The sequence below is a fragment of the Pseudomonas sp. genome (assembly GCF_050739935.1).
Classification (GTDB): Bacteria; Pseudomonadota; Gammaproteobacteria; order Pseudomonadales; family Pseudomonadaceae; genus Aquipseudomonas.
Map to the genome: position 1 here is coordinate 1 of NZ_JBOICF010000115.1, position 87,109 is coordinate 87,109.

General features: G+C 56.3%; 71 protein-coding genes and 10 pseudogenes. 53 read left to right on the top strand and 28 right to left on the bottom strand.

Going from position 1 to position 87,109, the window contains the following annotated elements:
* The first annotated feature begins 268 nt into the window (after positions 1 to 268).
* The 12 genes from ACRER8_RS22945 (at position 269) to ACRER8_RS23000 (ending at position 15,774) form a co-directional block, all read left to right on the top strand.
* Positions 269 to 1,156 (top strand): ABC transporter permease, encoded by an 888-nt coding sequence (locus tag ACRER8_RS22945; protein WP_431748476.1) that lies wholly within the window; start codon positions 269 to 271, stop codon positions 1,154 to 1,156.
* Positions 1,153 to 2,811, top strand: a complete 1,659-nt coding sequence (locus tag ACRER8_RS22950; RefSeq protein ID WP_431748477.1) for a dipeptide ABC transporter ATP-binding protein — start codon at positions 1,153 to 1,155, stop codon at positions 2,809 to 2,811. Before ACRER8_RS22945 ends, ACRER8_RS22950 begins: the two co-directional genes overlap by 4 nt.
* Positions 2,812 to 2,839: 28 nt before the next feature.
* A complete protein-coding gene (locus ACRER8_RS22955; protein ID WP_431748478.1) occupies positions 2,840 to 4,240 on the top strand; it encodes an LLM class flavin-dependent oxidoreductase in 1,401 nt (466 codons plus the stop codon).
* Positions 4,241 to 4,251: 11 nt separating this feature from the next.
* On the top strand, positions 4,252 to 4,779 hold the full coding sequence (locus ACRER8_RS22960) for an N-acetyltransferase family protein (RefSeq protein ID WP_431748479.1): 528 nt from the start codon (positions 4,252 to 4,254) through the stop codon (positions 4,777 to 4,779).
* Between the two features lie 295 nt (positions 4,780 to 5,074).
* On the top strand, positions 5,075 to 6,760 hold the full coding sequence (locus ACRER8_RS22965; protein WP_431748480.1) for an ABC transporter substrate-binding protein: 1,686 nt from the start codon (positions 5,075 to 5,077) through the stop codon (positions 6,758 to 6,760).
* On the top strand, positions 6,757 to 7,746 hold the full coding sequence (locus tag ACRER8_RS22970) for an ABC transporter permease (protein ID WP_431748481.1): 990 nt from the start codon (positions 6,757 to 6,759) through the stop codon (positions 7,744 to 7,746). Before ACRER8_RS22965 ends, ACRER8_RS22970 begins: the two co-directional genes overlap by 4 nt.
* Positions 7,746 to 8,609, top strand: coding sequence for an ABC transporter permease (locus ACRER8_RS22975; protein WP_431748482.1), 864 nt, complete (start codon positions 7,746 to 7,748; stop codon positions 8,607 to 8,609). The genes ACRER8_RS22970 and ACRER8_RS22975 overlap by 1 nt, the downstream gene beginning before the upstream one ends.
* Positions 8,606 to 10,321, top strand: a complete 1,716-nt coding sequence (locus ACRER8_RS22980; protein ID WP_431748483.1) for a dipeptide ABC transporter ATP-binding protein — start codon at positions 8,606 to 8,608, stop codon at positions 10,319 to 10,321. Before ACRER8_RS22975 ends, ACRER8_RS22980 begins: the two co-directional genes overlap by 4 nt.
* A 26-nt stretch (positions 10,322 to 10,347) precedes the next feature.
* Entirely contained in the window at positions 10,348 to 11,580 is a 1,233-nt protein-coding gene (locus ACRER8_RS22985; protein ID WP_431748484.1) for an acyl-CoA dehydrogenase family protein, read from the top strand.
* Positions 11,581 to 11,802: 222 nt separating this feature from the next.
* Positions 11,803 to 13,167 carry an MFS transporter gene (locus ACRER8_RS22990; RefSeq protein ID WP_431748543.1) on the top strand — a complete coding sequence of 455 codons (1,365 nt, stop codon included), beginning with the start codon at positions 11,803 to 11,805 and terminating at the stop codon, positions 13,165 to 13,167.
* Positions 13,168 to 13,334: 167 nt separating this feature from the next.
* Entirely contained in the window at positions 13,335 to 13,847 is a 513-nt protein-coding gene (locus ACRER8_RS22995) for an N-acetyltransferase family protein (protein WP_431748485.1), read from the top strand.
* 103 nt (positions 13,848 to 13,950) lie between these two features.
* The gene (locus tag ACRER8_RS23000; RefSeq protein WP_431748486.1) at positions 13,951 to 15,774 is read left to right on the top strand and encodes an ABC transporter ATP-binding protein; all 1,824 of its coding nucleotides are present in this window, start codon (positions 13,951 to 13,953) and stop codon (positions 15,772 to 15,774) included.
* Positions 15,775 to 15,835: 61 nt separating this feature from the next.
* On the opposite strand, the gene ACRER8_RS23005 is transcribed toward ACRER8_RS23000, so the two are convergent.
* From ACRER8_RS23005 to ACRER8_RS23025, 5 genes are all read right to left on the bottom strand, one after another.
* Positions 15,836 to 16,936: a sigma-54 interaction domain-containing protein gene (locus tag ACRER8_RS23005; protein ID WP_431748487.1), complete on the bottom strand. Its 1,101-nt coding sequence runs from the start codon at positions 16,934 to 16,936 to the stop codon at positions 15,836 to 15,838.
* Between the two features lie 8 nt (positions 16,937 to 16,944).
* Entirely contained in the window at positions 16,945 to 18,123 is a 1,179-nt protein-coding gene (locus tag ACRER8_RS23010) for an acyl-CoA dehydrogenase family protein (RefSeq protein ID WP_431748544.1), read from the bottom strand.
* A 193-nt stretch (positions 18,124 to 18,316) separates the two neighbouring features.
* Positions 18,317 to 18,718, bottom strand: a complete 402-nt coding sequence (locus ACRER8_RS23015) for an ExbD/TolR family protein (RefSeq protein WP_431748488.1) — start codon at positions 18,716 to 18,718, stop codon at positions 18,317 to 18,319.
* A 1-nt stretch (position 18,719) separates the two neighbouring features.
* On the bottom strand, positions 18,720 to 19,448 hold the full coding sequence (locus tag ACRER8_RS23020; RefSeq protein ID WP_431748489.1) for a MotA/TolQ/ExbB proton channel family protein: 729 nt from the start codon (positions 19,446 to 19,448) through the stop codon (positions 18,720 to 18,722).
* A gap of 103 nt (positions 19,449 to 19,551) precedes the next feature.
* Positions 19,552 to 20,367, bottom strand: coding sequence for an energy transducer TonB (locus ACRER8_RS23025; protein ID WP_431748490.1), 816 nt, complete (start codon positions 20,365 to 20,367; stop codon positions 19,552 to 19,554).
* Positions 20,368 to 20,997: 630 nt separating this feature from the next.
* Between ACRER8_RS23025 and ACRER8_RS23030 the strand changes: the two genes are divergently transcribed.
* From ACRER8_RS23030 to ACRER8_RS23045, 4 genes are all read left to right on the top strand, one after another.
* Positions 20,998 to 23,106 carry a TonB-dependent receptor family protein gene (locus ACRER8_RS23030; protein ID WP_431748491.1) on the top strand — a complete coding sequence of 703 codons (2,109 nt, stop codon included), beginning with the start codon at positions 20,998 to 21,000 and terminating at the stop codon, positions 23,104 to 23,106.
* A gap of 66 nt (positions 23,107 to 23,172) precedes the next feature.
* Positions 23,173 to 23,772, top strand: coding sequence for a histidine phosphatase family protein (locus ACRER8_RS23035; protein WP_431748492.1), 600 nt, complete (start codon positions 23,173 to 23,175; stop codon positions 23,770 to 23,772).
* 10 nt (positions 23,773 to 23,782) lie between these two features.
* Positions 23,783 to 24,145, top strand: a complete 363-nt coding sequence (locus tag ACRER8_RS23040) for a DUF4440 domain-containing protein (RefSeq protein ID WP_431748493.1) — start codon at positions 23,783 to 23,785, stop codon at positions 24,143 to 24,145.
* 258 nt (positions 24,146 to 24,403) lie between these two features.
* Positions 24,404 to 24,976, top strand: a complete 573-nt coding sequence (locus ACRER8_RS23045) for an AAA family ATPase (protein ID WP_431748494.1) — start codon at positions 24,404 to 24,406, stop codon at positions 24,974 to 24,976.
* Positions 24,977 to 25,293: 317 nt separating this feature from the next.
* On the opposite strand, the gene ACRER8_RS23050 is transcribed toward ACRER8_RS23045, so the two are convergent.
* The gene (locus ACRER8_RS23050) at positions 25,294 to 25,944 is read right to left on the bottom strand and encodes a helix-turn-helix domain-containing protein (protein ID WP_431748495.1); all 651 of its coding nucleotides are present in this window, start codon (positions 25,942 to 25,944) and stop codon (positions 25,294 to 25,296) included.
* Positions 25,945 to 26,025: 81 nt separating this feature from the next.
* Here ACRER8_RS23050 and ACRER8_RS23055 point away from each other — a divergent pair, with 81 nt between their 5' ends.
* Positions 26,026 to 26,247 carry a PAS domain-containing protein gene (locus ACRER8_RS23055; protein ID WP_431748496.1) on the top strand — a complete coding sequence of 74 codons (222 nt, stop codon included), beginning with the start codon at positions 26,026 to 26,028 and terminating at the stop codon, positions 26,245 to 26,247.
* Between the two features lie 21 nt (positions 26,248 to 26,268).
* Here ACRER8_RS23055 and ACRER8_RS23060 read toward each other — a convergent pair whose 3' ends face one another.
* The 3 genes from ACRER8_RS23060 to ACRER8_RS23070 are packed head-to-tail and all read right to left on the bottom strand — an operon-like array spanning position 26,269 to position 28,315.
* Entirely contained in the window at positions 26,269 to 27,126 is an 858-nt protein-coding gene (locus ACRER8_RS23060; RefSeq protein WP_431748497.1) for a DUF3618 domain-containing protein, read from the bottom strand.
* A complete protein-coding gene (locus ACRER8_RS23065) occupies positions 27,123 to 27,542 on the bottom strand; it encodes a phage holin family protein (protein WP_431748498.1) in 420 nt (139 codons plus the stop codon). The genes ACRER8_RS23060 and ACRER8_RS23065 overlap by 4 nt, the downstream gene beginning before the upstream one ends.
* A complete protein-coding gene (locus tag ACRER8_RS23070) occupies positions 27,542 to 28,315 on the bottom strand; it encodes a hypothetical protein (protein ID WP_431748499.1) in 774 nt (257 codons plus the stop codon). The genes ACRER8_RS23065 and ACRER8_RS23070 overlap by 1 nt, the downstream gene beginning before the upstream one ends.
* Before the next feature lie 711 nt (positions 28,316 to 29,026).
* On the opposite strand from ACRER8_RS23070, the gene ACRER8_RS23075 reads away from it, so the two are divergent.
* Positions 29,027 to 29,494 carry a hypothetical protein gene (locus ACRER8_RS23075; protein WP_431748500.1) on the top strand — a complete coding sequence of 156 codons (468 nt, stop codon included), beginning with the start codon at positions 29,027 to 29,029 and terminating at the stop codon, positions 29,492 to 29,494.
* Between the two features lies 1 nt (position 29,495).
* On the opposite strand, the gene ACRER8_RS23080 is transcribed toward ACRER8_RS23075, so the two are convergent.
* The gene (locus ACRER8_RS23080; protein WP_431748501.1) at positions 29,496 to 30,401 is read right to left on the bottom strand and encodes a polyprenyl synthetase family protein; all 906 of its coding nucleotides are present in this window, start codon (positions 30,399 to 30,401) and stop codon (positions 29,496 to 29,498) included.
* Positions 30,402 to 30,606: 205 nt separating this feature from the next.
* Between ACRER8_RS23080 and fni the strand changes: the two genes are divergently transcribed.
* The 5 genes from fni to ACRER8_RS23105 are packed head-to-tail and all read left to right on the top strand — an operon-like array spanning position 30,607 to position 36,581.
* Entirely contained in the window at positions 30,607 to 31,662 is a 1,056-nt protein-coding gene (fni, locus tag ACRER8_RS23085) for a type 2 isopentenyl-diphosphate Delta-isomerase (protein ID WP_431748502.1), read from the top strand.
* Positions 31,659 to 32,933 carry a glycosyltransferase gene (locus ACRER8_RS23090; RefSeq protein WP_431748503.1) on the top strand — a complete coding sequence of 425 codons (1,275 nt, stop codon included), beginning with the start codon at positions 31,659 to 31,661 and terminating at the stop codon, positions 32,931 to 32,933. Before fni ends, ACRER8_RS23090 begins: the two co-directional genes overlap by 4 nt.
* Positions 32,930 to 34,096, top strand: a complete 1,167-nt coding sequence (gene crtY / locus ACRER8_RS23095; RefSeq protein WP_431748504.1) for a lycopene beta-cyclase CrtY — start codon at positions 32,930 to 32,932, stop codon at positions 34,094 to 34,096. The genes ACRER8_RS23090 and crtY overlap by 4 nt, the downstream gene beginning before the upstream one ends.
* A complete protein-coding gene (locus tag ACRER8_RS23100; protein ID WP_431748505.1) occupies positions 34,093 to 35,583 on the top strand; it encodes a phytoene desaturase in 1,491 nt (496 codons plus the stop codon). Before crtY ends, ACRER8_RS23100 begins: the two co-directional genes overlap by 4 nt.
* Positions 35,580 to 36,581, top strand: coding sequence for a phytoene/squalene synthase family protein (locus ACRER8_RS23105; protein WP_431748506.1), 1,002 nt, complete (start codon positions 35,580 to 35,582; stop codon positions 36,579 to 36,581). The genes ACRER8_RS23100 and ACRER8_RS23105 overlap by 4 nt, the downstream gene beginning before the upstream one ends.
* Here ACRER8_RS23105 and ACRER8_RS23110 read toward each other — a convergent pair.
* On the bottom strand, positions 36,463 to 36,999 hold the full coding sequence (locus ACRER8_RS23110) for a sterol desaturase family protein (protein WP_431748507.1): 537 nt from the start codon (positions 36,997 to 36,999) through the stop codon (positions 36,463 to 36,465). The two genes, ACRER8_RS23105 and ACRER8_RS23110, sit on opposite strands and share 119 nt — an antisense overlap.
* 269 nt (positions 37,000 to 37,268) lie before the next feature.
* Here ACRER8_RS23110 and ACRER8_RS23115 point away from each other — a divergent pair, with 269 nt between their 5' ends.
* From ACRER8_RS23115 to ACRER8_RS23135, 5 genes are all read left to right on the top strand, one after another.
* Complete coding sequence (locus tag ACRER8_RS23115) at positions 37,269 to 37,757, top strand: hypothetical protein (RefSeq protein ID WP_431748508.1); 489 nt, start codon at positions 37,269 to 37,271, stop codon at positions 37,755 to 37,757.
* 587 nt (positions 37,758 to 38,344) lie between these two features.
* The gene (gene dctA, locus ACRER8_RS23120; protein WP_431748509.1) at positions 38,345 to 39,670 is read left to right on the top strand and encodes a C4-dicarboxylate transporter DctA; all 1,326 of its coding nucleotides are present in this window, start codon (positions 38,345 to 38,347) and stop codon (positions 39,668 to 39,670) included.
* 30 nt (positions 39,671 to 39,700) lie between these two features.
* Positions 39,701 to 40,771 (top strand): Ldh family oxidoreductase, encoded by a 1,071-nt coding sequence (locus ACRER8_RS23125; RefSeq protein WP_431748510.1) that lies wholly within the window; start codon positions 39,701 to 39,703, stop codon positions 40,769 to 40,771.
* Positions 40,772 to 40,790: 19 nt separating this feature from the next.
* Positions 40,791 to 41,519 (top strand): FCD domain-containing protein, encoded by a 729-nt coding sequence (locus tag ACRER8_RS23130; protein ID WP_431748511.1) that lies wholly within the window; start codon positions 40,791 to 40,793, stop codon positions 41,517 to 41,519.
* 57 nt (positions 41,520 to 41,576) lie between these two features.
* Positions 41,577 to 41,870 carry a putative quinol monooxygenase gene (locus ACRER8_RS23135; RefSeq protein WP_431748512.1) on the top strand — a complete coding sequence of 98 codons (294 nt, stop codon included), beginning with the start codon at positions 41,577 to 41,579 and terminating at the stop codon, positions 41,868 to 41,870.
* Positions 41,871 to 42,384: 514 nt separating this feature from the next.
* On the opposite strand, the pseudogene ACRER8_RS23140 reads toward ACRER8_RS23135, so the two are convergent.
* The 3 genes and pseudogenes from ACRER8_RS23140 to ACRER8_RS23150 all read right to left on the bottom strand — a co-directional run.
* Positions 42,385 to 42,576 (bottom strand): annotated as a pseudogene (locus ACRER8_RS23140) (hypothetical protein); the annotation flags it as partial.
* A 202-nt stretch (positions 42,577 to 42,778) separates the two neighbouring features.
* A complete protein-coding gene (locus ACRER8_RS23145; RefSeq protein ID WP_431748545.1) occupies positions 42,779 to 43,609 on the bottom strand; it encodes an alpha/beta fold hydrolase in 831 nt (276 codons plus the stop codon).
* A gap of 203 nt (positions 43,610 to 43,812) precedes the next feature.
* Positions 43,813 to 44,501 (bottom strand): annotated as a pseudogene (locus ACRER8_RS23150) (OprD family outer membrane porin).
* Here ACRER8_RS23150 and ACRER8_RS23155 point away from each other — a divergent pair.
* Positions 44,500 to 44,865, top strand: coding sequence for a hypothetical protein (locus ACRER8_RS23155; RefSeq protein ID WP_431748513.1), 366 nt, complete (start codon positions 44,500 to 44,502; stop codon positions 44,863 to 44,865). The pseudogene ACRER8_RS23150 and the gene ACRER8_RS23155 sit on opposite strands and share 2 nt — an antisense overlap.
* Here the strand turns inward: ACRER8_RS23155 and ACRER8_RS23160 are convergent.
* The 3 genes from ACRER8_RS23160 to ACRER8_RS23170 all read right to left on the bottom strand — a co-directional run bounded on the left by ACRER8_RS23160 (position 44,828) and on the right by ACRER8_RS23170 (position 47,543).
* Positions 44,828 to 45,685, bottom strand: a complete 858-nt coding sequence (locus tag ACRER8_RS23160) for a helix-turn-helix domain-containing protein (protein WP_431748514.1) — start codon at positions 45,683 to 45,685, stop codon at positions 44,828 to 44,830. The two genes, ACRER8_RS23155 and ACRER8_RS23160, sit on opposite strands and share 38 nt — an antisense overlap.
* A gap of 360 nt (positions 45,686 to 46,045) precedes the next feature.
* On the bottom strand, positions 46,046 to 46,936 hold the full coding sequence (locus ACRER8_RS23165) for a helix-turn-helix domain-containing protein (protein WP_431748515.1): 891 nt from the start codon (positions 46,934 to 46,936) through the stop codon (positions 46,046 to 46,048).
* A gap of 25 nt (positions 46,937 to 46,961) precedes the next feature.
* A complete protein-coding gene (locus ACRER8_RS23170) occupies positions 46,962 to 47,543 on the bottom strand; it encodes a helix-turn-helix domain-containing protein (protein ID WP_431748516.1) in 582 nt (193 codons plus the stop codon).
* 305 nt (positions 47,544 to 47,848) lie between these two features.
* On the opposite strand from ACRER8_RS23170, the gene ACRER8_RS23175 reads away from it, so the two are divergent.
* The 7 genes and pseudogenes from ACRER8_RS23175 (at position 47,849) to ACRER8_RS23205 (ending at position 54,990) form a co-directional block, all read left to right on the top strand.
* Positions 47,849 to 48,502: a hydrolase gene (locus ACRER8_RS23175; protein ID WP_431748517.1), complete on the top strand. Its 654-nt coding sequence runs from the start codon at positions 47,849 to 47,851 to the stop codon at positions 48,500 to 48,502.
* Between the two features lie 126 nt (positions 48,503 to 48,628).
* Complete coding sequence (locus ACRER8_RS23180; RefSeq protein ID WP_431748518.1) at positions 48,629 to 49,222, top strand: antibiotic biosynthesis monooxygenase; 594 nt, start codon at positions 48,629 to 48,631, stop codon at positions 49,220 to 49,222.
* 136 nt (positions 49,223 to 49,358) lie between these two features.
* Positions 49,359 to 51,197 carry an amidohydrolase gene (locus ACRER8_RS23185; protein ID WP_431748519.1) on the top strand — a complete coding sequence of 613 codons (1,839 nt, stop codon included), beginning with the start codon at positions 49,359 to 49,361 and terminating at the stop codon, positions 51,195 to 51,197.
* Between the two features lie 84 nt (positions 51,198 to 51,281).
* Positions 51,282 to 51,746 carry a nuclear transport factor 2 family protein gene (locus ACRER8_RS23190; protein WP_431748520.1) on the top strand — a complete coding sequence of 155 codons (465 nt, stop codon included), beginning with the start codon at positions 51,282 to 51,284 and terminating at the stop codon, positions 51,744 to 51,746.
* Between the two features lie 205 nt (positions 51,747 to 51,951).
* A pseudogene (locus ACRER8_RS23195) lies at positions 51,952 to 52,249 on the top strand (hypothetical protein).
* A gap of 646 nt (positions 52,250 to 52,895) precedes the next feature.
* A complete protein-coding gene (locus ACRER8_RS23200; RefSeq protein WP_431748521.1) occupies positions 52,896 to 53,282 on the top strand; it encodes a hypothetical protein in 387 nt (128 codons plus the stop codon).
* A gap of 10 nt (positions 53,283 to 53,292) precedes the next feature.
* Positions 53,293 to 54,990 carry a hypothetical protein gene (locus ACRER8_RS23205; RefSeq protein WP_431748522.1) on the top strand — a complete coding sequence of 566 codons (1,698 nt, stop codon included), beginning with the start codon at positions 53,293 to 53,295 and terminating at the stop codon, positions 54,988 to 54,990.
* A 94-nt stretch (positions 54,991 to 55,084) separates the two neighbouring features.
* On the opposite strand, the pseudogene ACRER8_RS23210 reads toward ACRER8_RS23205, so the two are convergent.
* Positions 55,085 to 55,845: pseudogene (locus ACRER8_RS23210) on the bottom strand (patatin-like phospholipase family protein); the annotation flags it as partial.
* Between the two features lie 433 nt (positions 55,846 to 56,278).
* On the opposite strand from ACRER8_RS23210, the pseudogene ACRER8_RS23215 reads away from it, so the two are divergent.
* Both ACRER8_RS23215 and ACRER8_RS23220 read left to right on the top strand, forming a co-directional pair.
* Positions 56,279 to 56,487, top strand: a pseudogene (locus ACRER8_RS23215) (epoxide hydrolase N-terminal domain-containing protein); the annotation flags it as partial.
* A gap of 24 nt (positions 56,488 to 56,511) precedes the next feature.
* On the top strand, positions 56,512 to 57,357 hold the full coding sequence (locus ACRER8_RS23220; protein ID WP_431748546.1) for an alpha/beta hydrolase: 846 nt from the start codon (positions 56,512 to 56,514) through the stop codon (positions 57,355 to 57,357).
* A gap of 196 nt (positions 57,358 to 57,553) precedes the next feature.
* On the opposite strand, the pseudogene ACRER8_RS23225 reads toward ACRER8_RS23220, so the two are convergent.
* A pseudogene (locus tag ACRER8_RS23225) lies at positions 57,554 to 58,172 on the bottom strand (glutathione binding-like protein).
* Between the two features lie 309 nt (positions 58,173 to 58,481).
* On the opposite strand from ACRER8_RS23225, the gene ACRER8_RS23230 reads away from it, so the two are divergent.
* The 5 genes from ACRER8_RS23230 to ACRER8_RS23250 all read left to right on the top strand — a co-directional run bounded on the left by ACRER8_RS23230 (position 58,482) and on the right by ACRER8_RS23250 (position 66,172).
* Positions 58,482 to 58,802 (top strand): antibiotic biosynthesis monooxygenase, encoded by a 321-nt coding sequence (locus tag ACRER8_RS23230; protein ID WP_431748523.1) that lies wholly within the window; start codon positions 58,482 to 58,484, stop codon positions 58,800 to 58,802.
* A 563-nt stretch (positions 58,803 to 59,365) separates the two neighbouring features.
* Positions 59,366 to 60,046 carry a gamma-glutamylcyclotransferase gene (locus ACRER8_RS23235; protein WP_431748524.1) on the top strand — a complete coding sequence of 227 codons (681 nt, stop codon included), beginning with the start codon at positions 59,366 to 59,368 and terminating at the stop codon, positions 60,044 to 60,046.
* A gap of 137 nt (positions 60,047 to 60,183) precedes the next feature.
* The gene (locus tag ACRER8_RS23240) at positions 60,184 to 61,368 is read left to right on the top strand and encodes an efflux RND transporter periplasmic adaptor subunit (RefSeq protein WP_431748525.1); all 1,185 of its coding nucleotides are present in this window, start codon (positions 60,184 to 60,186) and stop codon (positions 61,366 to 61,368) included.
* A 15-nt stretch (positions 61,369 to 61,383) separates the two neighbouring features.
* Positions 61,384 to 64,653, top strand: coding sequence for an efflux RND transporter permease subunit (locus tag ACRER8_RS23245; protein WP_431748526.1), 3,270 nt, complete (start codon positions 61,384 to 61,386; stop codon positions 64,651 to 64,653).
* A 10-nt stretch (positions 64,654 to 64,663) separates the two neighbouring features.
* Complete coding sequence (locus ACRER8_RS23250) at positions 64,664 to 66,172, top strand: efflux transporter outer membrane subunit (protein ID WP_431748527.1); 1,509 nt, start codon at positions 64,664 to 64,666, stop codon at positions 66,170 to 66,172.
* 78 nt (positions 66,173 to 66,250) lie between these two features.
* Here ACRER8_RS23250 and ACRER8_RS23255 read toward each other — a convergent pair whose 3' ends face one another.
* Complete coding sequence (locus tag ACRER8_RS23255; RefSeq protein ID WP_431748528.1) at positions 66,251 to 67,315, bottom strand: SDR family oxidoreductase; 1,065 nt, start codon at positions 67,313 to 67,315, stop codon at positions 66,251 to 66,253.
* A gap of 800 nt (positions 67,316 to 68,115) precedes the next feature.
* On the opposite strand from ACRER8_RS23255, the gene ACRER8_RS23260 reads away from it, so the two are divergent.
* Positions 68,116 to 69,663: an MFS transporter gene (locus ACRER8_RS23260; RefSeq protein WP_431748529.1), complete on the top strand. Its 1,548-nt coding sequence runs from the start codon at positions 68,116 to 68,118 to the stop codon at positions 69,661 to 69,663.
* A gap of 167 nt (positions 69,664 to 69,830) precedes the next feature.
* On the opposite strand, the gene ACRER8_RS23265 is transcribed toward ACRER8_RS23260, so the two are convergent.
* The 5 genes and pseudogenes from ACRER8_RS23265 to glcE form a co-directional block, all read right to left on the bottom strand.
* Positions 69,831 to 70,727 carry a LysR family transcriptional regulator gene (locus tag ACRER8_RS23265; RefSeq protein WP_431748530.1) on the bottom strand — a complete coding sequence of 299 codons (897 nt, stop codon included), beginning with the start codon at positions 70,725 to 70,727 and terminating at the stop codon, positions 69,831 to 69,833.
* A 497-nt stretch (positions 70,728 to 71,224) separates the two neighbouring features.
* A pseudogene (locus ACRER8_RS23270) lies at positions 71,225 to 71,800 on the bottom strand (malate synthase G); the annotation flags it as partial.
* 11 nt (positions 71,801 to 71,811) lie between these two features.
* Positions 71,812 to 72,213 (bottom strand): heme-binding protein, encoded by a 402-nt coding sequence (locus ACRER8_RS23275; protein WP_431748531.1) that lies wholly within the window; start codon positions 72,211 to 72,213, stop codon positions 71,812 to 71,814.
* A pseudogene (gene glcF, locus ACRER8_RS23280) lies at positions 72,210 to 73,441 on the bottom strand (glycolate oxidase subunit GlcF). Before glcF ends, ACRER8_RS23275 begins: the two are co-directional and overlap by 4 nt.
* Before the next feature lie 2 nt (positions 73,442 to 73,443).
* Positions 73,444 to 73,557: pseudogene (gene glcE, locus ACRER8_RS23285) on the bottom strand (glycolate oxidase subunit GlcE); the annotation flags it as partial.
* A 4-nt stretch (positions 73,558 to 73,561) separates the two neighbouring features.
* Between glcE and ACRER8_RS23290 the strand changes: the two are divergent.
* From ACRER8_RS23290 to ACRER8_RS23310, 5 genes and pseudogenes are all read left to right on the top strand, one after another.
* A pseudogene (locus tag ACRER8_RS23290) lies at positions 73,562 to 73,957 on the top strand (FCD domain-containing protein); the annotation flags it as partial.
* Positions 73,958 to 74,202: 245 nt separating this feature from the next.
* Entirely contained in the window at positions 74,203 to 74,844 is a 642-nt protein-coding gene (locus tag ACRER8_RS23295; RefSeq protein WP_431748532.1) for a glutathione S-transferase family protein, read from the top strand.
* A gap of 123 nt (positions 74,845 to 74,967) precedes the next feature.
* On the top strand, positions 74,968 to 76,068 hold the full coding sequence (locus ACRER8_RS23300; protein WP_431748533.1) for a hypothetical protein: 1,101 nt from the start codon (positions 74,968 to 74,970) through the stop codon (positions 76,066 to 76,068).
* A gap of 162 nt (positions 76,069 to 76,230) precedes the next feature.
* Positions 76,231 to 76,416, top strand: a complete 186-nt coding sequence (locus ACRER8_RS23305; protein ID WP_431748534.1) for a hypothetical protein — start codon at positions 76,231 to 76,233, stop codon at positions 76,414 to 76,416.
* A 31-nt stretch (positions 76,417 to 76,447) separates the two neighbouring features.
* Positions 76,448 to 76,867 (top strand): hypothetical protein, encoded by a 420-nt coding sequence (locus ACRER8_RS23310; RefSeq protein WP_431748535.1) that lies wholly within the window; start codon positions 76,448 to 76,450, stop codon positions 76,865 to 76,867.
* A gap of 664 nt (positions 76,868 to 77,531) precedes the next feature.
* Here the strand turns inward: ACRER8_RS23310 and ACRER8_RS23315 are convergent.
* Positions 77,532 to 77,723, bottom strand: coding sequence for an antitoxin Xre/MbcA/ParS toxin-binding domain-containing protein (locus ACRER8_RS23315; protein WP_431748536.1), 192 nt, complete (start codon positions 77,721 to 77,723; stop codon positions 77,532 to 77,534).
* A 219-nt stretch (positions 77,724 to 77,942) separates the two neighbouring features.
* Between ACRER8_RS23315 and ACRER8_RS23320 the strand changes: the two genes are divergently transcribed.
* From ACRER8_RS23320 to ACRER8_RS23335, 4 genes are all read left to right on the top strand, one after another.
* Positions 77,943 to 81,860, top strand: a complete 3,918-nt coding sequence (locus ACRER8_RS23320) for a hypothetical protein (RefSeq protein ID WP_431748537.1) — start codon at positions 77,943 to 77,945, stop codon at positions 81,858 to 81,860.
* Positions 81,857 to 83,935 (top strand): hypothetical protein, encoded by a 2,079-nt coding sequence (locus tag ACRER8_RS23325; RefSeq protein ID WP_431748538.1) that lies wholly within the window; start codon positions 81,857 to 81,859, stop codon positions 83,933 to 83,935. The genes ACRER8_RS23320 and ACRER8_RS23325 overlap by 4 nt, the downstream gene beginning before the upstream one ends.
* Before the next feature lie 224 nt (positions 83,936 to 84,159).
* Positions 84,160 to 85,143: a 5'-nucleotidase gene (locus tag ACRER8_RS23330; RefSeq protein ID WP_431748539.1), complete on the top strand. Its 984-nt coding sequence runs from the start codon at positions 84,160 to 84,162 to the stop codon at positions 85,141 to 85,143.
* A 126-nt stretch (positions 85,144 to 85,269) separates the two neighbouring features.
* Positions 85,270 to 85,500, top strand: a complete 231-nt coding sequence (locus tag ACRER8_RS23335) for a pentapeptide repeat-containing protein (RefSeq protein ID WP_431748540.1) — start codon at positions 85,270 to 85,272, stop codon at positions 85,498 to 85,500.
* Positions 85,501 to 85,603: 103 nt separating this feature from the next.
* On the opposite strand, the gene ACRER8_RS23340 is transcribed toward ACRER8_RS23335, so the two are convergent.
* Positions 85,604 to 86,629: an integrase gene (locus tag ACRER8_RS23340; RefSeq protein ID WP_431748541.1), complete on the bottom strand. Its 1,026-nt coding sequence runs from the start codon at positions 86,627 to 86,629 to the stop codon at positions 85,604 to 85,606.
* Positions 86,630 to 86,792: 163 nt separating this feature from the next.
* On the bottom strand, positions 86,793 to 87,109 hold a 317-nt coding region (locus ACRER8_RS23345; protein WP_431748542.1), incomplete at its 5' end, for a hypothetical protein.

The following is an 87,109-nucleotide window of genomic DNA, read 5'->3' on the forward strand; positions in this document are numbered from 1 at the left end:
TGCGTGTTCACAGATCACAGAGATCTGTTGGCTGAACGGGCAAATCGCGAATGAATTCGCTCCCACAGGGGAGATGTGCTGAGAGGAACGGCTGTGCATCTTTCAGGCAATCGAAACGGTCATCGTCGTATGTGCAATTGAGCTGGGTCTGTGGGAGCGAATTCATTCGCGATGCGTGTTCACAGATCACAGAGATCTGTTGGCTGAACGGGCAAATCGCGAATGAATTCGCTCCCACAGGTGATATGTGTTGATAGAGAGGTTGTGAATGTCTCAAGCAATTGAAACGGTCATCGTCGGACCCGCAACCGGCGTCGGCGGCAGTCGGCCGCTGGGGTTTGTCGGGCTTGGCCACTTGCGTCCCGGTCTATGGGCGGCCGGACTGTTCGTGGTGTTGCTGGTGATTGCATCCACGGTGCCGCAAATGCTCGCACCCTACGATCCGCTGGATGCCACCGCGCGTCTGGCCTTTCAGCAACCCAACGCCATTCACTGGCTGGGCACCGACGAAAACGGTCGCGATGTGCTCAGCCGCTTGATCTACGGCGTGCGTTCGTCGCTATTCATGGGCCTGGCCGCCACCGCGCTGGGACTGGCCTGGGGCACGTTGCTGGGGTTGATTTCAGGCCTCGGGCCGCGCTGGCTGGACGCTGTCATCATGCGTGGTATCGATGTGCTGCTGGCCTTTCCCGACCTGTTGCTGGCGCTGGTAATTATCACTTTCTTCGGTCAGGGCACCGCCAATCTGATTCTCGCCGTCGGCATTGCCGGGGTGCCGCGTTATGCGCGGCTGGTGCGGGCGCAAACCCTGAATGTACGCAATGCCGGCTACGTGGAGGCCGCCGTGACCCTGGGTCAATCCCAGCTGGCCGTGGTGCTGCGACACGTCCTGCCCAACGCCTTCAAACCGGTGCTGATCCTGGCCACCATCGGCATTGGCGGGACCATCACCGCTGGGGCTGCCTTGAGCTTTCTCGGCTTTGGCGCACCGCCACCTGCCCCCGAGTGGGGCGCGATGATGGCCATCGGTCGCAGCTTTCTGGCCAATGCGCCGTGGCTGGTGGCCTGGCCAGCACTCAGCATCACCCTCACCGTTGTTTCCATCAGTGCCATCGGCCGCGAACTCTTGCGCCGCAGCGAAGGAAAACCCCTATGAACGCGAACATCCAGCCCCTCGGGCCGTTGGTTGATATCCGTGAACTGAACGTACGTTTCGGTCACGCCGAGCCCGTGCTGCATGGCGTGAGCCTGCAAATCCATCGCGGCGAATGCCTGGCGCTGGTGGGTGAATCCGGTTCCGGCAAGAGCGTCACGGCGCGCACACTGGCCGGGCTCACCGGCAAGGGCGCTCAAATCAATGCCGCGAAACTGGCGTTTCAGGGCGTCGATTTACGAGAACTCGACGAGCGCTCCTGGCAGCGTTTGCGCGGTGCGAGCATCGGCTTCGTCATGCAGGACGCACTGGGCGCGCTGGACCCACTGCGTCGAGTCGGCGCGGAAGTCGAAGAGCCGCTGCAACTGCACACCAGGCTTGGTTCGGAGGCGCGTCGCTTGCGCGTTTTGCAACTGCTGCGTGACGTGGGTATTCCAGAACCGGAACTGCGTGCCAGCCAGTACCCCTGGCAGCTCTCAGGCGGCCTGCGCCAGCGCGCCCTGATCGCTTCGGCCATCGCCTGCAACCCGCGTCTGATCATCGCCGATGAACCGACCACCGCACTGGATGCCACGGTTCAGGCGCAGGTAATCGCACTGCTGGAAAGCCTGCGCGGTGAGGACAACGCACTGTTGATGGTCAGCCACGATCTGTCGGTGGTGTCACGTCTGGCCGATCGGGTGGCGGTCATGCGCCATGGTGTGATTGTCGAGCAGGGCACCACGGAACAGGTGCTGCAAGACCCGCGACACCCCTATACCCAATTGTTGTTGCGCGCCGCCCGCGCCGTGCATTTCCAGCCCGAACGCAGGGTGCTCACCGCTGTGGCGCCCGACCCGCAGCCCGAGGGTGAGGTGCTGCTGGAAGCCAAGGGCTTGAGCAAGTCCTTCGTCGGCCCTGACGGCCGCAAACGCACGGTGCTCAACCAGGTGTCGTTGCAGTTGCGTCGTGGCGAAACCCTGGGTGTGGTCGGCGAGTCGGGATCGGGCAAGACCACATTGACCCGCCTGATACTCGGTCTGGAAACCGCCGACGCTGGTGATGTCTGGGTCGCCGGGCAGCAATGGTCGACCCTGGATGCCAAGGAGAAACGCCAGGCGCGCAAAGCGGTGCAAGTGGTGTTTCAGGACCCGCTGAACTCGTTCGACCCCCGTTACACCGTGCAACGGGTGCTGTTCGAAGCGCTGGCCGTGGCCGGGCTGCCGCGCCGAGACTGGCGGAGCAGGGCGTTGCAATTACTGGAACTGGTACGTCTTGATGCCAGCGTCCTGTCGCGCCGCCCGATCGAGCTGTCCGGCGGCCAGCGTCAGCGCATCGCCATCGCCCGCACCCTGGCCTGCGAGCCGCAAATCCTGATCTGCGATGAGCCGGTGTCGGCCCTGGATGTTTCGGTGCAGGCCCAGATTCTTGAGCTGCTGGATGACCTGAAACAGCGTCTGGGGCTGGCGTGCCTGTTCATTTCCCACGACCTGGGGGTGATCAATCATGTCAGTGACCGGGTATTGGTCATGAAGGATGGCGAAGTGGTGGAGTCGGGCTCCGTGCGGGCTGTATTCGATCGGCCAGTCCATGCCTACACCCGGGCGCTGATCGCAGCGATTCCGACGCTGGACGCTCGACACGAACCGACCGAGTTCTACCTGCAAGTGGCTATCTGAGGCCCCAACTGACAAAGGAGTGTTCGCAGTGCCCAAGCAGCTGCACGTCAACCTGTTCGAGATGAACTGCGTGAGCCACATCGTTCACGGTCTGTGGGTGCATCCAGAGAACAACCGGCACCGTTTCAACGATCTGGATTACTGGACCGAACTTGCGCAATTGCTGGAATACGGCACCTTCGACGGGGTATTTCTCGCCGATGTCATCGGCACCTATGACAAGTTCCGCGACGGGCCGGAAACGTCGTTGCGCGAGGGCATGCAAATCCCCAGCAATGATCCGCTGCTGGTGATTCCGGCGATGGCGGCGGTGACGAAAAACCTCGGTTTTGGCGCGACGTTTTCCACCACCTATGAGCCGCCCTTCGCGTTTGCGCGGCGCATGAGCACCCTCGATCACCTGACCAAGGGCCGCGTGGGCTGGAACATCGTCACCTCGTATCTGCCCAATGCCGCACGCAATTTCGGTCATGACACCGAGGTCGTTCACGATCATCGCTATGAGATCGCCGATGAGTACCTGGACGTGCTGTACAAGCTATGGGAAGGCTCGTGGGACGACGATGCGGTGATTCAGGACCGCGAGCGGCGGGTCTACACCGATCCGGCCAAGGTGCGTTATATCGATCACGTCGGCGAACACTTCAAGGTGGCCGGGCCGCACCTGTGCCAGCCCTCGCGGCAACGCACGCCGGTGCTGTTTCAGGCCACTGGCTCGCCCGCGGGCATCGAATTCGCCGGGCGTCACGCCGAAGTGGTCTTCACCGGCGGCATGGATACCGCAGCGGTGCGGGCCAATATCCAGGCCATGCGGCAGAAGGCGATCGCTCACGAGCGTGATCCGGCAGGCCTGAAATTCATCGTCATGGCCGGAGTGATCGTTGGGCGCACCGATGAGGAGGTCAGCAACAAGCTCGACAGCTATCGCAAGCTGACGAGCGTCGAGGCATCGCTGGCCCATGCCCAGGCGGCGGTGGATCTGACGGCCTACCCCAGGGACGTGCTGATCAGCGACTTGATCGAGCGTCAGGTCAAGGGCTGGCAGAGCCTGGCGCGTTTCAAACCGGAGGCCTCGGTCGGGTCGGTGTTGTCGCAGTTGGAAGGGTTCAATCGCGAGCGCTTCTTCGTTGCGGGGACGCCAAGTGTAGTGGCCGATGAAATCGAACGCTGGCTGGATGTGGATGGCATCGACGGGATCAACCTGCGTCAGTACCTATCGTTCGAAACCGCGCGGGATTTCATCGAACTGGTCATCCCGGAACTGCGCCGTCGTGGGCGTTTCCGCGAGTCCTACAATGACGGCGAAACGCTGCGCGAGCGTCTGTTCGGCGCAGGTCAGGCGCGATTGCCCAATGATCACTTCGGCGCGCGGTATCGAGATCCGGCCGCGCTGCGGGTGCCCGCGAAACCGTTGCGGTTTCCGGTTTGAAGCAGGCCTCCGTGGAACGCGATCAACTGACGATCAGACTCGCGCAAGTCGACGACGCGGCGCGCCTGGCGGACATCCATTTGCAGACCTGGCAAGCGGCCTACCGGGACTTGCTGTCGGCGCACTATCTGGACGGTTTGAGCGCAGGCGTCGAGCGGCGTACGGTTGCCCTCGGCGAAGCGATCGCCAGCCTCAAGTTCTCGGTGTGGGTCGCGGAGCAAAGCGGGCAGCTAGTGGCGTGGGCGTCCTTCGGCAGCAGTCGCGATGCCGACGCCGCGCCTTCGACCGGCGAGCTGCGTGCGATCAACCTGTTGCCCCAGGTCTGGTCGCAAGGTATTGGTCGCCAGTTGTGGCAAGAGGTTCGGCAACAATTGATCGCTGCAGGGTTCACCCAGGCGATAGTCTGGGTGATACAGGGTAATCAGCGGGCGCTGGGGTTTTATCAATCGGTTGGATTCGTACAAGAACCGAATACGGCCACGACCGTTGTTGAAAACGATGAGCCGTTGCCGTTGGTTCGTTATCGGGTAGAGCTCTGAAACCCGTGCTGCTACGAGTTGGCAGGGACGTCGATCCGCTTCTGCCGAAGGCGTAGGAGCAAGCTTGCTCGCGATCTGGCGCGAAGCGGCAGCAAAACCAGAGACCTCGGTTGTATCAGGTTCATCCCGTTAGACGTTCCTTCTGCTGCTCCGCCATCTGTTGCCTACCCAACAGTGGCCACACAGATTGTCGCCCTCATCATCCCGCAATACGCCGCGGCCCCGTATTCATTGGCCAAAAAAACGGCATGGCTTGTGCAACGGCCCTGTTCCCGGACTAAAGGCATCAGGACCCATGCGAGAACGCGCCCCGTACCCGCGACTTCCCGGCACACGCTGCCGGTCGTTGCTCAAACACACTCCCATCATCGGTATCGCTGTCCTGTGCGGCGTGCTGGTTGGCTGCGGCCAGGGCACGTCGACCGTTGCCCGCAGCGACAAACCAGTCAGCGGCGGTACGCTGGTGTATGCCACCGACCGCGAGCCCACTTGCCTTGATCCACACGTCGCCGGCGACATGCCACAGGTGTTCATCGGGCAACAGTATCTCGACTCGTTGGTGTCGATGGACAACGAGGGTCGTATCGGCCCCTGGCTAGCGAAAAGCTGGGAGGTATCCGATGACGGCCTGACCTACACCTTCCACCTGCGCAACGACGTGCACTTTACCGATGGCACGCCGTTCAATGCGGCCGCGGTCAAGGCCAACCTCGATCACATGGCCAACCCCAAGACCCAGTCCAGCACGGCAGGCGGTTACATTCGTCAATACCGCAGCACCGATGTGGTCGACAACGACACCGCCGTGATTCACCTGGCTACGCCCTACGCTGCCTTTCTCGAAGTGCTGGCCCAGGGTTTTCTGGGCATCGAATCGCCGACGGCGTTGCAGCGCCCACGGGATGTCAACTGCGAGAGCCCTGTGGGCAGCGGGCCTTTCAAGGTCGTGCGCTGGGATCGGCAGAGCCAGGTCGAGCTGGTGCGCAACCCCGATTACAACTCGGCGCCGCCGACCGCCAAACATCAGGGGCCAGCGTGGCTGGATCGCATCGTCTGGAAGTTCATCCAGGAGCCTTCCGTACGTTTCGCTTCGCTGCAGGCCGGTGAGGTCGATGTGATCGAGGCGTTGCCGCCCGAGTCTCATGAAGCGGCGCGGCGCAACCCTGACCTGCAACTGATCATCGCTCAGCGTCCGGGCAACCCCACCAATGGCACGATGAACATCACCCGCGAACCTTTCAATGACTTGAAAGTACGTGAAGCCTTCGTGCGCAGCGCCGACATCGATGGTGCGTTGAAAAGTGTGTACTTCAACGAATTCCCGCGCGCCGGTGGGCCGTTGAGCCCGGCCACGCGCTTCTACAGTCCGGACTTCCAGCACGCTCAGGATTACGACCCGGCCAAGGCAGCACAGCTGTTGGATCAGGCCGGCTGGACCCAACGCGACAGCGATGGCTACCGGACCAGGGGCGGCAAACGCCTGCAGGTCCACGTGGTAATGGGCAACCGCACGCCGCCCTCGGAATACACGCTCTGGGAACAGGTTCAGGCCACCACGCGCCAGGCCGGTTTCGAATTGATCATCGACCAAATGAGTGACGTGCAGGCCACCAAACGCCAGGCCGATTGGGATTACGACATCCGCCTGGGCTACTGGAATACCAACACCGCTGACGTGCTGCGGATCATCTTTGGCAGCGAGTTCATCAGCCCGGCGGGTGTGGGTGGGTATCACCAGAACACGGCCGGATTCAGCGATTCGACGTTCGACGGAGTGATGCAGCAAGCCTTGGCCACGCAGGACGCCGAGCAACGTCGTGCACTGTATTACCAGGCCCAGCAAATCGCTTCCAGCCAATACCTGCAGCTGACGACTTATCCGCAAAGCACGCGCCTGGGTATCTACAAGACAACCCAGGGTGTGCGCCTGGAGCCATCTCTGGCCGTGACTTACCTCTATGACGCCTGGGTGAACAAATGACGAGTGCATCATTGCGCAATGAACTGGCCAATCCTCGCCGTGACCGTTTACGACAGTTGGGACGTCGCGCTTTGTGGCGGCTGGCGGGCGGAGTGCTGGTTTTATGGGCGGTCGCCACGCTGACCTTCTTCGCACTACGGCTGATGCCCGGCGACCCGGTGCAGGCAATCCTCGGTGGCCCGAGCGGCAACCCGACTCCTGAAACCATCGCCGAAGCCACTCGAGAATACGGTCTGGACAAGCCACTGCCAGTGCAATACGCGCTGTATCTGGGGCGTCTGGTGCAAGGTGATCTCGGGGTGTCCTATTCCCAGCACCTGCCGGTGACCCGCGTGCTCGCCGAGCAATCATGGCCGACGCTGGAGCTGACAGTTACCTCGTTGGCGCTGGCCTGGCTGCTGGTCCTGGCACTGACCGTGCTGACGGCCGGGCGCCGGCGCTGGATCGGAAAGCTGGCGTCGCTGGCTGAAACCCTGTCCGCCGCATTGCCGCATTTCTGGCTGGGAATTGTGCTGTTGGCAGTGTTCGCCTTCGGTCTGAGGTTGTTCCCCCCTGCGGGTAGCGACGGCTGGCGAACGCTGGTACTGCCGTCGTTCGCCCTGGCAATCCCGCTCGCGGGCTTCATCGCCCAGGTCACTCGCGAATCGCTGGATCTGACCCTCGATCAACCGTTCGTACTCACCGCCAGAACCCGCGGTCTGAGTGATTTCAAAGTGCGCTTCAAACATGCGCTGCGTCACGCGGTGTTGCCCGGCATCTCGCTGTCGGGCTGGGCAATTGGCGCGCTGATCAGCGGTGCGGTGGTGATCGAAGTGATCTTTTCCCGCAAGGGCTTGGGCCGTCAGCTCTATCAGGCAGTACAGGCCCAGGATCTGCCACTGACCATCGGCATCAGCCTGGTGGTTGCCGCCAGTTATGTGCTGGCCAATATCCTCGTCGACCTGCTTTACCTGTGGATCGACCCTCGCCAACAGGGGAATGCGTGATGAGCGATTTGATTCTGGACACCCCGCTGCCCGCGCTTCGGATGCAGCGGACCTTGCGCACACTACGACCAGGACCATTTTTGGCCGTGGCCTTTCTGCTACTGGTGATCGTCGCGGCGCTGGTGCCGCAACTGTTCGCCCATAGCGATCCGCTGGCGATCATCCCGCGCGACGCCTTTCACCCGCCGAGTCTGCAGCACTGGTTCGGCACCGATCAGTCCGGCCGCGACATATTCTCCCGCGTGATCTACGGCACCCGGCAATCGCTGTTCATCGGCCTGGCGGCGACCGCCATCGCGATGAGTATCGCCATCGTTCTCGGTTTGCTCGGTGGCCTGGGCGGGGCCCGTGTCGATCGCGGCGTCGGTTGGTTGCTCGAAGTGCTGTTTGCTTTTCCCAGTCTGATTCTGGCGCTGCTGTTCGTGGCGATCTTCGGCAGCGGCATCGGCCCATTGATCGTCGCCACCGGTCTTGGCGGCGCGCCGGGTTATGCGCGGATGGTGCGCGGCCAGGTGCTGGCGGTGCGCAACGCGGGCTATATCGAGTCAGCCAGGGCGCTGGGGCATCCGCCGCTACGCATCATCACCCGCCAGCTGCTACCCAACGCCATGCGTCCGTTGATCGTGACCCTGACCATGGGCGTCGGTCAGGCCATCGTCTGGGCCTCGGCGCTGAGCTTCCTCGGTTTGGGGGCGCGCCCGCCGGCACCGGAGTGGGGAACCATGCTGTCCATGGGCCGTGACTTCATCGCCAATGCCTGGTGGCTGACGTTCTTCCCCGGCCTGTTCATTGTGCTGACGACGCTGTCGACCACCGTCGCCGGCCGCTACCTGCAACAACGTCTGGAGGGCCGCCTTTCATGAGCGAGCAGAAACGTTTGGTCGTCGAAGGGTTGTCCATCGAATTCGCCGGGCAGTCGGTGGTACGCAATCTGTCGTTCACCCTGGAGCCGGGCAAGACCCTGGCGCTGGTGGGCGAATCGGGTTCAGGCAAGAGCGTGACCGCCCGCAGCCTGATCGGTCTGGCGGGCGAGGGCGCGCGGGTCACGGCTCGTCGCTTGAGTTATGCCGGACGGGACCTACTGAGCCTGTCGGAACGTGGCTGGCGAGACCTGCGCGGCAAAGACATCGGCTTCGTGCTCCAGGACGCATTGGTGTCGCTGGACCCGCTGCGGCCGGTCGGCAAGGAAATCCTCGAAGTGCTGGAAACCCACCGCTGGGGCGACCGCAACAGCCGTGGCCAGCGGGTCATCGAGCTGCTGGAAACGGTGGGTGTCCCCGAGCCGCGATTGCGTGCACGGCAGCGTCCGGACCAACTGTCCGGCGGCTTGCGGCAACGGGCATTGATCGCCAGCGCCTTGGCCATGAATCCAGGGCTGGTGATTGCCGACGAACCGACGACTGCGCTCGATGCCACGGTTCAGGCGCAGATTCTCGACGTTTTGCAACAGATCAAGGCGCGCGGCGACTCGCTGCTGATCATCAGTCATGACCTTGCAGTGGTGGCGCAACTGGCTGATGAGGTGCTGGTGCTGCGTCACGGCGAAGTCGTCGAGCAGGGGCCGATGGAGCAGGTGCTGCGCAATCCCCGGCATGCCTACACCCGCTCGTTGCTCGATGCCGTGCCCGCCGAACATGCCCGGGGCACGCGGCTATCGCCTGAACTCAGTAACGTGCCCACAGGGCCGCGGGCAGGTGCCGAGTCGCCGGTATTGCTGACCGCCAACGATCTTGGCAAGCAGTATGTCGGGCCGGATCAGCAAGTCCGTCAGGTGGTGGACGGCGTCAGTTTCGAGCTTCGTGCCGGTCGCACGCTGGGGATCGTCGGTGAGTCAGGATCCGGCAAGACTACCGTGGCGCGGATCACTCTGGGCCTGCTGGAACCGGATGCCGGTCATGTGCAGTTTCTGCAGCTGCCGTGGACTGCAGCGGGGCGTGGACGGGTCGAGGAGAAGAGTCGCCGGTTGCATCGCCGTGACATCAGCGTGATCTACCAGGATCCACTCAGCTCGTTCGATCCGCGCTGGAGCGTCGGGCAGATTCTCGCTGATGCGCTGGACGTGGCCGGTATCCCGTTCGAGCAACAACGACCACGCATCGCCCAGTTGCTGCACCAAGTGCGCCTTCCGGTGGAGCTGTCCACCAGACGCCCCTTGCAACTGTCGGGCGGCCAGCGTCAGCGGGTAGCGATTGCCCGGGCCATCGCCAGCAACCCGAAAGTCATCATTTGCGATGAGCCGGTGTCGGCCCTCGACGTATCGGTCCAGGCCCAGGTGCTGGACCTGTTGGCGGATCTGCAGGCGTCGCTGGGTCTGGCGTATCTGTTCATTTCCCATGATCTGGGGGTGATTCGCCACGTCAGCGACGAGGTGCTGGTGATGCGCCACGGCAAGGTCGTTGAAAGCGCGAGCGTGGAAAGTCTCTTTGAAAACCCACAGCACGAGTACACCCGCAGGCTGCTGGGCGCGGTTCCGCGCCTGCCTGGCGCAGGAAGCAAGCTGGTCGTGCCTCCCGTGGAACCGGAAAGCGCCGTGCTGCTGTTTGATGAATCCCGACTGTGGAAAATCGCCATTTAAGTTCGAATGCCGAACAAGGAACTGTCATGAGTACGTTGTCCGCTGTAGCCAAATCCGCTGTACCCGATTCTGCTGTATCCGGCGCCGTCACGGTGCAAGAGCTCAATGCCCGGCTAGACCGCCTGTTGCCCGAAATTGCCGCCGGTGCCGCACAACGCGAGCGTGATCGGCAATTGCCCTACGAGGCCGTGGCGCAGATCGCCAAGGCCGGGCTGTTTACCGCGCGTATACCGACGCGATACGGCGGCGCAGGCGGCTCGGTCAAGGACGTAATCGGGCTGCTGATCCGCATTGCTTCGGCGGATTCCAACGTGGCCCAGGCGCTGCGTCCGGGTTTCGGCTTTGTCGAAGGGCTGCTCGCCTCGCGAGCCGAGGGTGCCGAAGCCGAACGCCAGCGTTGGTTCGAACGCTATCTGCAAGGCGCAGTAGTGGGCAACGCCGGTTGGGAAATCGGTGGCGCCAACGGTTCGATCAGCGCCCGTATCGTGCGTGACGGCGAGCACTATCGGGCGACCGGCAGCAAGTATTACAGCACCGGATCGCTGTATGCCGATTGGGTGAGCGCAGTGGCGCTGGATGAAAACGAGCAACCGGTTTCGTTCATTCTGCCGCGCGATCGCAAGGGCCTGGAGTTGCTGGACGACTTCGACGCCATGGGCCAGCGCCTGACCGCCAGCGGCACCACCCACCTGCATGATGTGGTGGTCTATGCCGACGAAATCCGCACCCGGACCGTGGAGGAGGGCAAGCGCACGATCGTCACGCCATTCCTGCAGGTATTCCTGGCATCGGTGAACGCCGGTGTTGCGCGCAATGCGCTGAATGACGCAGTGACCTTCGCCAATGAGTTCGCGCGGCCGATCAAGCACAGCACGGCCACGCGGTCGGTGGACGATCCATACGTGGAGCTGAGTGTCGGCGATATTTCGGCCCGCGCGTTTACCGCCGAGGCCGTGGTGTTGCATGCCGCCGAATCGATTGATCGGGCGTGGGCAGCCGATCTGGACGCAGTGGCGGTGGATCAGGCCGCGGTTGATGTAGCCCAGGCGCAATACATTGCCGCCGAGTCGGCGCTCAAGGCAGCGGAATTGGTGTTCGATGTGGGCGGGGCGTCGACCACCGGCCGCGCGCACAACCTGGATCGCCACTGGCGCAATGCGCGGACCGTGTCCAACCACAATCCCCGGCACTGGAAAGCGGCCGCGGTAGGCGCCTGGCAGCTGAAAGGCACGCCGCCGCCGAAGTCGGGGTTGTTTTAACCGCTTGCCCCATCCCTGTAGCAGGACGAGCTTGCCAGCGGTGGCGTCATGGAAATCGCCGCCGCCGGCAAGCCAAGCTGCCATTCACAATCAACCAGAGCATTGCGCCACTCCATGGGCATTAATCAAGGCATCGGCAGCCAGACCGACAACAACGCCGCAACGCTGATCGACACCCGCTCCACCGAAAAATCGGTTGCCACCCATCTACGTCGGATCCCGATGATCATCGGCTGTGCCTTGTTCATGGAGCTGATCGACGCCACCGCCGTGCTCACCGCATTGCCGCAGATGGCGCGGGATTTTGCCGAGCCCAGCGTGCGCATGAATCTGGTGGTTTCGCTGTACCTGCTGGCGGTGGCGTTGTTCGTGCCGGTCAGTGGTTGGGCTGCCGACCGTTTCGGGCCCAGGCGCGTGTTCATCAGCGCCATTGTGTTGTTCACCTTGGCGTCGGTGGCCTGTGCCTGCTCGGGTTCGCTGTTGCAGCTGTCACTGGCGCGCCTGGCCCAAGGCGCGGCGGGGGCGATGATGGTGCCGGTGGGGCAGGTCATCCTGCTGCGTTGGTCGGCCCGAGAAAACCTGCTGCGAGCCATGTCCTACCTGACCATCCCGGCATTGATCGGACCCATCCTCGGACCGCCTTTGGGTGGTTTGCTGGTAACCCTGCTGTCGTGGCAATGGATATTTTTGATCAACCTCCCCATCGGTGTACTTGGGGTGCTGCTGGTGCTGCGTTATATCCCGGACTATCCCGGCGCTCACCGCCAGCCGTTGGATGTCACCGGCTTTGCGCTCAGTGGCGGCGGCCTGGCCGGGCTGGTGTTCGGTTTCGAAGCCTTCGGCCACGGTTTGCTGCCAACACCATGGGCGCTGCTGTTGATTGCCCTGGGGATAGTGAGCGGGGTGGGATATGTGTGGCATGCCCGGCGCGCCAGCCACCCACTGATTGACCTGTCGCTGCTGCGCATCCCGACCTTTTCCGTGACGTTCTGGGGCGGCAACCTGATGCGTATCGGCAGCGCCTCACAGCCCTTTTTACTGGTGTTGCTGTTTCAGCTGTGTTTTGGCCTCAATCCACTGCAGGCCGGATTGCTCAGCTTCGTCGGCGGCGCCGGTGCGTTTCTGATGAAGCTGCTGGCTGTACGTATCGTCAGCCGTTTCGGCTTCAAGCGCACACTGATCGGTAACGCAGTGCTGACCGGCCTCACCCTGGCCGCGACCGGCATGTTCGATATCGCCACGCCGTACTGGCTGGTGGTAGTCGTGCTGTTCGCCAGCGGCATCATTCGCTCGTTGCAATTCAGCACCCTCGGCGCGCTGACCTTTGCCGATGTGCCGCCGGAGCAATCCAGCGGCGCCAGCAGCCTGTCGGCGATGAGCATTCAGCTGACCATGAGCCTGTCGGTAGGCGTAGCGGCGGCCTTGCTTAGCCTGATCATGTCCCTGCGGGAGCACTCGGCGATTGCACAAAGTGACGTGGCGCTGGTCATGAGCCTGGCCGGCGCGCTGTGCATCTTATCGGCGCTGGTCTATCGCAGACTCTCGCCGACTGCAGGCGCGGCCGTGTATGCCGCACGTGCCCGCTAAGCTGTTGGCTATGCGACAGGGATTGCACAACCAGTGTCGCGGATTGCACTTTTCATCCTTCAGATGCCGATTGCAGCGCTGTAAAACCTGACGTTCACGGCTGGCATGATTCGTGAAATGCCTCTTGAAAGCAGAAACATCACATCAACCGTCAGGGAGACCCTTTGATGATTCGTCCGGCTCAGCCACAGGATGCAGCGGCCATTGCGCAAGTGCATGTGCGCAGCTGGCAGCAGGCGTACCGCGACCTCATACCCGCCGATTACCTGGCGTCGCTGGACGCTACTGTGCAGCGTCGCGCCGAGCTTTGGCGCGATTCAATCGAGAAAGGCGAGCCGCAGGTATTGGTGGCGCTGCAGGACGAGCAGGCGGTTGGCTGGATTGCCTTCGGTCAAAGCCGCGATGAACACGCCACGCCTGGTATCAGCGCGCAGGTGCAAGCGCTTTACGTACTGGCTGAGCATTGGGGAAGCGGAGTTGGTCGATTGCTTTGGCTCAAGGCCCGTCAGCATCTGATCGACCAGGGTTTCCGGTCCGTGACGCTATGGGTACTGGCGCAAAACGATCGGGCGATACGCTTCTACCGCAACGCCGGGTTTTCGCCGCAAGACGCATCGGTCCGCGCCATCAGCCGCGGCGGTCGGACGCTAGAGGAGATCCGCTACCACTCGAACCTTTGAAAACAGCGGCATCGAAACACGGTCTAGACCGGGCACCCGCTTTGCCCATCCTTTGCCTGAAAGCTGCGCGGCCACAGGCGTCATTCAGGAACGTTATCTACTCATGAGCTCGTCTTTTTCATCCTTTGCGCCACGTGACCGCCGGTTACGCAGCTGGAACGTCCAGCAGCTGCCGTCGACGCCCGCCGCCTTCGTGCGTTTTTTTATCGGCAACTTCAAGGGTTGGTATCTGGCCATCCTGCTGCTGCAAATCGCAGCCGTGGTCTGCACGATTCTCATTCCCTGGGGATTGGGGCAGATCACGCGTACCGTCAGCAATGGTCTGGATGCGCAAAAAGCGTTTGCAGTACTGCAATGGCCGCTGACGTTGTTTGCGGTCTTGCTGGTCTGTGAGGTGCTGTTCACGCGGGCGGCAGCGGGTTGTCATATCCATGTCCTGCCGCTGCAACGGCGCACCGTGACCCATGTGGTGTATGCCTACCTGCAACAGCATTCCCACCGTTTCATCAGCAACGAATTCGCCGGGGCGCTGGCCCACCGGGTGTCCGAAGTGGCGCTGGGCGTCAACCAGACGCTGAGCATTCTGTTGTTCGATCTCATTCCACTGCTGGTCACCCTGAGCCTGGCCACGGTCTTGCTGTGGACCGCGTCGCCGTTGATGGCGGTGTTCATGGCAGCCTGGTCGGCGATGTTTATCGGTGTCTGCTACCTGCTGGCGCGGCGCAGCCATCCGCTGGCGCAGCAGTATTCGGCCGCGCGCAGCACCAGTTCGGGCAAGGTGGTGGATGCGGTGTCCAATCTGGCCAACATTCGCTTGTTCGCGCGTCATGCCTTCGAGCACACCTATTTGGGCAAGTTTCTCGACAAGGAAGTCGCCGCTGCCTACCGCTCGTTGGGCTACATGGAGAAAATCCGCTGGTTCCAGACCAGCTGTGGCGTGGTACTCAAACTCGGTCTGTTGCTTCTGGCTCTACAGCTGTGGCGCACTCAACGCATCGATATCGCTGCGTTCGTCATGTCCACCAGCCTGTCGTTGTTGATCATCAGCGACGTGGGCAACCTGTCGCGGCGCTTTCTGGAATTTTTCGAAGCGACGGGCAACATATCCAATGGCGTGCGCACATTGATTCGCCCCCACGAAGTCATCGACAACCCAGGCGCCAGGACTTTGCAGGTCACACGCGGGGATATCGAGTTTCGCGATGTGGGCTTCAGCTATGGCAGCGATCAAGCGATTTTCAAACACCTGAATATCGTGATTCCGGCGGGGCAGAAGGTCGGTTTGGTGGGGGCGTCAGGATCGGGTAAGTCGACGCTGCTGAGCCTGCTGCTGCGCCTGTATGACGTACAGAAAGGTCAGGTGCTGATCGATGGCGTGGACGTGCGCGAAGTCACCCAGCACTCGCTGCATCAACAGATCGGCCTGATCCCGCAGGAGCCGGGGCTGTTTCATCGCAGCATTCGCGAAAACATTCATTACGGGCGTCTGGATGCCTCGATGGACGAAGTGGCCGAGGCGATTCACCGGGCCGGTGCCAGCGAGTTCATCGACAGCATGGAGCACGGTTACGAATCGCTGGTGGGGGAGCGTGGCGTCAAGCTTTCAGGCGGCCAGCGCCAGCGCATCGCGATTGCTCGGGTGCTGCTCAAGAACGCGCCGATTCTGGTCATGGATGAGGCCACGTCGAGTCTGGACTCGATCACCGAGCGCTTCATTCAGGACAAGCTGGACGAGATCATGGAAGACAAGACGGTATTGGTGGTCGCGCACCGGCTGTCCACGGTTGCGCACCTGGACCGGATTCTGGTGTTCGACAAGGGGCGTGTGGTCGAGGACGGCAATCACCACCAATTGCTGCGCCTGGGCGGACAGTATGCCCAGCTGTGGAATCGCCAGTTCAGTAACGAGTTGGGCGAAGCGGTCTGATCGCAAGGTTGACACGCGGTGAGCAAAACCCGCCGCGTGCCAGCACGTTGATGAAAGGGGGTCAGATCGACAGGTGCAGAACGCGTTCGTCGGGAGAGGGTTTTGCCGAGCGACGCTTGTTGACTTTCAATTCGCCCAGGTTGATCAGCAGCGTGCGGGTGACGTTACGGCTCAGGCCCAACAACTCGGCGGTATGCACCTGATTGTGATGGCAGAACTTGTATGCGGCACTTAACAGGGTGCGCTCGACGTGCTCGTGCAGGTTGTCTATTTGCTCTTCGAACAGTCGATGCAGCGCCTGATCCAGCAGCCCCAGAGCGGATTCGTCGGTTCGCGGGCTTTCGTCCTGGCGCTCAATGCGCAGATTTGACATGCGCAGGTCGTCACTCTGAATCACCCCGTCACGGCAGATCAGTAACGTGTGGTGGATGACGTTTTCCAGTTCCCGAATATTGCCTGGCCAACTGTAGGACGCCAGCTTGTGCCTGGCGTCGGCGCTCAGGGTGATCTCCCCGTAGCTCAGACGTTTGCTGTAACTGGCGATGAAGTAATGCACCAGCGGGATGATGTCTCCGGGCCGTTCCCGCAACGGGCTGAGTTCCAGATTGACCACATTGAGACGGTAGAACAGGTCTTCGCGAAAGTGCCCGGCATTGATGGCTTTTTCCAGTTGTACGTTGGTCGCGGCCAACACCCGGACGTTGATCGGGATGCTCTTGCGCGAGCCGAGCCTGACCACTTCGCGTTCTTGCAACACGCGCAGCAACTTGACCTGAATCGACATGGGCAGGTCACCGATTTCGTCGAGAAACAGCGTCCCACCGTTGGCCTCCTCGAACCAGCCAGCCTTGGCGCTGAGTGCTCCGGTGAACGCACCTTTCTCGTGGCCGAACAGTTCGGCTTCCACCAGTGATTCAGAGAATGCACCGCAATTCACCGCCACGAAGGGTTGTGTCTTGCGCGCACTGAGATTATGGATGTGGCGGGCGACCAGTTCCTTGCCGGTGCCGGTTTCACCAATGATGAGCACGCTCGCCTCGCTGGGTGCGACCTGCTTCAGATGCTTGAGCAAGGCTTGAGATTTGGGGTCTTCGAACACTTGTGCCGTGGCACGGATCGAAGTGGCGAGAGCGGGCGAGGGCGGTAATGTCAGCAGTTGCATGATGATCCCTATGAGTAAAAAGTCGGGATGGGTAGGGTGCCGTTGAGAGCCCAGTCACCCAGTTCATGAAGTTTGTAATCCAGAGGGTCGTGCAGGCTCTGAGTGCGCAGGTTGCGCCAGTGTCTGTCGAGGGCCACCGAGGCGTGAGTGGCACGCGCGCCGGTGACCTCGAAGACCTTGCTACAGAGCTCCAGGCCATGGCGGCTGGCAGCGACCTTGGCGGTGGCGATGGCAATGGCGGTCTCGCCGCGTTCCTCAATGGTCAGCGCCGAACCCTTGGCCCAGGCTTCGTCCAGCACCCGCCCCGCACGCTCGACCAACAAACGCGTGCTTTCCAGCGCGACCCAGAAGTCGCCGTAGTGGCTGAGCACGTACGGATCCTGGGCGGTGTGCGTGGCGCTGGAGCGGAACCAGGGCCGGGTTTCTTCGCGGGTGTATTTACGCGCTTCTTCGAAGGCGCCTTCGGCGATGCCGAGGAAGATATTGGCGAAATGCAGCTGTGCGATCAGCGGGCGCAGGCAAGCGAAAGGCGTGCTGAGCGGACCTGGATCGAGCAGCAAATCGGACTCTTCGACCCTTACGCGCTTGAAGGTCACGCTGCCGCTGTCGGTCTGGCGCTGGCCCATGTTGTACCAGTCGTTGTGCAGCGTGATGCCGGTACGGCCGCTGGGGATCGCGGCGATCAGCAGCTTGCCACCTGCCGCTTCGTCCACGGCCGAGGCGATGAGCATTTCCGAGTCATTGGCACCGGAGCAGAAACTCTTCTGCCCGGAAAACTCGCGCCAGCCGCCGCGCCCCTTGACCACGGTGCGGGTGTCCAGAGGGTTGAGGGTGTTACCCCAGAACCAGTTGTTGCTGGCGGTGAGCTTGAACCAGGTCTGCCATTGCGAAGGTTTGGCGAACAGGCGGATGGTCGCCAGCATCAGGTGATGAAAGCCGAAGACATGGGCGATCGAGCTGTCGACCCTGGCAAATTCTCGCACCACCTCGAAGGTCTCCGACCAATTGGCATCCAGCCCGCCGAACTGGCCAGGAATGCTCAGGGACAGCAGCCCGCTGTTACGCAGCTTGTCCCGCTCAGCCTTGGGTGTGCCGCCGCGGGCATCGCGGTCGACGGCGGTTCGGGCGAATTCGCTCGCCAGTTCACGGGCGATTTCCAATGGCGCCTTGCGGGCGTTGAATTGCATGACAGTCACAGGAGGTCACCTCTTCCTTGTGTTGGTTTGAACTCGGAGCGATGGCGCGTCTCGGCGTTTCCAACGCACACATCTTTGTGGGAGCGAATTCATTCGCGATGCGGTGTTTCAGCCAATAATATCCGTCGCATGTATTGGCGCTTCGCGAATGAATTCGCTCCCACAGTTCGGTCGCGAGACCCGACTACTTCGCTGTGATCACCGACAATTTGGTTATCCCTGCCTTCTCGATCGAGGCCATGGCCCGCGCCACTTCGCCGTAATTCACGCCGTTGTCCGCCTGCAACTGCACGCGCACATCGGCGTTTTTGTCCTTGGCCGAACGCAGGTTGGTTTCCAGCAGGTCCGGCTGGATCTCATCCTTGTTGATGAACAACTTGCCCTTGTCGTCGATGCTCACCACCAGCGGATCTTTCTGTTCCACTGGCGCGACCGATTCGGTCTTGGGCAGGTTGATCGGGATGGAGTTGGTCAACAGCGGCGCCGTTACGATGAACACCACCAGCAGCACCAGCATCACGTCCACCAGCGGCGTGACGTTGATCTCGCTGAGGACTTCATCGCTGTCTTGTGTGGAAAAGGCCATCTCAGGACGCCTCCTTCACTTTCTGGCCCGCAACAGTCGCGCCCGATTTGTTCAGCACCGGATGCAACAACACGCGGAACGAGTTCTTCTGCGCCAGGCTGTAGAAGTCATGGGCGAAGTCGTCCAGATCCGCCGCGGTCAGCTTCAGACGACGCAGGTAGTAGTTGTAAACCAGCACCGCCGGCACCGCGACGGCGATACCGACGCCGGTGGCAACCAGCGCCGCACCAATCGGCCCTGCGACCGTTTCCAGGCTCGCCGAACCCGCCGCGCTGATGCCTTTGAGCGCCGACATGATCCCCCACACGGTCCCGAAAAGGCCGATGAAGGGCGAGGTGCTGCCGATACTGGCCAGGATCGCCAAACCGGTTTCCAGCGAACGGCGCTCACGTACGATCTGCTGCCGCAGAGCGCGTTCAAGACGATCCTGATGGTTGATCGCCTGGCTCAGATCGGCAGCCTGAGTACCTTCGGGTGCCTGCTGAATCGCGGCGTAACCGGCCAGCGCCACGCGAGCCGCAGCGCCTGGTTTGGTCTGCGCCAGTTCAGCCGCCGAATCCAGGCTCGACGCAGCCCAGAATTGCTTGTGGAATTTCTTGTCCTGGCCCTTGAGGCGGGCGAACTGCACTCCCTTGAGCAGGGCCAGACCCCAGGTGGCGATGGAGAAGACGATCAGCAGCCAGATAACGGCGCCTTCAATGGATTCGAATGGGGAAGCGATAACGTTCATGTGAGGTTCTCCAACAAGGCTAGAAATCGTTGTAGCGATGCGCCTTTTGTCAGGTGGCCCGCGGTGTCACGAATAGGGATTAAAGGGTGCTCAATTTTGAGAGTTACCGGAGTTTGAAATCGATTGGCACGCTGACCCAGCCGTCGACAGGGTCGTTGCCCTGCTTGGCCGGCACGAAGCTCCAGCGTTTGACCGCCGCTTGTGCCGCGTCGTCGAGCTGTTCGTGGCCGCTGCTTTTCTGGATCTGGATCTCGCTCGGCTTACCGGTGCCCAGCACATGCACCCGCAGCAACACGGTGCCTTCCCAGTTACGCCGCATCGCCAGCGCCGGATATTCCGGGGCGGGGTTATGCAGGTAGCCGGCGCTGGCCGAGGCCGGGGTGATCGGCGCCGGAGCCGGCGGCGCAGGCGGTGCCGGAGCTGCCACCGGTTGTGGTGGCGCGGGTGGCGCTGGGGGCTGCTCCACCGGTTTGGCGACCGGTTTGGGCACGGGTTTGACCACCGGCTTGGGCTTGGGAACCGGCTTGGGTGGCGGTGGTTTCACGGCCAACTCGTCTTCGACTGGCGGCGGTGGCTCGACCACGGGTTGTGGAATCGGCTCGGGCGGTGGCGGTGGTGTTTCGACCACAGGTGGCGCGGGCTGGGAAAACTCGATGGTCATCGGCGGAATTTCCGGCGGCACCACGGGCAGGACTGGAGTTGGCGAGCTGTTGACCCAGTAGATCACCGCGCCGTGCAGCACCAGAGCGAAGGCGCCGAGCAGCACGGCTTCGCGACGACTGAGGATGCGCCGAGGCGTAGTGTGCAAGCGGGACAGCGCCAATGGGCCGCGATAGACCCGGCCCAAGTCGAGCAACTCGCCGCCCGGCGCCTGACGCCAGAGCACGTCCAGTGCATTGGCGGTTTGGGCATTGGCCATTGATTTACTCCTGGCTATTGAACAAAACGGACATCAAGACAAAACGCGAATTGAAATTCCGAGGTCACGGCTCATGGGCTCACTTCACAGGAAGCGCATACACGAGACATATATCGTTTGAGCAAGAGCCATACCAAGTACCGATCGCCCGCAAAATAGGTCGTTTCAGCCCGCAGTAAGTGTAATGAGTTGTGGTGTGTGCATTTTTTTGTCAATCCGCTGTTGGAATAGGAACAGTCATCGTTATGAACAGTTGTGATTTGGCTATATGGGATCGCTTGGCTGTCCGTTGTACGGGCCTGTTCTCGTTTGAGCCAAGAAGACGCTTGTTAGAGAGGTTTTGCCAGCGATTCCTACAACTTGTTTTGCAGCATACGGAGTGGTTTAAACGTTGGATGGACGATAGCCTCCATCCAGCCAAGTTGCTCAACACTCAACTGTCGGTAAATCGACAGAGTGGCAACAAAGTGTCTGCGAGCGACGTCTTAAGTTCGCATATACACCCCTCGAAACAGGAAAAAGCACATGGCACGAACCCTGCTAAGTTGCTCTGGAGCGCGACTATACGAATAGATGCTCCAACTAACCTTTAACTTCAGGAGCGGTGATTTGATACGGCAAAAGTTTGATATGCGCGCTCGGCGCTTCGATTCACTGGCTCCGGCTTCCAGTCTGGGCGTGTTGTTGATGCTGGTCCACGGTGCTTGCTTCGCCGCTCAAGATCCCGCCGAACCGGCCCCGCAAGACCAGCGGCTTGCCACGGTGACAGTCACTGGCGCTTCCGCCAGCGAAGCGCAAAAAGCCGAAAGGGAACTGGCCAAAGTGCCCGGCAAGACCGCGGTCATTGATAACCACGAAATTGAAAAGGGCCGTGCCTCCAATGCCGAGGACGTGCTGGCATTACAGCCGGGCGTGTTCGCTCAGGCTACCAGCGGCTCAGCGGCCAACAAGATTTCGATTCGCGGCTCCGGCCTCAACACGTTTTATCAAGGTTACGTTCTGGGCATCAAATTCCTGTTCGACGGTCTACCGCTGACGGGCCCTGGCGGCACTCAGGAAGACATGCTCGACATGGCAGGTGTCGACCACACTGAAGTGCTGTATGGCGCCAATGCGTTTAATTATTCGGCGTTATCTCTGGGGGGCGCTATCAACTTCGTCAGCAAAACCGGGCGCACCGATCCGGGCAATTATGCGCGGTTCGAAGCTGGAAGTTACGGCTATCGCAAGCAAGTGTTGAGTACGGGCGGGGTGGAGGGTAACGCTGATTACTACGTCAGCCTGCAGCACAATGAACGCGATGGTTATCAGGACAACACGCCGAACAAAGGGCAGGGCATCGTCGCCAACTTCGGCTACGTTTTCAACCCGAAACTGGAAACCCGTTTCTTCTTGCGCTACCGGGAGGAAACCCTCAGCCAAGGCAATACGCTGACCAAATATCAGATCAAGCATGACCCCACCAGCAACCTTGTACCGTCTGGTCGCAAGAAGGATGGCACCACACTGCTGGGCAGCAAAACCACCTATACCTTCGATGACAACGCCAAACTGGAAGTGGGCCTGGGCTACAACGACTATCCCCTGTACAACGGCTGGCGTTACTCGGCCACGCCTCAGGACTGGCGCTCAAAGGACATCAACCTGACCTTGCGTTATTTGCGTACCGGCGACACTTTCCTCGGTTTCAACAGCGACAGCACCGCGACCTTCAGCACCACCCGCGCCTACCTCGCCGACGTGAAGTCGCACAGCAAGGCGACCAAGATCAAGCAGCAGGAAGCCAACTTCACTGGCTCGCGAGATACGGTGTTCTCGCTCGGCAACGAACTGCAACTGACAGACAACCTCTGGCTGTCCACCGGCCTGTCGTTCATCGACATCAAGCGCAAGGCCGAAATCGAATACACCACTGGCGTCAACACCACTGCTTTCCCCAATGGAGTGGAATATGAGGAACATGACACCGCACCGCGTATCGGTCTGCGCTATGAACTCACGCCAGAGTTCGAGTTGTTCGGCAACGTCAGCCGCTCCATCGACCCACCCGTCACCTGGCAACTGGGCAGTACCGGCACGCCCTATATTCGCGACGTACGCCCGCAGAAAGCCAATACGGTAGAGTTCGGCATTCGCGGCGGCCACGGCATTTTCGATGGCAGCCTGACGCTGTATCGCTCTTGGGTTCAGAAGGAGCTGCTCTCGGTCGTGGTGAGTCAGGCGACGGCAACTCAGGATCAACTGGTGGCGACCTCCAACGGCAGCCCGACCATTCACCAGGGTATCGAGGCCGGTCTGAACGCTCAGCTCTGGCAAGGGCAGAGCGGCGACACCGTCACCTTGCGTCAGGCCTACACCTACAACGACTTTCACTACCGCCATGACGCCACGTTCGGCGACAACGAACTGCCAGGGCTGCCACGCCAGGTCTATCAGGCGGAACTGGAGTACCGTCAGCCAAGTGGCTTCTACGCGCAGTTGAATGCGCGTGCCGCGTCGAGCTATTACGTGGACTTCGCCAACTCACTGGGCGCGCCGTCCTACACGCTCTGGGGGGCAAAGGTGGGTTATGAGGCGCCGAGCAAGAAGTGGGAAGTGTTCGTCGATGCGCGCAACCTGACCAACGAGCGCTACGCTACGGCGTCCAACACTGCGTACGATGCCAAAGGGCAGGATTCCGCGAACTTCTATCCAGGTGATCCGGTTAACGTGACCACCGGTGTTTCGTACCGTTTCTGACCTGATTGGGCAGGCTGCTCTGACGGCAGACTCGCCAGGACAGGCTTCATTGTCAGGAGACACTTCATGCGCTTGTACGTCGTACGTCACGGCCAGACTCAGGCCAATGCCGAGCACCGTTACCTGGGATCGCTTGACCCCGAACTGACCGACACCGGCCGCGAACAGGCCGTCGGCTTGCGCCTGGAGCTGCCCGATTCGATCGGTGGCATCGTCGTTTCGCCGCTATTGCGCGCCAGGCAGACGGCTGAAATTCTGAACTATCGATCGAACTTGCCGTTGCAGGTGCTCGACGCCTTTCGGGAAAGAAATGTCGGTGTCTTCGAGGGGCTGACTCAGACAGAGGCGCAGCAGCGTTACCCCCTCCTGTGGCGGCAGAACATCACCCGCCAGTGGGATATTGGCCCGCCGCAAGGTGAGTCGATTGCGGAGGTGGTGAAGCGTGTGCATCAGGGGCTGACGGCCCTGGTCGAGGCCTCGACAGCGCAGGAAGTGCTGTTGGTCGGTCACGGTTTCGTCGCCAAGACCGTCCGCGCCTTGATCGGGCAGGATTTCTCGGACTTCTTTGACTGGCAATTGGGCAATGGGCACTGGCTGGTGCTGGACGATGTCGAACGGATTCTGCAGCACGATGCACCGGCGCAGAATCCGCTGGCACAGCTATGAGCGAGCCGTCATGACACTGCATATGCATATCCTGCGACTCGAGGAACGGCTACTGGAACCCGCCGTGCGCCTCGACGAATCGATACTCGACGATCTAATTGCCGACGACTTCGTCGAGTTTGGCGCCAGTGGCGGCGTCTGGAACAAGATAGAGGTCATCGCCGGACTCAGACACGAACTGCACCTGGCCCGCCACATCACTGATTTCGCGTTGAAGGTGTTGGCCGACGATGTAGCGCTGGCGACATATCGCTGCCATGCCACCTCCGCCGAGCATAAGGTGGCGTCGGTCACGCTGCGCAGTTCGATCTGGCACAAGCGGCTGGAACGCTGGCAATTGGTGTTTCATCAGGGGACGCGGGCGGCGGGGTGAGCGGTCATGTGGCGGCAGCGTCCAGCTCAGTCCCAAGGGCGTTTCTGATGACGCCGCTGGCAGAGTGTGTCGATTGATGCGCTGTCATGCAGCATCCCACTATTCCAGGCCATGGGATTTTCCGTTGTGTTGAACGGCAATCGACAGGTCTGGTATGCGGCGCACGTCGGTCTGAAGGGTGATTCGTTGTTCGAGATTATTGGGGGGGTGCCGGGGCTCACCGGCGCTTTGTGCTTTGCGTAATTCAATGAGGTTTCCATGAAGCGCGTCATGATTATTGGCCAGCCTGGGTCAGGAAAAAGCACGCTGGCTCGAGAGATGGGCAAGCGTACGGGGCTGCCGGTCGTGCATATCGATACGATTCACTGGCAACCTGGATGGATAGAGCGAAGCATCGACGAGAAAACGCGTCTTTGTCGCGAGGTCGAGGCTGGCGATCGGTGGATCTTCGAAGGCGGGCATTCCGCCACGTGGGACAACCGTATTGCCCGGGCCGATCTTCTGGTATGGATCGATCGCTCGTCGGCGCTGCGGTTCTGGCGTGTGCTTCTCCGAACGTTGATGCTGCGCGGTCGCCCTCGACCCGATCTGCCAGAAGATTGCCCGGAGCAGTTGGCGAACCTGCCGGAGTTTTTCCGCTTCATGTGGTCAACTCGTAAATCAGCCCGCGCCAGGATGCGGCAGCTTGTGGCAACGGCGCCATCGGCATGCCGGGTCGTCTGCCTGCGATCAAATCGGCAGACTCGGCTGTTTTTGTCGGATATTGGGCGAGCGGCGGGCGCGGAGTTGGCGGAAGAAGAACGGGATCGACACGCCCGGCGTTTAGGGTAGGTCAGGATTCGTTGGATCAGGTTTGTTGGGGCGACTGACGCGGCAGTCTGCTGGGTGAAGCGGATTGGAGAAGGTCTTCGTATTGTTGGTGCCGAACGCAGTTCTTCGCTACGCCCCTGATCCACTGTAGGAGCCGGCTTGCTGGCGAACGCAGTGTGTCAGGCGACCCATCGGCAACTGACCCACCACGTTCGCCAGCAAGCCGGCTCCTACAAATGACCAGGTGTCGGAAGGCAGGCGAGGTGTGCACGTTTATCTGGTGATAGGGGTGCAGGGCGCGGGCAAATCGCGTTCGGGGTAGGAGAACCTTGGCAGGCTCAGCCATCGTACGGTTGTGATCGGCCCATGCCTTTGCGGTAAGCGCCCGGCGTGGTGCCGAATACTCGGAGGAAGTGCCGTGCGAGATGGGTCTGATCGAAGAAGCCGCAGGCGGCTGCGACGTCGGCCAGTGACATTCCTGAACGCAGCAATCGGCGTGCATCGTTCAAGCGCGCTACAACGCTGTGCGCGTGGGGCGGAATACCCACTTGGCGGGTAAATTTTCGGGTGAAGGCTTCGCGACTCAATCCGGCTTCGGCGGCAAGTTGGGCGATGTTTTTTTCATCTTCCACGAGCGCATGACGGTTGGCCCGAAATGGAAAATCAATCACGGTGGCAGGAGTGGCGGCAGTGCTTTCAAAACTCAGAACCTTTGGCTGAACACCAAACGTCGGGTCGTTGACATAGAGGTTCAGACAGCGCGTGCGCGCTTGCACCTCGGGCAGGCTGGCGTGGGGGCAGCCAGCGGGGATGTAAAGACAGCAACCAGCCGGGACGCGGACCCGTGCAGCGCCGATACGAAAAAGTCGGCAACCGCTTATGACGAAGGTCAGCTGTTGTTCATCGTGAAAATGCATACCCGATACCGGTGTGTCATCGCTCGTCCAGCTACCGTATTCGGCAAAGTCATCGCGCCAATAGGTCCACATCACGCCTCTCCGGTTTTTACCTGTGGATCGTTTTTATCACCTGCCCCTCGACGATCGGACCCGACATGAGCTCACCGCACGATGCCTTCGCCGGCCGTCAACTACAAGACCATAGCTGACAGCGTGGCCACGCTGCTGTTTCCCCGTGCAGAGGTGGTGCTCTACGATCTGCCTAAGCAAAAGACCGTGCACATCGCGAATAGTATTTCCAAACGCAAGATCGGCGATGATTGGGCGCTGGAGAAAATCGGCGGCGACGTGGTTGATAGCAACGGGGGCCTTAACTGCTGGCCCCCGTCATGACTGCCGTTTTTGAACCCTTGCTCAGGCGTCAATGTTGCTCTGCGATTCGGCGCCGCTTGGTTTCGGGTTTTTCAGATCGTCCACGACACCTTTGCCTGCTTCGGAGACTGACTCCCAGGTTTGATCCATCGTCTTTTTGGCGTGTTTGGTCAGCTTGTCGCTGGTCTGGCCAAACATCTTGTCCTCCCGGTCAGTCGACGGCAAGGCCGCGCCGATTGCCGCGCCCAATGCGATGCCGATCGCCGCGAGCGCCAGTGGTTGCTCCTTCAGCATGTACTCGACGGTGCCTTGCAGGTTTCGCCCCTGACGCAGCAACGCATCCTGCGTCTTGTCAGATGCAGACTTCAGTTTTTCACTGGCCTGCGAACTGCCAGCGGTTGCGCCCTGTTTGATACCGTCAAGTTTATCGCTGGCGGTATCGGCCAGATGAGCTGCCTTGTCGCCCATTTCGTGGACTGACTGGCGCACATGATCTTTGGTATCGGCCAATGATTCACTCAGCGATCCCGCCGCGGTACTGATCTTCTCCCCAAGATTGCTGAACATCGACGGCCCTGTGCTGCGGGGCTTCTGGTTTTGTCCGAGCATCAGCCACGTCACTCCGACCGTGGCGAGAAGTACCGGCACCGGGTTGTTTTTTATCGAGGTGCCGAGGTTGTTGAAGAACTCGCCTCCATTTCCCTTGGTGAATGCCAGTGCCTGATCGAACAGTTGGCCTGGCGAAAACTTGTTCTCCAGGGCATCCACGATGTTCTCGATATTGGCCCGCCGGGCGTCGATATCGCGTTCCAGCATGTCCGGGCTTTTAGGCACATCAAGCTCAGGAACGGCGTCGTGTTCGAATTGCTCTTTCGTGGCGAAGCTGCTGTCGGTGCTCATGAGACTTTCCTCTGAATGGCGTCTTTGTCCTTGTTAAGGGAATGCAGCGTGCGCTCCGGCGCCAGTTGGGACGGCTTGAGCTGTTTCTTCCCGGATTGCACCATCACGAAGCCGATTATCATCGCGACTGCGCCAACGATCAGTGCTGCCAACCAAGGCGACACGACCAGCGCCAGGCCATAAACGGCAGCCATGAGCAGGATGACCAACCCGGCGAGCATGAACACTACACCGCCCGCGACAGCTGCGGTGGCGGCCTTGGCGGCTTCGACCGAGCTTCTGATCTCTGCCTTCGCCAGCGCCAGTTCCTCGCTGATCAAGGCAGGTACTTCATGGGCAAGCTGACGAACCAGGCCCAAGAGCGAGGGATCACCTTCTGGAACGTTGCGAGGGGGTACGTCTGGATTGATAGCCATCACAGTTCTCCTTTCATTGCGGGCTTGTCGGGGAATGTCGTACCAGAGGTAGCAGGGGATGAGCCGTTGTCCTGCGAGGGCGTGAAACTGCCCAGTTCCGCGCCTGACTGTTGAATCCCGGCGCTGGCGTCGGCCTCGCTCGCAGTCGTCGCAGGCGAAGGTTTTGCCGCCGAGCCATACGGCTGACCTGGATTCCCACGGATTACGTCATTCTCATGTGAAGGGCGAACGGCCAGTTCCTCGTCGGCGGCTATGCGCGGGTCATAGTCGTCACTGTCACGCTCGGCAGCGTTCGCGCCGAAGTCTGTACTCGCACCGGAATCAGTAGAGGAACTTTGCGAAATATCAGGCGTACTCGCGCGCAGAAAGCGTGAGAGTCCGAAGCCCAACGCGATGCTGCCGGTCAAAAACAACGCCGGATTGTCCCGGGCCAAACGTGTGACTTGTTGCAACAGCTCATCGGCGCTTTTGCCGCGCAAAATCCCGGCAAAGCTTCCCAGGCCGTCTGCTACATCGGTAATGTAATGCGACAGTCCCAGGGTATCTTTGTCCTGCAGCTCCTCGGCCGCTGAGGTGGCACTTCGAGCCAGACTTTCTATCTGATCTGCTGCGCTCTCTCGGTACTGTTCCAGATGTTCAGTACCTTGTTCACGCGCAGTTTCGAACAGCGCTTTGGCATCATCCTGCAAGTTGTGAAGCGCATCTTCTGGTGGCACCGAGCGCTGCTGCGCGCCTGCGCTGCCTTCATTGGGTGTGGGCATTTTCATCACCATCCTTTATGAAACGTCCTTTATGAAAGAGATGAACACCGCGTCTGTAGTGCTCGTTGCAGTACGCATCTCACGCGTGAGGAAATCTGCACGCCGTAAAGGGTGGAACCAGCAGCTGAACGAGTAGTTCTAGGGGCTAGACGGACGGCTATCCCTGGAGCAGAAAAGGAGTTGAACACGCCGCAAAGGCATTCGTTTGAAAGGGCTGATGAGGAATGTCCCCGCGCCTGACGCCGAATTAACTGAATGCGCGAGGAGACGAGCGTTGGTTGGCCAGGGGAGGTTGCCAGCCGCTGGCCAGGCGTGTGGGGAGAGATCGGATCAGATATGGAAGAGCTATCGAAACGAGAGACCGGATGAAACTTACAGTCCGCATCCGATCTCAGTGATGCGCGGATCGGTCAGAAAATAAACTTGAATAGTGCAATGACTACAATCAAGCCGATTAGGAAGATGACGCCGATGGTACCGCCGAGAAACTTGAACATAAATTTTACTCACTTTCGATGGGCTTAATTTGCTAGACCTCTCGCGTTACAGCTTGGTTCGGTTAATTTGATCCGGCAGACTCCGAGAACTGATGGTATCGATGCTGGCGGTCCTGATTCCTGCACAGAATCCAGTGACAGAAAGCACACGGACAGGGGGCCAAACAGGTCCTGCTGGATTAAGCTATATCCGTTGCAGACAACTTTCCTGACAAAGGCTTTAATCATGCGTCGAATGATTCTTCTGATAGGTGTTTTCGTTGCCCTGCATGTTGCGGCTGCCGATGCCATAAAGCCGTTGATGAAGTGGACATTACTGGATCAGAACGATAGGGCTTATACGCTGGATGACAACGCCCAGGTGCTGCTGATTGCCCGTAGCATGTCGGCGGCCAAGCTTGTCAATGCCGCAATCGAGGACGCTCCGGAGGGCTATCTGGAAAGTCGTCACGTCATCTACGTGGCGGACATCGAGAAAATGCCTTCGCTGGTCAAACTGGTAGCAGTGCCCGCAATGCGCTCGGCTAAATACAGGATTTTGCTTGATCGCGATGGCAGGGTGGCCAATCAGTACAACGGCGACAGAGAGACTGTTCAATGGTTGGCATTGAAAAACGGTGCGGCCATTCAAGAGCAACGTTTCGCGGACGGGGCGACGTTAAAACAGGCCATTGTCAATCAGGCCCACGAGTGACTCAGGCAATCACCGATGCCTTGTCGAATACCATCCGCATGTACCCGGCAATCATGTGCGATTCGCCGTAAACCTTATGTAGATTGCGTTCCGCGTTCGATAGATGCACCTGCAGTTGTTCCCTCACCTTGTCTTCGCCGTAAAGCGAGACAAAGGTGGACTTACCCGTGTCCTTGCCCTGGTCTTTGTCGCCATCGGAGCATTTGTCACGCAGGTCGTCATACATCTGGAAGGCTTGCCCCAGCTCCACGGCAAAATTCTGCAATATCGGTCTGACAAGCACATCGCTGCTGCTGATCAACCAGGCCATGTCCATGATCGCGCCGAACAGGGCGCCTGTTTTCAGGTTGTTGGTCATGGCAATTTCTTCTGCCCGGCGGGCCTGTTGCCCATCGCGCAAATCCTGAAACTGACCGCGCACCAGGCCTTGCATGCCGACCGCGTTCGCAGCGACCTCGACCAACTGCGTCCTGATCACCGGCGACAGGTCGTTGATTGAAGCTATGACGCCGAATGCACGGCTCAGCAGGGCAACGGCCGTCAGAATGGCGACGTCTTCTCCGAACTTCAAATGCACAGTAGGACGACCGCGCCGCAGGGACGCGTTGTCCATGCAGGGCATGTCGTCGAGCACCAGAGAAGCCGCGTGTATCAACTCCACCGCGCATCCGAGTTCCAGACCAGGATCGCCTTGGTGCCCCAATCCATCGGCAGCCAGCAATAGCAGAATAGGTCGCATGCGTTTGCCGGGAGCCAGCGTGGATTCGCGCATGGCGACGGCCACCAGATCGCGTTCGTTGCCGCTCTCGGGCAGCAATTCGTCCAGCCGCTTCTCGATGGATGCGCGTAACTGAGCGAGACGTTCAGTGAATCCGTGATCGACGGTGGCGCCTGAGTCCATTGTCATCGGTGCTTTTACCTTTGCTGTGGCGGGTGAACGTCTGGAGCGTTTGGGCATTCGCACCCCATGAAACGGAACGACTCCGCGTCACGAGTGCCTGAGTCTGAAGTAATCTTGTACAAAAGATGTGCTAATTGCCATTTTTGTACAAGTTTGCTCTGCTAGATGACCACGGTTGGTTTGAAATGATTCAAGGAATCTGGGGCTTGTGATGAATGAAAGCGATTTGAGTCGGCGCAAGGACGATCACCTGAACATCGTGCTGGACAGGCGCGCAGTTCGCCGTGGCCCAGGTACGGGGTTCGAGGCGCTGCAGTTCGAGCATTGCGCGCTACCGGAGCTGGATCTGGATGCCATTGACCTTCGCGGATCGCTGTTGGGCATACCGTTGAAGGCGCCACTGCTGATCAGCTCAATGACAGGCGGGGCCGATCGGTCAGCTGCAATCAACCGCCACCTGGCTGAAGCCGCCCAGGCGCTTGGCATCGCCATGGGTGTTGGCTCACAGCGCGTAGGGTTGCGCAGCGGCAATGACCAGGGGCTGACTCGCGAGCTGCGCCGGCTGGCTCCTGATGTGCCGTTGCTGGGCAATATCGGCGCCGCTCAGCTGTTGGAGCATGATGGTCTGGACCTGGCGCGCCGGTCGGTGGACACATTGCAGGCCGATGCGTTGATCATCCATCTCAATCCTCTGCAGGAGGCCGTTCAGGCAGAAGGCGACAGAAAGTGGCGCGGTGTCCTGGAAGCGATTCGTCGTACTGTCCAGACCGTCGGAGTGCCCGTCATTGTGAAAGAAGTGGGAGCCGGAATCTCTTCACAGGTCGCCGTGGCGCTGGCGGATGCCGGCGTGCAGGTCATCGATGTCGCGGGGCTTGGGGGAACGAGCTGGGCCGCTGTCGAGGCCGAACGGGCGGTGCGGCCCATGGACCGAGAAGTGGCCATGGCATTCACCCACTGGGGAATACCCACCGCCACAAGTCTGAGGATGGTTCGGCAAGCGCTGCCTGATATGCCCTTGATCGCGTCCGGCGGTATCCGTAATGGGGTGGACGCAGCGAAAGCCATCTGCTTGGGAGCGGATTTGATCGGGCAGGCGGCAAGCGTTCTTCGTGATGCCACCCTGTCAACGGCGGCGGTCGTCGAGCATTTCGAGATCGTCATCAGGCAGCTGCGTATCGCGTGCTTTTGCACGGGCTCGGCGGATCTGGCGGCGCTGCGAAATGCGCGGCTGTTGCCATCCGAAACGTTGCCCCCACCTCGCTCATGAGCCATTTCGGTGTCGTCGCGCCCGCTTTTTTCAGCCATTTCCAGGCATGCCAGGCACTGGCGTCGGAGCTGATTGACCGTGGTCACAACGTCACGTTCTTCCAGCAGGCCGATGCCGGCCGTTGGCTTACCGATCCGCGAATAGGGTTTCACGCCGTCGGCGCAGTCAGTCATCCGCCCGGCAGCCTTGACCGGGCTTTGCGCCGCGCCGCGACCTCGAACAACCCGTTGCGCCTGCGTGGCGTCATCGGTGATTTGTGCACGACAACCAGGATGCTCTGCACGGAACTGCCGTGCGCTTTGCATAAAAAAGCGGTCGACGCGTTGCTCTGCGATCAGATGGAAGCGGCTGGCGGCATCGTGGCTGAGGCCGTTGGCTTGCCGTTCATTTCCATAGCCTGCGCGTTGCCGGTCAACCGCGAACCTCAGATTCCACTGCCCGTGATGCCATTTGCCTATGGTTCGGATGAACGCAGTCGACGAATGTATGACGGCAGCCAACGGGTATATGACTGGCTGATGCGGCCCCTGCGCGATGTCGTCCGTCAAGCGTGCCGACAGTTTCGCATCGAATCGCGCGACGGCCTGCATGAGTGCCTTTCCCCCTACGCGCAGATCAGCCAGACGATTGAGGGGTTTGATCTACCCCGTACTCACTCGCCAGCGTTCTTTCATGCCGTCGGCCCGCTTCGAACCAAGAACTTCACGCAACACGGCGAGTGGCCCATCGACCCTGATCGCCCATTTGCCTTCGCCAGCCTGGGCACGCTTCAAGGCGGGCGCATGGATATGTTTCGCCAGGTGGCCAAGGCCTGCGCGCGCCTCGATGCGCAGCTATTGGTTGCGCACTGCGGTGGCCTTGACGCTGCGCAAGAAGACCGACTCAAGCGCAGCGGAGCGACGTGGGTCACTGATTTCGCGCCGCAACAGTGGGTACTTGAAAAGGCCGATGCGGCGGTGACTCATGGCGGTCTCAACACCGTGATGGATGCGATCAAGGCACGTACGCCCATGCTGGTGATGCCGATCGGTTTCGATCAACCGGGCGTTGCTGCTCGGGTCAGCTACGCAGGCGCGGGATTGCAGTTGAGCCGTCGAGCCCGCGCCGGGAAGATCCACGATGGACTGGCTCAGCTTCTCGACTTCCCCCTTGAGCCTATACAGCGGCTGGCCGCCGAGTTGGACAAGGCCGGCGGAACTGCGCGTGCGGCTGACATTGTTGAAGCGGTTATCAGTACCGGCAAGCCTGTACTGGCGGGTGCCGTCTCATGAAGCACGACCTGATTCTCGCCGGTGGCGGCCTGGCCAACGGGCTGATTGCCTGGCGCCTCAAACAGCTGCGGCCCGAATTGCGCGTTCTGTGCATCGAGGAACAGTCGAATATCGGCGGTAACCACACGTGGTCTTTTCACGATGGCGATCTGAGCGCGGCGCAGCATCGATGGATCAGCCCATTGGTGGTGCACAGATGGCCTTGCTACGACGTGCATTTTCCGGCTCGTTCGCGCCGCCTTGCCTCGGGGTATGTCAGCATCACCTCCGAGCGCTTCGTGGAAGTGATCGAGCCAGCACTGGGTGCTGACCTGCGCACAGGACAAACCATCGCGCAGGTGAATCCCCGCTCGGTATCACTCGCCAGCGCAGAACACCTGCAGGCCAAGGCCGTTATCGATGGTCGAGGCGTACGAGACAGCGAGCATTTAGTCCTGGGGCGTCAGGCCTTTCTGGGCCAACTGCTGCAATTGCAAGCGCCCCATGGGCTGAAGGCGCCAATCATCATGGATGCCCGAGTGGCGCAAGGGCAGGGCTACCGCTTCGTCTATGTCCTGCCGTTTACCCCGGACACCGTTCTGGTTGAAGACACTCATTACGTCGAAAATCACGCGCTTGCCCCTGAGCATCTGCGCGACAACATCAGCAAGTACGTAGGTGAGCGGGGGTGGGTGGTCGCTGCCTGTCTGCGCGAAGAGGCGGGGGTATTGCCGATCACACTGGCAGGGGATTTTGCCAACTTCTGGAATGACGCGCCGGGACAACCGCGTTCGGGATTGCGCGCCGGTCTGTTTCACTGCACCACCGGGTATTCGCTGCCTTATGCGGTGCGTATGGCTGACTGGGTCGCCCGGCAAAGCAATCTGGATGCGGATTCACTGGCAAAGGGCATGCGTGCTTTCGCTTATCAGGCATGGCGCGGGCAACGCTTTTATCGCTTGCTCAATCGCATGCTGTTTCTGGCTGGGCGGCCCCAGGACCGCTGGCAGGTCATGCAACGCTTCTACGGCCTTTCCGAAGGCCTGATCAGCCGGTTTTACGCGGGCGACAGCACCTTCGCAGACAAGCTGCGCGTGGTATCGGGCAAACCACCCGTACCTGTCAACGAGGCCGTGCACGCGATGCTCCGTTACCTGCCTCGACATTACGAGAACCGAGAATGACCGACGCAAAAAAAGCGATTGTGATTGGCGCAGGGTTTGGTGGTCTGGCGTTGGCGATCCGGCTTCAAGCCGCGGGTATCCAGACCACATTGCTGGAAAAACGTGACAAACCCGGCGGTCGCGCTTACGTGTACCACGATCAGGGGTTCACCTTCGACGCGGGTCCGACGGTGATCACCGATCCCACTGCGATCGAGGAACTATTCGCAGTGGCCGGCAAGTCGATGAGCGATTATGTCGAGCTGTTGCCGGTTGCACCGTTCTACCGGCTGTGCTGGGAAGACGGAACGCGGTTTGATTACGCCAACGATCAGGCATCTCTTGATCACCAGATCGCTGCGCTCAATCCAAGCGACGTCGCGGGCTACAGGCGATTCCTCGACTATTCAAAAGCGGTATTTCGCGAGGGCTACCTCAAGCTGGGCGCTGTCCCGTTTCTTTCGTTCCGCGACATGATTCAAGCCGGCCCGCAGCTCGCCCGCTTGCAGGCGTGGCGCAGCGTCTATTCGATGGTTTCGAAATTCATCGAGGACGAAAAGCTGCGGCAGGCGTTTTCCTTTCATTCTCTGCTGGTCGGCGGCAATCCCTTTTCGACTTCCTCGATCTACACGCTGATCCATGCACTCGAAAGGGAATGGGGCGTGTGGTTTCCCAAGGGTGGTACCGGTGCCTTGGTAAACGCGCTCGTCAAACTTTTCCAGGACATAGGCGGCCAGTTTGAGCTCAATGCAAACGTCGCAAGCATCGACATCGAATCCGTAAGGGCCACGGGTGTACGCCTTGAGGACGGTCGGCAATTCAAGGGCGACAGCGTCGCCTCCAATGCCGATGTGATGCATACCTACGCCAGGTTGCTGGGCGGGCACCCGAGAGGGCTTCAGGAAAGTGCCCGGCTCAAAGGCAAGCGATACAGCAATTCGCTATTTGTCATCCACTTTGGGCTCAAGCGACCGCAGCCTCAACTGCAGCATCACACGGTGTGCTTCGGCCCCCGCTATCGCGCGCTCATTCAAGAAATCTTCAAGGGCGATGCTCTGGCCGACGATTTTTCTTTGTATCTGCATGCGCCTTGCGTCACCGACCCCAGCCTCGCACCGCCTGGATGCTCCAGCCATTACGTCCTGTCACCAGTGCCGCATTTGGGCAACGCGCCCATCGATTGGAAGACGCAAGGGCCACTTTATAGGGATCGGATCTTCGCTTATCTCGAAAAACATTACATACCGGGCTTGCGGGACGATTTGGTGACCAGTCGCATGTTCACGCCTGATGATTTTCGCAGTGAGTTGAATGCACACCTCGGATCGGCGTTTTCCCTCGAACCGATCCTCAGCCAGAGCGCCTGGTTCCGCCCGCACAATCGCGATGCAAGTCTGGGCAACGTGTACCTGGTGGGCGCTGGCACTCATCCCGGTGCCGGGGTGCCCGGCGTCATCGGATCGGCGAAAGCCACTGCGGGTCTGATGCTGGAGGATTTGCACCTATGAGCGCTGTTGAAAAAGCCGATCAAAAGTTGCTCGATCACGCAACCAGAAGCATTGCCGTAGGCTCGAAGAGTTTTGCGGCCGCCTCGCGTCTGTTCGACCCTGCTACCCGCCGCAGTGCGGTCATGCTCTACGCCTGGTGTCGGCATTGTGATGACGTGATCGACGGACAGGAAGCGGGTCATTCGGCGACGGTTGTCGCGCAGGAAGAGGTCGATCAGCGCCTTGCCAGTCTGGCGGCGCAAACTCAGGCGGTGTACGCAGGGCTACCTGTTGAATCCGATGCATTTGCGGCGTTTCGTGAAGTGATGATTCGTCATGGGATTCATCAGACCTATGCGCTGGAGCATTTGTCCGGGTTTGCGATGGACGTTCAGCAACGGCGCTACCATCACATCGATGACACCCTGGAATATTGCTACCACGTTGCCGGCGTGGTCGGGCTGATGATGGCCCAGGTCATGGGTGTAAACGATGAGAGCACGCTGGATCGTGCATGTGACCTGGGCATGGGCTTTCAACTGACCAATATCGCCCGTGACATCGTGGAGGACGCCAGGGTAGGGCGCTGCTATTTGCCGCGGGCCTGGCTAAACGAATTATCAATACCTGATCAACGACTTACGGACAGCCAGTATCGGGAATCGCTGGCAGTGCTGGCACAACGACTTGTTGATATGGCTGAGCCATTCTACGAGAGCGCACAGGCGGGTTTAAGTTCGTTGCCGTGGCGCTCGGCATGGGCTGTGGCCACGGCCAGCGGCGTCTACCGAGAGATCGGCATCAACGTCAAAAAGCGTGGTGCGCATGCCTGGGACACCCGCGTTTCCACCTCGAAACTGGATAAGGCACGCCTGGTGCTAGGCGGTCTCTGGCGCGCTGTTACGTCGCGTGGTCGTCGGTGGCCGGATCGCCCGAGCGAGCTGTGGCAACGTCCCCGTCACGCTTGTTCAGCGGCCCGCCATGCAGCTGACGCAGTTGCTCCCGAAGTTTCGAAGTAGTGGGCGCGTAGAGGAATCCAAACGAGACGCACCGATGTTTTCCAGACACCGCATGGTGCATCAGGTGAGCTTGATAAAGGCGTTTGAGATAGCCGTTTCTAGGCACGTACTGCAGCGGCCAGCGCTTGTGGACAAGCCCGTCGTGGGCCAGGAAGTACAGCAAACCGTACGCCGTCATCCCGGCGCCAATCCACTCCAGCGGGTGCACCCCCTGGTTACCGAGGGCAATCAACAGGATAGCGAACAGGGCAAAAACCACGGCGAACAGGTCGTTTTTTTCAAACCAGCCTGTTCTGGGCTCATGATGGGAACGGTGCCAGCCCCAACCCCAGCCATGCATCACATACTTGTGCGCCACGAACGCGAAGCCTTCCATGCCAATGAGCGTGGCCAGAAAAACCAGTGCGTTCAATATCATGCAGATCACCCCCAGGAAGACAGTGCATGAGACCTTCAGGTGCGCGTAAACGTTCTCGCTTTATCGCGATAGCAGTATGCGGTTTTGATCGTGATCACCACTGCTGCGGGCGTTGCCTGAATGATGGATCGCTCAGCCTTTCTCGAAGCAAACGTCAGAGAAACTGCAGGATTGACGGATTACCTACTAATGTAGATTTCTGTGCGGTCGACCTGCCAAGCAGTCGCATCTTACTCCGCCGCACATAGACCAATACAAGGAGGCAATTGATGATGCTACGTGTTGCTTTGGGACTGTTTGGGGTTTGGTGTTCTTTTAACTGTTTTGCAGAATTGCGACCGCAATCGCCGGCACAACTGTGTACGGTGCTGACCGACACCCGACTGCGAGCCGGTGAATGGACCACCCACGAAGATGGCCGGGAAGGCTGTGCCAGCGGTGCAAGGCTGATACGCCCTGATGCTGCCGATGGCAACAAGATTTCCTTTGTCGCTGAAGGGGCGAAGGGAACACCTGAGCGCGTGAAGCTGATTCTCAACGTGATGCTGCCTTCAGACGAGGACGCCGCCAAACGGGAGCTGATCAGAGCGACCAAACGCTTATCTGTCCGAGCTTTGGGGCTTTCTATTCCGCACACGTTCGACGAAGCGATCATGAAAGCTGCGCCAATCGATCTGAATGTGGGCAGCGGCCGCGCGATCTTGACTCGCACCGTAGTCAACAAACAGAGCTATGTGCTTTCGGTGGTAATGGAGTGAGCCTGAATGCGTGTTGCAGGCGCAGAAGTTTCGTGGCGCCTGGGCACGAAGGTGCGTAGTCCAGGCGTGTACCTCAACTTGCCGGAACAGCTGGTAGCCAGGAAAGCTGAAAGGCGCTGTCAGGGCTATGACCCTGGATTTGGAACTCGAGCCGATCTCTTGGGCTTGAGGCAAGCGGGACAGGTCGTCTATCAGCTGTTGGGTAAGCGGATTTGAGTACCGTGGAGCACCCTTTGCACGATTAGTGAGGCAAAGCTCGACGGGCGAAGCTGTTCATTATCAGAACCATCCTTACTTGCATACGAACAGAACCCTGTCCCGCTGATGATTCTGCTACGCATTTCCTACCAATAAAAGCCCTACGATTTTGAAGCTACTTATCGTGGGACTTTTGAAATGACGCTTCGCTATTCGTTCAACATTCCCCAGCTATTGCAGAGTCGGTTCATTTTTTTGCTGACACGATTCACCCATCGCGCCAGGCAAAGATGCTGTTGATTACGCTGGTATGATAGGTCTACCATCAACCTAGCAGACCAGATCTGTGACATATAAAAATCCGCAGGCTCAGCCTAGGAGCGATAAGAATGTCTATTGTCGGGACCTCCACCCATGCCTCCCCGCAGAGTAAAACCAAGCGTTTGACTCAGATCGTTACGAAAAACCTGTACGTCCAGGTCCTGATCGCCATGGCACTGGGGATCGTATTAGGCCATTTCTATCCTGACATCGCGTCCGCCATGAAACCCTTCGGGGACGGCTTCGTGAAGCTCATCAAGATGACCATCGGGTTGATCATCTTTTTCACCGTGGTCTCAGGCATTGCCGGGATGCAGAGTTTTGGCAAGCTCGGCCGAATTGGCGGCACCGCGCTGTTGTATTTCGAAATCGTGTCAACGTTTGCCCTGCTGATCGGCATTGTCACCGCCAACATCATCCGGCCAGGATCGAGCTTTAATGTCAGTCCCGAGCAGTTGGACGCGAGCCAGATCAAGCAATACGTCACAGCAGCGCATGACGGGGGGCTGGCCGATTTTTTCATGAACATGATCCCCAAGACCCTGTTGGGCGCCTTTACCGGAGACAGCATTCTTCAAGTGGTCTTCGTCTCGATCATCATGGGGCTGACGCTGGGCAAAATGGGTGACAAGGGCAAGCCGATCCGTGACCTCGTGGACGCGTGCTCGCACTGGATATTCGGTGTGATCAACATGATCATGAAGTTCGCCCCAATTGGTGCGTTCGGCGCAATGGCCTTTACCGTCGGCAAGTTCGGCCTGGGCTCGTTGCAGTCGTTGCTCGTGCTGATTTTCACGTTCTATCTGACTTCCGCCATCTTTGTATTCGGTGTGCTGGGTGTCATCTGCTATCGGCATGGGTTCAGCATTTTCTACGTACTTAAGCATTTCAGAAGCGAACTGTTCCTCGTCCTTGCGACGTCGTCTTCGGATGCCGCTCTACCGGCCTTGATGCGCAAGTTGGAAGAGCTGGGGTGCAAGCCAGGCACCGTGGGGCTTGTGATGCCCGCGGGGTATGTCTTCAACTCCGATGGCACGAACATCTACATCACCATGGCGGTGCTGTTCATTGCCCAGGCGATGCATGTCGACATCACGATCTGGCATCAGATGGTGATTCTGGGTGTTGCAACTCTGACTACCAAAGGATCAGCCGGCGTGCCGGGCGCAGGGTTCGTATCGCTCGTCGCGACCATCGCTTTGGTTCCTGAAATCCCGCTGGTCGGAGTCACGATGCTGCTCGGCATCGATCGCATCATCAGCGAAGGACGCGCGCTGGTGAACGTCATCGGTAACGTCGTAGCGACGCTCGTGATTTCACGCCGGGAAAATGAAATGTCGACGCAGGAGCTGAAGCTCGCCCTGACTGGCCAGACGGCAGAGCGGCAGGCGTGATAACAACAATATTTAATGCATGAGGTTGTCATGGATACTGAAGAGAACGGTCATTTTATTGCCGAGTCGGTACTGGTTGATTTCTGTGTGTCGGTGCTGGAAAAAATCGGCGTACCGCGGGGGGATGCGATCATCGCTTCCAAAAATCTGGTCGAGGCCGATATGCGTGGGGTTTACTCCCACGGCGTCGTACGCTTCCCGATCTACGTCAAGCGCATCCTGGACGGCGGTACCAACCCGAAGGCCACACCATTCATCGAGAGGCAAACGCGCACGACAGCAGTGTTCAACGGGGACAACGGCTTGGGTCACCTGGTAGGCGTCAAGGCGATGCAGCTGGCGATCGACAAGGCTCAAGAGGGCGATTGTGCATTCGTCGCCGTCAACAACAGCAACCATTTCGGCACTGCCGCGTATTACGCCGAAATGGCAGCACGGCAAAACATGATTGGTTTCAGCTTCACCATCGGCGCAATCAACCACATGGCACCGTGGGGCGGCGCTGAAGCGGTGCTGGGCAATAATCCCTTCGCGATCGCTTTCCCGACACGTGAAGCGTTTCCCGTAGTTCTCGATATGGCGTGCAGTGTGGCCGCGCGCGGGAAAATCATCGTGGCGGCCAAAGAGGGTAAGCCGATCCCGGACGACTGGGCGACCGGTCCGGACGGGCTTCCAACCACTGATGCCGTCGAGGCGCTGAAGGGGTTTGTCATCCCGGTGGGCGGCCCAAAAGGTTATGCGCTGACGATGGCGGTCGGGATGTTGAGCACCATGCTTTCAGGCGCCGCTTTCGGACATGATGTCGGGGAGCTGTATGAGAAAACCACCACGGCTCAAAATGGCGGACACCTCTTCGGCGTGCTGCCGGTAGCATCTTTTGACGACCTTGATACCTACCTCGACCGTATGCAAAAAGGCATGGCCGATCTTCGCAACGCCAAGAAGGCAACGGGCGTGGACCGAATCTACATGCCGGGCGAACGTGAGTACCTGAGCTTGCTCGCGGCGCGCGAGCGCGGAATTCCGATCGGTCCGATGCTGACCAAGGACCTCCAGGCTCTGGCCGAGGAATATCAGGTAAACTTCGAGCTCATAAACTGACCCCCATTGAGGTATCGCTGTGACAAGTGCATTTCCACCGGTTGAGCCTATTCGTCGCCGTAAACTATCGGAAGATGTCTCCGAGCAGTTGCAGGCGATGATGCTCAGTGGACAGCTCAAACCGGGGGAAAATCTACCGTCAGAGCGAGTCTTGATGTCCACGTTCGGTGTCGGTCGATCGTCCGTGCGTGAAGCCTTGTTCTCGCTTCAGCGAATGGGTCTGATCGTGGTGCGCAACGGCGAACCTGCCTGCGTCACCAAGCCGTCCGCCAAGGCGCTTGTCGAGGAATTTTCGGGCGCCGTCGCGCACATCCTTTCAGATGCTGACGGCGCTAAAGAACTCCAACAGGCGCGAACCTTATACGAAACCATTCTGGTGCGATACGCCGCTCGGCATGCCTCGGAAACGGATATCTCTCGACTCAAGGAGGCGCTGGATGCGAACCGCGAGGCCATCGGTAGGCCTGAAGATTTCGCGCGAACAGATGTGGCATTCCACCAGATACTGGCGGAAATTCCGCGCAACTCAATCTTCACCAGCCTGCAGGCGGCGCTGTCCCTGTGGCTCGCGGAGCAGCGGTTCGTTTCGTTGAAAGTGCCGCAGGCGGAGCAGAGCGCATACGAGGCCCATGAGCAGATTTATCTGGCGGTCGCCGCCCATGACGCCGATTTGGCTGAGGCGGTAATGACCCGTCACCTCGAAGCGGTGGGAGAGTTTTACTGGCGCTCGCACGAGGGTCGCGAGTAGCGCGGGCTCAACGGGCCTGTCCTGACCGCATTAATCGGAATTCATTAGAGTACTTTTATGCTAATCATCGCGGTGACATTTGTGCTTCTTGAAGAACATCGTGCTTCATTCCTTGAAGCGGTGTTGGAGAATGCCAGAATTTCGCTGGAAGAAGAGCCTGGTTGTGTGCGCTTCGATGTCTGCGAAGGCGCGAACGGCCTTGAGGTGTTTCTGTATGAGCAATATGAAACGGATCGGGATTTTGACGAGGTTCATCTGAAGTCCAAGCATTTCCTGGATTTCAATGAGCAGACGGCGCCTTGGGTCGCTGAGAAGAAAGTCAGCCGGTATTTATTGGTCCCTTTTTGTTGAGTGAACGATGGTACAAATTTGAGTTGACGAGATATCGAAGGAATTGTTGTTCGCAGCATCTAGCCGCAAATTTGCAAGTATCACCCATGAGCAATCGGTCGTTACTTTCTTAAAAGACGCGCCGGGAAGTCGCCCATTGGGCTGTCAGCAGTGAAGCGGCCTACATGGAGTGTTTAACCCTCTATTTCGTTGCTGCTGAGCAGGGTGCCTGTAAACGCCTGTGGCAGGACACGGGAGATGCTCTGTAAGCGGGGCGCGGTAGGGATGGCTGTTACCTGCCCCCCGGTATGCGCGCTGGCATCCCGTCTTGTGCAACCAAACCTGTTACCACTTATGTGGCAGCAGCTGCGCAATATCCCCGCTGCGTCGGCAGGCGAGTGAGGACGCTTCAAATAAGCGCATACCGGGGGAGCGCCCATCAGGTCTTGCATGCCCTAGAGGCGGCGTCCGCCTCGGATGGCGGTTTCGGTTGCCGCGTCATAGTCGGTCACTCTCCAAACAATGTAATGTCGCGCTACTGATTGATGATTGGGTTGTTGAACTGTTCGGCATAACTGCCGCCCATGAGCAAGGATGCCGCTCGATCCGAACCTATGCCACTTCGGGAATATGCAAGGCGAGCAGCGCCAATACGATCCGAGCCGTCCGCTGCGACCGTCCCGGCACCAACATGATCAGCGCCGTCCGCCGCTGAGCGCGTGCCTCCGCAGCCCAGGCACCAGGCATGGCCACCGTTGCCGTGAGTGCCAACAAAACGCCTGAAAAAATCTTAATTCTCATGATGTCTCCATAACATATCGATCACAAAGCCATTGAGCACTGTCGGTCGTTTGATGCTGGGCGACAGGACACGTGAGCTTTGCGGTGTTTACGTTGGCGATTGGCACGGGTGCAGGTGTGCGACTCGGCTAACCGTGTATGAATGCCAAGAGGTCAGCGTTGATTTCAGCCGCGTTAGTCGTAGGCATACCGTGTGGAAAGCCTTTGTATGTCTTCAATGTTCCGTTTTTCAATAGCTTCACCGACAGAGGTGCAGAGTCATCGTATGGCACGATCTGATCATCATCACCGTGCATAAGCAGAGTTGGTACCTGGATTTTTTTTAGATCCTCGGTGAAGTCTGTTTCAGAAAACGCTTTGATGCAGTCGTACTGGGCTTTGGCGCCGCCAGTCATCCCCTGACGCCACCAGTTTTCGATAGTGCCTTGCGAAACCTTCGCACCTGGGCGGTTGAAGCCATAAAACGGGCCCGACGGAACATCCATGTAGAACTGCGCCCGGTTTTCCAACAGCGCCTTACGAAGGCCGTCAAAGACTTCGATTCCCAAGCCTCCAGGGTTTTTATCCGATTTGACCATGATCGGAGGTACGGCGCTGATAAGCACAGCCTTGGCAACACGGCCGGGTTTGGCGCGGGCTACATAACGGGCCACTTCGCCACCACCGGTAGAGTGGCCGACATGAATCGCCCCTTTAAGGTTTAGTGTATCTGTCAGTTCGATCACATCGGCGGCGTAGGTGTCCATGTCATTTCCTGTCCACGTCTGTGTCGAGCGTCCGTGCCCCCGACGGTCGTGAGCAATAACGCGAAAGCCTTTTTCCAGGAAAAACATCAGTTGGCTGTCCCAGTCATCGGCGCTTAACGGCCACCCGTGATGAAACATGATCGGCGTCGCGTCTTTTGGGCCCCAGTCTTTGTAGAAGATCTCGGTGCCATCTTTTGTTTTGATTGATGTCATGGAATCACTCCCTGCTTTTTGTGATTGAGATTTCTGTTGCGTGGCCGCCAACACACCGAAAGGAATATTCGCGAGTAGAGTTACTGCGGTAATGCCTACGAGAAAGCCCCTACGCGGCAATTCAACGCCGTCACTGTCAGTCAACGTTTTGTCATCTGAGTTTCGCTGCATTGTCTTCTCCTCGCCGGAAGTCGACGTCATGGTTATCGTGGACGCAAAGGGACGATTGATCTTGACCACATGTTGTCCCTAAGCTGTTTAAAACCGCCCAACCTGAGTGGGTATTCGATAACAATGTAGATCCTGTCGATGTCATCACCTCCTTAGGCGCTGTTTGCCCGATGTACCACGTGGGACAACTGAAGAGATAAGTCTTTGGCTCGCCCTGACTGCAGCACATACCGAAGATCGATATCGCGTTCCCAATGTCGTCCGCCATCTCCTTGTTGAGGAACGTACTCTCCGGTCGATTCGTCGAAAGGGTTGTAGCCGCCCCCTTCAGGCGCGTTCGACAGGCAGCAAACCTGTCCCGGAATGCCCCTTGCCGCTGTCCAGTTTCAAACCCAGAAACCCATGGACATCAACGCCTAAACCAATAGTGCCGGGAGTAAAGCCGGACTCGAATGACGTAATAAACCCTTGGGCCCCATTCCTGCGTGTAGGTTTTGCCTGAAGGCAAAGGTGATCGATAGTCATTGCTGAGGAAGAAGTTTCGACTGAGCACCTCAAGTGAAGAACCTTCCCCAAACCCCAGCGAGGGTTGTGCTGCATCCGATGCCAAGGCTGTTCCACCAGGGGGGCAGATGACCAGAAGAAGCCCGCAAGTGACTTGGAATTCAGTCACTTTTCTTCGCCCTTGAGCGGTAAATAGTGCTTTCGCTGCAACCAGCATGGATATAAGTCTCCGCCTGGCGCTGGCGGTACAAACAGCTCGTTTTAGCTGTGATCAACGAAAGAATATGCTCCCTAAGTGCCCGAATGAATTGTGCCGCACGCTTGCGGTGATTGACGCTTTGGCAAATTCCCTTCCAGGTTCGGTAGAAGAACGCTCCAAGGCAAAACCAAGGCGTGGTGCTTACCGTTCTATTCGTCGCTTGCATGTCCATCGCCTCACTGAAGTCGAAGAAATGGTCGCGCATCTTGTAAAGCCAGAATTGGACAGACGTGCGTTTTTTTGGATGGCTGTGCGGAATTTTTCCAATCTGGGAAGAAAAGGTGTCAGTGGATGCGCCAACAACGTGGTGTTTGACCAGTAGCGCAGCGGAAGGCCCGGTTGAAGTGGCTCTGATCTGTGAAGCCACAGATCAATGCGATCTCAGAAAGCGAGTGGCTGGAATTTCGCAGCAGATCTTTGGCTCTTTCAATACGCAGGGTTCGCAGCCAGCGATAGGGGGGAACACCAACGCTATGGCTGAATGCGCGAGAAAAGTGTGCTCGGGACAAACCACACTCGTGTGCAATGCTCGCAATGCCCATAGAGCCATCGATGTTGGCATTCAACAGCTCTTTAGCCCTTCGGAGTTGCCAGGGCGCGAGTCGACAGTCGAGTCGGTTGGTACTGAATTGCAAAGCACCGTACTTGTTCAGTACATGATACTGCAGGCCAAGAATGACATGATCAACTAAGGGTCGATTGTATTGCTCTGCGCCGCATAGCATCGTTAATAACGAGAAGCTGAGATATTGTACGATCGGATCTGGCGCGCAGAAATCGGGTGCCTCGCGCAAGGTCTCTAGCCTGCTCAAATGCTGGTCGTGAATGATGTCTTCGAAACCTGCTGCGGGCAGGTAAAAGTGCAACGCCTCAAACGGCTCGGGGGTGTTGGCGATCCAATGATGACGTAGGTCATAAATGCTGACGGTTCCGGCCCGATAGGGTGCAGTCGCTAGTGGCGAACCGTCTCTGGTGATGGTGCATAACGTGTCCTGTAATTGCAGCACCACCATAAAAGCAAACTCTTGCGAATCCGTGGCGCAGAGACCATGTCCGTAGGACTGCTGACGTACCCAAGTCGCTGCCGATGATGTGCTGGAAAGAATGTTCGACACGAGACTACTTGTCTCGACATCCCCCATGTATCCAGCCTCCTGGTTAGGTCGACTATTCATAACAACTCGCTCCTAAAAGCGTTTATGCATCTTAAAACCTACTCATTTTCGCTTGGTCATCATCCTAGGATAGTATGAAGCGCAGCAGCGGCCCATGACGTCTATCGTTTCGGGCGGTTCCGCATCTCGATGATTTGACGACCTGAAAAACTCTATTACCAGAGGCTGGGCGATGAGTGTCCCTCGTTGGTCGGAAGGATGGGGGGGAGCGTGTATTGGTATTCCCTGGCTCGTTATGCAGTGGCGAACGAGTTGCCGAACTCATGAGTTTGATCCAGTGATAGTCTCAGCTGGACGTATCTCTGAAAAGTCGTAAGCGGCATATCCTCAGTCATTTTGTAAGGATGCTCTCCCTAGTAGGAAGACGCTTGACTCGTGTTGCCGCCTCCAGGTTGCGGGAGGGATTCCGAGTAACCGGGTGAACACGCGAGTCAGATGGGACTGATCTGAAAAACCGCACTCTTGGGCTATAGATGATATCGGCTTAAATGGCTGAGACAGCATCAGCTCTTGAGCTTTTTCAAAGCGCATCTGCATTAGCCAGGCATGAGGTGCCATACCCGTGGATTGCTTAAATGCTCGGGAGAAGTGACTTCGTGATAGGGCACATTCAGTCGCAATGGCTTGTACGGGCAAATCACCAGCCAAATGCGCGGCGATTATGTCCTTTGCCAACAACACTTGCTTGGATGTCAGCTTGCATTTCTCAGCGATACTGTTCGACGCACCCCGCACATAGCGGCGATAGACATGGTCACACGTGGCCAGAAAAATGTGATCAAGAAACAGCTGATTCGATGCGCTAGACTGATTCAGAATCGGTAGAAGTGCCCGCGCGAGATGATAGAGAGTGTTGTCTTGTCCACCCTGATCGTAGACAAAGCGATCAAAACGCTTCATACCATTTTCCAGTTGAAAATCATCGAATGTTGCGCGTGGGATATTAAAACGCACATTGTCATAGGCGGCCCGATGCTGGCACCTGAGCCCATCGCCCATAAACGGTAACGAAGCACTTGCCTTCTTGTGACCACCGGAGTAAGCCAGCCTCCCACCTCGCCATAATCGATGATCAGCGAAGTCCTCCAACTGAATGATGATTGAAAAACTATCCAGACAAGGCACGTCAAAGACATGATCTTTATCTGGGTTTTGTTGGTGCGTCCTTGTCACGGTGAACTCATCCGTGGTGATTTGAGATATCCATGGTGAGGCCACAAAGGAACCCTTATTGCTATGAGACTTATAGGAGGCCGGTGTTGAGTTGGCGCCAATAGGAAGGCGAAAAGCCGGTACATCGACCGAATACTTTGGTGAAGTGCGAGCTATCGGAAAACCCGCAATCAATAGCGACCTCTGTAATTTTCAATGTGGGATTCATGAGCTGCTTTTTTGCTTTGTCTACGCGCATTTGCAGAAGGTACTGATGTGGGCTCAGTCCGAGACTGAGCTTGAACGCACGGCTGAAATGGCACCTTGAGAAAGAACACTCTCGGGCCAGCTTCTCGACCGAAACGCCATCGACAATATGGGCACTTAACAACTCCTTTGCCCGTCGCTGCTGCCAGGGCGCCAGTCCTCGATGCTTCGAGGATATCGCAACGCTTCTCCGACCATAATTGACAGAAAGGTGTGCCTGCATGGCCATTATGATTTGATCGATAAATAATCGATTGCTCTCATCAGGCTGGTTGAACATTGGCATCACCGCAGAAGCCAAGTGATACATGACGGGATCACACCCGCCGAAGCTGTGCTTCAAATGATCGAAGAGAAAGTCATCGATGGTCGATGTTCTGGTTAAGGGAGTGGATTTATCGGACATCGGACACATGCTCGAGCTTCCTCTCTGTCGGGATACAGGCCCTGATGCTTCTCGTTTTTGAAATCTAGCTTGGTACAAAATTCGAGATTCGCCACAAGGAGAGGTGACCACCCATCCTTTTTTTGGAGCGAAGCTTTTTAGGCAAAAAACCGCTCAAGATCATCCTGGGTACGTCTGCGACTCATTGCGGGCCAAGAGGTAGAAATTTTCTCAGCACAAGTTTTCTAAATTCGCACATGCTTACAATCGCTCCGCTTGAGCACACCGTGAGAATGCACGCTCCCAAACGAATCTGGAGAAGTGTCATGGCAACGGCAAAAGCAGCACCAGGTAAAGGCCTGTTAGATCCTTCCAACCACGCTCTGATCCTGATCGACTTTCAGTCGCAGATGTCCTTTGCAACCAAATCCATAGACGCTGTCACTCTGCGAAATAATGCAGCGTTGATCTCGAAAGCAGCCAAGGAATTCAAGGTTCCGGCGATTCTTACCACGGTCGCCGAAAAAAGCTTTTCAGGCCCGATGTTTGAAGAAATCACCTCGACGTTTCCGGGGCAGGAGCTCATCGATCGAACCAGTATGAACACCTGGGAAGACGAGCGGATTGCCGTGGAAGTGAACAAGATCGGCCGTAATAGAGTTGTTCTTGCCGGCCTCTGGACATCCGTCTGCATCGTAGGGCCTGCGATATCTGCACTTGAACAAGGGTTCGAGGTGTACATCATTTGTGATGCTTGCGGCGACGTTTCGGATGAGGCCCATGAGCGCGCCATCACCCGCATGGTTCAGGCGGGTGCATGTCCAATGACTTCGCTTCAATACCTGCTGGAGTTGCAGCGTGACTGGGCGCGTGGTGAAACCTATAACGAGACAGTGAAAACGTCGATCGCCCATGGTGGCGCGTATGGTCTCGGGCTGATTTACGCCAAAACCATGTTCAACGCATCGGAAGGGCATTGATCTGAATGGCGCCTCATCCCCCAGAGGATGAGGCGCACGCAGGCAAATCGCGTGGTTGGTCGGCTGGTTCAAGCGTGCCTGACGACAAACTCGTCTCGCAGGGCGACGGCAGCCCGGGAGCTCGCAATGAGCATTTACAACGCCAATGAAGTGGCCACTCTGGTCGTCCGACACCGAACCCGGCAGGGCAGTGAAAGCGCCTATGAGGCTTGGCTGCGAAGAACAGTCATCACCGCAAAGGGCTATGAGGGCCATCTGGGAGTGGATGTGTTTCGTAGCAACCATGACGGGATGCATCTCTTCACCAGCGTGTTGCGCTTCTCCGATACCGAGAAGCTTCAAGTATGGCTGGACTCGCAAGACCGTCGGTTGCTGATTGCTGAGGTACAAGAGCTGTTGGCCGATGGCGATCAGCTTGAGATCAGCCAAGGTCGTGAATTCTGGTTCACTCCTGAATCAGGCCAGGTACTACCGCCACCTCGCTGGAAGCAGGCGTGCATCACCTTTTTAGTGATCCTTCCCCTGACGTTGACTATCCCTTTGTGCTGGCGACCATTATTCGAACGCGTTCCCTGGCTTGGAGGCTATTTCCAGAGCAATGTGGTGATCACACTGACCATCGTATTGTTGGTGGTTTACCTGTTCATGCCACGTGTAACCCGCTTGTTCGAGCCTTGGTTGAACGTTCGTAAAAACGGGGGAATTCATGAAAAAAGATGATTCTACCGACAGCCGTCGCAGACGATTTCTTACCGAAAGTTCGATTCTCGGAGGCGTTGGTGCGCTGTGGTGCGCAATACCGTTTTCCGTATCCGTATACGCAGGTTCATCAGCATCGAGTATTCAAGGAGGCACAATGAACGCCGATTTGATCATGGTAAATGGCCGCTTTCACACCGTTGACCGCGAGAAACCCACGGCCAGTGCGGTGGCCATCAAGGATGGGAAATTCATCGCAGTAGGCAGTGATGAGGAAATCATGGCCACACGCGGCAGTGCCACTCAGGTTATTGACTTGAAAAAGCGCACTGTGATTCCCGGATTGAACGACTCCCATCTCCATCTGATTCGAGGTGGGTTGAACTTCAATCTGGAACTGCGTTGGGAAGGGGTTCCCTCGCTGGCAGATGCCTTGCGAATGCTCAAGTCTCAGGCTGATCGTACGCCGGCGCCTCAGTGGGTGAGGGTGGTGGGCGGCTGGACGGAATTCCAGTTTGCCGAGAAACGAATGCCCACGCTGGACGAGCTGAACAAAGCCGCCCCCGAGACACCGGTGTTCGTACTGCACTTGTACGATCGTGCACTCCTGAACCGAGCAGCACTGAAAGTAGTCGGTTACACCCGAGATACGCCCAATCCCCCTGGCGGGGAGATTCAGCGCGATGCCAATGGCGATCCAACCGGCATGCTGATTGCGCGGCCCAACGCGATGATCCTCTATTCGACGCTGGCCAAAGGCCCGACGTTGCCGTTGGAATACCAAGTCAACTCAACGCGTCAGTTTATGCGCGAGCTCAATCGCCTGGGTGTCACCAGTGCTATCGATGCAGGGGGTGGTTTTCAAAACTATCCAGATGACTACAAGGTCATCCGTGAGTTGGCTGAGAAAAATCAATTGAGCGTGCGCATCGCGTACAACCTGTTCACTCAAAAACCCAAGCAGGAACTGGCGGATTTCAAGAACTGGACAAGCATGGTCAAGCCCGGCGATGGCAACGACTTTTTTCGGCACAACGGTGCCGGGGAAATGCTGGTGTTCTCCGCCGCCGATTTCGAGGACTTCCTTGAGCCGCGTCCCGATCTTTCTCAGACCATGGAGCAAGAACTGGAGCCCGTTGTACGCCATCTGGTCGAGCACCGCTGGCCGTTCCGGCTTCATGCGACTTACAACGAATCCATCACACGAATGCTCAACGTTTTCGAGAAGGTCAACAGGGACATTCCCTTCAATAGCCTGCCGTGGTTTTTCGATCACGCCGAAACTATTACCCCAGAGAATATCGAGCGCGTTCGGGCGCTGGGTGGCGGCATCGCCATTCAGGATCGAATGGCGTTTCAGGGCGAATACTTCGTCGAGCGTTATGGCAACAAGGCTGCGCAGCAGACGCCGCCGATTCAACGAATGCTTTCTGAGGGAGTGCCCGTAGGGGCAGGTACTGATGCGACGCGAGTCTCCAGTTATAACCCCTGGACGTCGCTGTACTGGCTCGTCAGTGGTAAAACGGTGGGCGGAATGACGCTCTATCAACAAGGCCTTTCACGGGATACCGCGTTGCAACTGTATACCCACGGCAGTGCTTGGTTCTCGTCGGAGCAGGGCAAGAAGGGGCAGATCAAGGTGGGTCAACTGGCGGACGTCGTTGCCTTGAGCGCCGATTTTTTCAGTGTGGAAGAAGAGGCAATCAAATGGATCGAATCGGTTTTGACGGTGGTGGGTGGCCAGGTCGTTTATGGTGCCGGCGAATTCGATCAGTTGGCACCACCAGCCATTCCCGTCATGCCTGACTGGTCACCTGTCATTCATGTGCCAGGGCATTGGAAATCCACTGCGGTTGTCGCCGCACAGGTGCATCAATGCAGTGGCCCTTGCGCCGTCCATTCGCACCGTCACGAAAGGGCTAGATTGTCCCCGGTGCCGGTCAACGATTTCCAGGGTTTCTGGGGGGCCTTCGGGTGCTCCTGCTTTGCATTCTAGTTGCGCGTGGTGAGCCTGAAGGTGGCCACGATACGTTGCCACCTCGGGTAACGGAGTGGTCGGATATCAGTGGGGTGACTCATCATGCTGAGCAACATGACTATGACGGACGAACATCGCAAATCAGTGATCCTTGATTACTTCAGGGCCTTTGATAATGGCGGGGTTGCCCCGGATGGGCGCAATATCCTGGAACTGTTCGCCGAAGACGCACAGGTTTACTTCCCCAAGTGGGGGATCGCGACGGGGCATACGCAGATCAGTGAAATGTTTGCCGACTTGGGTGAGCGGCTGATTTCAATCACTCATGACTACGCTCATTTCAATTGGGTTTTTTCCGGAACGGATGTCGTTGTCTGTGAGGGCACCAGCCACGGCGAACATGTGGATGGCGCGTGGTGCGCGGGCAATCCGGACTGGGCCGCCGGTTATTGGTGTGATGTGTTTGAAATTCGTGACTGGAAAATCAACCGCTGTTTTATCTATCTAGATCCAGACTATGGAGGACAGGATTCCTTGCGTTATCCATGGCTGGCAAGGCCCGTTTGAGGTCTGTGCAGAATCCATCAATCTGACGTGATTGATCCGCCTGTTTATTGGGGCATTCGAACAAAGTACTAGTCGCTAAAGCGCTCCACGAAACGACGCGAAGGGTCCAGTTCCCCATACCTCCGTTCGCTCTGTATCTCCTTGAAAAATAAAGCCTGCTGAATTTTGGTGCAACAGGCAACCCAGATCGGGGATCCATCGTGAGATGATAGCCAGAGTTTTACGACTCAGCTTGATCAGCTTTGGACGGTGTATAGCAGGTGATACGAGGGTCACCAATTACAGACGCTTGCAAGAAGACGGTAAAGCGGAACTCAAAAAAGAAATCGAATTTGAGACCAAACTGCGCGCTCTCTTCGCTCAGTACGGTTTCAGCTTGAGAGAAGTGATGAACCTGCTTGATCCGCAATCTGTTCGTCGCGCTGGGCGGCAACCACAAGACGTTGAAAGAGTGGAAAGTCAAACATGGGTCTGACACGGTCGAAAGCTGGCTGACCAAGTAAGCTTGGATTGAGTACCAAATAGTCCCGGTAAGGGCCTTTTTGTTGGGCCATGATAGGCAGGAATGTCAGAAGTACCCGGAGTTTTCATCACGGTATCCTCCGATTTTTACTTCGGGCAAGTCGCATCGATCCATTTTGTAGTGAGCGCCGTTAAAACACATAGCTGTTTCGAGCGTACCACGCGAAGACTCGGATAACCCCTAGGAGTAAAGCTTGAAACAGCGGACTTTATTCCGATTGGTGATATGCTCTTTCTCATCGTTAAGTTATTATTATAACTGACTCCTAATGCAGCATGCTAAGATCTCAGGCTATGCGCTGGTGGTAATTGTTGGGAAGTGTATGCATTAATGATTTAGCAGGCTGTATCGCTTGGATTTGATAAGTCAAGTGCTTGTTGTTTTCATGATTATCTTAAGTGATTTTTAGGTTGGAGAGAGGAAATGACATATAAGTGTATCAAGGTGTTAGAGACAGGCGAGGTCTGTGATGGTCAAGTTAGTTTTGGTACTGTGAAACAAAACAGCACGCCCTATACAACTCAAAAAAAAGCCAAAATATTTCAGATGATTTTAGAAGTCAAGGACACGCTTGGTGAATGCCCAAAATGCCATACTTCATACTTTGAGTGGGAGTTGAAATCTTCATGAGACTAACTGGTGAGGATGTAGCGTCAAGCGTCCGGGATGCGTTTAAGGATGAGCTGAAAAAGGGGCTCTCAAAACGACATGAGCTGGGTAAGTACTGTATTGGGGTGTCCACGGGTACTCTGGGTTTATTTGCGACTTTATTGAAAATTGCAGTCGCAAATCCAGTTATTGACATGGTTGCAATTATTTGTTTTGGTGCTTTGCTTGTATCGGTATTTATAAGTTTGTATATGTCTATACCGAATGTTGTACATATTACGCCTGCTCTTAATATTTACGATGATTATAATAAAATAGTGCGATTTACGTCTAAATTGATGTCGTTTTGGACGTTGACTTGGCTGATTGGATTCATTTTTGGAGTGTTTAAGTTATTTAGTTGAGGCGTTCAATATGCGAGAGTTTCTACAGCAAAATAGGCTCATGCCATTTGGTGTTTTTTTTGCCCCGGAAACAGCTGGGTGGCACGACGGGGAGAAAGTTCATGTTAGTTTTGACCATCTTAATAAAGATGCAGTTTTTTATCATGAGCAAGCGCATGAAACTGTTTTCTTGAAGACAGCAGACGGCTTGTTGCTCAGTGTTTTATTTAAGGTTTTAGATTCGCGTAGCCCCGTTGATGCAAAAGTAATTCGCCGGGTCGAGGTGACGGCAGCAAAGATGGTTGAAGCCTCGCTCCGAGCTCATGAAATAACGGCAACGTACATTGGGCTGAAGATGCTCTCACCTGAGGATGCGCTCGCCACGCAAAAGCTCCTTCCTCTGGAGTACAAGAAGTACTACGAGGCGGCTTCGAAGATTATTGATAAATATTTCGGTAGTACTTTTTTTCAGGTGGTTGTTTTCTCGACGGTGGCCCATTTTGCGTTTGGATCAATGTTATTTGAAGCATTCGTTTCACAGAACTGGCCTCGTTACACAAAACTCAAACCAGAATACCAACCAAATTATCGCCTCGATAAACTGCTTCGTTATCTGGGAAATGGAAAAATCAATGAGTTGCGTGCTGTTCTCGATGCGACCGCTGATGCGTTTTTCGAAACCAATAAATTTGAGCGCTGGAATTTGGATTCTGAAAATGATTGGCCCACAGGCCAAGCGCAAGGACACATGTTGGATCGCATTCTCGCAAAGTCAGTGGAAACTTGGTTGGCGCAACAAAATCTTTTCCCATATTTGTCAGGTGAACGAAAAAAAGAGGCTTTGGTACGCCTTAACTCAAGGTGTGAAAAATTCGGTTTCCAGTATGATATTCGCGAAAAAATTTTAAGCGAGATACACGCGGAAGATCTTATTCTTCCAATGGATATCAATAGATTCTTTGATATGTTTTCCGATGGTGATGCGATTGCCGCAGCTGTAAGGCAGGCTGGCTCACTTGTTTCCAATTCTCGGGTTCTTCAATTACCTCACCTGCCGAATCACTTGCTTGAAATTATTCTGGGAGTAAAAGATGCCCAGGAACTGATTGTTGTTGGTGCTGATCCCTACAATTCCGAGGCTAATTGGACAGTTCTGGTCAGAGCCCCCTCAATACAACATACAAATTGTACAGTTGGTGAGCATGGCTATTTAGGGGTTCAAGCTTCGTTAGATGATATAGTGGGGTGGTTAAATTCTTTAGAGACAGGAGAGTGGGTCGGGTCAGAGCCAACGTTGTTTGTGTTGTCCTATGGTTCTAAAAATGAAAAGGCCAACCATGTTGAGCACATAAGTTGGCGATGGCATGATAGAACTGTTTTTTGCCCATTGAATAACTGGTCAGGACTGGTCGATATAGCATTAAGCATGGGAAGTATTGAAGTGACTCAGGTGATGCTCCATATACGTGAAAACGATGCTATGGACGACTCTACTGATGAAACGATAATGGTGCTTAATATTGCTCGTGGCGAACAGCTTCCTGGAAAGTATACTATCCGCTCATTCAGTAAAAATGCTAACCTGGGCATGTTTGTACTCCATAATAACTGGGAAAAACAGGCCGCTTTTATATCTTTAAGCACTGAAGATGCTAGGGATGTGGGGTTCGATATTACGAGTGCTGCTACTGCTTTTGGTTGTATAATGGCTTTCTGGAGTTTTTTTTAAGGTTCTAAATAGGTTGACCTATAAGTCTGATTATTGTTGATAATATGGCCGTCCAGCAATCGACTGTATTTCAGATTAAGATTTTAGAGTTTGGCAAGGACTCGGTCTGGGCAAAGTTGAACACCGATACATCGACGGGACACAAAGGCGGGACGATGTGCAGGCTGGTGAGGGTGCGGAAGTGTTCGATGTCGCTCACCAGTTGGCGCATGCTCATCAGGTTGACGGTGTGCAGGGCTAAAGCGATCAGGCCTCGCGGCGGTTGTGTCAGGGCGCAACTCACGCCCGTTGGAATTACCACAACGTTGGTGGCTCCCAAGGCTACGGCAGTCGAGATTGGTGTATTGCTTGCCACCCCTCCGTCAACCAGAAAAACCGCTCGGCGATTTGTACACACGGGAACACCAGCGGGATGGCAGCACTAGCCACTAACGCCTGCTCAAGTTCGCCACTGGACAGCACGGTCTCGGCACCGCTAAGCAGATCGGTAGTGACGATGTGCAGGGGAAGCGCCGCATCTTCAATGCGGTGAATGGGCAGCGCATGCCCCAGCAGTCGGTGCAAGGCTGCCGGCTGTAGCAGATGGCCACGGCGCTTGATCAGTCCTCTACAGGTATCGAGCCAAGACAGGGGAAAGATGTCGGCTTTACTCAGGCCGCGCCAGAAACCGGCTAGCGCCTCGACGCCCTCGGCATCTGGCCTTGCGGCAAAGTAGGCACTGTTGATGGCGCCTACCGACGCACCTACCACGAAATCGAAGCGAATATCGGCCTCGACCAAGGCCCGCAACATGCCCACCTGGACAGCAACCAAGCTGCCACTGCCAGCAAATACGATTGCAGTTTTGGTTGCCATGCTCAAAGTCTCTATGCAGCACTGCGTCGAATCAGTGTAGCTGACGGATGCGCGTTGTTTTAGGGAGGTACCCACGTGCAAGTCAGGAGTTCCGGAGGGTTCTTAAACAAATCGAAGAGTTAAGAAAGCTGAATTACGGCAAATGGGCATACCTATATCGAAGCACATGTCGGAAATTGGCAAGAACACATAAGGCCGACGTTCAAGCCGATAAGCAGAGAGTTTCGAATAGGCGTTTGTATCCTTTGCTGCGACAGAGCGTTGCTTTTCGGTGGGCTTATTCTTTCCACGGCTACGGGCATAGTGATCTCGACTAAATCGACGCCATAACGGTTGTCGATGAACCGACGACACAGAGGAAATCATGATGTCCGTTAGCACTCAATTGACACCCTTTCGCGTTGAGATCCCACAGGCCGAACTCGATGAGTTGATGCGTCGCCTGAATGGTACCCGCTGGCCGGATCGCGAAACCGTTGGCGACCAGTCCCAAGGGCGCAGCTGGCCAAGGTGCAAGATCTGGTTGCATACTGGCGCACTCAGTACGACTGGCGTCGATTCGAAGCGCGTTTGAATAGCTACCCGCAGTTCAAAACCGAAATTGATGGCTTGGGTATTCACTTCCTGCACATCAAATCCCCCCATGAAAACGCCTTGCCATTGATCATGACTCACGGTTGGCCGGGCTCGATTGTCGAGTTCCTCGATACGATCGATCCATTGGTTAATCCAACCGCCCATGGCGGCGAAGCGAAAGACGCTTTCCACGTGGTGCTGCCGTCGATCCCTGGGTACGGTTTTAGCGACAAGCCCACCACCAAAGGATGGAACCGCACCCGCATCGGCAATGCCTGGCACGAACTGATGCAACGTCTTGGCTACCCTCGCTACGTTGCCCAAGGCGGCGACTGGGGCAGTGTGGTGACTACCGAGATGGGGCGCTTGAAGTTTGATGGTCTGGCGGCGATTCATGTAAACCTGCCCTTTGTTGTCCCCGCCGATTTGCCGGCAGAGTTGAGTGCCGAAGAGCAGGCAGCGCTCGATCAGTGTGTGCTATTTGCTTCAGACGGTATCGCCTATCACGACCTGCAAACGACCCGTCCAGAAACGATTGGCTTCTCTCTGGCGGATTCTCCTGTTGGTCAAGCATCGTGGATCTACGAGAAGCTTGCATCCTGGAGCGACAGCGGCGGTAGTGCCGAGAGCGTTTTATCCTACGATCAGATTCTCGACAACATCATGTTGTACTGGGTGACAAACAGCGGTGCTTCGTCGGCGCGTATGTATGCCGAACATCCAGGCCTTAACTTCGGTGCCGTCCACCTTGATCTGCCGGTCGCTGTCTCCGTGTTCCCAGGAGAGATCTACACTCCGCCAAAAGTTTGGGCTGAGCAGGCGTACAGCAACCTGATCTACTGGAACAAGGCGGAAAAAGGCGGTCACTTCGCAGCGTTTGAACAGCCTGCGATTTTCGTCAATGAAGTGCGAGCGGCGTTCTCCAGCGTCCGTTAATAGGATGGTCGATGATTGTGCGAGGTAGTCGCGCCCCATCAACCTAAGGTTGAATTAGGGCCCGCGTGTTGAGTCTGTAAAACAGAGTCTCTGCACGTCGGGCCCTTTGTCTGCTCTCTGGTTTTGTGATACTGCCCCATCCGAAATGTGCAGGCGGTACTCTCAATCACTCGTATCGGCAGAGCGACGAACTAGCTCAATGGGTGCGCGGACTCTTTCCATTAAGCTCAGCGGCCAACGCCGCCTGGGCACTGGTCGGGCTCCGATGCGCTCCTGATAGAGCACTAGCGCTGGCCAGCGTCCCAAGTCTATTGAGAACCAAGCAAGCCATCTTAGTAACGTGTAGAGATACGCATCCGCCACGGAGAAAGTGTCTCCGAGTAAATACGGCTGCTGGCTTAGGGTTTGGTTGAGTGAGTCAACCCGTCTGAAGAGGCGAGTGAAGATCTGATCGCGCACCTGCTGTGGGATGTCCCGAAAAAGAGGACTCATTGCACAATTCAGCTCGCAAGACAAAAAGCTCAGCCATTCACGCAGACGAATTCGTTGCCAGCTGTCGACCGGAGGTGCCAAGCCTGCTTCTGGTTTGAGGTCGGCTAGAAATTCGAGAATGGTCGAACCTTCCGTCAAAACCTCCCCGTTATCGAGCATCAATGCCGCGATGTATCCGTGAGGATTGATGCTCCAGTAGTTCTCACCTGCAGAGGTGGTTTTGGTGGCGTGGTCAACTTGGATTAAATCAAACGGCAGGTTCAGCTCGCGCAAAAGATATGGGGAGCCATAGAGCAGGCTTCTGGAGTGAAATAGAGCTTCATGGTGGGGCTCTCGTAACACGTGTTTGGACATAAAAGGATAGCTTGCTCACAGAAAATAATGCGCCAGATTTGATCCGTGTTTAGCTCCGGATGTCTCTTGGGAGATCACTATCTTGCTCATGGTGGGCATGCATCGTGCGCACTTGTGGCGGCACGTGAGGGGACGCAAAGCCAGCGACGTTGGCATGCGAAACTGGGTTGCGTGTGCAGATTGTCGCTTTATTGGCAACTGTGTAACAACCACGGCGCTATTTATGCGCCTTTGCCCATGCGGCATAATTTCCCGTAGGTCATGTAGGAGGGTTGAAGATGTTAATTTCAGCAATCAATACCGTCGAAGTCGATGCCGCGCCAAGGCGAGTGGGTGAGGTCTGCACGAAACTCCCTCACATTGTTCGCGCGCTCCTTAGCGGCACAGAGTGTGTGGGCTACGCAATTACCGATAATCGTGGGGCAAAGAACTCCTGGATCGTTAGCGGTTACTGGGAATCTGAAAGTCAGGTGCGTGCACATTTTGATCATCCGGAGCTGGCAGGGTTTATGGATATGTTGAGTGCTGGCATGGCAAGTCGGATTAACTTCAATAGCTTTATTATTAATCCAGTCGAAGATCAGCGTCGCGCAAATTGACGGTACTCTATTCTGCGAGTTAGACATAGGTTCATGTTTGTATCTCTTAAGTTCTCACCGGATCACTGTCGGTAGCACGCCGATTAGCCAAGCTCCAACTTAGCCTGCCGTTAGCAACCCATTGACGCTGTTGCGGCAGAGCTTTCGTGTGCTTCTTTTTTCGCCGTGCCACTAACACGCACGCGACGACAAGGATTACGACAATGGCGTTACGTTATTCGGTCGTGACTAAATGACTCAAGTTTCACTATTTTCGCACTGTGGATCGGGAGCTAAGTGTTGCGTCATGCCTAGCTAAAAAATGGTCATACCTAGCATAGGAGGCCCCACGTACTCCAAATGCGATGTAGGTAGATTTTTACGCCATTGTCTCTTTGGTGGCGACTAACAGTAGAACCGGGCGTTATTTATCAGCTTTCACCATTGCTGCACTATTCACCCATGGGCAGTTTATTACCTGGCTGCCGATAGGTTCACATCTGGGCTGTCGCATATTCTGCGTAGCAAAAGCCGAGCTGAACCGGATCTATTTTTAGAATGGGCGCAGATCAGAGGCAGCGGCGATGTTGACGAAAAACCACATTACCTCCGGTGCTTACCTCGAAAATTTCGGTGAGATGCCAAGAGAGATTTTATGGACGCTTGAGCAAATCGAGCGATCCATGCACGAGACGTTGGCGATTCGTCCTAATGATGGCGATATTTGGGTTTTTGGTTACGGTTCGTTGCTGTGGAATCCACTGCTGAACTTCTCAGGCAAACAACGGGCAACTTTACATGGCTGGCACAGAAGTTTTTGCATGCGAATACTCGCCGGGCGCGCCACGGTGGAAACACCAGGGCGGATGTTGGCGCTAGAGCCGGGCGGCTCTACTCAGGGCGTAGCATTTCGGTTGACTGAAAAAGTCGCACGGGACGAATTAATTCTGTTGTGGGTGCGTGAAATGCCCACTGGTGCCTACCGCCCAGTATGGGCGCCGTTGTCGATGGATGACGGGACTGAAGCCATGGCACTTGTATTTGTGGCAGAGCCCGACCACCCCTTATATGAACAAGATGCGAGTGTTGAGTCAGTTTCAAGGCACATTTCAGAAGCCTCTGGCCCTATGGGTAGCAACGCTGAATATGTGCATAAACTTAACAGTGCTTTGTGTGCAAGCGGTTTTGTTGACGAATATATCGGAGCACTTTCGGCAGGAATAATGCCGTGTACTAATCCTGCCGCAACGAATGTCATGCCGTGAAGCCCCATTTCCTGGGTGAGAGTTTCCTTGCGCCTGGATTTTGTAAGCGGCAGCTCTATGAGGTTTAGCAGGAGTTCGGAGTACTAGTTCGATTACTGCCTTTTTCTAAAGTAACTTAACTTAGTAGGAGAAAAGAAATGATCGCCCATCACAAACGACTTTCCGTTGCGTTGAGTGCGCTCTTAGTGGCCGGCACAGCCGGAATCGCCGTGAAGTATGGCGATCATTTTTCACCGATCGAGGCTGCGCATGCAGCCGAAGCACCGGCAATCCCTAAAGCAGAAGTCGATGTTGCTACCGTTGTCTTCAAACAGGTCAGCGAGTGGCAGAGCTATTCGGGTCGCCTGGAGGCTGTGGGCAAGGTCGACATCCGACCTCTTGTGCCTGGCACCATCGTTGCCGTGTATTTCAAGGACGGGGCCCTGGTCAGCAAAGGTGATCGTTTGTTCACCATCGATCAACGTCCTTATCTGGCCGAAGTGGATCGTGCAGCCGGCCAATTGGCTGCCGCTGAATCCCGGGCTATTTATACCGCCACTGATGCCGCCCGCGCGGGGCGACTTATTGAGTCGAACGCCATTTCCAAGCGCGATCTGGATGAGAAGCAAAATGCTTCGCGCGAAGCGATAGCCAACGTCAAGGTCGCGAAGGCCGCGCTTGACGCTGCCAAGGTCAATCTCTCTTACACCGAAATCACGGCGCCCATCGCGGGTCGTGTCTCTCGCGCGGAGCTGACCGTAGGCAACGTTGTTTCGGCGGGCCCTGCGGCACCGGTGCTGACCAGCCTGGTATCCGTGTCCCCCATCTACGCCTCCTTCGATGTCGATGAGCAGACCTACCTGCGCTATCTGAATCAGGCCTCAACCAAGCCCGCACCGGTATCTCTCGGCCTGGCTGACGAAGCCGGCTACTCGCGCAGCGGTGTGGTCGATTCCATCGATAACCAGCTCGACACCCAGTCGGGAACGATTCGAGTTCGTGCGCGTATCGACAACGCCAATGGCGCTCTCCTGCCAGGCCTGTACGCACGTATCAAGGTAGGCGGCGGCAAACCAACTGACGCCGTGCTCGTGGATGATTCGGCCATCGGAACTGACCAAGCGAAGAAATTTGTGCTGGTGGTTCGCCAAGGTGATGTTGTCGAGTATCGCGAAGTCACGCTGGGCAATCTGCACGAGGGGCTGCGCATTATCACCTCTGGTTTGAAGGCGGGCGATCGTGTGGTCGTCAGCGGTGTGCAGCGTGTACGTCCTAACGACACCGTCCGTGCCAACTCCGTTGAAATGGCGAACATCGGCCGTGCTGCCAAGCCTTCGGCTTAACGAGAGAACATCATCATGAATATCTCTAAATTCTTTATCGACCGGCCAATCTTCGCAGGCGTGTTGTCGGTGGTGGTTGTGTTGGCGGGGCTGATTGCCCTGACCAAACTGCCTACAGCCGAGTACCCGGAAGTGGTGCCGCCGTCGGTAGTGGTTCGCGCTGAATACCCTGGCGCCAACCCGAAAGTCATTGCTGAAACTGTAGCTTCGCCGATCGAAGAGCAGATCAACGGCGTAGAAGACATGCTCTACATGCAGTCGCTGGCCAACAGCGATGGCAAGTTGACCACCACCGTAACCTTCAAGCTCGGTACCGACCCGGACAAGGCTCAGCAGTTCGTTCAGAACCGCGTGGCCCAGGCGTTGCCGCGCCTGCCGGAGGACGTGCAGCGTCTAGGCGTGACCACGATCAAGTCCTCGCCAACTCTGACCATGGGCGTGAGCATCCTCTCGCCTAATCAGCGCTACGACCTGACCTACCTGCGCAACTATGCCCTGATCAACGTCAAGGATCGCCTTGCGCGTATCCCAGGCGTCGGGGAAGTTGTGATGTGGGGCGCGGGCGACTACTCGATGCGCATCTGGCTCGATCCACAAAAAGTCGCGCGTCTGAACCTGACTGCCACTGATGTAGTCAGCGCCATTCGTGAGCAGAACGTGCAAGTTGCCGCCGGTATCGTTGGCGGTGCGCCAATGCTGACTAATGTGCCGATGCAACTGAGCGTAAACGCTCAGGGCCGTTTGAAGACCGAGCAGGAATTTCGCGACATCATTCTCAAGACCAGCGGCGGGGCGATCACTCGCCTGTCCGATGTCGCTCGTGTGGAGATGGCTGCTTCCGAGTACACGCTGCGGGCGATGCTGGACAACAAGCCCGCTATTCAGATGATCATCTTCCAGCAACCGAACGCGAACTCGTTGCAGATTTCCGACGACGTGCGCAAGGTCATGGAGGAGATCAAGCAGGACATGCCTGACGGTGTCGACTACGGCATCAAATACGACCCGACCCAATTTGTGCGGGACAGTATTCATGCGGTAATCCAGACCCTGCTCGAAGCCATCGCCCTCGTGGTGCTGGTTGTGATCGTGTTCCTGCAAACCTGGCGTGCTTCGCTGATTCCGCTGCTGGCCGTGCCGGTGTCGATCATTGGTACCTTCGCGTTGCTGCTCGGATTTGGCTACACCATTAACGCCCTGTCCCTTTTCGGCATGGTGTTGGCGATCGGTATCGTGGTGGACGACGCCATCGTGGTGGTGGAAAACGTCGAGCGTAATATTGCTGATGGGCTTTCACCTCGCGATGCGACCTACAAGGCCATGCAGGAGGTGAGCGGGCCGATTATCGCCATCGCGTTGACCCTCGTGGCGGTGTTCGTACCATTGGCCTTCATGTCCGGCCTGACCGGCCAGTTCTACCAACAGTTCGCGATGACCATTGCGATCTCGACCGTGATCTCGGCGTTCAACTCGCTGACCTTGTCGCCAGCCTTGTCCGCCATTCTGCTCAAAGGGCACGACGAGCCAAAAGACCGTCTGACCCGGATTATGGACGCGCTGTTTGGTCGCTTCTTCAACGTCTTCAACCGCGTGTTCAACCGGGGTTCGCAAAGCTACGGCAACGGTGTACGCCGTGTGGTAAACCGCAAGCTCGTGATGCTAGTGATCTACGGCATTCTGTTGGGCGGTGCGGTGTGGATGGGCAAGATTGTTCCTGGTGGTTTCGTACCGGCGCAAGACAAAGACTACGTGGTGGCTATCGCGCAACTGCCAAGTGGCGCTACGTTGGATCGTACCGAAAAAGTCGTGCGTGAAATGGGCGATATCGCCCTGGCCATTCCAGGCGTGAAGAACCTGCCGCAGTTCCCGGGGTTGTCGGTCAGCCTGGCTAACTCGCCAAGCAGTGCCTTGGTGTTCCCTGTACTTGAACCATCGAAGTATCGCTCCAAAGAAGAATCCGCCTCGGCCATCGTTGCACAGTTGAATGCCAAATATGCCGGGATCAAGGACGCTGCCATTGCGGTATTCCCACCACCGCCAGTAGCGGGTCTGGGTACGGTTGGTGGTTTTAAACTGATGATTGAAGATCGAGGTGCACTGGGTCTGGAGGCGCTGAACAAAGCAACCCAGGACTTCTTGGCCGCCGCTGCGAAAGCTCCTGAACTGGGCCCAGCGTTCTCGATGTTCCAGATCAACATGCCTCAATTGAATGTCGATTTGGATCGGGTCAAGGCCAAGCAATTGGGTGTGTCGGTGACTGATGTATTCGACACCCTGCAGATCTATCTGGGCTCGATGTACGTCAATGACTTCAACGCATTCGGTCGCGTGTATCAAGTGCGGGCTCAAGCTGATGCACCGTTCCGTGCAACTGCTGAAAGCATTGGTTTGCTCAAAACCCGTAACGACAAAGGCGAGATGGTTCCGCTGTCCTCGCTGATCAAAGTGACCACCACCTACGGCCCAGAAATGGTTACCCGCTACAACGGTTATACCGCGGCCGATATCAACGGTGGCCCTGCGCCTGGTTACTCGTCCGGGCAGGCTCAAGCGGCTGTTGATCGCATTGCCAAAGAAGTATTTCCACGTGGCATCAAGTACGAGTGGACTGACCTGACCTATCAACAGGTGCTCGCTGGCAACGCGGCAATGTGGGTGTTCCCAATCAGCGTGCTGTTGGTGTTCCTGGTGTTGGCTGCCCTGTACGAAAGCTTGACCCTGCCATTGGCAATCATCCTGATCGTGCCGATGAGCATTCTCTCTGCGTTGGCGGGTGTTTGGCTGACCAATGGCGACAACAACATCTTCACCCAGATTGGTTTGATGGTGTTGGTGGGGCTATCGGCGAAGAACGCCATTCTGATTGTCGAGTTTGCTCGTGAGCTGGAAATGCAAGGCCGTACCATTGTGCAAGCCGCGATCGAAGCCAGTCGGCTGCGTCTGCGTCCGATTCTGATGACGTCGATCGCCTTCATCATGGGTGTCGTGCCACTGGTGTTCTCCACCGGTGCAGGTTCCGAGATGCGCCAGGCCATGGGTGTCGCGGTGTTCTTCGGCATGCTGGGCGTGACCCTGTTCGGCTTGATGCTGACCCCAGTGTTCTACGTTCTGCTGCGCAAACTGTCGGGTGTCGAGCACCTGGTGGACAAGCACGGCAAACACCCGCACTTGGGCGCCGACCTTAACTCCAGTTTCGACATTAGCCCGGATCACACTTCGCACTTTGACGGTGGTCATCACACTCAGACATCAGCTCGCGTGCCTGAACCCGCGTTCCTGAAGTAAGGAGAACGACATGAAAGTGTTTGCAATGAATCGGATGCTTTTGGGTTCAATGTGGCTAGCGACGATGTTAGTGACAGCAGGCTGCTCCCTTGCGCCGACCTACGAAAAACCTGATGTTTCGGCGCCTCAGGCTTACAAGGAGGAAAAGGCCCAATCTCCACTGACGCCCGCAGAAGCGGGCAGCTGGAAAAATGCTGAGCCGTCGGAAGAATTCGCAAGGGGCGAGTGGTGGCGGGTGTTCAATGACACTACCCTGAATCACCTTGAGAGCCAGGCCCAAGATGCCAACCAGAATCTGGTCGCTGCGGCGGCCCGATTGAAGGAGGCGAGGGCGCTGAATCAGTCTGCGCGTTCGGCCTTGTTCCCGACGGTAGACGCCGGTTTTGGCCCAACCCGTCAACGCGTTTCACCCGCCTCGCAGTTCCAGTCAGACAGTGGGCAGGGTGCCAGCCAAACGATGTGGCGTGCACAGACCGGGATCTCATATGAGGTCGATATGTTCGGTCGCGTGTCCAACACGGTCGATGCGGCGGATGCGGAAACTCAACGCAGCGAAGCCTTGTTCCACTCGGTGTTGTTGGCGTTGCAGGCAGATGTTGCACAAAACTATTTCGCGTTGCGTGAATTGAATGCGGAAATTGAGGTGTACAACCATGCGATCGAGCTCCGCGAGCAAGCGCTGAAGCTGGTGCAGCAGCAATATACCCTGGGCGATATCAGTGAGTTGGATGTTGCGCGTGCCGAGTCCGAGTTGGCGACAGCCCGCTCGGACGCCATGACTGTACAGCGCCTGCGCGCAGCATCGGAGCACAGCCTCGCGGTGTTGCTGGGCAAGACGCCGGCAGAGTTTTCGATGGCGGCCAATCCATTGCAGCCAGTAAATCTGCGGATCCCGGCAGGGTTGCCATCGTCGCTGTTGGAGCGTCGCCCGGACATCGCAGCAGCTGAGCGTTCGATGGCTGCGGCCAATGCTCGAATTGGTGTTGCAAAAGCAGCGTTCTTCCCTTCGTTGACGCTGACAGGCAATGCTGGCTTTGAGTCCGGTTCGCTAAGCAACCTGTTCAGATGGAGCAGCCGCACCTTCCTGCTCGGCCCGTTAGCCGGCACGGCGCTGAGCCTTCCGATCTTCGACGGTGGTCTGCGCAAAGGCAACCTGGCAAAAGCGCGGGCTGAGTACGAGGAAGATGTAGCCAATTATCGCCAGCAGGTGTTGGTGGCGTTCCGTGAGGTAGAAGACAACCTCTCTGATCTGCGGGTGCTGGAAGAGCAAACCCGTACTCAGTCACAAGCGGTGGATGCTTCCGGCCGAGCCGCTAAAGTGGCGCGAGCACAGTACACCGAAGGGGATGTTATTTACCTGTCGGTCATCGATGCCGAACGTACGGCTTTGCAATCACGTCGCGCTGCGGTGCAATTGCAAGGTGCGCAGGCGGCGGCCACTGTGAATCTGATCCGCGCATTGGGTGGTGGCTGGGGTAATGCCTCGCCAGTGAAGTCCCAGGAGGTCACGCGGCGGTAACAGGTCGCGGTGACGAAGGCAGCGCCAATTAGAAACAAAAAAGCATGCCCATGGGCATGCTTTTTTGTTTCTGTGGGGTTAAGGAATAATGCGTTCGTTACGCAGGCGGTTGAACAGATCGAAGAACACCTTATCGCTGGTGCTATAGCCGGTAAACCCCAGCTCACGGGTGTGAGACATATCGGTCAGGCACTCAAATGTTCGACCGAGGTCAGCATCGGTGTGCCAGGGAGATGCCATGCGGTCAAAATTGCCTTCCACCAGTTCATGTTTGCGGGCAATGTCTGCCCACACTCGGTGACCGTCTGCCATCTGGGTTTCCAGCAAGACACCGTTGCCATCGAACGGCACGGGTTCGAGATCGAACCATTCTGCGATGCGCCCCCACATCCAGCTCCACCGGAAGGTATCGCCATTTACCACATGTAGTGGTTTGTTGTGCGCTTCAGGGGTGGTCGAGGCCCACTCCAAATGTTCCGCGAGCAGGCGAGCGTCGGTTACATCCGTCAATCCGTTCCATTGAGATTTGCTTCCAGGGAAAATGAAGGGTCTCCCGGTTTCCTTGCAAATTGCCCCATACGTCGCGAGCGTCATGCCCATGTTCATGACGTTGCCGAGGGCGTAACCGATAACCGTGTGTGGTCGGTGAACAGTCCACGAGAACCCCTCACGCTCGGCGGCAGCAAACAATTCATCCTCCTGCTCATAGTAGAAGTTTTCAATATCGAGGCGGGTCATGATTTCGCGGAACGGCGTGGTGATGTTCACTCCTTTGCCGTACACCTCGAATGGCCCAAGGAAGTGTTTAAGACCCGTCACAAGGGCTACATGTTCGACGGTTTCGCTGCCACGCAGGGCGTCCAGCAGGTTACGAATCATGAGTCCATTGACTTTGATATTTTGTGCTTCAGTCTCATGGCGCTTCCAGCTGGCGTAGAACACATGGGAAGGGTTGACGCCTTCCAGTGCAGCTTTCACGTCTGCAGCATCGAGCAGATCAGCTGCGATGTGCTTAACCCCATCGACAATGCCTTCAGGCTTGCGCGCAATTCCTATGACTTCCCAGCCGTTTTCCAGTAGCCGATGGGCAAGGTTGTTTCCAATGATGCCGGTTACGCCAACGATTAATGCCTTTCTATTCATATTGATACCCCGCGTTGAGTGTATGCAAAGTGACCAGAATTAAATGGAGCATGGTCGGGATTAACTGTTGCTACTTGAGTCGGGTATCAAGTTAGTAGCTGCATGGCGAATGATAAAACCTTATATGGAGACACTGTGTCTCCGTTGGGGCGACAGTTGACTGTTATTTATTTTATTTTCTGAGATTCGGAAGGTGGGGGCACAAATAAGTAGTTCTGGAGGGGGGGTTGCACATTTCTTTCGCTTGTCAGTTATTGAGGGTAATTTTGTTCACAAAAAAGCCGAGAACCGGCTATTGAAATTTGCATTCGAAAGTGAAATTGCATCTTTTCAAAGACGATTCGAGAGGATGTTGGATGCGCAAAGATTGGAAGGAGAGATAGTGAATCAGAATGGCTTGAGCAGGAGTGTATCTGTGCAGCAGGCACCCAATGAACAAGTTAAGGTCTAGGTGTTTGTTCAGTCGCTATATATTGAAATTCGGTACTGAATGTTTGCGCTTCCGATTGTCTCTCTTCAAGCGACGAAGCGTCTCACGAAGGTGCGTTTAATGTCTACATCTCATACGTGACAATTGCTCCCAATCGCAGGAAATGCCTTTTCCGGGAGGCAGCGATCCATCTAGCTGGTACCTATCGCTAATAAGCATTCGTGCCGTGCATATGTCCATACGGAATCGGAAAAAGCGAGAAGTAAGAATGACCGCGCGGACGGCCTTAGCCGTCTCTTGGGTGCTCACCCACGTGCGGATCTTCAAATTCTGTGCACGCAGCTCTGCCCATCCCACAAACGGTGAAACTATGAAATCAACAGACCGCGACGCTAAGGCGAGGGACAAACTGCTTATTCTTGCAGCGATTTGTCTTTCCGCACTGGTACTACCACTGAGCTTTACCGGAGGGGCGGTTGCTACGCCCGCTATCGGCCGCGATTTGGGAGGGAGCCCCGTTGCTCTCACCTGGATCACCAACGCGTTCATGCTTTCCTTCGGCAGTTTGCTGATGGCGGCAGGCGCTTTGGCTGACGTTTATGGGCGTAAGCGCCTTTTTGCAATTGGGATGATGCTGTTTACTGCAGCATCTCTGGCACAGAGTATGGCACCGTCGGTGGTATGGCTTGATGTCCTGCGGGCTATTCAGGGTGTCGCTGGCGCTGCTGCTTTGGCCAGCGGTTCTGCGGCACTGGCACAAGAGTTTGAAGGGCACGCCCGTACTCGTGCCTACAGTATGCTCGGTACAACCTTCGGTATCGGTCTCGCGTTCGGCCCTCTGGTCGCTGGCGTATTGATTGATGCGTTCAGCTGGCGTGCGATCTTTGTCTTTACTGCTTTGATCGGTGTGATTGCGATGGTCTTTGGCCTACCGCGTATGCGCGAGACCCGTGACCCAGGGGCTCAGGGGTTGGATTGGCCAGGCACGATTACCTTCAGTGCCACTTTGGCGCTGTTCACCTTCGGTGTTATTCAAGCGCCGGACAGTGGCTGGGGCAGCCCGTTAGTCGTAGGTCTGTTGGGTGCGTCGGCAGTCCTGCTGGTTGCATTTATCATGATCGAAATGCGTGTTAAGCGTCCGATGCTCGATCTGACTCTGTTTCGCTTTCCCCGTTTCGTCGGTGTGCAAATGCTGCCGATCGGCACTTGTTACTGCTACATCGTTTTGGTGGTGATGCTGCCATTGCGTTTTATCGGCGTTGAAGGCCTGAGCGAAATTGATGCGGGTTTGTTGCTGCTGGCGCTTTCCGCGCCGATGCTCGTAGTGCCAATGCTCGCGGCCTCCATGACCCGTTTTATCTCGGCGGGCGTGCTGTCGGGTGTAGGTTTCCTCATTGCTGCGATTGGCCTGCATTGGCTGAGTTTGTACAACGTCGGCGAACCTAAGTTTGGTCTCGTAGGCCCGATGCTGTTGATTGGGATCGGAGCAGGCCTGCCATGGGGTTTGATGGATGGTCTGTCGGTCAGCGTCGTGCCAAAAGAGCGCGCTGGTATGGCAGCTGGTATTTTCAACACCGTGCGCGTGGCGGGTGAGGGTATTGCCTTGGCAAGTGTTGCCGCGATGCTTGCATCATTACTGCACACCAACCTGACTGATGCAGTGCAAGTGGTTGCCGGCAGCGCCGACGCTGCGCTGATTGCAGAAACAGCGCATCGCGTGACCACTGGCGACATGGCACATGCAATCAATACTGTTCCAGGCCTGGCTAACGAGCGTCTCGTTCAGGGTTACGCTTCGGCGTTCCAATACTTGTTGCATATCCTGACCATCATCACATTGGCTTCCGCTGCTGCGGTACTGGGGCTGTTGAGTAAAGATCGTACTGTTGCTGATGAGGGTGTCAGCGAGGCAGCTTAATAGCTAAGAGGATTGCCCTCGTCGATGCTGACGCGGGTAATAACTTGGAGCTCTCAGGCTCTCGGAGTAGAAGATTTCCTTCTGCTCCGAAAGTTTTTTACGTTTTATGGTTAGCTTTAAGCGGTAACGAAGATTGTTAACCCTCAGGTTGCGGACTGCAGTTCAAACTACCGCAAGCGATCTGCAAGGTAATTCAATACAGCCCGCGTCTTTGCTGGCATTCGACTACCCAAAGGGATGAGGGCGTGTACAGGGGGGCCTGGCGAATCCACCGAAGTGAGTACACGCACAAGCTTCCCGCAATCGACGTACGGTTGAGCGACTTTGTCATAGATCTGGGCGATGCCGAGCCCAACGGCAGTGGCATCAATCACCGCTTGCCCATCCGATACAATCAAAACCGGTGAAGGAGAAAACTCCCGAATATGCCCATTTTCGGCAATCGACCAAGGGCGTAGTCGACCCGTAAACCCACGAAAAATTACGGCTTCATGATTGACCAGGTCGGCTGCTGACTCTATCGGTGTATGACGGGCCAGATAGTCGGGGGATGCGTAAAGGCTGAGCGTGATATTGCACAGCTTGCGGACGGTCATCTCGCTGTCTTGTGGTAATTCACCCGCTCGAACGACAATGTCCCATCCTTCTCCAACAGCATCTGACATGCGATCCGTCATGGACAATTCGAGCGTCACCTGTGGGTACCTTTGACGAAGCTCAGATATGGTTGGAAGAAACAATTGACGAAAGCCCGATGGAATGTCCAATCGGACACGCCCGATGGGCTCTTCTTTGCGAGCTGCCAACTCATGCGCCGCGTCACGAAGACCATCCAGTGCCGCGATGGCAGCATTCAGATAGGTCTCTCCGTCTTCGGTTAGGCGGACGGCACGAGTGGTACGCTGGAAGAGTTTGGTGCCGAGCCTTACTTCAAGGCGCTGCACCGCTTTTCCGACGTTAGATTTGCTTGTTGAGAGATTTTCAGCGGCTCGGGTGAAGCTGCCGGTCTGCGCGACCCCCACGAAGGCGGCGATGTCCGGAAATGAAGTGTCGGCTCGTTCCATTACGGTTCTCTTTTGGTCTATTCATTTTTGACGTGACGCACAGAGCTCGCTTGGTCAACTATGGCTCAAATTTCGGAAACAGTATCAAATTTCCAAGGTGCTTAGTGATGCGCGAGCGTATGTCGCGAATGGCCAGGTAGGTTTTAAATTGTGGCTTGGCACGACCGATTTGATCGGGTCATATTTCTTGTGATTGTTTGGCGCAGGGATATTACATTAAGTAGTGGTGCCATGCTAATGGAGCAAAAGACAAGACTCGATATCGATAAAAATGATAATTATATGGCGATGTGAGAGCCATCGCTATCATACAATTATCCCGTTGTGGTTTTAAATTATCATTGTTGGTGGGGTTATTTTTGATAGTAATTATTATTGGTGGTGATTTTTATATAAAACTGTAATCGGTAAAATGTGCCCCAGCGGATAGTTGAGTTACCAGTTGCAGATCTGGTTTGTTCTTCACTGCCGCTGCTCTGATGTGGTTTTTTTAGGCCCGCCCGCCCGCCCGCATGCGAGCCCGAGCTCAGGGGCAAGGCTTCGTCAAGAAATGCCTTGGCGAAGGCTACGACTTTGGCACCTCGAATCGGGTTGTATTGGGCTCCTGCCTCGGCACCGTGATCGCTGGCGATTACATCGCTGCCATACAGCGCATCATACAAAGAGCCCCATCGCGCATTGGCAGCATTCAATGCATATCGCGCATTCATTGCAGGCACCACCAGTTGGGGCCCGGCCTGTTGGCTTATTTCGCTATCGACATTGGAAGTGCTGGCCTTAACCTCCATCGATTGCGGCTGCAGGTAGCCAATGGAGGAGAGAAATGCTCGATAGACCGGCATGTCGACAACCGGCCCAGGGTTTGCTTTGTGCCAGATGTCGAGTTCGAGCTGTAGCCGGTCACGTTCGGCCAACAAACTACGGTTGACGGGCGCCAGTTCCTGAATCAGCTCGGAGTATCCACTCCAGAAAATATCAGCGTCTATGGTGGTACCGGGGAGGACTTCTTCTTCGATAAAAGACCGCAAAGAAGTCGCGACTTGCAGGCCATGAAGGGTTGTGTAATTGGTCATCACATTCTCTCTTATTTCGAGGCTTGGGCGCCGGCTTTGGCGATCTGCGCATCTTGATCCGCTTTGACGCCGGACACGCCAATCGCGCCGATCACTTGATCATCGACAATGATGGGTACACCTCCTTCAAGTGAGGTCACCAGAGGCGCGGAGAGGAACGCACTGCGGCCACCATTTACCATTTCTTCATAGCCTTTGGACTCGCGTCGGCCGATTGCGGAAGTCCGCGCTTTCTCGGTGGCGATGTAGGCACCGATCGGTGCGCAACCGTCGAGACGCTCAAGGGCCAGAAGATGACCGCCATCATCGACCACAGCGATGCTGACGTCCCATCGGTTGACTTGGGCCTCAGATCGAGCGGCGGCGAGAATCTGACTGACCTCTGTTTGGCTTAATACGGCTTTGCTGTTCATAGGCTCTCCTGTGGGGGAATGACGTCTTCCAGAACTTCAATCCAGTGCCGCACCTCAGTGCGACCTGCACTATCGAGGTGGGTTTGGCATCCAATATTCGCGGTTGCGATGAGATCGGGATTGCCGCTCTCCAGCGCATTCATCTTGTTGTCGCGTAGCTGTCGCGAGAGATCTGGTTGAGTAATCGAGTAGGTGCCTGCCGAGCCGCAGCAAAGGTGGCTGTTGGGTACTGTCGTGAGTTGGAATCCCAGACGAGTTAGTACACTTTCCACTGCGCCGCCGAGCTTTAAGGCGTGCTGAAGGGTGCATGGGCAGTGGAATGCAAGACGAAGGTCGCTGCGGGCGCCGAGCTGCTCGAGGGGTTCCTCCTGCAACACCTCGACGAGATCTTTGCTCATTGAGCTAACCCGGAAAGCTTTTTGCGCATACAGCGGGTCGTTCTTGAGCAGGTGTCCGTACTCTTTTACGAATGCGCCACAACCGCTGGCGGTTTGAATGATCGCCTCTGCACGCCTTCGATTGCCGGCCACCAGGCATCAATGTTGCGTCGGGCTCTGTTCAGGCCTGCTTGCTGGGCGTCAAGGTGATAGTCAACTGCGCCACAGCAACCCGCCTGGGTGATTGGAGTAATGCTAATTCCCAGCCGATCCAATACTCTTGCAGTGGCGGCGTTGATGTTGGGGGACAGACTTGGCTGCACGCACCCTTCGAGCATCAGCATGGTTCGCGCTTGCTGTTGGGTTGGCCTGCGTTTCGCAGGGGTGATTCGCCGAGGCAATTTGAGTTGCACTGCCTGCGGTAGGACGGGGCGTAGGCTCTTTCCTATGTTCAGCAGGGGTTTAAACACCACCGGATTAGGTAGCAAGCCCCGTAGGCCTTGGCGCATTAAGCGCTGCCCGGTGCTGCGGGGGACTGCCTCATTAACGACTGCACGGCCGATGTCCAACAAGTTGTGATATTTCACGCCGGATGGGCAGGTGGTTTCGCAGTTCCGGCACGACAGGCAGCGATCCAGATGCTCCTGTGTTTTGGCCGTGACGTCATTACCTTCCAGAACCTGTTTGATCAGGTAAATTCGTCCGCGCGGCCCATCTAGCTCATCACCCAGGATTTGGTAGGTTGGGCAGGTGGCATTACAAAAGCCGCAATGTACGCAGCTGCGCAGGATGCTCTCGGCTTCTTCAGCACGTTCCAGACGCAAGGCTTGTTCGCTCAAGTTTGTTTGCATGATTAGATCTCTGCGTACATTCGGCCCGGGTTGAGAATCCCTAACGGATCAAGTTTCGTCTTGAGAAATCGCTGATAGCGCAATAGCGAAGGTGCCAGCGGCTGGAAGGGGCGATCACATTTCGTGCTGATTACCCGTGCGTACGAAGCATTGCTGGCAGGTCATCATCGGGAGCACGATGCATCGGCCCATGCACGACTGAATCATGCATTTCACTTGGCCATATGCGAGGCCTCGCACAATCCTGTTCTTGTGCAGACCCTTCGTTCGCTCACCGATTTATTGCTCAACTCGGTGTTCGCATCAGTGAACAATCTGTATCACCGTGAAGCGCAGAAACGGCAAATCGATCGTCAGCATGCACGCCTGTATAACGCCGTCACAGGACGCTTGCCGGAGCAGGCACGTAGGGCCGCCATCGCCCATATCCAGAGCATCAGTGAGAGTTTGAAAGAGATCGAAAATGAAGAACAGCGTCTCGTGCGTTCGACTCTTCGGTTAGAGGGCTGGACGTAAGATTGCCTTGTTGATGCAAGGTAATGTGAGGACAGTTAATGCCCTTTTTCCGCGAAGCCTATTCGGCACTCTGTAGGTCGATGAGCAGCTGCGTGATCACAAAAAGATGCAGAATGATTGTATCTGCGCGAGCTACAGAGCGTATCTATTTGGACAGTTTATCATTCCCCGGGCGAGGCTCAGACTTTGATCACCAGCCCAGATTCAGGGCGAGGAAAAACGACTGACTCCCGAGGAATGCAATCATGACCAAGTTGTACATCGCCGATCAAACCTGCTCTCAAGCCGTGCAAATCATCGCCAATGAAATCGGTCAGAATCCAGAGCTGGTTCACTTCAACGTGTTCGACCAAACCACTTCGAGCGGCGAGTCTTTTGCCGAAGTAAATCCACTCGGTTACGTTCCTGTACTGGCCCTGGATAATGATTCGCAGGACAAACTCACCGAGACGATGGTCATCACTTCCTACTTGGCTGACCAGCATCCTGAGTCAGGTCTGATCCCGGCTCGCGGCACTTTGGAGCGCGTCAAGGTCGATCAGCTGCTGACCTTCATCGCCACCGAAATTGCGCAAAAACACATCCCTCTGATGCGCAAACTGATGACTGATTTCGGTACCGAGTGGACTCGTGCGAAATTGGTCGCAGCTTATACCACTCTGGACACTCGCCTTGCTGACCGGCCTTACCTGCTGGGTGACAACTTCTCCGTTGCTGACGCTTATGTTTGGGCCACCCTGTGGCACGAACGCTCTGGCACCGAGATTGGCCATCTGGAAAATCTGGCAGCGTGGAAAGCTCGCGTAGACGCTCGCCCATCGGTGCAGAAAGCACTGAAAGACGAGGCTGAGGTCGTGGCCATCCATAAGGCGCAAGCGACTGCTTGATAGCTAGTACGTAGATGGACAATGGGTCGTGCTGAGAGCTACGACCCTTTTTTTGTTAGTCCGAAAGGCAGCGCGAGGCCTTTTATCTACTGTAGCGATCTCTGCTACGTGACTGAGAGTCTGTTGATCACGCTATTTTCCAGCCTTCCATCAGTGCTGACGCCGGCTGACCTTTGCAGGGTTAAGGAAGACCCGGCTTATAAAGCACTAATCGCTGGGAGCAATATCTATCTGGTTGTGCGTCGCAGAAGGATATACCTGGACTCCTACGAATTCCGCCTCGATGAACGAACCGTCCACGGATTTTTTTTGGTGCCAAGTGAGGAAGGATACCTTCGTGTTCCATTCCTGTATGACCTCAATGAGGTTAGCATCGCCACCGATGAGTCCATTGAAGAGGTGGCGATCGCTGTGAACGGCACGGCGATGATCGTAACCACCCAATCAAGAATCGTAACCATCGCAGCACACGTCATCATCGCCAACGCGATGAGTATGCTTGAATCCGAAGATACAGATATGGATGTCCTTTATGTCGGACAAAGCTTAGGCAAGACCGGCCAACGTACCGCCATCGACCGGCTGTTGGCGCATACCACGTTACAGCGCATCCTGGCCGAATCCTCGACCCACCTGCCAGAGTACGAAATTTTGCTGCTGCTTTACCGTTTTGAGCATGGGCGCACCATGATCAGTAACGCAGGTGACTTCAACGTGGAGTCATTGGCGTCCAAAGCGAAGGACAGCTTACATTTCGATAGATTGCGTGATGTCCAATTGAAGCGAAACGAAGTGGTGTCGCTGTCGGAAGCGGCGCTCATCAATCACTTCAAACCTCACTACAACATGCAGTTGAAATCGACTAACTTCGCCGCCCGATCAAAGCTCGTTGTGATTAAAAGACTTCTTGGGAAGGGCATCACCGGCTTGATGGTGGAAATTTGTTCGTCCAATCTGCGCGCTCGTTTAGGGACAATTCATGCGCTACCGCTCAATTTGGAAGAGGTGATGGGCCGGGGGATCCTGGATGGGCTGAAAATTTCTGACGAACACACTCGTCAAGCGTGGAAGGAGGAAGTGAACAGGATGGCCCACACGCACTACGCAAGGTACCCACTGACAACTATTCAAGAACGAGAAACGTTTTTGCATGGAATGGTTTGGAACGGCGAGACAGAGCGAGTCCCGATGTGGCCGACGCATGAAAAATCTAACGACGCGTAGCCCTTTTCAGATCACACAACCATTCGTTAAGTCCCCGGTTTTCAGGCCGATAGCTTATGAATTATCGCCTCTCAAAAAGTAGATTGGTGGGGTTGATGGTGATCGTCTCAACTTTCTGGGCATTGCGCGTAGGTTCACGGCAAAAACGAGGGGGAAGTAGGAATGGAAAGTGAAACAACTTTTGAGCACGAAGAAAAAATCTACACCAGCATTTACAACCATCAGGAAGACAACCTGATGGTCTACCTTCCTGATGGCACTCAGCGGACTACTGCGTTGCGCGGGCTAGATCCTGAGCAGGCTGCAATGACCCATCTTCGAGCGTTCGTGCTGCATTCAACCAAATAATCACTAGCTGGATCTGTCCAGGGAGTATTCGATGTCTTTGTTGAGAGAACTCATGCTTTTGGCTGAGGCCAAAATGAGGGCGGAGCAAAAAGAAAAGAAGGATGAGAAGGTGTCTGAGCTGGTCATAGCGCTCGAACACAACACGTATAAAATGTTGCCCGGAACTAGGAACTCCTTTCGAATTGATGCCCAGAATACGAGTACGAAAACTCAGCGGCACGCTCATGTCTATGCCAAGCCCAATGGTGTTGGAAAGCAGCTCTACTCTGTGAACATTGATGGTTCAGGGCATGATGGGTCGTCAGGAACGGTCATTCCGGCCAGCCACGCTCAGTATCTTCACTCGCTAGGTTTCGAGATTCCGGCCAACCTCTCTCTCGAAAGCTTGGACTACGCTAGCGTCGATCCCAAGCTTTATGAGTGGAGTGTGTTGGAAGAGTATCTTCAGTAAATATTGGTACTTGAGGGGCTTGCTCGCTAAATGCGCAATCATGCAGATCTGTATTGTGTTTACGGGATGACCCTGAGCGTTTCGACCTGCAATGTGTATCACAGTGTTGCATCAAAAAAACCCGCCAGTCTATCCACTGCATAAGGGATGCCCTCGGATGGATGACTCGGAAACCAGCGTGTGGTTGCAAGCTATGGAGTCCTACGGCCAAGACGCCCTTCGAATCCGGGTTCGCGATGCCGTAGGAAGCTACAAGCGTGCACCAGGCCTTGGCTCTCGGGCGCGGCTGTATGCTTCCAGTATCGGAGAACTCGCGACACAGATGTTGTGGGAGGTTATCCAGGAGAGTGGATTGGCATTCGATACGATTGACGATCCGTCGCAGTTCGTGAGCATGCGGCTAGGGTTGAGAGTCCACCTGCACCAAACGTTGCAATCACAGCTCCTTCAAGACGGTTTCGCGTCCGAATGTCTGCAGGAAGACTACCTGGCACGGGAGCTTGGCTTGTGATGAGTGAGGGACGTTGCATTGGGCGAAAAGCCGTTGGCCAGACAACCAATTTCCTTGCCGGTTATCAGGACACTTCCCGGAGTGACTTTGATGAACTTTCGGCTGCTCAGCAACGTAGTTGTGGCGCCGGGTGAATGAGGGCGGATTTAGCGATTAGCTGGCGTACCCGTGATCGATGCGCTCAAACTCAGCTTTCACGAGTTCGTATCCCGCTTCACTTTGAAGCGTTTGCAACCGCGAACTTCCGTTGGCCCCGGCTATCGGCTGATTGAGCCAATGAGCGGCCTTCATTTTGCTGCCAAAGACTTGCTCGGCTTGGTGTTGAATCAACTCAATACGATTCATTTTCTGACTCTCGGGAGCCGCGAAGGCGTCTGTTCGATTTTAGTTGGCGGTCGATGTGGATGCTTGGGTCTTGGCACTATATTCGCGAAACAACTTGATGCCGCGTTTGATGATCAATTTTAGCTTAGGCGACCCATGATCCTGCTTGCAATCCTGCTGGATTGAAGCACCCTCGGCTGACTTCATACGCACTAAATTGCCATCATGCTTAGGACGCCAATGAATAGTAAGGACGGTAGTATCAGTGCTGCGCTCAGCGACGAGATCAATTCACATCGGGCGCGGCTGGCGCCGTTCTTCAACGGGAATGCCAAACCTAACCCATCAGTAAGTTTTGCCAACGATGGCACTGGTTTCGGTAAGTCGTACAACGTGTTCGATCAGTTCGTCGAACACTCAGCAATACGTAGTGAACTTGGGGGCCACCGCAACCTATTCTTCATCACTCCGCACAAAGCGCAGATAGACGTTTCCAAGGTCACCCAGGAGAAGGCCGCTGAGCGGAGCGTCAGCATTCTGAGCTTCCTGGCCGAGCAGGACTTGTCCGACCTGAGTTTCGTCGGTTGGGTATCGAAGGCGCGCAATGAAGACCTGTACGTCGCTTGGACTAAGGCTCTCAACTCCGACTATTACCGTGAATCGGTCAACGAGTTGGGCAACGCAATCAGTGGACTCAGAGCAACGGAGGCTGAACAGGCACGCTATCTGAAGCTGGGGAGTACCGACTACCTGCTCGAAGCGGAGCTTGCACGTCGGATTGACGCCGCAAAACAACGCCTGCTCCATGCGTTACAGGATTTGGCCAAGGCCGTGATTCGTGAGAAGGTCGATTTTGAGTTCGTGACCACCCAGCAGCGCTTTCAGAGCGCCAGCAATGATCGAGAGCGGGCAAAACTCCAAGTCATCGATCATGTTTTACCTTTCGAACGAGCCAAGGTGGGGCCAACCATCTTCATCGCCACCACTGCCCGATTTCTGAAGCGGGCGTACATTGTGTATCTCGACAAGAAGCGTGAGCCGAACCTCAAGAAGCTGAGCTTTGAAGAAATTTTGGGAGCCAAGCGTCCGCCAACGGATGCTGAAGAGGAGGGTATCGCCCCGATCGGCGCTGCCTGCAGCCTCCCCCATGACGAACAAGTTATCTACCTGAAAGAAAATTTCTTCGTCTCTGACGAATCCAACTATTTCCAAGCACATGGGATCACCTTCAACCTCGTCGTTGACGAAGAGCACGACAGCTACGACCGGATTTTTGACGAGAGCAAGAAAAAGCTGGTCAGCGAAAACGTCAAGCCACCTCATGTCATTGCCGGTCTGCACCGCCTGATGGAGATGATCTCGGCTGAGTATGGCCCAGATGATGAGGAGCCCATCGCGTTCAACGAAGCGGTGGAGCTGATGAAAAACCTACGCAGACACTACGAAGAAGATTGCGAAACCAGCGTAAGCCTCGACGCGATCTTGCAGATGTGTTCAGGGAATGTCGGCCATATCACGATCAACAACCGCGACGTAGAACAGATCCTGGCGCTGTCACGGAACATCTTCAGCCTGACACCCAGGCGCTTCTACAACGAGGAAGCCCTGAAGCGAATTCGGATGCGATCTGTCTGCGGGAAAAGCGAGATACGTCTGTCCGTCGATGACGGCGCTCCATCCACAGACCCAACCCTGCATGACTTCCTGCAGGTCATGCTGTGCGCCCTGTACGCATGCTCCACAATTCCTCAACAGAGCCCGTTGCGGCAGCTCTTGGAGCTTGGCGAGAACGCCAGTCAGAACGCGCCACTGTCTGAGTTCATCAAGAAGTCTCGCCAGCATCGTTCGTACGTAGCCTCTGTGTTCGACCGTGCCAAGGATGCGGAAATTTTCGTCGATGCATTCTTCACCTTTTTCGCCCCGAAAATTGTGTTTTCGCTGATCAAGGTAGATACGATCCCCTTTGGCGGGGAGGTGGTGAAGAACCGGGTATTCGTTGATTTCCACCTTGACCTGATCCTGGAGCTACCCGAGGTCAAGCTACTTCGCATCCTGCACGGAACCCAGAACAGCGTAATGTGCCTCAGCGCCACGACTGGCTTCCAAAACTCCTACTCCGGAAACTTCTCCAGGAAAATGCTTACCCGTTACGGGGAAGCCTCACCCACAAGCCTTGACGTCCGCGTGGTTCAGCGTTGCGCAGTTGACGTGGGCGCAATGGCAGATCTACGGGCTGCACGCTCCAAAGCTAGGACGATGGAAGTCAGGCCTTTCCATAAGACATCCACCGACGACATCAGCGGCTTGCGCAGCGACCCCGCCTTCAAGAGCACCTACAGCTTCTGGTCAAAGTCGCTCCTTCCGCCTGGTTTCCAAGAGAACAAGTATCGGATGTCTGCATACCGCCGGCAGATCGAGGCGATGCTCATGGCCGCTTGGGACGGGAAAAACACCTTCGTTCTCTCATTGAACAATCGGTTTGCCGATCTCTTTAGAGTGTTGTTCGCGCAAGGTATTGATGGACGCTTGAGGGGCATGCGGCGCCTGTACCTCGACAAGATTTTCGAATTGAAACCCTTTGAAGACAAAACCAAGATCAGGGTCATTCTCTTCAACTCTGAGCTGGCAAGAGAGGTCGACATTGATGATTACCTCAAGGTGGATGCCGATACCCGCATCTGTTTGATCTCCGCCTACGGAAGCGCCGGTACCGGACTCAACCTATTCGTTGAGAGGGCCGAGGACAACTTCCATCAAGACTTTGACCGACTGGTGCTGGTCAATACTCCCTTCTACAGCGCGATTCGCGAGAAAGACACCGGTCTCAACACCATCAAAAACCATATTCTGTTGCTCAAACACATCTCATCCGGGGAGAGTGAGGCGGTTCGCTTGTCTCAGTTCGACTCAAATCTGATGCAGCCCAAGAACCGCCGCATCTTGAACCAGGAACATGACCTGGCGGTGCTGAAAGCCATCATCCAGGCCGTGGGACGCGTGGAACGGCGGGACACCCATCTCCATACCGAAATTTTCCTGCCAAGTGACGTAATCGACGATCTGGTGGTGCGCTATAGCCGACTTCGCAGAGAAGGTAACGATCTACTCATCAACAGCCTTTCGCTGCTAAATCACAGACTCATGCAATTCTGCCTGCAACAAGCAGAAAGCAGATGCTTCGCGAATGAGGCAACGCGTGAGGAGTTCTCCACCACTGTGGCTGCCTGCGCCAGCGACATCGAGGATTTCTTCAGCGGAGCATTTCGAAACAAGATTCTCAGAAGTGCGCGAGAAGGTAACCGGGATGCCATGGAGTTCAACGAGCTGCTTCGATCGCCGGAGAGCATCACTGCACCGGAAAAATACGTACGCAAGCTGCTGGCATCCTCATTGGTAAAGACCTCCAGTTACTACCAGGAGGTCATCAGTGCCTTCTACCTGCCAAGGGAAATTACAGATCAGGTTACCGTTTGCACGACCTCGGAGAGCTTCCATCACCTCAGCGACCTGCTGCATGGGTACGCTGTCTACCAGCCGGGCAAATGGCTTGTACCGGATTACGTGCGCACGGATGGCAAAGTCCATGACTCGGCGCCAGGCATCATAAACTTGGCCTGCAACATGGCCAGCGATGGAATTGACGTGCACCTGCCAAATCCTGCGCTCATTCCACTCCTGAAAGGGAACGTGGGGGAATTCATCTTTTCGAGGGTGCTCTCCGCGCTTGGTATCACGCAACTGAGTCTCGATGAGTTGATCGATCTCCTAGGCGCAGCGGTGTATGAGCGCTACGACACCTACGTCCGAGATGGAGACACCATCATCTGCATTGACGTGAAGCGTTGGTCGGGCAGCCTGGATAATCAAGAGCTGTCCCTCAAAACCCTTCGCCGGGCGGAGAAGAAACGCCAGGACATGTATGAGCTGTGCGGTCGCCTTAAATTGAAACCGCGCTTCCTCTACGTGAACACACAACCGGACGACAACGATCTCAATGCCGAGCGCGAGTTTAATTTCGGTGAGTCGATCCACTTCCTCAACGCATTCAAGATGATCGTCAGGTACGTTCCTCTCACGGATACGACCCGCATCCACAGGGTGGATGACCGTCTGATGATCAACCCCACTTTGGTACAGCTGCTAAGGAACGCGCAATGACCCTCTTCAACGTATTGGAACCAGGAGCAGCGGCCAAGGCCCGCACGAACATGCTGAAACTGCCCGGTGACCTGGAAGGTATTCTGGATCGCTTGTCGAATCCCGGTGAAGGGGTAGGGCACATTCAGGCTGCCGTTGTGGAGGTCACCAGAAACCCTGCCGAAAAACCCGAAGAATACTTCCAACGGGTCGACTCAACCATCAAGGACTTCATCCGCAAAAAGCTCGGCCTCTCGGCCTCCACCGGGGTGCACTACTGCAAATTCAGCGGTAGAAAGGGCGTGTTTGGCTTTCTCTATCTGAGCAATCAGTCGCCCATACCAGGCCAGGTACAAGGCATCGTTACTGAGCACTCACTAAATCCCCACTATGCGATCCAGGCGCTGCTGGATTTGAGGCTCAAGCTTTCGTTCCTTACGGACGTCGAAAAGCACTACGACATAGCCCCAGTCGAATTCAACGCCGATCTGTACATTGGGCTGGTGCTGAGCCGAGTCTCTAGGAACGGCAGCCATATCTTCGACGCCCTGAAATACGACCTGTACTTTTCCAAGGAGCAGGAGCTCGCGATCAGCCTCAAAAGGGTGACGATGCTGTGCTCCTTAGCGCAGGACTCCGTCAGCTTGCCAGTGACCGAGACTGGGTTACTCATGTTCGATTGGGCCGGAAAGCGCTTCCAGCGTACCCGTCGGCTCAACGCTACAACAGACAGTGATCGTAACTACATGGCGTTCGCCACGAACAACGTAAATGCCAAGGCGTGCGACCAGTACCACAACAGTATCAACTACCATCAAACCGATTGCCTAAATCGCATTGATCGCTTACTGAAGCACTCCGGCATTGAATTCAACCCCGTCGTGTACGAGGCAACCCACCAGGTCAAAACGTTCCTAGAGGGGCTTCCGACGATCTCAAACCCGCTCTGGCTGCTCGATACAGCAGCGAACCCATCGAGCGACGAGGCTTGGCACAGCAGCATCGCCAATCTTGCACATAAATTCGGCGCATCCCGAGTGTTGACTGCTGGTAGCCTTCCAGCACCCAACAAGCTGCAAGTCGGTAACACGAACTACCTGGTCGTCAGCGAGAAGGTCAAGTCCCCCGCGGGAAGCAAAAACGGCTCCAGCATTTTCGATGCCACCTCCGACGAGTCCTTCAACACATTCTGGCAGGCGCTTGCGGCCAAACGGCGCAAACCGTCAGCCGAGTTCGACTACTACACGGCGATAAAACTGCATCGCTTCACTGAGGCGGTCGATAGCATTTGCCAAGGATTCAACGTACTTCCCAGCAAAACTCCATCTGCCGCATCAATAGAAAAAAGCTTGCAAGAGCTGGCGCTGAAAGAGTCAATCTTCCGGGACAAGGCCGTGACCATCAAGGGTGCGATCCTGCCACCTCTTTCACTGCAGCTGATGAGTTGCCGAAGGGATTGGGGTGAAAACGTCTACATTCAGGTTCTCGATGTGACCGTTGGTGGTGAGACCATCAAAATCGAGGATTCACGCCGATTCGACGACACTTCCAAGGGTGAGTTCAACCATGAATTCAAGAAGCTCGCCACGATTTTCGGAAAGGAAGACAAGAAACCTTACGATGCCATATGGGATGGTGCCTTCCTGATTCGTGACAAGGGCTCCAACGCCTGGTTGAAGGCCTACAACACGGGCCGCATCCCGGCCATCATCGGCAATACGCTTTTCGACAATCAGGAACGCCAGGACAGGGGCCTCTCACCATCGCGCGAGGTAGGTATTCAAGCGGCAGCTCTCCCGTACTACCTAACACCGACCAGGCAGAAGCAACGCCATAGCGTCTTCATTCAAGACAATGGCGTCGAAGGCGCATGGTTCTTCGTGGCGTCCAATAAATCGGCCAACAACACCATCCCGAAGCAAAGCCTGGTTTACAACGCCGTGATCACAGGTGAGTGCGGAACTCAGTTTCCCTTGCTGAGTCACCCGCTAGGCGAGCTTTTCTTCTCCAGCTTCACCTTCGATATCGTGAAGCTCCGCGAGTCGGCCAAGACCTCAATCCTGCAGAAAATTGTTGAAGTGTGTTTGCATAATTAGGAAAGCACATGGCGTTCGGGGCGCCGATGAGTAGTGGCCCTGCGTTCTGATCCTGGCATGCATGCGCTGCCATTGGAGGAGGGCATCACATGCAGGCGATATGATGCCCGCTGAGCTTACTAGCATGAAGCCCCTGATTCGTAATTCGCATTGTGCCCAGAGCGTCGATCGACACATTCAGTGCCCGTCAAAATTTTCGTTCAAAAGCATCGAGAGAGGTGCCAATGCCTTACGAATTAGAAAACCGATTGGTTATCGGCGTAGCTTCCAGCGCTGTGTCCGATCTTGTGGCATCGGACGCGGTGTTTCAGAGCCAGGGGGAGGAGGAGTATCGCAAATTTCAGCAAGAACACCTCCATGACCCGCTACCAAAGGGGATTGCGTTCCCCTTCATCAAGCGTTTGCTGTCTGTGAATGACCTGAGCGACGATCCTGAGGATCCGTTAGTAGAGGTGATCCTTCTTTCACGGAATGATCCTGACACCGGGCTACGCGTGCTTAAGACAATCGAGCACTATGGGCTGGGGATGACCAGGGCGATTTTCATGCAAGGAAAATCCCCGTACGAGTACATCCCTGCACTGAATATCGCGCTTTTTTTGTCTGGTGAAAAGAAAGACGTGGAGGGCGCAATTAAGGCGGGATATCCGGCAGGGCAGGTACTCGACTCAAAATTCGAGGACGATGAAGCTGACAAAACCCTGCGCATCGCATTCGACTTTGACGGCGTGCTCGCCGGCGATGAGTCTGAATCGATCATGCAGACTTCTGGGCTGACAGTATTCCATGCCCATGAAGTGAAGAACGTCATGCAGCCCCACAACCCTGGGCCGCTGAAAGAATTCATGGTACGGATATCCAAGATCCAAACCGTCGAGGAAAAGCACAAGAAGCTTAATCCCGAATACGAAAACCGCATACGCGTTTCGATCGTCACCGCCCGCAATGCTCCGTCACATGAACGTGCGATGAATACGCTCAAGAGCTGGGGCGTCATGGCTAATGACGCTTTCTTCCTGGGTGGAATCGAGAAAGGCAAAATTTTGGGCGTATTGAAGCCCCACATATTATTCGACGACCAATCCGGGCATCTCAAATCGACCAGCGCGGTTGCTCCGTCTGTGCACATTCCTTTTGGCATCACGAACAATATGCCAGCGGAGGTTGAGGTTACGCCTGAAGCTGGACAGGTTGATGCAGTGGTTTAAGAGGGTTACTTGAGGATTACCGGTTGCCGCATAAATTCTGAGACGACGAGCAACCAAAGTCTTGCGATGGCGACTCTGGTTTACAGGTGAGGTAGGGAGACTTCTGAATGTTGCTGATTCATGCACATGGACGATTTGTACGCGAGCTGGCGAGGAATTCACGCGTGCGAAGGTAACTTTGCGCGCGCAAATCTCACAGGCGCTGATATGCACCGTTCCTATCTGGGCAGCTCAGACTTCTCTTCGTACAAACTTGAAGGGACAGACCTGCGTGGAGCCAACGTCAACGAATGTGGTTTCGGCGGGGCTCATGGGAAATTTCTTTCCTCGAAGCCAGTACATCGGTATTCGACATGAGCATAAACACGTCTCGATGGTCGAAATTCTCCTGCGCACATATATGGATGGTCGACAGCAAGAACGATTCAGCAAAGGCTGGGTGAGGGCGCTTGCGCTAAACTCAGGGCTCAGACTTTCCAAGCAAAGGGTTTGACACCATGGACGCGGTCAGACGCCGGATGTCATCAGCCGCTTGGGCAATATTCAAGTTATCCGATGTCGTGGCCAAGTCCGCGAGGCTCTCCCTGATCGAACATGTCATGCGCCAAAAGCTTCTGAGCGCATGGGCGCTGGTCGAGTGTTCGTAGGGGAACAGAAATGAAGCAGGCAAAGGCTGCCTAGGATCAATATTCAGGTAAGTAAGGTAGCGATCGAAGGCCCGGCCAAACGCCGGCGGCAACGGAACTGAGCTGCCGTTTTTCGGGTGGGCTTCTAGCCATATGCCTTGGCCATTTCGTGTGAACTGGTCGACGCGTCCGGGATTTGATGGGTTACCAAGCACCTGCCACATGGGACGGATTGATTGCCTCGCGATTGTCAGATACATCGCAATGAGGCGGCCCCTATGTGGGTTGATGGGGAGATTTGGGATCGTTCTGAGCATCCACTCCAGGACTTCATCAGCGATCGCGCCTCGGGCTTGAGAGGGCCTGAATACCAAGGACTCGGGCTTTACCAACGCGACATTTTCCCGAACTGCAGCTACGTCTTTGAGGTAGAAACCTAGGAACTGCTTGACGCAAAGGATCTCGCGTTTCCAAACGTTCTTGTCGATCTCCTTGGAAGAATCGCAGTCAGAATTGACACCTCGGACTCCTCGGAAAACTGTCCAGTTCGGGTTGATCGGCCAATCCCGGAAATCCATGGCTGGGCTTCCCAAAAATCGAGTTTGTTTGCTTGAAGTGACCCAAACGCTAGTTGGGTTAATGATGAAGGCCGAGTAGTTCTCGAAGTCGGCTCGCGTCCAATCAAGCAAACAACGATTGTTCGCGAAGCTCCAGTTGAGCATCTTTTCTAGCCCCTGGATGCAAATGTTGTATTGCTGGTGGGGATTCAGCGGGCTCCAGTTGTGGGCAATCCAATTGATGAACCGGTCAGCGTACCAGGCACTAATGAAGGGCTGACTCGATTCCTTGACTTCGCTCAAGCGAGCGGAGACTTGGAGGTTAACGGGAAAACTGGTTTCACATTTAGGCCGCCAATGACTGTAGGGAGGAAAGATTGGGAATGGGATGAATGGCCGCGTCATTGGTGAACCCGCGCGCTAGAATCTTTCAGTGGTGCATTACGTTTGGCAGACGTACTGGGTGCTAGCCAGCCTCCAAAGCATCAGATACGGAAACGGAGATTCGTGACAGGTCGACCTGAGGGAAGGTGTGAGGATGGAGCGCCAACAGCGCTGATTCTTCAGCAAACGGGGTTTTGTGGAAAAGCGACCGGGGGTAAGTGGAAATGGACACGAAGTAAGGGCAGATCCATATACGTGATTTAACATAATATACATTATGCGAATCCCCAAGATAATCCTCGAGGCCGTTCTCCCAGGGAATGACCAGGTGCGGAACGCCAGCGAGTTCACGCTGAAATTTTGCCTCTCGAGCAGCATCGAGAGCCTGAAAATACCGAG

Excerpts from the sequence above, each read along its gene's own strand:
- ACRER8_RS23005 (WP_431748487.1), bottom strand. The coding sequence starts at position 16,936 with ATGCAACTGCTGACATTACCGCCCTCGCCCGCTCTCGCCACTTCGATC.
- ACRER8_RS23035 (WP_431748492.1), top strand. The coding sequence starts at position 23,173 with ATGCGCTTGTACGTCGTACGTCACGGCCAGACTCAGGCCAATGCCGAG.
- ACRER8_RS23170 (WP_431748516.1), bottom strand. The coding sequence starts at position 47,543 with ATGTCCGATAAATCCACTCCCTTAACCAGAACATCGACCATCGATGAC.
- ACRER8_RS23105 (WP_431748506.1), top strand. The coding sequence starts at position 35,580 with ATGAGCGCTGTTGAAAAAGCCGATCAAAAGTTGCTCGATCACGCAACC.
- ACRER8_RS22950 (WP_431748477.1), top strand. The coding sequence starts at position 1,153 with ATGAACGCGAACATCCAGCCCCTCGGGCCGTTGGTTGATATCCGTGAA.
- ACRER8_RS23245 (WP_431748526.1), top strand. The coding sequence starts at position 61,384 with ATGAATATCTCTAAATTCTTTATCGACCGGCCAATCTTCGCAGGCGTG.
- ACRER8_RS23090 (WP_431748503.1), top strand. The coding sequence starts at position 31,659 with ATGAGCCATTTCGGTGTCGTCGCGCCCGCTTTTTTCAGCCATTTCCAG.
- ACRER8_RS23220 (WP_431748546.1), top strand. The coding sequence starts at position 56,512 with ATGACTCACGGTTGGCCGGGCTCGATTGTCGAGTTCCTCGATACGATC.
- ACRER8_RS22985 (WP_431748484.1), top strand. The coding sequence starts at position 10,348 with ATGAGTACGTTGTCCGCTGTAGCCAAATCCGCTGTACCCGATTCTGCT.
- ACRER8_RS23110 (WP_431748507.1), bottom strand. The coding sequence starts at position 36,999 with ATGATATTGAACGCACTGGTTTTTCTGGCCACGCTCATTGGCATGGAA.
- ACRER8_RS23135 (WP_431748512.1), top strand. The coding sequence starts at position 41,577 with ATGCTAATCATCGCGGTGACATTTGTGCTTCTTGAAGAACATCGTGCT.
- ACRER8_RS22990 (WP_431748543.1), top strand. The coding sequence starts at position 11,803 with ATGATCATCGGCTGTGCCTTGTTCATGGAGCTGATCGACGCCACCGCC.
- ACRER8_RS23325 (WP_431748538.1), top strand. The coding sequence starts at position 81,857 with ATGACCCTCTTCAACGTATTGGAACCAGGAGCAGCGGCCAAGGCCCGC.
- ACRER8_RS23235 (WP_431748524.1), top strand. The coding sequence starts at position 59,366 with ATGTTGACGAAAAACCACATTACCTCCGGTGCTTACCTCGAAAATTTC.
- ACRER8_RS23100 (WP_431748505.1), top strand. The coding sequence starts at position 34,093 with ATGACCGACGCAAAAAAAGCGATTGTGATTGGCGCAGGGTTTGGTGGT.
- ACRER8_RS23025 (WP_431748490.1), bottom strand. The coding sequence starts at position 20,367 with ATGGCCAATGCCCAAACCGCCAATGCACTGGACGTGCTCTGGCGTCAG.
- ACRER8_RS22970 (WP_431748481.1), top strand. The coding sequence starts at position 6,757 with ATGACGAGTGCATCATTGCGCAATGAACTGGCCAATCCTCGCCGTGAC.
- ACRER8_RS22965 (WP_431748480.1), top strand. The coding sequence starts at position 5,075 with ATGCGAGAACGCGCCCCGTACCCGCGACTTCCCGGCACACGCTGCCGG.
- ACRER8_RS23320 (WP_431748537.1), top strand. The coding sequence starts at position 77,943 with ATGAATAGTAAGGACGGTAGTATCAGTGCTGCGCTCAGCGACGAGATC.
- ACRER8_RS23205 (WP_431748522.1), top strand. The coding sequence starts at position 53,293 with ATGCGAGAGTTTCTACAGCAAAATAGGCTCATGCCATTTGGTGTTTTT.
- ACRER8_RS23080 (WP_431748501.1), bottom strand. The coding sequence starts at position 30,401 with ATGACAATGGACTCAGGCGCCACCGTCGATCACGGATTCACTGAACGT.
- ACRER8_RS23030 (WP_431748491.1), top strand. The coding sequence starts at position 20,998 with ATGCGCGCTCGGCGCTTCGATTCACTGGCTCCGGCTTCCAGTCTGGGC.
- ACRER8_RS23315 (WP_431748536.1), bottom strand. The coding sequence starts at position 77,723 with ATGAATCGTATTGAGTTGATTCAACACCAAGCCGAGCAAGTCTTTGGC.
- ACRER8_RS22980 (WP_431748483.1), top strand. The coding sequence starts at position 8,606 with ATGAGCGAGCAGAAACGTTTGGTCGTCGAAGGGTTGTCCATCGAATTC.
- ACRER8_RS23335 (WP_431748540.1), top strand. The coding sequence starts at position 85,270 with ATGGACGATTTGTACGCGAGCTGGCGAGGAATTCACGCGTGCGAAGGT.
- ACRER8_RS23115 (WP_431748508.1), top strand. The coding sequence starts at position 37,269 with ATGATGCTACGTGTTGCTTTGGGACTGTTTGGGGTTTGGTGTTCTTTT.
- ACRER8_RS22995 (WP_431748485.1), top strand. The coding sequence starts at position 13,335 with ATGATTCGTCCGGCTCAGCCACAGGATGCAGCGGCCATTGCGCAAGTG.
- ACRER8_RS23185 (WP_431748519.1), top strand. The coding sequence starts at position 49,359 with ATGAACGCCGATTTGATCATGGTAAATGGCCGCTTTCACACCGTTGAC.
- ACRER8_RS22945 (WP_431748476.1), top strand. The coding sequence starts at position 269 with ATGTCTCAAGCAATTGAAACGGTCATCGTCGGACCCGCAACCGGCGTC.
- ACRER8_RS22975 (WP_431748482.1), top strand. The coding sequence starts at position 7,746 with ATGAGCGATTTGATTCTGGACACCCCGCTGCCCGCGCTTCGGATGCAG.
- ACRER8_RS23190 (WP_431748520.1), top strand. The coding sequence starts at position 51,282 with ATGCTGAGCAACATGACTATGACGGACGAACATCGCAAATCAGTGATC.
- ACRER8_RS23295 (WP_431748532.1), top strand. The coding sequence starts at position 74,203 with ATGACCAAGTTGTACATCGCCGATCAAACCTGCTCTCAAGCCGTGCAA.
- ACRER8_RS23000 (WP_431748486.1), top strand. The coding sequence starts at position 13,951 with ATGAGCTCGTCTTTTTCATCCTTTGCGCCACGTGACCGCCGGTTACGC.
- dctA (WP_431748509.1), top strand. The coding sequence starts at position 38,345 with ATGTCTATTGTCGGGACCTCCACCCATGCCTCCCCGCAGAGTAAAACC.
- ACRER8_RS23310 (WP_431748535.1), top strand. The coding sequence starts at position 76,448 with ATGTCTTTGTTGAGAGAACTCATGCTTTTGGCTGAGGCCAAAATGAGG.
- ACRER8_RS23240 (WP_431748525.1), top strand. The coding sequence starts at position 60,184 with ATGATCGCCCATCACAAACGACTTTCCGTTGCGTTGAGTGCGCTCTTA.
- ACRER8_RS23145 (WP_431748545.1), bottom strand. The coding sequence starts at position 43,609 with ATGACATCAATCAAAACAAAAGATGGCACCGAGATCTTCTACAAAGAC.
- ACRER8_RS23125 (WP_431748510.1), top strand. The coding sequence starts at position 39,701 with ATGGATACTGAAGAGAACGGTCATTTTATTGCCGAGTCGGTACTGGTT.
- ACRER8_RS23180 (WP_431748518.1), top strand. The coding sequence starts at position 48,629 with ATGAGCATTTACAACGCCAATGAAGTGGCCACTCTGGTCGTCCGACAC.
- ACRER8_RS23010 (WP_431748544.1), bottom strand. The coding sequence starts at position 18,123 with ATGCAATTCAACGCCCGCAAGGCGCCATTGGAAATCGCCCGTGAACTG.
- ACRER8_RS23015 (WP_431748488.1), bottom strand. The coding sequence starts at position 18,718 with ATGGCCTTTTCCACACAAGACAGCGATGAAGTCCTCAGCGAGATCAAC.
- ACRER8_RS23055 (WP_431748496.1), top strand. The coding sequence starts at position 26,026 with ATGCCTTCGCCGGCCGTCAACTACAAGACCATAGCTGACAGCGTGGCC.
- ACRER8_RS23250 (WP_431748527.1), top strand. The coding sequence starts at position 64,664 with ATGAAAGTGTTTGCAATGAATCGGATGCTTTTGGGTTCAATGTGGCTA.
- ACRER8_RS23075 (WP_431748500.1), top strand. The coding sequence starts at position 29,027 with ATGCGTCGAATGATTCTTCTGATAGGTGTTTTCGTTGCCCTGCATGTT.
- ACRER8_RS23160 (WP_431748514.1), bottom strand. The coding sequence starts at position 45,685 with ATGGGGGATGTCGAGACAAGTAGTCTCGTGTCGAACATTCTTTCCAGC.
- ACRER8_RS23265 (WP_431748530.1), bottom strand. The coding sequence starts at position 70,727 with ATGGAACGAGCCGACACTTCATTTCCGGACATCGCCGCCTTCGTGGGG.
- ACRER8_RS23065 (WP_431748498.1), bottom strand. The coding sequence starts at position 27,542 with ATGGCTATCAATCCAGACGTACCCCCTCGCAACGTTCCAGAAGGTGAT.
- ACRER8_RS23330 (WP_431748539.1), top strand. The coding sequence starts at position 84,160 with ATGCCTTACGAATTAGAAAACCGATTGGTTATCGGCGTAGCTTCCAGC.
- ACRER8_RS23040 (WP_431748493.1), top strand. The coding sequence starts at position 23,783 with ATGACACTGCATATGCATATCCTGCGACTCGAGGAACGGCTACTGGAA.
- ACRER8_RS23230 (WP_431748523.1), top strand. The coding sequence starts at position 58,482 with ATGTTAATTTCAGCAATCAATACCGTCGAAGTCGATGCCGCGCCAAGG.
- ACRER8_RS23305 (WP_431748534.1), top strand. The coding sequence starts at position 76,231 with ATGGAAAGTGAAACAACTTTTGAGCACGAAGAAAAAATCTACACCAGC.
- fni (WP_431748502.1), top strand. The coding sequence starts at position 30,607 with ATGAATGAAAGCGATTTGAGTCGGCGCAAGGACGATCACCTGAACATC.
- ACRER8_RS23020 (WP_431748489.1), bottom strand. The coding sequence starts at position 19,448 with ATGAACGTTATCGCTTCCCCATTCGAATCCATTGAAGGCGCCGTTATC.
- ACRER8_RS23060 (WP_431748497.1), bottom strand. The coding sequence starts at position 27,126 with ATGAGCACCGACAGCAGCTTCGCCACGAAAGAGCAATTCGAACACGAC.
- ACRER8_RS23255 (WP_431748528.1), bottom strand. The coding sequence starts at position 67,315 with ATGAATAGAAAGGCATTAATCGTTGGCGTAACCGGCATCATTGGAAAC.
- ACRER8_RS23045 (WP_431748494.1), top strand. The coding sequence starts at position 24,404 with ATGAAGCGCGTCATGATTATTGGCCAGCCTGGGTCAGGAAAAAGCACG.
- crtY (WP_431748504.1), top strand. The coding sequence starts at position 32,930 with ATGAAGCACGACCTGATTCTCGCCGGTGGCGGCCTGGCCAACGGGCTG.
- ACRER8_RS23050 (WP_431748495.1), bottom strand. The coding sequence starts at position 25,944 with ATGTGGACCTATTGGCGCGATGACTTTGCCGAATACGGTAGCTGGACG.
- ACRER8_RS23200 (WP_431748521.1), top strand. The coding sequence starts at position 52,896 with ATGAGACTAACTGGTGAGGATGTAGCGTCAAGCGTCCGGGATGCGTTT.
- ACRER8_RS23175 (WP_431748517.1), top strand. The coding sequence starts at position 47,849 with ATGGCAACGGCAAAAGCAGCACCAGGTAAAGGCCTGTTAGATCCTTCC.
- ACRER8_RS23070 (WP_431748499.1), bottom strand. The coding sequence starts at position 28,315 with ATGGTGATGAAAATGCCCACACCCAATGAAGGCAGCGCAGGCGCGCAG.
- ACRER8_RS23155 (WP_431748513.1), top strand. The coding sequence starts at position 44,500 with ATGGATATAAGTCTCCGCCTGGCGCTGGCGGTACAAACAGCTCGTTTT.
- ACRER8_RS23260 (WP_431748529.1), top strand. The coding sequence starts at position 68,116 with ATGAAATCAACAGACCGCGACGCTAAGGCGAGGGACAAACTGCTTATT.
- ACRER8_RS23275 (WP_431748531.1), bottom strand. The coding sequence starts at position 72,213 with ATGAACAGCAAAGCCGTATTAAGCCAAACAGAGGTCAGTCAGATTCTC.